This window comes from Nocardia yamanashiensis NBRC 100130 (genome assembly GCF_001613325.1).
In the GTDB taxonomy this organism is placed as follows: Bacteria; Actinomycetota; Actinomycetes; order Mycobacteriales; family Mycobacteriaceae; genus Nocardia; species Nocardia yamanashiensis.
The window spans coordinates 1-110,468 of record NZ_BDCD01000004.1 but is presented as its reverse complement, the minus strand read 5'-3'; the positions used below and the strand labels follow the sequence as shown (position 1 = coordinate 110,468).

The following is a 110,468-nucleotide window of genomic DNA, read 5'->3' as shown; positions in this document are numbered from 1 at the left end:
CTCGTCCCCCGAATCCGACGGCTCGACCAGCAGATTCGCCGGCTTCACATCCCGGTGCACCACCCCGGCCGTATGCGCGTGCGCCAAGCCGTCCGCCGCCTGCGTGATCAACTCGACCGCCCGCTCCGGCGGCAGCGCGCCCCCGTCGACGATCAGTCGCGCCGCATCGATCCCGTCAATGAATTCCATTGCGATCCACAGCTGCTCATCGCCGCTCCCGCTGTGATCGGACACCCCCACGATATTCGGATGGTCCAGCCCGGCCAGCAATCCGGCCTCGCGCGCGAACGCCGTGCGCCCCTGCTCCCGCGCCGCGAACGCGTCATTGAACACCTTCAACGCAACCGACCGGTCACTTCGCGGATCCCGCGCCAGATATACCGCCCCCATACCGCCCACCCCGAGCAATCGCTCGATGGTGTAGCCGGCCAACACATTCCCGTGCAGCAGCGGCACGAACAACCTCCTACCCAGCGTGGCCAGGACGGCAACAGCCCCGGCGTCACGGTGCATGAGCGTACCGACAACTCCCGCCCGCCACGTAGCCGGTCCGGGCGATACCGGCGGGTTTACCGCGCTCGGCAACGGCTATCGCCAGCCTGTCGCAGCTTCGAGGAAGGGAGTCGAGTCGATGGCGCTCTTTGTCGCGATCGGATTCGGGGTGACGGCGGTGGTCAGCGTGCCGACGATCGGGCTCCTCGCCGTGCCGGATCCGAACTATCCGCAACCCGGAGTGCCCGGTCCGCCCGGATCGTGCGTGCTCGATTGCGGCGCACCGGCTCCCGCCGTACCCGATCCCGCGCCGGCCCCGCCGCCCGTGCAGTTCCCGCTGGACTGCGCGCAACCGCCGAGCCCGGGTCCGGTGTGGACGCCGCCCGCCACCGGCCCCGGCTGGAGCATCCCGCTGGATCAAGGTCCGCGGGAGGCCCCGTTCAACGTCCTGGGTGACCGCTAGTCTGCCGTTGAAACAGGTACTCCACCAGCGTGATCAGCGATTGCAGGCTGCGCATGCGATCGCGGGCGTCGAGGCTGGTGAGCGGGGTGCCGGGGGCGAGATCGAGGGCGTCGCGGATCTCCTCCAGGGGAAACCGTTGCGCGCCTTCGAATTCGTTGACCGCCACCGAGTAGGGCACGCCGCGTTCCTCGAGCACCGACAGCACTTCGTCGGCCTTCTCGATGCGGCGGGTGTCGACCAGCACCAGCGCGCCCAGCGCACCGACCGACAGTTCCTCCCACATGGGCAGGAACCGGCGCTGCCCGGGCGTGCCGAACAGGTAGAGCGCCAGCTGCGAATTCAGCGTGATGCGGCCGAAATCCATCGCGACGGTGGTGGTGGATTTTCCGGGCAGGCCGGCCATATCGTCGATGCCGACGCTGGCCTCGGTGATCGTCTCCTCCGTGCGCAGCGGCCGGATTTCCGACACGCTGCCGACGAACGTGGTCTTCCCGACGCCGAAGTTGCCGGCTACCAGCAACTTCACCGATCGGGTCACGGTCTGCGGCACATAGTCGACAACGAGCTCAGACGGCGAGAGCGCGGAGCCCATTGAGTACCTCCTCGAGCAGAGCGGTGTCCGGCAGTACTTCTGCCGGAGCGGGGGCGACCAGGTGACCGCTGTCGAGGAGATCGGCTGTCACGATCTTCACCACGGACGGGGGCAGGTCCAGATATGCCGAGAGTTCGGCGATCGAGAGCGCGCCGCGCCGGCACACCTCGATGATGCGGCGGGCGTCGGTCGACGCGCCCACCCCCGGATCCTTCGCGGAGACAACCAGTGTCACCAGATCCAGGTGGCGCGTCGGCCGCGACCGCCCACCCGTGCGCACATACGCCCGGACCAGGTCCGGATCGCGCCGGGGGCGGCTCATGGGCGTCCGGCGTCCGCTCGGTTACGCGACATACTGCCGAGTTCGTGACCGACCCGCACGGCCAGTTCGTTCATCCGATGCGCGATCAGGCTGACGTCCACATCGTGGGTGGTCGAAACACCCAGCAGCGCACCCGCGCCGGCGGCGGTGATGAAGATCATCCCCTCGCCGTATTCGGTCATGGACTGCCGCACCCCGTTATCGGCCACGCCGCCGCAGAATTCGGCGAGCGCCTTGCCTAGCGACCGCAGCCCGGAGGCGGCGGCGGCGAAACGTTCGGCATCGTCGATGGTGATACCGCGGGTATTGGAGATCCGCAGGCCGTCCTCGGACAGCAGCACGGCGAAGCGCACCCCGGTGACCTTGAGGTCTTCGAGAAGCCAAGCCAGTTTGTTGCTGTCGGTGACCGCCGTACCGGGTGTGGACATCAGGAACGCATCCCTTCGGATTGGTCGATCGCGGCCGCGCGGCCGCGCTGGGAGCCGCTGTGCCAGGCGGCGACGACTTCGGGGCGAGCCGGGCCGGTGGTGAGCGCGGACTCGGTGGGGACCGCGGTCACCGCGCGGCGGCGGCGTTTGGGCAGGCCGCCCGGAGTGATGTCGTTCGGCGCATCGGCCGAATCCGGTTCCGGGACAATCGATACCGGCGCGGGGGCCGGTTCCGGAACCAGGGCGACGGGAGCCGGGGCGACCGCGGGCGGCGTCTGCACCAGCGCCACCGGTTCCACCGGGGCGGCCGGGCGCGGGGATTCGACGACCATGGAGGACACCGGGATCGGCGAGACCTGCACGGTGTCCGGGCCGGCCGCACCGGCGACCAGCAGCGTATCGGGCACGAACACCATCGCCCGCATACCGCCGTACACATTGGGGCCGTCTACGTACACGGCGAAACCGTAGCGCCGCGCCAGCGCCGCCACCGCCGGAATGCCCACGCGCGGCGAGGGGCCGAGCTGGTGGATGTCGACGGTGCGCTCCCCCGCCAGCAGCTGGCGGGCCTCTTCGAGCTGTTCGGCGTTCATCCGCACGCCGGCGTCGTCGATGATCACCGTGACGCCGTGATGGCCTTCCTGGAAGCCGACATCCACGAACGAGGTGGGCGGCGAGTAGCGCAGCGCGTTGTCGAGCAGCGTCGCGATGGTGTGCACCAGCGGTTCCACCGCGCGGCTGACCACCGGGCGATCCAGCTGGGTCGGGCGCACCCGGGTGAAGTCGCGCACGCGGCCGATCGCGCCGCCGACCACGTCGGTCAGCGTCTGCTGCGGCCAGCGCCGGCCGGGCAGGCCGCCGCACACGATCACATAGGACTGCGCCTGGCGGACCATCTGCTGTACGGAATGGTCGATGCGCGTGAGGGTTTCGTACACCTCGTCGTCGCGGTGCACGCGCAGCGCGCCGCTGAGCACCTGGCCGACGTCGGCGCCGATACTCACCACGGAGGTGCCGAAGGCGCGCACCGCGGCCCGGGTCACCTCACGCGCGGCGATCTCGGTTTCCCCGCGCGCGGCGACCGCGGCCTGCGCGGCGGCCTGCTGTGCGGCCGCCTCACGCTGGGCGAGGTCGGCCTCGCGGGCATCGAGTTCGCGTTCGAACGCCTCCTGCTGCGCGGCCAGCTCCTGCCGGAGCTCCCGTGCGCGGGATCGTTGCTGCGAGACCGCGCGCCACGCGAATCCCGCTGCGGCGAGGGCAAGGACGAGCGCGGCAGCGAGCACCCACGCGATGACTGCGGCAGTGTCTGGATTCATCAATTCTCTTGTCGTTCCCGTCCGATCCGAGGCTCGGCGCAGCCACCCTAGCAGAATCATTTCTGACGCCAAGTAATTCGACACTATCGCGATGCACGCTTCAAGACCTACTGTGGCCCAGTCGATTTGACGGTCGGCACGGAGACCAGGGACGATATCGCCTGTCCGGGACGGTCGATAGCGGGTCGGTCACCCGCCGCGGCGTCCCACGGGAACGACTCGGGATTCGATCAGGATTGCGTCAGGAACTCACCCATGGCGGCGGCGACCGCGGCGGGACGGTCCAACATGGACAGCACGTAGGCGTCGTCGAGCTCGACGAGGGTCGACTTGGGCAGCAGGGCCGCGAGCCGGCGGCCGTGCTCCCGGGGCATCACCTTGCCCGCCGACGACCACAGCACGAGAGCATTGCCCGAGAAGTCGCGAAGCGCTTCGGTATTCGCGACGAGTTCGGGTTTACGGAAGCGGGAATGGGTATAGGAGAGCAGATCGCGCCGAATGCGCTTGTCCCGTAATCCGGGTTCGGTCCATCCGCGTACCAATTCGTCGGGCAGCGGGCGTTTGGCCATCCAGCCGAACATGAGTGGGGTGTTACGCAGGAACGGGATGCGCAATTGCCGGAGCGCGAGCGCGATTCCGCCGGGGAGGCGAGCGGCGACGATGGCGGTCTTGCCGGGCAGGCCGGGCGGGAAATTGCCGAATGCCTCGCAGGGCAGGACGATCAGGTTTGCTACGCGCTCGTCCATGCCGTAAGCGGTGAGGAACAGCGCGCCGCCCCAATCGCTGTGGACGAGGGCGACGGCGGTCAGGTCGAGGGCGGCCAGGAAATCGGCGATCAGTTGATTCAAACCGCGCATGCTCAGGTCCGCGTCCTCGCGCATCGGTTCCGGATGCGCGCCCAGGGGCAGGTCCGGCAGGACGTAGCGGAAGCCTTCCGGCAGCAGCGGAAGCACCTCATCCCACACCGTGTGGTTCATCAGCAGGCCGTGCAACAGGACGACGACAGGGCCCTGACCATGGTCTTTGTAATGGATCGGTCCGGCGGGCAGGTCGATTCTCGGCATAACCCCTCCATTTGAGCGTTTGCTCTAGAGCTTTTGCTCTAGTCTGGTGCAGTGGCGGAGAAGATGTCAACGAATACCCGGGAGCGGCTGGTGACGGCCGTCGCGGAGCTGATGCGCGTGCGGGGGTACAGCGCGATCACGGTCAAACAGATCACCGAAGCGGCGCAGGCGCAGATGGGTTCGCTGTATCACCACTTCCCGGGCGGGAAGCCGCAGATCGCGGCGGAGGCGCTGCGCAGTTCCGGGGCGGCGTACATCCAGCTGCTGCCCTTGCTGATGGATCCACACGAGGAACTGCGGGTGGCGGTGCCGGCCGCGTTCACCGCCGCCGCCGAGGTGATCGAGCAGGGCGGATGGCTCAATATGTGTCCGGTCGGCACCGTGGCCGGGGAGATCGCGGACAGCGAACCGGAGCTGCGGGCCGTCGCGGCGGAGGTCATCACGTCCTGGATCGACGAGGGCACAACGTATTTCATCGCGCGCGGTGTCGAGGCGAATGAGGCGCGGGCGCTCATCCTGGCGATACTCGCGGCGCTGGAAGGGGCGTTCATCCTGAGCCGGACGCTGCGGTCGAGCGAACCGCTGCACGCGGCGGGCGCGGCCATGGGCGCTCAGGTGGAATCGATACTCGCACGCGCCGTGCGACATTGACACGCCGGGCCGGGCGGCCGACACTCGCCAGTATCGGCGAAACGGTTGTCTCAGTCAGAAGGTGAACCGCGATGGTGGAATTCGACGTCGTCATCCGTGGGGGTTCGGTGTTCGACGGGACCGGCGCCGCGCCGATCGCCGCGGATGTCGGGATCCGCGCGGGGGTGGTCGCCGCGGTCGCGCCCGGACTGGCCGAGGGTGCGCGGACCATCGACGCGCGAGGGCGGTGGGTCATGCCCGGCCTGCTCGATGTGCACACCCACTACGACGCGGAAGTGCTGCTGAGTCCCGGGCTGGGCGAGTCGGCGCGGCACGGGGTGACCTCCATCGTGCTCGGCAACTGCTCGCTGTCGACGGTGTACAGCGACGCCGACGACTGCGCGGATATGTTCGCCCGGGTCGAGGCGCTGCCGCGTGAGCTCGTACTGGATGCGGTGAAGCAGGCGAAGACCTGGGCGGATCCGGCCGGGTACGCGCGGGCGATCGATGCGTTGCCGCTGGGCGTGAATGTGGCGGCGTTCCTCGGTCATTCCGATATCCGGGCCGCCGTCATGGGTCTGGGCCGATCGGTCGATGCCGCCGAGCGGCCCACGCGCACGGAACTGGATCGTATGCGGCGAATGCTCACCGACGCCCTCGATGCCGGGTTCGTCGGACTGTCCACCATCCGCAGCTCGTTCTCCAAGCTCGATGGCACCCGGTATCCCGCACGCCAATTGCCCTCTACCTACGCGAGGTGGTCGGAGTATCGCGCGCTCAATTCGGTACTGCGGGAGCGGGGACGGGTGCATCAGAGCACCCCGAACCTGAGCAGCCGTGCCGAGATCGCTCTCTACCTGCAGCAGAGCCTCGGCCGCCTGGGTCGTAAACCTTTGAAGACGACCCTGATCTCGGCCGCGGATATCAAAGCCGATCGCACCGTCGCCCGCGCCGCCACCGCCGTCGCGGCCTTGACCAACCGCGCGGGCGGCGATTTCCGCTGGCAGCATCTGCCGGTCCCGTTCGAGGTATACGCCGATGGCGTGGACCTGGTCATCTTCGAGGAATTCGGTTCCGGCGCAGCCGCTCTCAACATCCGCGACGTGCTGGACCGCAACGACCTGCTGGCCGATGAAACCTACCGCCGCCAGTTCCGCAAGGACGTCTCGAAACGCTTCGGCCCCCGAGTCTGGCATCGCGACCTCGACGACGCCGAAATCGTCTCCTGCCCCGACACTTCCGTCATCGGACTGTCTTTCGCCGAAGTAGCCCGCAGCCGCGATATCGAACCGGCCGACGCCCTCCTGGACCTCACCGTCGAGCACGGCACGAAACTGCGCTGGCGCACCACCATCGCCAACGACCGCGACGACGTCCTCGACACCCTCCAGCAGTCCCCGCACGTCCAGGTGGGTTTCGCCGATTCCGGTGCCCACCTGCGCAATATGGCCTTCTACAACTTCGGCATCCGCCTGCTGGAGCGCGTGCACCACCGCGGCTTCATGCCTGTCGAAAAGGCCGTGCACCGCCTCACCGGCGAACTCGCCGACTGGTACGGCCTCGACGCCGGCTACCTCCGCCCCGGCACCCGCGCCGACGTCACCGTCATCGACCCGGCCGGCTTCGACGGCTCCGCCAGCGCTTACGCCGAAGCCCCCTACCCAGGCGAAATGCACATCGACCGCATGGTCAACCGCAACGACGCCGCCGTCACCGCAACCATCGTCAACGGCCAACTCGTCTACGCCAGCGGCGAATTCACCCCGGGATTCGGCACCACCCTGCACGCCGGACGGTTCCTCACCGCGAAGTAGCCGCAGCTACCGCCAGTGCAGGTCGCCCACCGCCGCGGCCTCCGAACCACCGTCCGCGAAAACGACCTGCCCGGTGACGAACCGATTCTCCGGTCCGGCCAGCCAGCAGAGGAGCTCGGCGATCCATTCCGGCCGCCCCGGAAACCCGCCGAACGGTTGCGGCGCAGCACTTTCGATCGCCGCCCGCACCTGCTCATCCTCGAAGATCCACGCCGCCGCCGGGGTATCGACCACGCCCGAAGCGACAATGTTCAACGCGATGCCCGCGCCCGCCCACTCCGGCGTCGGCGCGACCCGCCGCACCCACCGGTTCAAGGCCCGCTTGGCAATCCCGTACCCACCCGTGGGCCCGCCGCCGGTCGGATCGGCTGCCAGATACTCCACCGCCGCAGCCTCGTCCCCGTCCAGGCAGGCCTGCACGATCCGCTCGTCCGCCGGAGCCAGCGACGACGTGGACGACACGGCCACCGCCCGGGGTGCGGAACTGTCCGCCAGTAACGGCCGCAACCCTTCCAACGTCGCCACCGCCCCGAAGTAATTCGTCTCCAGCAGCCCGGTCCGCCCACCCCCGGCGATCGCGAGCACCGCATCGATCGTCCCGTACGCACTGACCTGATCGACCAGCGACCGCCGCCCCTCCGGCGTCGACAGATCGGCGCACACCTCGGCATTCTCGAGATCACACCCGATCACCTTCGCACCTCGCGCGCGCAGCAATGCGGCCGTCGCCGCCCCGATCCCCGACGCCGATCCGGTCACCACATAGGTCCGGCCGGCTGCACCATGCGACATCATCACACCACTGTAGTGAGGGCGATGGGGATCGAACCCACCCGCGAAAGCACCTGTTTTACAGACAGGTTGAGCCACCAGGCTCCTCGCCCTCCTGGGCTAAGCGACGGGACTCGAACCCGCTAATGACCAGTACCACAAACTGGTGCCTCGACCGCTTCGGCTTCGCTCAGCGTGAATCAGTGCGCCGAATGCTGATGGAGGGGTGCGGGTTCCGCGAGGGGATACGAGAAAGGCAGCGGGGTGGTCGGGATGCGAGTCATGGCCGTGCCTTTCCGTCTCGGGGGATTTGTTGAGTGGAACGGTAACCGGGTTCGGGTGGCGGGCGCTACCGAATTTCGGCGGGGGTGGAGTCGTGTGCGCCGAGAAAGGTCCGGATTCGGGAGATGACCTGATCGGGAATCTGGTCCAGGACGCCATGGGCCGTAGCGGGGAAGATTTCGGTTTCGGCGTGACGGGCGTGCTCGGACAGGCGGCGGGCAGTGATTTCCGGGGACGAGACGATGGATTCCGCGCCGCAGATCGCCAGGGCCGGGGTCGAGAGAGCTTGCAGTTCTTCGTCTTTCAGCACTCGCGCCCAGCCGAGGCCCATGCGGTAGCCGAGTGCCGCTTTGGCGCCGCGAGTTTCGAGATCGGTGAGGGTGACCCCGGGGGTGAGCCATTCGCCGGCTTTGCGGAAGCCCTTCTCAGGTCCTTGGATGCCGAGCCAGAGCATTTTCAGCAGGACACTCGCCTTGGGTTTGGCGAACATGCCACCGGGTTCGATCATGGTGAGGGAGACCAGGCGGTCGGGAGCGTGCAGCGCGATAAGGGCGGCGTGCCAGGCGCCATGCGAGAGCCCGACCACGTGGACACGGTCGAGGCCGAGCGCCTCGAGAACGTCCGTGAACCAGATCGCGAAAGCCCCTTCGTCCTTCAGCGGCTCGGTCTGCACGCTGCGGCCGGCGGTGCCGATGGTGTCGAGCGCGTAGACCTTGCGGTCACCGAACCGCTCGACGTATTTCTGCCAGTAGAGACTGTTGCCGCCCAGCCCGTGCAGCAGCACGACCGGGGTCGCGGTGCCGGATCCGGTGATGCGCACATGCGTGGACCCGAACGAGGTCGAGACGTCTGTTGTGGTCGCGGGAACCGTGCAGGTCGCTTCGTATTCCGCGTAGAACCGCAGGAAGTCCGTCCGCGCCTGCTCGTTCTTGAACCGCCCGATCTTGGCCATTGCCACCCCTCATCATCGTTGATGGTACGACCGTATCACAGACTTGGTATGGACGTACCAGTAAAGGTGGTGTGCCGAGGTGGCGCCGCCGCTTGCGCTTACACGGTCGATACATTGCGAGCCGTTTCGCTTCATACAACGTGTCCACAATCGACGGATGTGGAAACCCGGACCTACCATCGCCGAGATCCTGGCTTCGCACGAAAGCGGTAGCGGGTCACCGACTTCCACCGCCGCGCGGGTCGCCGATGCCATGGCGGCCGCGGGTGCGGACGGGACGTGGATCACGCCGGTGCCGCGGGAGCGGTTACTGGCCGCGGCGGCCGAGATCGAGCAACGGCCGGGCGCGCGGACGCTGCCGCTGTACGGGGTGCCGTTCGGGGTGAAGGACAGCATCGACGTGGCGGGGTGGCCGACCACGCTGGCGTGCCCCGACTTCGCTTATGTCGCAGAGGAAACGGCTCCGGCGGTGCAGCGGCTGCTGGATGCGGGGGCGTTGTTCGTCGGGAAGACCAACCTCGATCAGTTCGCGACGGGGTTGAACGGGACGCGCACGCCGTATCCGATTCCGCGCAGCGTGTACGGGCGGGAATTGATCTGCGGCGGGTCCAGTTCGGGGTCGGCGCGGGCGGTGGCGCTGGGGCAGGTGCCGTTCTGCGTGGCGACAGACACCGCCGGGTCGGGGCGGGTGCCGGCGGCGCTCAACGGGATCGTGGGATGGAAGCCGTCACGCGGGCTGATCAGCACCGTCGGGCTGGTGCCCGCGTGCAAGTCCCTGGACTGCATGACCGTGATGACCTCCTGTGTGGCCGACCTCGATCGGGTGTTCGCGGTGATGTACGGGCCGGACCCGAACGATCCGTGGAGCCGGCGGCGCGGGCCCATGTACGAGGGCGCGACGCTGCGGGTCGGGCTGCCCGGCATCAGCGAGCTCGAGTTCTTCGGCGACGCGGAGTTCGAAGACGCGCATATGGCGTTCCGGGATCGACTGCGGCGCATCGGATTCCGATGTACGCCCACCTCGCTGCAACCTTTCCTCGCCGCCGGGGAACTGCTCTACGCCGGACCGTGGGTCGCCGAACGACTGGTGGAGTTCGACGAGTTCCTCGCCGAGCGACCGGACGCGTTCCTGCCGGTGATCCGCGAAATCCTCACCGGCGGCCGACGTTTCCGGGCGGTGGACGTGTTCCGCGCGCAACAACGGCTGCAGGAACTACGCGCGCGGGTGGCCCGGCTGTGGCACGACTTCGACGTGATGGTGGTCCCGACCATCGGCACCACCTTCACCGTGGACCAGGTGCTGGCCGACCCCATCGCCACCAATACCAAGCTCGGGCACTACACCCACTTCGGGAACCTGCTGGATCTCACCGCCATCGCGGTGCCGATCGGGGTGACCGCCGACGGCCGGCCGCTGTCGGCCATGGTGTTCGGGCCCGCGCTCGCGGACGACACCGTGCTCACCGCGGCCGCCCGCATCCTCGACGAGCCGCGCCAGTCCCCGGCGCACCTGTTCAACCGGCTCGCAGAGAAGGAAAGACGATGAGCGCACCACCCCCGATCCCGGCCCGGCCCGGACCTTTTCCCTTCGCTCCGGACTCCACGGCGCTACTGGTCATCGATATGCAGCGGGATTTCCTGCTACCCGGCGGGTTCGGGGAAAGCCTCGGCAATGACGTGAGCCTGCTGCGCGCGGTCATCGATCCCCTCGCGGCGCTCATGAGCGCGGCCCGCGCGGCCGGGATCCCGGTCATCCACACCCGCGAAGGCCATCTGCCGGATCTCTCCGATTGCCCGCCCGCGAAACTCTTGCGCGGCAACCCATCCCAGCGCATCGGCGATCCCGGACGGTTCGGCCGGATTCTGGTGCGCGGCGAGTACGGCCACGACATCATCGACGAACTCACCCCGCTGGCCGGGGAAACCGTGATCGACAAGCCCGGCAAGGGCGCGTTCTACGCCACCGAACTGGCCACCGTCCTGGAGCGCGACGGCATCCGCTCGCTGCTGGTCACCGGCGTCACCACCGAGGTGTGCGTGCACACCACCGTCCGCGAGGCCAATGACCGCGGCTACGAATGCCTGGTCGTATCCGATTGCGTCGGTTCCTATTTCCCCGAATTCCAGCGTGCCGGGCTGGACATGATCGCCGCGCAGGGCGGCATCTTCGGCTGGGTCGCCGATTCGGCGGCCGTCCTCGGCGCCTTGTCACCTTCGAACACCCCGGTCTAGGAAGCACCATGTCCGTCGAAACCAAGCTCACCGACGAAACCGGACCCGACACTCCCCTGGCGCTGCCGTGGTGGACGCGCGGGGACACCAACGCCTTCTTCGGGCTCTCGTTCAACATCCTCGTCAATGTGCTCACCCTGACCACGCTGTCCATCGCGGTGGTCAAGATTCCCAGCGCCGATGTGCTCGGAACCGTATTGCCCGCCTTGGGAATCGCGCTGGTGCTGGGCAACCTGTACTACATGCTGCTGGCGCGGCGGCTGGCACGCCGGGAGAACCGGGCCACGGTGACCGCGCTGCCGTACGGGCCGAGCGTGCCGCACATGTTCATCGTCGTGTTCGTGGTGATGCTGCCCATCTACCTGAAGACCGGCGACCCGTTGAAAGCCTGGTCGGCAGGTTTGGCCTGGGCGTTCATGATCGGCGTGATCGTCATGATCGGCGCGTTCGTCGGGCCGTACATCCGCCGGATCACGCCGCGCGCGGCCATGCTCGGCACCCTGGCGGGCATCTCGATCACGTTCATCGCCATGCGCCCGGCCGCGCAGATGTGGGAGGCGGCGTGGATCGGGCTGCCGGTGCTGGCGATCATCCTGATCGGGTTCTTCACCGATGTGAAGCTGCCGGGGAACATTCCGGTGGGGTTGGTGGCCTTGCTGGTCGGCACCGCGATCGGCTGGATCGGCGGATACATGTCGGTGCCGGATGTCACGCAGGCCGCGCACGATATCGCCATCGGCCTGCCGGATCTGCGGTTGAACCTGCTCTTCGACGGGCTCTCGAATCTCGCACCGCTGCTGGCGACCGCGATTCCGCTGGGCGTGTACAACTTCACCGAGGCCATGAGCAATGTGGAGAGCGCCGCGGCGGCCGGTGACAACTACAACCTGCGCAGTGTGCTGCTCGCCGACGGCTGCGGGGCGATCATCGGTTCCGGGTTCGGGTCGCCGTTCCCGCCCGCGGTGTATATCGGCCATCCCGGGTGGAAGGACGCGGGCGGGCGCACCGGGTATTCGCTCGCGAGCGGGGCGGCCATCGGATTGATGTGCCTGCTCGGGCTTTTCGGGCTGCTGGCCACGGTGCTGCCGATTCCGGCCATCGTGCCGATTCTGCTCTACATCGGGTTGCTGATCGGTGCGCAGGCGTTCCAGGCCGTCCCGCGGCTGCACGCGGTGGCCGTGGTCGCCGCGCTGCTCCCGAACCTCGCCGAATGGGGTGTGGGACAGATCGACAATGCGCTCAGCGCCGCCGGCACCTCGGCCGAGAAGATCGGATCCGCCGCACTCGGGCAAGCCGGTGTGGTCTACGACGGCCTGAAAACCCTCGGCGCGGGCGCGGTGCTCGCCGGACTGGTGCTCGGCACGATCGTCACGTTCATCCTCGACAAACGTTTCCGCGCAGCCGCTCTCGCTGCGGCCGTCGGTGCGGCGCTCAGCTGGATCGGTCTGATCCATGCCGCTGAGGTGGATTGGGCGGCCGCACCGAAGGTCGCGCTCGGCTATCTCCTGTTCGCGCTCGTCTGCCTCGCCTATTCCTTCATTCCGGCCGCTAGCGAATCCGAGCCTGAACCGGAGCCCGCGACGGCCGAGTGAATCGAGGCAATGGTCAACGGAGGGTGCGGAGCCACCGGCGGGTGTCGGCGGGGTCGATGACGTCGTCGAGTTCCAGGGCGGTCGCGGCGGTGAGGGCTTTGCCGCTGGCATAGGCGGCGGCCACCAGCGCGTCGAAAGCCGACTGCCGGGCCGCCGGATCCTCGATGGCGGCCAGCTCCTTGGCGAAGCCTAGCCGGACCGCGCCCTCCAGGCCCATGCCGCCGATTTCACCTGTGGGCCAGGCGATCACGAAGCGCGGGGCGCGGAAGGACCCGGCGGCCATGGCCTGCGCGCCCAGGCCGTAGCCCTTGCGCAGGATCACGGTGCCGAAGGGGACGTCCAGGGCCGCCGCATCGATGAACAGGCGGCTGAATTTGGTGACGGTGGCGTCCTTTTCGGCTTCCGGGCCGACCATGAAACCCGGTGTGTCGCACAGGGAGACGATGGGGAGGCGATGGTCGGCGCACAGCCCGAGGAACGCGCTGAGCTTCTCGGCCGCCGGTGCGTCGATCGCGCCGCCCAGGTGATGACAGTTGTTGGCGATGAGAGCGAACGGGCGGCCTTCGATGCGCATGAGGCCGGTGACGATGCCCACCGCCCAGTCGCGGCGCAGTTCCAGGAACGAGCCGACATCGGCGATGGATTCGATGGCCGCGCGAATGTCGTACGCGCGCAAGCGGTTCTCGGGAACTACGTGGCGGGACAGCCGCGGGTCGGGTTCCTGCCATTCACCGGTCTCGCCCTGAAAGTAGGACAGGTAGCGGCGGGCGGTAACGACCGCTTCGGCCTCGTCGGCGGCCACGATGTGCACGACGCCATTGCGGCGCTGGACGTCGATGGGGCCGATGTCCTCGGGCGCGTACACGCCCAGTCCCCCGCCTTCGATCATGGCGGGCCCGCCCATGCCGATATTCGCGTCCGGGGTGGCGATCACGACATCGCACATGCCCAGCAGCGCGGCATTGCCCGCGAAGCAGCGGCCGGACACGATGCCGATCAATGGCACCTGACCCGACAGCGCGCCCATGGCCCGGAAGGTGGTGACATCGAGCCCGGAAATGCCGCCGTGATCGGTATCGCCGGGGCGTCCGCCGCCGCCTTCGCAGAAGAACACCACCGGAAGCCGTTGCTCGCGAGCCAGTTCCAGCATGCGGTCGGTCTTGACGTGATTGCGCACGCCCTGGGTGCCGGCCAGGACCGTGTAGTCGTAGGACAGCACGACGGCACGGGAGCGGTCGGGGCCGAAGCGGTCGGCGTCGATGGTGGCCACGCCCGCGACGAGACCGTCGGCGGGCGTGTTGGCGATCAGGTCCTCCAGGCTGCGGCGCGCACGCTGGGCGGCGATGGCGAGACCGCCGTACTCGACGAAGCTACCGGGATCGACCAGGTCGGTGATGTTCTCGCGGGCGGTGCGGCGGCCCAGGCGGTGACGTTTGGCGACGGCTTCGGGGCGGGCGGCATCGGTCAGGGTGTGCTGGCGGGCATGCACTTCGGCCAGGTCCGGGCGGATCGAATCCAGGTCCAGGACGGTCGATTCGGTGCTCTCGCCGTCGTGCTCGGCGGCCTCCCAGACCAGTAGGACGGCGTGCGGGTCGACGACATCGCCGGGCGTCACGGTGTGGCGCAGGACCCGCAGGGGCGTCTCGGCGCGCAGTACGTGCTGCATCTTCATCGCTTCCAGGACCGCCACCTCGGCGCCGGCCGCGAGTAGTGCGCCCGGGGCCGCGAGAGACACCACGGTGGCGCCCATCGGCGTGCGCAATGGCTGTTCCTCGCCGGACAGTTCGGGGGCGTCGGCGTGCCCGGCCGTGTCGGCTTCGGGTGCGGGCTCCTGGTAATCGGTTGCCCGCGTGTGGAATACGCCGAGTTGCTCCTCGAACCACGCGGTGCCGACCGCTCCGGCCTTCGGCAGTTCGTCCAGCACCGCGCGCAGCAGGCCGAGATTGGTGTCCACGCCAGTTATCACCGTCTCGGCGAGCGCGTCCGAACAGCGTTGCAGGGCGGCGGGATAGGACGGGCCATGGGTGATGATCTTGGCGAGCAGGGAATCGAACCGGACGCCGTGCCGCATGCCGGGGCGCACCGCGGTGTCGACGCGGACGCCGATGCCGGTCGGGGCGCTGAATTCGGTGATCACCCCGGAACTTGGCAGGGGTGTGCCGTCGGCGGTGAGCAGTTCGGCATTGACGCGGGCCTGCACCGCGTACCCGCGCGGGGCGGTGTCCAGCGGCAGTCCCAGCTCGGCCAGGGTCCGGCCCTGCGCCAGGTCCAGTTGCACCGCAACCAGATCCACGCCGGTCACTGCCTCGGTGACGGTGTGCTCGACTTGCAGGCGCGGGTTCACTTCCAGGAACCACGCGTCGTCCCCGGCGACCAGGAATTCGACCGTCAGCACGCCCCGGCTCGTGGTGGATTCGGCGATCCGTACGGCATAGTCGTGCAATCGATTCCGCAGGGCTGCCTCGAGCTCCGGCGCCGGGGCGACCTCGATCAGCTTCTGATGGCGGCGCTGCACACTGCAATCGCGGTCACCGAGCGCGACCGCTCCCGTGCCATCGGCGATGACCTGCACTTCGATATGCCGTGCGCCGATCGCCAGCGCCTCGGCGTAGACGGCGGAGTCGCCGAATCCGGCTTGCGCTTCGGCGCGGCACCGCTCATAGACGTCGGCGGCCTGGGCCGGATCGTGCAGTTCTCGCATACCGCGGCCGCCGCCACCCGCGGCGGCCTTCACCATCACCCCCTGCGGGTGCGCGGCCAGCAACGCCACGATGGCGTCGAGCCCGCCGTCCACCGGCGTCGCCGTGAGCACCGGCACACCGGCGCGTTCGGCCACCGCTCGTGCCGCGAGCTTGTCCCCGAACACGCGCAACACCTCGGGTTCCGGACCCACGAACACCAGCCCGGCCGCCTGGCACGCGGCAGCCAACTCCGCACTCTCACTGAGGAATCCGTACCCGGGGTGCACGAACGCACCCGCCCCGGCGGTCGCAGCGGCGGCCACCACCGCGGCCACGTCCAGATAGGCCGCCGCCCCCGCGCCCGGCAGGCACACCGCGTCATCGGCCAGCCGCACCGGCAGGCTGCCCGATTCCTCCGCCGTGTACAGCGCCAGCGTCGCGTACCCGCGTTCCCGCGCGGTCCGCGCCACTCGAACGGCTATCTCTCCCCGGTTCGCAATCACCACTCGCACGCGGCCAGTGTTCCCGACGAACCCCGAAAATGGGTCATTACATCGCACGTGTCTCAATCCTCGAGCACCGCATCGATCGGCCGATCGCTATCGTCTATCGCGGCGCGCTCCGCCCGATCGCGCTTCGAGACTGGGCGCATGAAGTTGACGAAAGGCACCGGGCGGGCGCTCGGGCTGATGTTCGCGGTGGCGCTGACGACCGCCTCGTGCGGGTTCGGCGACGGCGCGAGCACCGGCGGCACCGCCGCGCCGATTCCGGAATTGCGTGCCGATCAGCAGGTTTCGATCGTTTTCGAGTCCTACAACTACGGGGTGGCCGGGGCGTGGACCGACACGTTCAACGCCCTGATCGCCGAGTTCGGCCAGCAGTTCCCGAATATCAAGGTGACGACGCAGAAGCCGCAGGGCAACAGCCCCAATCCGGCGACCGACACCATTTCCAGTATCCAGAATCAGCTGGTGGCGGGGAATCCGCCGGATGTGGCGCAATTGGGGTTCAGCGATCTGGATTTCACCATCCACCAGCTCGGCGCCAAACCATTGGACACGCTGGTCGGACGGTCCGAGGTGGACCGGAATTTCGAGGGTCAGGGTCAGCCGTTCGCGGCGCGGGCGCGCACCCTCGACGATTGGGACGGGCACACCTACGGGGTGCCGTTCGTATTCTCCACGCCGGTGCTGTATTTCAACGCCTCCTTGTTCGAGCGGGCCGGATTGGATCCCAACCAGCCGCCCGCGACCTGGCAGCAAGTCGCGGATGCCGGGAAGGCCATCGCCGAGAAGACCGGGCAGGGCGGGGTGTACATCGACTGCCTGACCAAGAGCGCCAAAGACTGGTGCTTCCAGTCGATGGTGCGCTCCAATGGCGGCCGGGTGGTGTCGGAGGACCGGCGCACGCTCGGTTTCGCGGAGACGCCCGCGGTCGAGGTCACGCGCATGGCACAGGACCTGGTCACTGCCGGGGCGATGCCGAAGCTCAATCAGAAGCAGGGTTACGAGGCGTTCGCGCGCGGCGAGATCGGCATGATTCTCGAATCCAGCGCCATTCAGGGCACCTTCGTCACCGGCGCCAAGGACAAATGGGACCTGCGGTCGGCGGCCATGCCGCGATTCGGGGACAAGACCGCCATCCCGACGAATTCCGGTGCGGGACTGCATATTCTGTCCAACGACCCGGTGAAGCAGCGGGCGGCGTGGGAGCTGATCAAATTCCTGACCAGTGAATCGGCCTATATCCGGATCGCGCAGAATATCGGCTACCTGCCGCTGCGCACCGGCCTGCTGGATGCCGACAACGGCCTCCGGGACTGGGCGAAACGCAATCCGCTGCTGACGCCGAACCTGGCGCAATTGGCGGTGATGGAGCCGTGGGTGTCGTTGCCGGGCAATAATTATCTGCAGATCCGGGACGGCATGATGGAGGCGGTGGAAGCCGTGGTCTTCCAGGGCAAGGATCCGCAGTCCACGCTCGCCGCCGCCCGCGGCGAGGGCGCGAAACTGATGCCGATCTCATGAGCGACCTGACCATCGTGCAGCTCACCGACACGCACCTGCGGGCGGCCGGCGAGCACGTCCACGGGGTGGTGGACAGTCACGAGAATCTGCTGCGGGTGCTGGCACAGGTGCGGGTCGCGCGGGGGCCGATCCACGCGATCATGCTGACTGGGGATCTCGCCGACAATGGTGCGCCGGAAGCGTATCGGCGGTTGCGTGCGGCGGTCGAACCCATCGCGGCGGAGCTCGGGGCCCGGGTCGTGTACCTGATGGGCAATCATGACGAACGGGTCGCCTTCGGCGAGACCCTGCTGGACCTCGCGCCCGGCAGCGTGGATCCGCTCGCGCCGCACGACTCGGTGACCGAGGTCGCCGGAATGCGGCTCATCGGGCTGGACAGCACGACACCGGGACGGCATGACGGGTGGCTCGAGGACGAGCAATTGCATTGGCTGGCAGCGCAATTGCGGAATCCGGCGGCACTGGGGACCGTGCTGGCCGTCCACCATCCCCCGCTGCCGTCGGCCATCGCGGCCGCCGAGACCTTGAAACTGCGCAATGCCCAGGCGCTGGCGGAGGTGATCGCGGGCACCGATGTGCGGGTGATCCTGTGCGGGCACAACCATCTCACCGGGGCGGGCATGCTGGCGGGCGTGCCGGTGTGGATGGGGCCGGCGTCGTCCTATCGGCTCGAGACCATGCCGCCGGCGGGCCGGTACCGGGCGGGCACCGGGTTCGGTTTCAGCCGCCTCGATATCGTGGATTCGGCGCTGGTCATGATGGCGGTGGAAACGACCGCGGCGCAATCGATCCACGACAGCGACGAGGCCGCCGAGCTGGCGCGCCTGGCCGCCATCATGCGCCGATGATCGCGCGCCGCCTGCGCAGGCGCGCGGTGCCCTACCTGTATCTCGCCCCCGCGCTGATCCTGCTGGTGGTGTGGACCTATCGCCCGCTTGTGCAGGCCCTCGAACTGTCCACTTACTCCTGGAACCTGCTGCCGGGCACCAGCCCGGTGACGGTGGGCGGGGCGAATTACGAACGGCTGCTGAAACTTCCGTCGTTCCGGGAGTCGGTCTGGCGGACGGTCGTGCTGATTCTCGGGCTACTGCCGTTCACGGTGGTGCTGCCGGTGATCATCTGCCTGGCCGCCCGGAAGGTCTCCGGCCGGGCGCGCACGCTGTATCAGGCGATGATCTTCACCCCGTTCCTGGTCGCTCCGGTCGCGGCCGCGGCGGTCTGGCGATGGCTGCTGCACCCCGGCACCGGATTCGTCGACCGCCTGCTCGGCTCGGATCGCAACTGGGTGTACGACGCCGCCACCGCGCCGTGGGTGATCGTCGTCGTCACCGGGTGGCAGCTGCTCGGCTTCGCCAACCTGGTCGTGGCGGCCGGAATGGCCTCCATCAACGGCGAATACGAGCAGGCGGCCCGGGTGGACGGGGCGAGCAGCTGGCAGGTGCATCGGTTCATCACGCTGCCGTTGCTGCGCCCGACACTGCTGTTCCTGGTGCTCACCACCGTGCTGCTGACGCCGATTCTCACCTTCCCGCTCATCGATTCCATGACCCAGGGCGGGCCCGCGCAATCGACCACCAATATCTATTACCTGCTGTGGGAGTACGCCTTCCACACCTTCGACGCCGGGCTCAGCGCCGCGGCGGGAGTGCTGTTGTTCACCGGTTTCGCCGTCGTCGCGGCGCTGCTGGTGTGGATGTCGGAAAAGGTGTCCTTCCATGACGATTGACCGGATCCAGCGGATCGGCGGGCATGTTCTGCTGGGCGGGCTGGCGGTGCTGGCCGTGTTCCCCATCTACTGGCTGTTCGCGACCAGCCTGCGCCGGCCGGAGGACATCGGTTCGCTGGCGCCGCTGCCGTGGCCTTTGTCGTTCGCCAATTACGCCGACGCGGCCGCGAAAGTAGAGCTGACCCGGCTGCTGACCAACACATTCCTGGCCGCGGCCGGGTCGGCGATCGGGCAGCTGCTCATCGCCCTGCTCGCCTCCTATGCGTTCGCGCTGTACAGCTTCCCGTTCCAGCGGCTGCTCTATCTGGCGTTCGTGGGCACCTGGCTGGTGCCGTTCCATGTGACGATGCTGCCGAACTACTTGCTGCTCAACCGATTCGGGTTGCTCGACACCCTGGCCGGGGTCATCCTGCCCACCCTCTGCTCGGCGCTGGCGATCCTGCTGCTGCGGCAGCATCTCGAGGCGTTCCCGAAGGAACTGGTGGATGCGGCACGGGTCGACGGGCGCGGATCCTGGGCGATTCTCTGGACGATCGTGGTGCCCAATCTGCGCCCCGCCCTCGCGGCCCTGGGACTGCTGCTGTTCATCAACGGCTGGAACGAATACCTGTGGCCCGCGATCGTGCTGCGCCGCTCGAACGCGGTCGTGCAGTTGGGTTTACGCAGCTTCATGGGCACCGAGGGCGATCAGTGGGGCCCGCTCATGGCGGTCGCCGGCCTGGCCTGCCTGCCGGTGCTGCTGCTGTACGTGGTGCTGCAGCGCCAGATCACCGACGGCTTCGTGCGGTCCGGCCTGAAGTAGCGGTCCGGCCTGACACGTTCAGGCCGGTACCCGCTCCGGTTCCGGCTCGAGGCACGACAGGAACAGCGGGACCGCCGGATTGGCTTCCTCGGCCCGCCATACCGCGTACAAGTCCAGGGTCGGAACCGGATCCAGCAACTTCACCGCCACCGACGGACTGTCCGGCGATCCCATCCCCATGGCGATCGCCCGCGGCAGCGAAGCGAACCCGACCATCGGCCGCACCGACACCATATGCGCCGTCGCTCCCGGATCGTCCGCGCTGTGCCCGACGGTCAAACTGATCCGATTCTGCGCGGCCGCCCGGAAAATCGTGTCGTACATGGCCGGGCACTGTTCCCGCGCGAACAGCACGCACTGCTGCCCTTGCAATTCCACGAACGGCACCGCCGCCCGCTCCGCGAACCGATGCCCGCGCCCCACCACCGCCACCAGCGGCACCCGATGCAACATGCGCCGATACCGGAACTCGGCCGTGCTCGGATGCCCGTACACCAATGCCACATCCAGCGAACCATCCGACAATGCCGCCAGCTGCGGCCCGGTGCGCTTCTCCCACAACGACACCGCGATATCCGGATGCCGCGCGGTCATCCGCACCAGCGCGTCCGGCAGCACATGCCGGCTGGCCACCACGTTGTACCCGATATTCACCGTCCCGGCCCGCCCCTGCGCGGTCGCCCGGGCGGCCTCTGCGGCCCGCTCCACCTGCGCCACAATCTGCCTGGCCTGAATCTCGAACTCCCGCCCCGCCGCGGTCAACCGCACCTCGTGCGAATTCCGGGCAACCAACTGCACTCCGATGGCATGCTCCAGCTTCCGCAGCTGCGCGCTCAAACTCGGCTGCGTCAAATGCAGGCGCTGCGCCGCCCGCCCGAAATGCAGTTCCTCGGCCAGCGCCAGGAACGATACGAGATGTCGAAGCTCCATACCCTCGGCCCCTTCCGGCTGAGGGCAACGCTATCCACGCCGGATAACCGAGGATGAATCCGGCCCGGACAATGGATGAATGGCCTACACCAGCTTCGTCGACGTCCTGCTCATCGCGACCCGCGACGACCGGGTACTCCTGGCCCGCCGCGCCAATACCGGCTACGGCGACGGCCTGTGGAACGTGCCGTCCGGCAAGCTGGAACCCGACGAGGACGTGGAAGCAGCCGTCATCCGCGAGGCCAAAGAGGAGATCGGAATCTCCCTGCACCGCAACGACATCCGCATGTCCACCGTCCTGCACTATCGCCCGCCCGGCGGCCCCGGCCGGGTCGGCTTCTTCTTCCACACCACCACCTGGCAGGGCGAACCTTTCAATGCCGAGCCCCACAAATGCTCCGAACTGCGCTGGTTCCCCCTCGACGCCCTGCCCGCCGACACCGTCCCCTACATCACCCTCGGGCTGGATCACTTCCGCCGCGGACTCACCTTCGGCGTAGCGGGCTGGCCGGTGATGTAAATGAAACCTTGACAAGGGCCCGGCGTAAACGCATCCTTGACACATGAGCGAAACGATCGACCGCGATACCGCTGATGAGCGGGCGGTTCTTGCGAAAATGTTGACTACCAATGCCGAATTTCTGGCCGAGGTCCTGCACCCGGCGGCGGGCACTCCGACGCCTTCGGTGATGGCCGCGTTGCGGGCGGCGCGCAGTCTCGACAGCGTCGTCGACGATGTGCTGCGGTCGCTGGTGCAGCAGGCCAGGGATGAAGGGCGGACCTGGGCCGAGGTCGGGGAGATCTTCGGGACTTCCCGGCAGGCCGCGTTCCAGCGGTTCGGCGGTGGGCCGAGCGCGATGCCGATTCCGCCGGCGCCGCCCGTTCCGCATCTCCCCCAGATGCCGCAAATGCCGCCCACACCGCCGATCCCGCCGCTGCCGAACATGCCGAAGCTGCCCGAGATGCCCGGGATGCCGGTCCCGCCGTTCATGGGGCACGCGCCGAAGGGACCGCAACCGCCCACACCGGGTCAGCGGCCCGACGGCGAACCCGCCTGAGCGACAATCGATTCCGAGGGAAAGTCCGACCGATGCCGCCGACCGCACGCCCCGCGCCCGCCGGACCCGCCTCCCGCGCGAAAGCTCGCCTGTACACGGCGGCGCGGTGCCGCTTCGCCGAGGATCGGCTCGCCGACGCGGTCAGCGGCGGTATCGAGCAGGTGGTACTGGCCGGCTCGGGGTTCGAGACGTTCGCCGCGCACAATCCGTATCCGGGTGTGCGCGTATTTGCGGCATTGGGGTCGAACACCTTCGAAAACGCGCTCCGGGGAACCATTTTCGACGAGCACGCACCGGCGTTCTTCATCCGCCTGGGTGCGGGCGCGGCGCTCACCGATCCGGCGCTCACGGCCGATCTGCACTACGTCGCTGCACGGGCCCCGGGCACGGCGATCGTCTTCGACCATGCCGCCTGCCCAACGCGAGCTCCGGACGGGGCGACCGTCCTCGGTCGTGACGGCCGCCCGATCCTGGAGTCGGCGATCAACGATGCGGAATCGGAGCGGGACATGATCGCCGCCTGTCTCGCACGCGCTGGACTCGCCGCGCTCGAGGATCTCGGTCCGGACGACCTGGCCGAACGCTATCTGCTCGCGTGCCCCGACCCCGAGCAGTCGGGTCCGCGAATCCTGTACGCCCGCAACCGTCCCAGCCGTCCACCCCGGACGGGGGCGGCGAGCCGGGTGCGCGCTCCGCTCAGTGTGCGGTGGCCGGACTCCGCTGGGCGCCGACGAAAGCGCTGATCTCCGGATCCACCGCCGCGGTCACGTCGATGCGCTTGGGCAGGAGTCCATTGGCGGCCAGCAGATCCGCGGCGCGCTGCTGTTCGGCCAGGAATTCGGGGGTGACGGGGCCGATGCCGAAGGGCCGGCCGCGCAGCGCGGATTCCCAGGCGTCGAGATCCGCGGTGCCGCCCCGGGCGGTGATGTCGTCCACGAAGTACTGCGCCGCGGCGCGGGGATTCTCGATGATCCAGGCGTCGGATTCCTGGAGCGCGGTGATGATCGCGCGCAGGGCTTCGGGCTGGGATTCGGCGAAGTCGCGGCGGGTGAACCACAGCGACGGGTGCGAGAACACCGATTCGGTGTCGACCAGGGTGCGCAGTTCGGTGGCGGCCTCCACGGCGGTCAGGCCCGGGTAGGCGCCGATCCAGGCGTCGAGGTCGCCGGACAGCAGCAGAGCGCCGCCGTCGTGCACGTCGGTGTCGACGGGTTCGATATCGGCCCAGCCGAGTCCGGCCTGATCGAGGGCGAACAGCAGCAGGGTGGTCTGCCAGGAGCCGTGCGCGATGCCGACCCGCTTGCCCTTCAGGTCGGCGACGGTGTCGATGCCATTGCCCACCTTGGTGACCAGGCGGCCGTTCTCCACGCGCGGACCGGAGATGCCGACGTAGACGATGTCGCGGTCATTGGCGAGCGCGGTGACGGGCGGGGTGAAGCCGGTGCCGATGAAGTCGTAGCCGGGTTCGGAGTACAGGTGGTCCGAATGCTGCGACGGGAGCGCGGTTTTCACGTCCACGCGGGCCGGGGCGGGCAGGGTGCGCAGGTCCACCCATTCCACGTCGGGCAGGGCGCGTTCGAGAATGCCGCGGTGGCGCAGCACGAAGAGCGAGTTGTTGTGCGGGAAGTAGCCGACACGAACGGTCACGGGGAGTTCTCCTGGGGTGAGGGTGGTCAGAGCAGGCCGCGGCGGCGCGCTTCGTCGGCCAGGCCGGTGCGCGACCACTGAACGGCGAGGTTGGATTTGTCGAAATCGACCGAGCCGCCGAGGGTTTCGGCGATGGCCTGGTATTGCGCGCCTTCCTCGAGCAGGACGACGAGCTGGGCCAGATCCAGCAGGCCCTTGCGGCCGATGACGTTCGCGCCGCCATTGGCTTCGAAGATGGCGATCAGGTCCGGATCGTCGGCGAGGCGCTCGAGGATGAAGTCCCCCGCGCCGATGCTGCGGTCGATATGCGGCGGGATGGCGCGGGACAGGGTCAGGCGCTGCACGGCGGCATAGCGGATCGGGAAGGTCCGATGGGTTTGCGCCCACCCGCCCAGCCACGGGCTGTGCACGTGCACGACCGAGGTGATCTCGGGGTGCGCCCGGAACACCTTCGCATAGCCGGTGACGAATCCGGCGGATCCCTTGCCGGACAGCACTTCTCCGTCGAAGGTGGCGACCACCGGATGCACGGTGCGGTCGTCGGCCCACGGGCCGGGTTCGTTGAGCGCGACGGCGATCTCGGCGCCGGGCACGCGTTCGACGAAATTCACGGTGCCGTTGCCGGTCACGGTCCCGGTCTCGCGCAGCACCCGGAACGCCTTGGCGGCATCGCGGGTGACGGTTTCGACGAAGTCCCGGACGGTATCGGTGAGCGCGGTCTCGATGGTGGTCAAAGCGACTCCCTAGTGGGCGAGTTGGAGCACGAAAGCGGATTCGGGGGCGGTGAGGCGGGAGCGGCCGAGCAGCGGGAGCACTTCCTCCCCGACCCGGTACGCCTCCTCCAGATGCGGGTTGCCGGCCAGGATGAACGCGTCCACGCCCAGGTCGATCAGTTCGTCCAGGCGTTGCGCGACCTGTTCGTAGCTGCCGACCAGACCGAATGCGGGGCCGCCGCGGATCAGGCTGAAACCGCACCAGACGTTCGGCTGCACTTCCAGATCGCGGTAGCCGGTAATGGTTTCCGGCACCCAGCCCTGAATGCGGGCCGCGCCGACCGAATCACCCTGGGCGGCCCGGTTGGCGGCATCGCGGTCGACGAACGCCCAGCCCTTCTCGATTTCCGCCCACGCCGCCTCCTCGGTGTGCCGGGCGACGATATCGATGCGGACCGCGAATTTCGGGGTGCGGCCGGTCTGCTCGGCGTGGGCGCGCACGCCGTCGAATTTGGCGCGCAGGTCCGCGTACGGTTCCAGCCAGGACAGGTAGTAGTCGGCGTGGCGTCCGGCGGCGTGCACGGCGGCGGGTGAGGAACCGGAGAAGTACACCTCCGGGAACGGCTGGCCGGCCAGCAGCGGCGGCAGCGCGGCGTCCTCGGTACGGAAGAAGCGGCCGTCGTGGGTGAACGGGCGGCCGTCCCACACTCCGCGCAGCACGTCGAGGAATTCGCTGGTGCGGGCATAGCGGTCGTCGTGGGAAACCTTGTCGCCCCACCACAATTGGGCCGGGCCGCCGCCTCCGCTGATGATGTTGTAGACCAGTCGCCCGCCGGTGGCGCGTTGCAAGCTGGCCGACATGCGCGCGGCTTGCACCGGGTGCAGGAAGCCGGGCTGGAAGGCGACCATGAACCGGTAGGTCGAGGATTCGGCGGCCAGCGCGGACGCGATCGCCCAGGGGTCCTCGGTGACCGGGAACGACGGCAGCAGCCCGCCCAGGAAGCCCGCGGACTCACTGGCTTTCACCACGGCCGCGGCATGGTCGATATAGCTGTAGGCGTCGAGTTCGCCGCCGCGAATGGCGGGGGCGATATTGCCGGGGCCGTAGCCGCCGGCATTGCCGCGGTTGTAGCGGCGCGGGGTGCGCAGGGAGGCGTGATCGCCTTCCATGCCGATGCGCCAGTAGACGTCGATGGTCACAGCACGGCCTCCTTCAGGGTGCGTCCGGCCGGATCGACCAGGTGCAGCAGGTGTTCGCCGAGGCGATGCACCTCCTCGATATGCGGGTGCCCGCTCAAGGTGAAGCTGTCGATGCCCGCCGCCGCGTACACCTCGAGCTGACGGGCCACCTGCTCGTAACTGCCCACCAGGCCGATGGATTGGGGGTAGCCGAGGGCGTCGAACCCGGCCCAGCGGCCGTCGCCGAGGCTCAGTGAGCTCGCGCCGGGTCCGTCGGGGCGGACTTCGCGCCATTGGCGTTCGGCGCGGGCCCAGGCTTCGTCCTCGGTTTCGCGGGCGATGATCGGCAGTTCGAGCCCGGCCCGGACGTGGCGACCGGTGGCCGCGGTGTGCACGCGCAGGGCGGCCAGCCGTTCGCCCAGGTCGTCGCGGGATTCGGTGAACACGTGCACGTCGCCGTGCCGGGCCGAAAGGTCCAGCGCGGCAGGGGAATCGCCGGTCAGGTAGACGGTCGGGAAGGGCAGGCCGGACAGGATGCCCCGGAAGCCGCCGTCGATGACGTCGTAGTGTTCGCCCGCGAACTCGAACCCGGTGCCGCGGAATCCCGCGCCGGGGACCGGTTCCTGGTTCCAGACGCCCCGGGCGACGGTCAGGAATTCCGCGGCGCGGGTGTAGCGGTCGTCGCCGGTGAGGCGGTCGCCGCGGCTGCGCGCATCGTGGTCGTCGGTCTCGACGGCCAGCCGCCAGCTCAGGCGGCCCGCGGACAGGCGTTGCAGGGTGGCTGAGAGCTTCGCCGCGTATACGGGAGTGCCGAAGGCGGGCTGGAATTCGACGGTGACGCCCGCGTACCGGGTGCCGCGCAGCGCTCCCCCGGCGACGATCCAGGATTCCTCGCCGAGCGGGTCGTAGGGGGCGAGCACGCCGTCCAGGCCCGCGAGTTCGGCGGCGTTGACGACTTGCCGCAGATCGTCGAGGCCGGAGACGCCGCGGTGCCGGTAGTTCGGATCGGCGCGGCGGCCGTCACCGCGGCTGGGCAGTCGCCACAGGTACTCGGTCATGCCGCGACCTTTCCGGCGGCGACCAGTTCGCGGGCGCGGGCGAGGGGTTCGTGGGCGACCCAGGAATCGAGGTCGAAGTCCGCCGCGAGGAAGCCGTGGGTGTAGAGGAACTGCTTCTGCACGCCGAGCAATTCGACGCGCTCGGGATCGAGCGACGGATGCAATCCACGATGGAAGGCGTCACCGTAGGCGGCGACGACACCCTCTGGGCCGGAGAGGGTTTCGCGTTGCAGCACCTCGCGCACGCCCTCGGCGTGATCGCCCGCCCAGTCGGCGGCGCGCAGGCTCTGCGCGAGGAAGCCGATCACCGCATCGGGATTGGTGTCCAGGAGTTCCTGGTGCACGGTGAGCGGGCGCGGGGTGCCGTTGTTGACGCGCAGGCGCTTGCTGTCGGTGGCGTCGAGGTCGACCGCCACGCGCAGGCCGTGCTCCTTCGCGACTTCCTGGGCGCGAGCGCCCTTCACGTAGATGGCGTCGACCTCGCCGTTCAGCAGCTCCTCCACGCCCCAGGTGATGTTGCGGGCGCGCTGCTGAATCTCGGTGCGCACCTGCGGATCCCGCTCGACCTTCAGCTCCGTGACGCGCACGTCCGCCAGGGTCAGCCCGGCCAGGCGCAGGGCGCTGGCGAAACCGTGCAGGGCCATGGCGCGCGGGAAGCTGCGCGCCTGATCCTGTGCCCATCCCGGGATGCCGATCCGCGCTCCGGCCAGACCGGCGGGATCGGCGATCTGCGAATCCGGGCCGACCAGAATCGCCTGCGCCTCGTCGATCCAGGTGAGGCCGATGAGCCGGGTCGGGGAACCGGCGGCGCGGGCCGCCAGCGCGGGCACATTGCCGCCCTCGCGGATCAGCCCCGACAGGGCGTGGTCGAAGTGGAACTTGGCCAGCTCCGGGCCGGCGTCCTGCAGCACGCCGAATTCCAGGCCGTTGCGCTGCGCGTTCTCGCCGAGCCAGCCGAGACTGTGCGCGAGGCCGCTCGCGGTGGGGACCGGGCAGCGGGTGTACCAGAGGGTGTCGGTCATGAAGCGCTCCTGGCGGTTTCGATGGTGTTGCGGCCGACGCCGAGCTGAGCCAGGAACGCGGTGCGATAACGCAGGGCGTCCGGATCGGTGTGGTCGCGCGGGTGCGGGAGTTCGATTTCGGTGTCCACGGCGAAGCGGCCGTGATCGAGGATGAGGACCCGGTCGGCGAGGCGGATGGCCTCGTCCACGTCATGGGTGACCATGAGGACGGCCGGGCGGTGGCGTGCCACCAGATCGCCGACCAGGTCCTGCATCTGCAGCCGGGTCAGCGCGTCGAGGGCGGCGAAAGGTTCGTCGAGCAGCAGCAATTCGGGTTCGCGGACCAGAGCGCGGGCCAGGGCGGCGCGCTGGGCTTCGCCGCCGGAGAGGGTGGCGGGCCATTGCCGGGCCTTGCCGTCCAGGTGCACTTCGGCCAGGGCGCGCAGTCCCGCGTCGCGGGATTGTTTCGAACGGCGCTGTCCGACGATCACATTGGCCAGCACGCGTTTGGACGGGATGAGGCGCGGTTCCTGGTAGACGGTGGTGCGGGCGGCGGGGACGAGCACTTCCCCGCTGTCCGGGGTTTCCAGTCCGGTGAGCAGGCGCAGCAGGGTGGTCTTGCCGGTGCCGCTGGGGCCCAGCAGCACCACGAACTCGCCGCGGCGCACGGTCAGGTCGACGCCGTCCAGAACCACTTTGTCGCCGAAGGCTTTACGCAGTCCGGTGAGCTGGACGGCGATCGGGGCGGTCATCGGATGGCCACCTGACCGCGCCAGGGCATCGCGTAGCGTTCCGCGATGCGGACCAGGCCATCGAATACGAGGCCGAGTACCGCGTAGAGGACCACGCACAGCACCATGTAGTCGGTGCGGTTGTATTCCTGGGCGAGGGTGACCAGGTAGCCGACGCCTTCGGTGGTGCCGACCTGTTCGGCGGCGATCAGTCCGGTGATGCTGATGGACAAGCACACTCGCAAGGCCATGAGCACGCCGGGCAGCGCCGACGGCAGGATCACTTCCAGCACCAGGCGGACGCCCGTCAGGCCGAAGCCGCGCGCCGCCTCCACCACCTTGCGGTCCACGTTCCGCACGCCCAGGTAGGTGTAGGCGTACATGGGCGCGACGGTGGCGACGGCGATGAGCAGGACCTTGTACAGCTCGTCGATGCCGAACCAGGCGATGAACAGCGGCACCAGCGCCAGGAACGGGACGGCGCGCACGATCTGCATGGTGGAATCCACCAATTCCTCACCGAGGCTGGACAATCCGGCGACGAGGCCGAGCAGCAGGCCGACGGTGACGCCCAGTGCGACGCCGAGGGCGGCGCGGGTGAAGGACGCGAGGGCGAAGTCGACCAGCTGGCCGTTGCGCAGCAGTTCGGCGAAGGCCGACCAGACCTTCGGCGGTCCCGCCAGCACTTGCGGGGACAGCGCGCCGGTGGCGGAACCGATCCACCAGCCAGCGAATATCAGCGCGGGCAGCAGGAAGCGGAGGGGCAGGGAAAGCCATGCGGGTCTGGGCTTCTCGACGCGATTGCGCGGAGGCGCGAGATGCGACAGCTGCTCGGTCGGGGCGATGAGGACGGCCATGTCAGCGGCCGGACTTCAGGGCCGCGAGCTGATCGGGCGTGAGCTTGGACTTCAGGTCGTAGAAGATGTCGGCGGCGGTGATCTTGCGGCTGATGACGCCGTTGTCGGCGAACAGGTTCACCACATCGGCCAGGTCGGCGGCATCGGATTCGGCGGGCAGGCGCGGCACGGTGACCTCGCCGCCCACGCGCAGGGCGTCGGCGAGTCGGGCGCCGCTGAGCGCGCGCGGACCGGTCTGTTCGAAGACGTTCTCGAAACCGGCCGGGTCGGCATGCTGCTGGGCGGTCAGCGACTGCAAGGTTTCCAGGTATTTCGCGGCCACATCGGGGCGACTGTCGAGGATCTCGGTGCGGAAGACCACCACCGAGTTGTCCTTGGAGCCGATGCTCTGCTCGGTCGCGATCTCCACGCCGCCATTGGCTTTCGCCTCCTGGTAGGGCACGAGGAACGAGGCCCAGGCATCGACCTTGCCGGTCGCGAACGCCGAGGCGGCGTCCTTCTGCTGCAGCGGCACCCGGGTCACCTTGTCGGCCGGGATGCCGGCCTGAGCGAGGGCTTTCAGCAGGATGTACTCGCCCTTGGCGGCCGGGTTCACCGCGACGCGCTTGCCGACCAGATCCGCCACCGAGTGGATGCCGGAGTCCTTGGCGGCGATGATGCCGCTCTGGTCCTTGCCCACCGGATCCTGCACGGCCACGATGCGGACCGCGACATCCTTGGACAGCGCGCCTACCACCGGGCTGAACGCGGCGCCGGAGACATCGAGTTCCTTGGTGTTGAACAGCTTCAACATGGAACTGAATCCCGGTGTGGTGGTGACCCATTCGACTTTCGCGCCCAGCGGGGCGAGGGCCTTGTCGAAGGTGCCGTCGCGCTTGGCCACCGCGAGCGGTCCGGAATTGCCCGGATCGGCCACCTTCAACACCAGCTCCGCTCGCGGTCCGGAATCGGAGTCCGATCCGGATCCACACGCCGCCACCAGAGCAACGATGGGGGCGAGCGCGAGCGCGAGACGCCAACGGTTTGGCCGGCGTGTGCGGAACATCGTGGAACACCTCTTCCGAGTCATGGATCGCAATCGATCGATGACTGGCGACAGTAGGGGGCGAGGGCGGGTGCGGCGAGGTAATGCTTTCCGAGGATCGGAAGGATTGACAGGGTGCACCCGGAAAGGTTATGAGCCGGGAGGTTTCGGCTGGGACGGTGAAAGCACGTGTTCTCGACAGGTTTTCGCGCACCCCGAGCGAAACCCGGCGATCATCGCCGTCTTTCCACTTGATGGAAACCTGCTGCTTATCCCCGGCCATGTCGTTGTGCTACCGTCGCCGACGTGGAAGCCTCCGGAGTGCAGACCGTCGCCCGCGCCCTATCGGTTCTCGACTGCTTCCGGAGCGGCGAGGAACGCGGCGTCTCCGAGGTCGCGCGTCAGCAGGGGCTGGCGGTCAGCACCACCCATCGCCTGCTGGCCGCGCTCGTGCAGGCCGGTTTCCTGGAGAAGGACGAGCTGTCCAGCCGGTACCGAATGGGCGGCGCGCTGGCCGAATACGGGCAGATCGCCTATCGGCAGCACCGCATCTACCTGGCCGAACCCTGCCTGGAACAACTGGCCGCCACCACCGGCGCCAGCGCCTCCGTCGCCATCCGGCACAGCATTCACGCCGTGCTGCTCGGCACCAGCCGCTGGCGCGAATCCGACGGCCACGCCCTCATGGGCGTCCGCCTCCCCCTGCACGCCAGCGCGCTCGGCAAAACCCTGCTGGCCTTCTCCGACACCCCCGACGAATTCCTCGAATCCCTCCCCTACGACGAAGGCACCGATCGCTCCGTCTCCACCCCCGCCGAACTGCGAGCAGAGCTGTCCCGCACCAAATCCCGCGGCTACGGCTACAACAACGAGGAACTGGATCCCGGCTTCCGCACCATCGCCCTCCCCATCCTCACCCCCACCGGCGACTGCCGCTTCGCCCTCGGCCTCCGCGGCCCCACCAGCCTGATGATCCCCGAACGCCTCCCCTTCCTGGCGGATCTGGCGAAGGTGACCGCAGCGGAAATAGCCGACCGCTTCGCCGCCCCTCACCCCTGAACGCGATAAACCCGCGACTCCCGCACCCGGAACCCGAGCCGCTCATACAACCGATTGGCCGCCACCCGCTCCGCCCGCGACGTCAAATCCACCGTCCGCGCCCCCGCATCCCGCGCCCGCCCCTTCGCCTCCTCGATCAGCGCGGCGCCCACCCCCTGCCCCCGCGCCGAATCATCCACCACCACATCCTCGATGCGCGCCCGCAACCCCGACGGAATCGGAAACATCACCAAACTCAATGTCCCGACGACCTGCTCCCCGCTCCGAGCGACCAACACGGTAGTAGATTCCGCAGAAACCAAGCGCTCCAACGCTTCCCGATCCAGTTGCTTCGCCGTACTCGACAACTGAGGCACCAGCCTCGCGAAAGCCTCCACGATCTCGTCATCGATCACGGTCAGCGTTTCCACAGTGACAGCCATCCGGCCACCGTACTGGCCCATCCGTTGTCGTCGCGCAACGGCGAAGATCAGCCGATCACGTACCCGTCCTCCGAATAGACCGCGATCCCTTCCCGGCGAGCCCGCAGCGCCCCGGATACGCGCCGAGCCAGCGCGGCCGGCAGCAATCGCTTGATCTCGTTCGCATCGCACCACGCCCAACTCCGAAGCTCGTCCGCGGGAAGAACAATCGCCGCCGCCCGCTCGGCCGAAAGCACCCCGCCATCGAAAACCACCATCACCCCGTCACCAGGATAAATGCCCGACGGCACCCAATCGGTCACGAGCAACCGCCCCAACTCGATCTCGAGCCCCAACTCCTCCCGAATCTCCCGCACCGCCGCAGCGGCAGGCGACTCCTCCGCCTCCACCACACCACCCGGGATCTCCCAATAGTCCTTGTAGGTAGGTTCGACGAGCAGCACCCGTCCCTCGTCATCGACGAACAGAACACCGGCACCCATCCGCTTGCGAGGCAGGTTGGCGATCAGGTCTGTGGTTTCGTTGCCCATAGATCAAAGGCTATGTGCCGCTGGTCCATCGCAACGGTCACGTGCTTTCCAAGCTGTTCACACGCTGCCGTCGATGCCCAAGTTCGCCGCGAGGCGAGTGGCGTCGTCGCGTACGGTCTCGCCGCCGTTCTCGACCAAATCGGGCACCGCAGACTGCGCGAAGAGTGAGAAGCCGAAGGTGTCGGGCGATTCCTTCTGCGCCTTCGTCAGCATGGTCACGGTCGCGAGTGCCTCGTCGCGCATGTGATACGCCCGCGCGGTCTCGGCCATGTGGAAGCTCCGCCGAGTCGCGGAGGGCATCTTGGTCAGGTCTACCCGCGCGGCCTGGCGGATGGCGTAACCGCTGTGCATGAGGTCAGCCTGGATGGTGATCATGTAGGCGTCCACCATGACGCGGCCGAACATCAGCCACGGGTGAATATAGTTGTCGCCCAGCGCTTTCGCCGCCTTGTCCGCCTCATCCCAGCAGCGGAGAGCATCGCCTTCGCGGCCGATCTTCGCGTAGGACAACGCCATCGCGAGTTTCAGGAGGCCCCAGAGCGCGAGGTCGTTGCCACCTTTGTCGGGGGTGAGGATTCCGCACATCTGGTGTGCCAGTTCGACGCGCGCTTCATGTGCTTCGCCGGCATCGCGGTAGACGTGGTTGACGTACCAAGCGGCGGCAGCCATCGCGTGGGGGTCGTCGGCGTCTTGGGCGGCGGTCATGGCGCGGTCGCCGGACATCAGCACCAGTGCCGCAGGAGGCTGGAAGCTCAGGTACAGCTGGGTCAGGTGGTAGACCTGCGCCAACATGGTCTGCGCCTTCCGGCGCTCGAGTCCGTCCAGCTGGCGGACCGCCATTCGTGAGTCTCGCAGCAGATCCGGAAGCAAGGTCGCGACCGCTGATCGTTGATAGGCCGCACCGTGCCAGAGCGCCCAAGCCTGGCGGACCCGGGCGGCCAATGCCTCGGGAGACAAGTCCGCATCGCCGCTGCTCGCCGTCACCGGGTAGGAGACCAGCGCATCGGTGATCTTCGGCAAGGCCGGATGCACGGTCTTCCCATAAGCCGACCGCTGCAACGGCTGCGGCCCCGTCAGCTGGACCAGGTCGCCGACACCGAGTATCTCGGCGAGGCGGATCAGCATGGGCAGGCGTGGCTGCTGCAAACGCCCCGTCTCGAGCGCTTTCACCCAGCTGGCAGACCTACCGGCTAGTTCTCCGAGAACAAGCCGCGTCATACCCGCCTGCGTCCGAAGCTTCTGCAAGCGCTGCCCAAATTCGTTGTCATCGCGAACCATAACGGTCACCGAGCCAATCAAATTTCGCTCTGCGATAGGGGCACAGATTGTGCCCCTTCTCCATTGTGGCACCTGCGACCGTGAAACGGCACACATCGGATTCGCTCATCGCACGTACCACTTGGACTCCCCCGGATCGGAGAGCAGTGAGACTGATGGCGCTCACCCATCACGAAGCGAAAGTACTGGCAGCGCTGACCTTCTCGGCGACAGCATCGGCCCTCACGGTCAGCGAACTGTGCAGATTCACCGGACTGTCCGGATCTTCCGTCCGCCGGGCGCTGCTACGACTCTCGCGCGACGGCCTGGCGGTCGACACGCATGGGGTCCCGGCGCGGTGGCGGCCGACCGAGCGTGGCGAGATCGCGATTCGCCGCCCGTTCTACCGCCAGTACGGAGGCGTCCGGTGATCGCCGACATCCAACCACTCCATCTCCGGCCCGCCGTCGGGTTCATCCGACGGGCCATCTCGGCCGGCGCCCGGGCCCGCGATGAGGACGAAATCCATACCACGGCAGCACGACTCGGGTACACCATCGCAGCCATCGTCTACGACGTCTCCCGGCGCGGCACCGCCATCAATCAGCTCATGGCAATCGCGTGGAGCGAGGACGCCGAGGCCATCGTGATCCCGAGTCGCGCACACCTGGTCGCCGCATCCATCGACGACCTGCTCCCCTTCGGGGACGTGATCCTCGTCGATTCCGGGCAGCGGTTTACAAGATCCGGGCACGGTGTGGCAGTCGTGGATTGAACCTCGACCGCCGAGAGGAGGAATCACGCCCTTCCGAAGCTGCACGACGGTGAGGCTGCCCGTTCCGGCCTTTCGGGGTGCCAGCACCACCATTAATAAGGGAGTTGCCTGGTTGGTGTGCGTGGTCCGAACGCTCTTAGCTTGATCGTGGAAGCGCATCAGCTGGAGTGGAGAGGGAATCGGGTTGCGAGCGAATGGTTTTCGCCGTGTGGTGATCGGGTTGGTGGTTTCGGGGTCGGCAGCCGCCGGGGTGGCGTCGTGCGGCCTCGCCGGTGGTGGGACGAGCGAACCCATCGTGGTTGATGGGGGACGTTCCGAAATTGTCGGTGAGTTGGGCGCTCTGGTCGATCGTCATGGGCTGCCGGGTGCGCAGGTCGTGGTGTCCGATCGCGGCGGGAGTTGGGTTGCTTCGGCGGGAGTCGGTGATGTGGAGCAGCGCACGCCATTTCCTGACGAGGGCCGGGTGCGGATCGGCAGTAACACGAAGACTTTCACCGCGACGGTGATACTTCAGTTGGTGGCAGAGGGCAAGGTGGATCTCGATGCGCCGGTCGAGCGATATCTGCCCGGCGTCGTGCGCGGGCAGGGATTCGACGGCAACCGAATCACCATCCGGAATCTGTTGCAGCACACCAGCGGACTGCCCGAATACGGGGAATTGATCGATCCCCAACTCCGCGCGAACCCGTTGACGCAATTCGATACCGGCGAGCTCGTCCGGCGCGCGCTGGCTTTGCCCGCCGTGTTCGAGCCCGGTGCGCAATGGAGTTACTCCAACACCAACTACCTGGTGGCCGCCATGGTGATCGAGCAGGTGACCGCGAGCACGATCGACCGCCAGATCACCAGCAGGATCATCGAACCACTCGGCTTGCGAGCGACCTACTATCCGGCGCGGGGAGAGACTGTTCTACGCGACCCCCACCCGAGCGGTTATCTCCTCGTCGACGGTAAGCAGACGGACATCACGCGACTCGAGGTGTCGGGAGCGGGAGCGGCCGGCGCGATGGTCAGCACCGGAGCAGACCTGAACACCTTTTTCACCGCATTGCTTTCGGGCCGACTGCTGCCGCCCGCCCAACTCGCCGAGATGAAACGCACCGTCACGATCGACGCCCCAGGACCGCCCCTCGGCTACGGGCTCGGCCTCATGCACCGTGAACTGTCCTGCGGAAAAGACACCTGGGGCCACGGCGGCGATATCGACGGCTTCCAAACCCGAGGCGGCGTAACCGCCGACGGCCGCGCGGTAACCGTGAGCGTCAACCAGATCCCATCAGACCTGGACGCAATCGACGAAATCATCACCGACATCATGAAAGTCGTAGACACGGCCCTCTGCGCAGCGCCTTGATCCGCACTTCTGGTGCACCCACCGATGACACCGGTGCCGGCCGCCCTCTCCCTATCCCCGCGACTATCCAACTCGCGCAGCCCACGTGAAGCAGTCGGATTGCGATCCAGGGCCCCGGTAAGCGGCTCGGGTTGAGACCAAGACGTCGAGACGCGAAATATGCTGTTGGCGTGTATGTTCCGTGCTCGGTCTTCCGGCGTACTCCCCTGGAGCGGGCTGATCTAGAGCTGGCGTGGCATCGCGATGACCAGTGGTTCTTCGCCGCCGGGGCCTGCCACATCCTCGCTTATGCCTTCCTCGACCTGCATGCGCGCGGGTTTGCTGCGGTCGGATTGTGGCCGGCGGCGGAATCCGATCCCAGCCACGTCTATGTCAGCGATGGGATGTGGGCGTTCGATCACTGCGGTTGGACATTGGAAAGTGAGCTGCTCGCGGCCTCGCACGCCGCAGAACCGACCGCGAACTATCAGGGCCGTCGACTAGATATGGGGTTGGATGAGCTGTGCGCCAGGCATTGGCATCGCACCCGCGCGGAATTCCTCCACGATCCTTGGCCGCGGGCTTGCCGCTACATCGCACGGATGGACACTCGCTCCTAGACGGTCAGGTCGATTCGGTCGCTCGAGTGCGGGTGGCGGTGGGTGTCTCGCCGGTGTGCCTGCGGTAGATGCGACGGAAGGCTGCTGGGTCAGCGTAACCTACCGCGCCTGCGATCATGTCCACGGGTTCGCGCGTGGTCGTGAGCAGGGTGACTGCTTGGCCGACTCGGAGGCGATGAACGAATTGGGTGGGTGAGACGCCGACGCGGTCGCGGATGCGGCGGGTGAGGGTGCGTGGGGAAACTGCTGCGGCACTGGCTAATTCGTGTAGTGATAGTTGGCGGTGCAGGTTGGCGTGTACGTGTTGCTGCACGGCGCGCAGGACTGGATCGGTGGAGCGTAGATGCTCGAGCACCATGTAGCGCGACTGCGACATGCGGGCATCGAGGACCAGGTAGTGAGCCACCTGTTCCGCCAGTGCGCCGCCGCGGAGGCGGGCGACGAGGGCCAGCATCAGGTCGGTGTGGGCGAAAGCGGCTCCTGCGGTGAGGATTTCGCCAGCGTCGACCACCATGCGATCAGACTGCACGGTGACATCGGGGTAATTGCGTGCCAATAGCGGCGCCAGCCACCACGTGGTCGTGGCGGCCCGGCCCGACAGCAGACCCGAGGCCGCGAGCACGAAGACCGCAGAGCAGGAGGCAGCGACCGTCGCGCCGGAATCTGCTGCACACCTGATGCTTTCGAGAATCGGCACGGTCTGCGGTCGGCTCAGCAATTCCTCGACCCGCGCTTCGCTGGTCGCGGACGGCCCCGGCAGCACCAACACATCTCCGGGTTCGAACTCCAGCGCGCCGAACGGTGTTTCGGTATCGACGCCGATCGATCGCCCCCCGCTGGACCGGACCGGCAGCCCATCGAGCGATACGACACGCTGCCGCAGCCGCCCACCCGTCCCATCACCGGCGATACCCGCCGCCGTATCGATGATGTCGATCCCGAGGCCGAGCGCACCTTCGAGCACACCGTCCAGCGCGAGGTGGGTAATCATGTGGCGAGATTAGACCGAAGAGTGGCGTTCCCGCCAATGGTGCCGCGCCGACCTGCTACGGCAGGGTTTGCGATGTGCAGCAATCTCCCCCACAGGACTCCCTCGACGACGACCTCGCCGACTTCACACCGCGCTCCATCACCCTCGACGGCGTGACGCGAACGGTGTACGTCAGCGGCACCGGACCAGCGGTCGTCATCATGGCGGAAATGCCCGGCATCAGCCCCGACGTAGCCCGATTCGCCCGCTGGGTGCGCAACGCCGGCCTCACCGTCTACCTGCCGTCACTGTTCGGCCGCGACGGCGCCTACCCCGAAGCCGAAGCCGGCCTGGAAGTCTTCAAACGAGCCTGCGTCAGCGCAGAATTCCGAGCCTTCGGCGCAGGCAAATCCAGCCCAATCGCCGTCTGGCTCCGCGCCCTCGCAGCCCTGGCCCACCGCGAATGCGGCGGCCCCGGCGTCGGCGCACTGGGCATGTGCTTCACCGGCAATTTCGCGCTCACCATGACGCTCGAACCCGCGGTACTGGCGCCTGTCGTATGCCACCCGTCGCTACCACTGGACGAGCCTGGCGGACTGGAGATTTCACCCGAAGAACTCACCGCCGTCCGCAACCGTCTCGACCGCGACGACCTTGTAGTCCGCGCCTACCGCTTCGAAGGCGACCGCTTCTGCACCGCCGAGCGCTTCGCCGCCTACGCCACCGCCCTGGGCCCCCGCTTCGAACCCCGAGTACTACCCGCCGAATCAGCGAACCCCGCACCGCCACCATTCTTCTCGAAGATCGTCGGCTGCCCACACAGCGTTGTTACCGCCCACCTGGTCGACGCCGAAGGTGAGCCGACCATCGCTGCCCGCGACGAGATCATCACCTTCCTCGTGGAACGGCTGACCGCGGACGTCCCGTTGCAGGGATAGCGCGTCCGCCGCCCGCACAGCATGGAGGCCTTCAAGCTAACGTCGCAACCCGCTCGTACAGGACCTGCTGAAACCCGTTCGTGCACTGTCGATCGGACGCAGAATGGGCTATGGATAGTCGTTTCCAGCCTGACGCCGAGGATCAGTTTCTAGCCGCCCTGGCAGGGCTGTTGGTGGTGCTGATCGGGCTGGCCGGAATCGGATACGGTTCGGCAGTAGTTTTCAACGGTTTCGCGTTCTTGTCCGGGCATGGCACAGAGCGGACCGTGTATGTCGAATCGGTCGATATGCTGTGGAGTGAGACCAGTAAGGATGTTACCGAGGGAGTCGGGTACTACATCGATGCCGACGGGACTCGCCATGCCTGCAGCGTGATACAGGATGGCTTGAAACCGGGGGCACAAGTGCAGGCCCGCTCCCCTGTGATCCCGATTCATCCGCCCTCGGTGTTCTATGACCACGGCGAGGCCCGAGCCATCATATTTCTGGCACTCTTCTTCACGATCCTGGGCGGCGGCCTAACGCTGGGATTCGGATCGTTCTTGCTCTCCATAGGGCGCTTCTAGCTACCCGAATCCAACATCATGCCGAGACGCGTGTGAGCCAGAGCGAGTGATTCCACGCAGCCCTCTACGGTCGAATGCAGAGTTAGCCACCACCCCGCACTGGCTGTTTCGGCAGAATCCGCTTCCAACCACGAAGGTCGACGGCTCGGCGACCCAGGCACTCAGGTGTAGACGTCACGGCCGTATTCACCGTGTGGCACTGTGAAATCGTCCGCTCGTTCGGCTCGTAGACGGCGATAGCGCCCGTCGAACTCATCGATGGCCTCGTGGATACTGCAGCCCAGTTCCGCCCTGATGGCCCGGAGGGCATAACCGACTTTCTCGGCGATGATCAGCTCGTCCACTGAGGTCTCCTCGCTCACGACGGCAGTGTGCCGGGCAAGATACGGTGCCGGCAAACAGATTTCCGCCGTACGCGAAGGCGTGCTGAAGCTAAGACAGAGGTGTCTTCGATGTTCGGCTGGAGGAGCGCATTCCTTGATCGGCAGCTGACGGCCGGAACTGCCGACGTTGAAGAGTCGAATGTCCACGACACCAATCGATCGAGCATCGTGGAGTGCGTGGTTAACAAGCTGACTGTCCAGAACTTCGGCGACCTGCGAACAGTGGTGCAGGAGTACTCGGTCGTGGACGAACAGGGACAGGTCGTGGACTGCGGATATCAACGCCCAGCCGGTTGATCCTCCCGGACCAGACGCGGCGCGCGAGTATAGGATGCCGGCCTGCAATTGGTCAGGACGGCACTTCGGATGTAGGCCGACTGCGGGTGGTCCGTTAGGAAAGGTTGTGGTGGAGTGTCCGCATGCAGGAGGACTACAGCCCCGCGCGTTCCTACGGGCCTGCGCGCCCGCTCATGGTGAACGGACGCGAGATCACCGGTGAGACCGAGCTCAGCGAACGTGAGTACTTTCAGCTGTTCGCTCAACGACCCGGCATGTACATCGGCTACGGGTCTGTGCGGGGTGTGGTGTGCTTCCTCGACGGGTACGACTTCGCGGCCCGCCGTCATGGCGAGCAGGGCTTGAATGGCTTCCGGGAATGGATACTCGCCCACCATGGTCGCCGCGAAAGCAATCTCGTCTGGTGGGCTCTGATCGAAGATATCGCGTTGCCGGACAAGGAATTCGGCGTCGACCGCACACCCGAACAGGAAGCACAGTTGATGGCGGCGATCTTTGAGCTGCTCGACAGATTCCTCGCCGACCGCGAGAGTGCGGTGTAAGCGTCCCGCATCGAGCTGAGCCGATTCAGACCGTCCTCAGGTCAGCTCACTTGTCTGAGCACGACGACGATCGCGGCGACGAGGTCCAAAGTTGCTTCGCCTTCGGCGTGTAGCCACAACAACGAATGTGCTGGTTTCGTATGCGACCAGCGTTCTGGGAGCCCCGGCGGCAACGGCATCGACGGGTCCAGTGTTGTTGCCGTGAAGTCGAGGAATTTGATGTTCTCGCGGGGCGCTCGCTGGATCGCGAAGTAGTGGATGTCGCGGACCGACAGGTTGATTCCGCCGTCCGGCCGGTGTGCGATGAGACTGATTTCCAGCGCATCGGTGGACTCGTGGTTCGAGCCGTTGGTCGAGTCGGTGATCGACAGGTTCAGGTGTTCGAGCGCGTTGCCCTGAAAATGCGAAAGGGCTTCGTGCACTGGGTGAAATGGATCCCGGTTGTTCGTCACCATGCGAGTATCCGTTGGCATTGAGGTTGGCCCGGTCTTCCGGACACCGATCGTGAGGCGGGATACTCGCCTCCGGAAGGAGTCCACATGCCTCCAGCACATCCCCGTGAGTTCCGCGAACGCGCGATCGAGTTGGCCCGCGCCGGTGACCGCCCGATCGGGCAGGTCGCGTCGAGCCTGGGCATCTCCGAATCCTGCCTACGCAACTGGGTCAAACGCGCCGACGTCGACGACGGCGTCCGTGAAGGCCTGACCAGCGCCGAACGCAGCGAGCTGGTCGAGCTCCGCCGAAAAGCACGGCGACTCGAACTCGAGAACGAGGTATTACGCAAGGCCGCAGCCTATTTCGCACGGGAGAACGTCCTCCCAAAATAGTGTTCCCGGTGGTCGCCGAACTCGCCGCGGCCGGCGTCCCGGTCACGATCTCGTGCCGGGTGCTGGGCGTGTCGACTTCCGGGTACTACGAATGGCGCGACCGCGGGCCGTCGGCGCGGACGCAGGCCGACATCGAGCTGACCGCGGTGATCACCGCGATCCACACCGCCTCTCGCGGCACCTACGGCGCGCCGAGAGTGCATGCCGAGCTGCGGATCGGCATGGGAATCCGGTTGGGCCGCAAGCGTGTTGCCCGATTGATGCGATCGGCGCGCTTGCAGGGCGCGTTCCGACGACGGCGCGGCTGCACGCGCCGTGATCCGTCGGCGAGCCCGAACCCGGACCTGGTGAACCGCCGTTTCAGCGCCGATCACCCGGATCGGTTGTGGTGCATGGACGTGACCCAGCACCGCACCGGTGAAGGCTGGGTCTACTGCGCGGTTGTGCTGGACGCGTTCTCCCGCCGCATCGTGGGCTGGTCGATCGCCGACCATCTACGCGCCGAACTGGTCTGCGATGCCTTGGACATGGCCCGGTGGCGGCGCCGACCACCACCGGGGCAGACCATCGCTCATTCCGACCACGGCGCTCAATACACCAGTTGGGCCTTCGGCCAACGCATCCGCTCGGCGGGCTTGCTGGGATCGATGGGCTCCATCGGGGACTGTTTCGACAACAGTATGGTCGAAAGCTACTTCGGCACAATGCAATTGGAACTACTCGACACTCGACGCTGGTCGACGAGAAAGGAGCTGGCCACCGCGATCTTCGACTACATCGAAGCGTTCTACAACCCGACCCGAAGACATTCGAAGCTCGACATGCTCAGCCCCGTGGACTACGAACGAGTCCACACCGCCGCTCACCGAGCGGCATAATCAACACAACCAATCAGTCCGGGAATCCGGGGCAACCTCACATACTGTCCGCGCGCTTCGGCGGTCCGGCTGACCCGGATACGTGGCGTGCCGGGCGGGGCCTGCACGATGTGGCTATGTCCTTTGCGTTTCGGGTTCGCCGGGTTTTCGGTGACCGTCCCTTCGCTGAAGCCGGTGAACCCGTGCTCGTCGTTGATGATGAGCGTCGGAATTTGGTGGCCGTGGCGGGGGCTTACGACCATCTCGGTCAGTCGTCGCCGATTGGGGTATACAGCCGCGACAGTCTGGCTGGCTGCGCTTTGGTGCGGACTCGTTTCCCGGTGCACGCCATGGCTTTCCATCCCACACTGCCGCTGCTCGCGGTCGGCTCGGGCAGCTATGACGGTGGTTACCACTTCGAAGGAGAGCTGCTCCTGCTGGACCTGGAGACAGGGAAAGTTACCTCGCTCATCGAGCATTGGAGCGGCCGCGAAGTCCTGGGGTTGCAATGGCTCGACGATCATCGGTTGCGGGTGCAGATGTCACCACCGGACGACTATCAGGATGAGAACGCCTGGGTTGAAGGGCATGTCGCGGTGGTGCATCGCGACGATTGGCGGTCGGTGCCAGCGAACTCGATCACCGGATATGACCTGGCCGGGCCACGGGTACCGCTGCCGCGACCGGACAACAGGGCTGACGCCGGCCGGCGGATCGGACAGTTGTCCTCGCGATGGGAAGTGCGACGGAATATTCGTGCGATCGAGCAGCTCTCGGACGGCAGGATCGTCGCCGCGCTCGATGGGGTAGGCGTCGAATCGTGGCTGCCGTCCGGGCAGCAGCAGTTGGCTGTTCCGGACAACCGCGGTGGGCGGGACATCGTCGTGGCCGGCGACGAACAGACGGTCTGGACCAATCTGGTCCGTCACAAATGGTTGGGCGAGGCTCCATCGGTGGCTCGGATCTGCCTCGAGGACGGCCGGCAGCTCGATGCCCTGAGTCTCTCCGATCCGATGTCACTCGTGCGGTGTGCCGACGGCGCGCCGGCGCTGGTGCCGGAAGGCTCGAACTCCGAACGCAGCCGGCTTCGCATTCGCCGCGGCAGCCGGGTGTACTTCTACGACATCGAGCCCAACGAGGACGCGTTGGGGATCGACGAGTACGAGATATGGCTGGCTACAGCCCCTTTGGAAGAGGTACCAGCGGCAGAGCGCCCGCGTGCGCCTCAACCGGCTGACTTCACACGAGTATTCCCCTTCTCATGGGTGCCGGGTGAAGCACATTTCGCGGGTCCTGGCGTGGAGACAGCGGACGGTGATCTGGTGTACGCGAGCAGCGTCTATCACGGTCACGGTCTGCAACCCGGCGGATCGTTCGTCGTGCGCCGCAATACGAGGACTGGCGAACCGAACTGGATCTTCCGCACCGATCACAGGGCCACCTGCCTCGATGCCGATTCCGAGTTCGTGTACATCGGGTACGACGATGGTGAGCTCGTGGCACTCGAGCTCGATTCCGGCACGGTAGTTCAGCGCCAGTACCTGATCGTCGCCGCGATGCCTGTCATTCCGACCGCCGTTACTGTGACGGGGAACGGTCAATTGCTCATCGGTACCGATGACGGGCGAATCCTGCTGTGCTCGAACGGATGACGGCAACGACGTCTCGATTGCCCGCTTATGGGGACGCGATGAGGGACCTGTCGATGCCCAGGGCGGCTATCAGGTCTTCGTGTAGTTCGAACCAGATGCGGTGGGCGGAAGTGGGGGTGGTGCCGGTGATCATGTCGGGGTTGTCGGCGGCTTGGGTGAGTGCGGTGGTGAATCGGGTGTCGTAGCCGGAGAAGCGGGCTAGCTGGTTGGTGAGTTGGGTTGTCAGTGGGGTTAATTCGGTTGCGAGGGTGTTCAGTTCGGACAGGATTTGGGCGTCGTGTTGTGGGTTGTCGTGGTTGTTGTCGTGCATGCTGCCGTCGGGGAGGATGGTTAGTTGCCAGGCTGTGCAGGCTTGGGTCAGGCGTGCGTTCAGGGGGAGGAATGCGCGATAGATGGTTTCCACCAAGGCTTTTGCCTCGCATTTAGCGAGTTCGTGGGCGAGTTGGCGCTCGTTTTCCTGTCGGCCGCTGGCGGTGAGGGACCAGCCTGCGTCGGGTCCGAAACGGAAGTGGCTGATCCAGCCGTGTTCGCGGAAAGTCCGCACATGAGATTCGGCGAGGCCGGTGGGCATTCGGTATCTGGCGGCGACCGCTTGTGTGTCGACGAATCCGCCGAGGCGGATGGCGTGCAGCGCGAGCAGTGAACTGGCTGAAACGTGCGTCATCGGGGAGTTGCCTTTCGTGTCACTGCGAGGGGGCATCGGCGGCCGGACGGATGGATCCGGTGGTTCCGTCGACCGAGACGATTCGATGCTGCGCCAGCACCTTCATCGCCCCTTCGGCTGCGACCACGGCTGGGATTCCGTACTCGCGGGCGACGATCGCCGCGTGGGACAGGATTCCTCCGATTTCCGTCACCACCGCGGCGGCAATACCGAGTAGGACCGTCCATGAAGGATCGGTTGTGCGGCAGACGATTACATCGCCGGGCTCGACCGTGCTGAAGTCATCGACGCCGGATATCAGCCGGACCGGACCGGCGGCGATGCCTCGGCTGGCCGGAATGCCGGTTACTACATCGCCCACGAGTGCGCGCTTAACCATGAGTCAACTAGTAGTTGACGCTCGCCGATTCGTCAACTACTAGTTGACGCAGGGCGAGCGTTCACGAGTGGTTCTCGCCGACGGCACATCGAACCGAGGAGTCGCAATGGAAGCCTTCGAAAGCGCGGCGCGCCAACATGACGAGTCGTCCGGCAGGCGGGCGACGATCGTCGGCGCGGGGATCGCCGGGCTCGCTGCCGCTCTGCGATTGCATCAGCAGGGGTGGGATGTCGTGATGGTCGAACGCGCGCCGGGTCGCCGCAGTGGCGGTTACCTGCTGAACCTGCACGGGCACGGGTTCGATGCTGCCGAGCGACTCGGGCTGTTGCCGGCGTTGCGGCCGCGCGATATCGGATTCTTCACCTCGGTCCTCGTCCACGCCGACGGGCGGGAGAAGCTCCGGATTCCCAGCGCTGTCACCGAGGCCGCTGTTGGAGATCGGGCGTTGAGCTTGTTTCGCGGCGATTTGGAGTCGGCGCTGTACGACGCAGTTGCCGAGTTCGCCGATATTCGCTTCGGCACTACGGTGCAGGCCGTCACGCAAACTCCGGGGAAGGTCGAAGTCACGCTCAGCGACGGCACCCACCTCAGGACCGAGCTCCTCGTCGGTGCCGATGGCGTCCACTCTCGGGTTCGAGAACTCGTATTCGGTGCCGAGTCAGAGTATTTCGTGGACCTGGGCCATATGGTCGGCGCCTTCCCCCTGGACACCGCGCCCGACCACATCCCGGATGGCGTCGGCAACACGTACATCGGACCCGGACGCACGGCCGCGGTGATGAACATGGGGCCGGATCGATCCTCGGCGTTCTTCGCCTACCGCTCCCCCGCCCCCGATGCCGAACTCGCACTCGGCGCCGCACCCGCACTCACCCAGACGTTCGGGGATCTCGGCGGCGGTGTCGCCGAAGCGCTCCATCAGCTCGACACCGCGCCCGGCAGCGCCTACTTCGATTCGGTCGGCCAGATCGTGATGGACCGCTGGAGCCAGGGCCGAGTCGTGCTGCTCGGCGATGCGGCTTGGTGTGTAACGGTTTTCGCCGGATACGGGGCCGCTCTCGCACTCGACGGCGCCGATCGGCTCGGTACCGCGCTGGCGGACCATGGGGACGACATATCCGCCGCCCTCGACGCCTGGGAGACGGCGCTGCGGCCGGAGGTGGACAAGCGGCAGGCATTGGCGCGCAAGGGAATCAGCCGATTCGCGCCGTCGTCACGCATGCAGGTATGGGCTGGCGAAATGATGCTGCGCGCAATCCAGCTCCCGGGCATCCGCAGCCTGGTTCAACGCGCCATCCAGCGCGCCAACAATTAGGCACTACCTGCACGGTTCGGGAGAGGCCCGGGTGTCGCTCACCTGGCAGCTGCGCTGGTTGTGGTCATTCCTCGGCGTACTGGATCGCGTCGATCTGCTCCTGAACCACCTCGGCGCGCGCTACCAGCTCGACGCGGTCTGGTTCGGTAAGGGTTTCCGCGCCGAGCTTCTCGAAAACGCACGAGAGCGTCGATCGCAAGTCCTCGAGCTTGTCACCTGAATCCACGAGTCCCCACCCTACGGGCAGCGTGGTGAACGGTTGCTGTCGCCGCGCGATGGATTCAGACGCGGAGGGACATGCATTCGGACGGATTCGTCCAGTTCGATACACACGCGGGTACAGCCAAGGCGATGCCGACGACCACGCCGACTATCAGGGCAGGTGCCGGATGTAGACGACGCGCCGAAACTATATGCCTCGACCTTGTGAGGCGCTCGCCGACCGCGAGGGTATGGGCGACTGCGGCTGCGCCGAAAGCGATTGTGGCTGCCCACATCATGAGCAATGCGCCCTCTCGGGCCTGTGAGAGATCGAGGATAGGGATGTATCCGAGGAACGGTGCGATTCCGGTGACCTGGAGCGTGATCAATCCGAACAAGGACCACAGGATCCCCAGCGACCACAGCGGCCGTGAGATCCTTTGGGAACCAGAGCATTCGGCGGCATCGCCCGGCTGTCGAGCACGCTCGGTGACCGAAACCGCCACTACCAGCGACACCGCAATCACCAGTTCCAGAACCAGCAGTCGCGTCGCCTCACCCGCGTACCTGTCCGACGAGCACGGCCATACCGGGTGAACAGGAGCCGTCAAAAACCCATAGACGCACCCGACCAGCCACAAACCGGCCGCCAGACCCAGAAAGCCACGACGAGTATGTCGCACCCACCGCCGAACACGTTCGGATCGCAACTCAACGTCGCCCGTCATGCCAACCCCCGTACCAACGAATCCTACGCATGCCCGAACCAGGCCACGGATCCGCAACACCCTGGAACACGCAGCGACGAAACGATTCTCACCCATCGCACCGACACGCTCGATGCCGACGACTACATCGCCCGAGTTCAAGCCGAGAACGCCTCCGGGCAGTGCTTCATCTGCGAGCTGGCCGACGAGCAGACGACTCGCGAGCGCGAAACCGTTGCCTATCGTGATGAGCATTGCGTCGTGTTCTTTCCGCCCTGGCCGCGGCTCTACGGCTACAGTCTGCTCGCACCTCGGCGGCATGTCACCAACGTCGTGTCCGACTTCAGCGAAAACGACTATCTCGCATTGCAATTGCGTATTCATCGGCTCGGGCGGGTGCTCGCTGAGATCACGCCGACCGAACGCCTTTACGTGTTCAGCTTCGGGAGCATGCAGGGCGTCTCTCATGTTCATTGGCATGTCGCGCCGCTGCCGCCGGGTGTCCCGTTTCGTGAACAGCAGTTCGCCGCTGTCGATAAGCTCGAATACCTTGTGATCGAGAAGGCTGAGCGTGAGGAACTGGCGGCGAAGGTCGGGGAGGGCATGACCGGGCTCGGAAACCGATCGTGACCCCGCCCGAACCCGGAGACCGGGATGTCCGGGGCCTTACGGGTAGCAGTCCCAGCCGTTGACGTAGGCCGGTGCGCTGCCGATATTGCCGGACATGGTCTGGAATTCGATGGGTTTGCCGTCGAAATCGATGATCGGCGGAGGTTGCTTCCCGCAGTTGTAGGTGGCCGGTGTCGGGTTACGTCGGGCGATCTGCCAGGGGCCTTTCATGGTGTCGCCTTGTGCGACAGTGCCTTCCATGGGTTGGCAGTTGCCGCGGCCGGTGACGGTTACGGTGTCTCCATCCTTGTAGCCCAATGGGGTTACGACGATTGCCTCGTCACATTCGTATACAGGGATGTGCGCGGCGCTGGCGGAGGTCGGAGTGGGGGTTGGGGTGGAGTGACTGTCGGCCGAGGTATCGCATGCGCTGAGAAGTGTTGCGGCAGCGATTACGCCGAGGGCAGCCGATGTCCTGGTGGTGTCCAGGCCTCGGCAACCGCGGGGTGACGTCCGACGCGGCATCTTCATGACCGTGCCGCCACTACCTCGGCCGCTACTGCAAGGAAGTTCAGGTCGGTGACGGCTGGGACCAGGATGAATTCGTCGCAGCCGGCTTGTTCGGCGCCGTCGAGGATGTCGGCGAGAGCTTCGGGGGTTGAGGCGCGGGTGGTGGCGGCGATCAGGTCGGCGAGTTTGGGGCCCAGGAAGTTGAGGTAGCGGGAGGTGAAGGAGCGGAGGGCGGTGGGGGCGTCGGGTACGCCGAGGGCGGTGAAGCAGCCGCTGACTTTGCGTGGGGGTGTGCGGCGGCCGGCTTCGGACCAGCAGCGGTCGGCGAGGTCGCCGGTTTTGGCGATTTCGTCGGCGTCGCCGGGGATGCTGAAGCCGGAGATGCCGTCGGCCCAGTGGGCGGCGCGGCGCATTGCCTTCGGGCCCATGGCGCCGGCCAGGATGATCGGGCCGCCGGGCTGGACGCAGGCGGGGCCGACGGGGTCGGCGCCGTCGAAGGGGGGTTTGCCGTCGAGCAGGGACTTCAGTTCGGCTACCTTGTCGTCGAGTTGCTGGTGGCGGCGGGTGAAATCGGCTCCGAGAGCACGGTAGTCGTGTTCGCGGCCGCCGACGCCGACGGCCACCTCCAGGCGGCCGTTCGAGAGTTGGTCGAGCGTGCCGATCTGCTGGGCGACCATTGCCATCCGATGCTGCGGCAGCACCCACAGGTTCGCCAGGACCTGCACCCGTTCGGTCACCGCCGCGCACGCGCCCAGGGTGGCGACCATTTCCGGGTTGGAGAAGGTGACCCGCTCGCCCACCGAGACGCTCGAGAACGGCCCGGCGTCGATCCGCCGGGCCCAGTCGACGGTAGTGCCCGGGCCGTAGCCGGGAGCCATTTGCGGAAGTGCGACACCGATCTTCATGGGGTGACCTTCTCAGAATCACCCGGCCGCCGTCAGCGGATCTCGATTCCGGCAAGAGATGGGATCCGATCAACTGTGTTGTCAGTGCTCGGCTCACGGTGATGGCGCATACTCGCGCTCAATGACCGGGCCCGCCGACCCAGCTTGCCTGACCCGGCCGACTGTAGGTAGCGCGGCTCATTCGGTGCCATCATGAGAGGCAACTGTCAGGCCAAGCGGAGCATACGAGCATGGCGAGCACGGATTTCCGTACCTTTTGTCATATCAGCGAGTACGGGCCGGTTGGGTACGGCAACCTGCACCGAATGATCGCAGCAAGCAGACCCTTGGTGCTGTGGGCACCATCGACCGTCCTGCTGAACAGCCCGGACTGCGCGATCGGAACGAAGGTCTTCCTGGAGTTGATTACCCGGGGAGATCTTCGCATTCACGCCCGTGAAAGCTGGATCATGTCCTCGACATTCCGGGACAACCATTACTGGGCGGGCGCCAAATGGACGCGAGGCGTGGACGATGTCGTTCGCCGTATCGCCGAGGAGGACAGAGAGAAAGCGGATATCGACAAGCGTGTGCGCATAGTTCCCCCGGCGCAGGGCAAGGAACGCGCCGAGGAGTATCTGACCGAGAATCCACGAGTGGTCGGCAGCGTCACCCGGGCAGCACGCAGCGGCGGCGCGATCCCGGACGGCGTACTGGGTACCGCCCACCGCCTGGCCTCCGATCCCCGGGGCATCGCCGAGGCCGTGTTCCAGCAGGCCTTCAATCACGCTGAGGCATACTCTGATTCGGCCGCCGAGGCTCCGTTCTTCCTGTCCAGGAGCGATAGCCGGTTCCTGAAATGGATGTCCGAAGTACATCCCGGAGAATCGGCGAGTGAATCGACGCGCCGCGCGCAACGGCGCCGCGCGAACTACGCCGAACTCGCGACCCAGCTGCGCAGACTGCTGCGAACCCTCGAAACCTCCGGCACCGTAGACGATATCTCCGGCTTCGTCCGTTCCGACGCACACGACCAGCTGATCTCCTGGTTCTCCTCACTGTGCCGATCCGTCGCCCACGAGAACCCAGACCTATTGGATGACAAGGTCTTTCGAGAACTGACCCGTCAGCTCGGCACCGCGGAACTGAAGAACACCCTGCGCAGCTGGGTGAGAAAACCGGACAGCGTCATAGGTTTCACCGGCGGCGCGATCACCGCAACCGGCGGACTGGTCTTCGACGGAGTAACCCAGTGGGCGATCGCCGGCGGCTTCTTCGCAGCCCTCCCGGTCGGCAAGGGACTGCTCCAACGCTTGGGATATATATCCGCCGAATACACCGGGCCCCAATGGCCGTTCATCTATGCCTTCGGCAGACCTGCGTCGAGCCGCCGAATCCGCCGCCTGAACCGAGCCCTAGCCCTGCAGTCCGGGAGAAACGACTACTGAACTCTGAGCTTCATCGCGGCAGAGATGGTCGATCGATCGGCGCGGTTAATCGTCGGGCGAGGCGCGGCGGTTGCGTTTGGTGAGGCCGCGGCGCTTCTTTTCCGCTATGCGGCGTTCCTTTGCTCCGCGTGAGGGTTTGGTGGCGCGGCGGATGGGGGGTGGGTTGGCTGCGGCTTCGCGGAGTAGGGCGGTCATGCGGGTGCGGGCGGCTGTGCGGTTTTGGAGTTGGGTGCGGTGTTCGGAGGCGGTGATGGTGAGGATGCCGTTGGTCAGGCGGGTGGATAGGCGGGCGAGCATTCGGGGGCGGAGGTGTTCGGGGATGGAGGGTGAGTTGGTGAGGTCGAAGGACAGTTCTACTCGGGTGTCGGTGGTGTTGACGTGCTGGCCGCCGGGACCGGATGAGCGGGAGAAGCGCTCGTGGAGCTCGGACGCGGGGATTGTCAGCGTCCGGGTTACGGGCAGGTCCTCGGGCATGGGGGGTGGCGCTCTTTCTGGTCCGGTTCGGATGTAGTCCCTGATGACAGTCAACCTCGAGGCGGTCGGGCGGGAGGGGGCGGCGGGGCGGTTTGAGCGGTACTCGAGGACCCGTGAGTCAGACTCGGGCGTAGTGGAGAGCGGAATCGGTTGTTCGGGAACCGGTTTCGGACGGGTACTAGCGCCGTGAGGACTGCCATGCGGGAACGTGTCGAGGAGCTCGGGAAGCTCAAGCGATCGGTGTCTGACGGGCCCGATGCGGCCGCCACGCGGAGGCAGTACGAGAAGGGGAAGCTGACGGCTTACGAGCGGATCGGGGAGTTGCTCGATCCGGGGTCGTTTCAGGAGGTCGAGGCGCTGCGGCGGCATCGGGCCACGGGGTTCGGGCTGGAGGGGCGCAGGCATTTCAGTGATGGCGTGGTCACCGGGTGGGGAACGGTGGAGGGGCGGACGGTTTTCGTGTTCGCGCAGGACTTCCGGGTGATGGGCGGGGCCTTGGGGGAAGCTCACGCGGAGAAGATTCACAAGGTGATGGATTTGGCGCTCTCGGCGGGCGCGCCGATCGTGGGGTTGTACGACGGGGCGGGGGCGCGAATTCAGGAGGGGGTTACCGCGCTGGCCGGATTCGGGGGGATTTTCGAGCGGAATACCAAGGCGTCGGGGGTGATTCCGCAGATCAGCGTGATTCTCGGGCCTTGTGCGGGCGGGGCCGCCTATAGCCCGGCGCTGACGGATTTCGTGTTCATGGTGCGGGAAACCGCGCAGATCTTCATTACCGGGCCCGATGTGGTGGCCGCGGTGACCGGCGAGCAGGTCACGATGAACGAGCTCGGTGGCGCCGACGTGCATTCGCGGACCGGGGTCACCCATTTCACGTACGACGACGAGCACGGGTGTTTACAGGATGTGCGGCATCTGCTGTCGCTGCTGCCGGCCAATAACCGGCAGCATCCGCCCGCGGCGCCGTGCCTCGACCCATTGGATCGGCGCGGCGAGGGACTCTACGATCTGGTGCCCGTCGACGGGAACCGCCCCTACGATGTGCGCGCCGTGATCGAGGAAATCGTCGATGACCACGAGATTTTCGAGGTGCACGAGCAGTGGGCCGCGAACGTGGTGTGCGCCTTCGCGCGACTGGGCGGGCATGTCGTCGGGGTGGTCGCGAATCAGCCGAACGTGCTGGCGGGCGTCCTGGATATCGCGGCGTCGGAGAAAGCGGCGCGGTTCGTGCAGGTCTGCGACGCGTTCAATATTCCACTGGTCACCTTGATCGATGTGCCGGGATTCCTGCCGGGCGTCGCACAGGAGCACGGCGGCATCATCCGGCACGGCGCGAAACTGCTGTACGCCTACTGCAATGCCACGGTGCCGCGAGTGTCGGTGGTGCTGCGCAAGTCCTACGGCGGCGCGTACATCGTCATGGATTCCCGCTCGATCGGCGCGGATCTGGCGCTGGCCTGGCCGAGTAACGAGATCGCGGTCATGGGCGCGGAGGCCGCCGCGAACGTCATATTCCGGCGCGAGATCAATGCCGCGAGCGATCCGGAAGCGGTGCGGCAGAACCGGATCGCGGAATACCGCTCCGAGCTGATGCATCCCTATTACGCCGCCGAACGGGGGCTGGTCGATGACGTGATCGACCCCGCCGAAACCCGGTCGGTGCTGATCCGCAGTCTCGCCATGCTCCGGACCAAACACGCCGATCTGCCGATTCGCAAGCACGGCAATCAACCACAATGACAGCGAGGACCCCATGAATATCCCCTTGATCCGCATCGAACGCGGCAATCCCGACCACATCGAAATAGCCGCGGTACTCGCCGCACTGCTGTGCCTGGCCGAGCCGGAGGTCGAAATCGCCCCGCCCGCACCGGCTCCGGTGCGCTGGATCGGCTCGCGCCGCACCGGCGCGTACGTCCCGTCGCACAGCTGGGCCGCCGCATGACCGCCGTCGCCCCGCTCGTCGATGCGGGGCAGGTGCGGGGCATCGAACTCGACGGCGGGACCGCGCGGCTCTCGGCGCTCCTCGCGGTGCCGGAGCAGCCGCCGCGGGCCACCATCGTCGCCATCCACGGAATCGGCATGCGCGCCGGGTACTTCCACGGCCGCGCCCTGCCCGGCATGTCGCTGCTCGAGCTGGGCGCCGCGCTCGGCTTCACCGTCGTCGCCGTCGACCGGCCCGGTTACGGCGCGTCCGCACGCACCCTGCCCGAGGGACAGCCCGTCGCCGAGCAGGCCCGCACACTCGCGCACGCGCTGCGCGACCTGGAGTCCCGATTCGACACCGGTGCCGGGATTTTCCTGCACGCGCACTCCTTCGGCGGCAAGCTGGCACTCGTGACCGCCGCGTCGCAGCGCGTATCGGATCTGCTGGGGATCGATGTCTCCGGCTGCGGGCACCGCTATGTCCAGTCCACGGCCGGGCTCGAGAACGTCGGCCCCGGCTGGACGCGCAGCTGGCTGCCCCTGGACTGCTATCCGCCGGCGTCGTTCCGTGCGGCACGTGCGATCACCGCGCCGATCCCGGCGGCCGAACAGTTCGACATCGTGAATTGGGAATCGACGTTTCCCGCTGTCGCCCAAGCCATTCGGGTGCCGGTGCGGTTCACCTTCGCCGAGCACGAACGCTGGTGGCATCAGGACGATCGCACCCTCGACGAACTGCGTGCCCGGCTGCGGCATTCGCCCCGGGTGGTGGTCGATCGGCAGCCGGACGCCGGGCACAACACCAGCCTCGGCTACACCGCGCGCACCTTCCACCTGCGGTCGCTGGCGTTCGCCGAGGAATGCATCGTCAGGAGGAGACAGCGATGACTCGATCGGCCGCGGCCGTGACGACCAGCCCCGGACCGCGATTCGCACTGCTCGCGCCGGGGCAAGGCGCACAGAAGCCGGGGATGCTGACGCCGTGGCTGGCGCTGCCGGGCGCGCAGGAGCGGATCGCCCGCTGGTCGGAGATCAGCGGCCTGGATCTGGCCCGGCTCGGAACCACTGCCGAGGCGGGCGAATTGGTCGATACCGCGACCGCGCAGCCGCTGATCGTCGCGGCCGGACTGCTCGCCGTGGAGCAGTTGAACGCGCTGGGCGCGCTCGGGGCCGACACGATGGTGGCCGGGCATTCGGTCGGTGAGCTCGCGGCGGCGGCCGCGGCGGGCGTGATCACCCCGGACGAGGCGATCGCCCTAGCGGCCACCCGCGGCAGCGCCATGGCCGCGGCCTGTGCGACGGAGCCGACCGGCATGGCGGCGGTACTGGGCGGGGACCGCGCGGAAGTCCTCGCCCACATCGCGAAACTCGGTCTGGTTCCGGCCAATTTCAATGCCACCGGCCACATCGTGGTGGCCGGGCCACGTCCGGCGCTGGCCGAACTGACCGCCGATCGCCCGGCCGCGGCCAAGGTCGTCACACTGGCGGTGGCCGGTGCGTTCCACACCGATTTCATGGCCGCCGCCCAGGACACGGTCGCGCGCACGATCGCGAAACTCGTTCCCCGCGAACCTCTTCGACCGCTGCTGTCCAACGCGGACGGCCTGCCTGTGACTTCCGGCGCCGACGCCCTCGCCAAGATCGCCGCGCAGATCACGCGCCCGGTCCGCTGGGACCTGTGCACGGAAACGATCCGCCGCAGCGCCATCACGGCGATCGTCGAACTCCCCCCGGCCGGCGTCCTCACCGGCATCGCCAAACGCGAACTCCCCCGGCTCGATCGCCATCCGATCCGCACCCCGGAGAGCCTGACCGCCGTCCTCGGCGGCCTGTCCGCGGCGAGCTGAACCCGGTCCCGCTGTGCCGGGATCCTTTTCGAGTCGTGTCGGTGAGTCTGCGGGCACCGACACGACATCGACCCCGTCGCCTGCGGGCCGCGGCGTCACGCCACGGTGACGACCTCGTCGTAGGCGAGGCGGGGAGACCGGGGATACCAGGCGTCCGGGCCGGGCTTGCCGATATTGACCACGACCAGCGAGGCCGCGTCACCCGCGGGGAAGAACTCGCTGTCGACGCCGGCAGCATCGAATCCGTTCATCGGCCCCGCCGCCAGCCCGGCCGCGCGGATGCCGAGAATGAAGTACCCCACCTGGATGAGCGCGTTGAATCGCGCCGAATGCGCCCGCACTTCCGGATCGGCGAAGTAGTCCTTCGCATCGGGCGCGTGCGGGAACACCTTGGGCAGATGGTCGTGGAAGTTCAGATCGGCCGCCAGGATCGCGCTCAGCGGGGCGTTCGCGGTCTTCGGCTTGTTGGCGTCCAGCATGTGCGTGACCAGGCGGGCGCGCGCCTCGGGGGTGCGTACCAGCACGATGCGCAGCGGCTGCTGATTCATCGAGGTGGGCGCGAACTTGACCAGTTCGTAAATCTCCCGGACCTGCTCGTCGCTGACCGGTTCGTCGGTGAACGTATTGGCGGTGCGGGCTTCCCGGAACAGCAGATCCTGCGCGGCCGCGGCGAGCGCGAGCCGGGTGTCCGATTGTGCGGTGCTCACTGGTTTCTCCTTGGTAGAGGCGGATTTCGGGTCAGTCGTGCGATACGCGGCGCGAACGGGTCTGGAGGGCGCCGTCGACCCGCACCAGCACGTCGTGCACGACGCAGCTGGGGTTGATCTCGGGCGCGCTACCGGGGCGGATCTTCACGACCAGGCAGTAGGAGGTGGCCACGATGCTGCCGTCCTCCTGGGGCCGCAGATCGGTCATGCCGAACCAGTGCCGCCGCTGCATCGGATCGGCTTCGAAGCGCTGATGGAACGCGACGAGGTCGGCGATGATCCCGGCGCGGGTCAGCGCCGGCGGCCGCCCGGGGGTGTGCTCGAATTCGGCGTCCTCGGTGAAGGTCTGCGCGTAACCGGGGATGTCCCGGTTGTCGAGCCGCTGCATCTGGTCGGCGTAGAACTGCTGAACCTCGGCGTACAGCTCCGCACGGCTGGCGACGGTGGTCATGCTGGCTCCTCGAATGCTGTTGCGCCTGCCTCGGATTCGGCGGGCCGCGACTGTGCTCCACCGTGTCCGACGGTCCTCGAGCCTGGGTCGAGCCGGTTTGACCGGATCTATAGGCCGGGCGACGACGCTGAGAGCGGGACAGCCCCGCCGAACCGCACACCCCACCGATGGAGGAGAAATGACCGCACCTCAGCGTGTCGCGCTGGTCACCGGCGCGACCAGTGGAATGGGCCTCGCGATCACCGAAAGCTTTGCCGCCCAGGGCATCTCGGTATTCATTTGCGCGCGCGACCAGCAGCGCGTGCTCGATACCGCCAAACGGCTGCAGGACGAGGGCCACACGGTGGACGGCGTGGCCTGCGATGTCCGCGACGCCGGCCAGATCCGTAAGTACGTCGATGCCGCCGTGCAGACCTTCGGCCCGGTGGACATCCTGGTCAACAATGCCGGCCGCAGCGGCGGCGGTGAGACCGCGCAGGTCGAGGACGAGCTGTGGCTGGATGTGATCAACACCAACCTGCACAGCGTGTTCTTCGCCTGCAAGGCCGCGCTCACCGCCGGCGGCATGCTCGAGCGCGGCAGCGGCCGGATCGTCAATATCGCCTCCACGGGCGGCAAACAGGGCGTGGTGCACGGCGCGCCGTACTCGGCGTCCAAGCACGGCGTCGTGGGGTTCACCAAGGCGCTCGGCCTGGAGCTCGCCAAGACCGGGATCACGGTCAATGCCGTGTGCCCGGGGTTCGTGGAAACGCCGATGGCCGAACGGGTCCGGGAGGTGTACTCGGGCATCTGGGGCGTCGATACCGACGAGGTGCACGCCCGGGTGAGCGCCCGCGTGCCGATCGGCCGCTATGTCGAGCCCACGGAGGTGGCGGCCATGGTCGACTACCTGATCGATCCGCGCGCCGCCGCCGTGACCGCGCAGGCGCTCAATGTCTGTGGCGGACTCGGTAATTACTGAGCCGAGGCGGTGTCCGCGCTCGGCGCGGACACCGGTGGCCTCGTCGAGGACGGTGAACCGGTGCACTGTGGTGTTCCCCTGTTTCTCGCACCGGCCCGGGGCGGCGCGAATCGGTCAGTACGGGCGAATGATGCGGCGCCAGGCCAGAATCCGGCGCTGGGTGCGGCCGTCGACCTGGGCGGCGCCGATCAGGGTGAGATCGTCGCCGTCCAGGGTCAGCCGCCGGACCTGTTCGGTGCCCGCCCAGGCGGGGTTCGAGCACACGCTGATGGCGTGCACGACCTCCTCGCCGCGCACCCGCCAGGTGCCGGCGTAGCCCATGAACGGCGCGGCGGCGCGGGCGGCGTCGGTGCGCATCATGCTCACCGACATGTGCCCGCCGGATTCGTAGATCAGCAGGCCGCTCGGCGAATCACCGAGCGGCCCGGTGCTTTTGGTATCGCTGTCGTCGAGGTCGTGGTAGGAGCGCAGTTCCCAGGTTCCGATGAGGTCGGTCATGACTCCACGATGGTGGCGCGCCCTACAGTCACGCTCGAGGCGGCGCGGTCACCGCGGTGCGCCGCCGCGCGCGGTGTCGTAGGCGGCCCGGAGGATCCGCCACACCACGGCCAGCTCCTCGGCGTCGCGGGGGCCGTACACCAGCAGCAGCGTCGGCTGCAGATAGCCCAGGCGCGCCATGGGATGCTGTTCCGCCCAGCCCTTTTCGATGGCCTCGGCCGCGAGATCGGTGGGCAGGCACAGATGCAGGCTGCCGTCCCGGTGCCCGTGCAGATGAGCGAATTCGGTGCCCGCCACGAAAGCGTCGGCGGGACCGGCGGCCAGCTCGGGCTCGAGATACAGCGCGCGGGTGTCCGGCAGGGACACCTGGCTCGCGCCGATACGCACCCCGGGCAGGGTGATCATCCGGTCCCACAGGGCTTCCTGCACGTCCGGGGGCGCGATATCGGAGAGCTGTTGATGCGGATTGTGCGGCCTGGTGCGCGGCCGGTCCCCGCTCCGTCGCGGGAGGCCGAGCCGATCTGTCGCTGCCACGGTCATCGCTGTGCTCCTTTCGGTTTCGCACTTGTCGAACCGCCTGGTCACACAGTAGTTTCCAAAATATAGTAGTTACCAAATGGAAAGCATGCGGGAGTTGCTATGACGGACGTCACATCGACCACCGTGGATCCGTGCCCGATCACGCCGGTGGTGGATCTGTTCTTCGGGCGCTGGTCCACGCAGGTGCTGTGGGTGCTCACCCATCACGGGCGGATGCGGTTCAACGAAGTGCTGCAGAGTATTCCGGGGCTCACCCCGAAGGTGCTGACGCAGCGGCTGCGGCAGCTCGAACGCGACGGCCTGCTGGTGCGGACCTATTACGCGGAGATGCCGCCGCGGGTGGAGTACGAGGCCACCGCGCTGGCCGAGACGTTGTCGCCGGTGTTCAACAGCCTCGCGCAGTGGTCCGAACAGCACCTCGCGGCGGTGCTGGCGGCGCGCGCCAGCTACGACGCGGGCGAGGACTGACGCGCGGCTTCGAGCAGGAAGCCGGCCAGCTCGCGCGGCATGGTGATCATGCAATCATGGCCGGTGGGAAGCAGTTTCAGCCGATCGGCGGGCAGGTCGGCCGGGGGCAGGGTGCGCGGCATGGCGGCGCGCATGGCCTGGAAGTCGGCGCCGCCGCCGGTGCAGTGGATGTGTGTCACCGGAATCTGCTGCAGCGCTTCGGGATTGCGCAGCACCATGGGTTCGGTGAAGGTTTTCAGCGATTGCGCGGTGAGATTGGCGGCCAGCCAGCTCAGATCCGGTTCGTCGGTGACGCCGTAGAGGCCGCCGTCGCCCATGGGCTCGGTCTGCGCGGGCACCCGCCAGCCGTCGCCGTGCGCGTCCGCGAGGGCGGTGAAGGCATCGACCATGGGCGCCATGACATCCGCGACCGCCTCGCCGTCGCGCGGGACGAAGGTGTCGATGTAGACGAGTTCGGCGACGCGGCCGGGCAGCGCGTCGGCGAGCGCGGTGACCACGATGGCGGCGTAGCTGTGCCCGACCAGGACGAGTTCGCGCAGGTCCTCGGTGATCACCAGGTCGATCAGGTCCTGGACGTGGGTGCTCAGGCCGACGTCCGGGCCGAGCAGCTCGGCGCGTTCGCCGAGGCCGACCAGCGAGGGGGTGAATACGCGGTGGCCCGCCGCGGTCAGCAGCGGGGTCACCCGCTGCCAGGCCCAGCCGCCGTGGAACGCACCGGGAACGAGCAGATAGGTGGCCATCACTTCTCCTGTTTCATCGCTTCGACGCGGGGCACGCGCGGGTTCGGGGGCACGGATTCGGGGCGGATGCCCAGGCCGATCACGCGGGCGATCACGTGGGACAGACCGGGGAATCGGCGCAGCAGGCGCGCCAGCAGAGGTTTGTCGGTGCCGGGGCGATCGGCGCTGGGGTAGAGATCGCTGAGCAGCCGCAATTGCGCGAATTGCACTACGCGCATGGGCAATTCGCGGCGCTGCTGGACGGCGTGCAGCTCGTCCGGGGTGGGGGTGCGGCCGGCGCCCAGGATCGGGGCGAGCAGGCGGGCGGCGGCGATGGCGTCCTGGATGGCGAGGTTGATGCCGACGCCGCCCGCGGGCGACATTGCGTGCGCGGCATCGCCGATGGCCAGCAGCCCGGGTCGATGCCAGCTGCGCAACCGGTCGACGCGGACGTCGAGGGGTTTGACAGCATCCCAATCGCCGAGTTCGGCGGCCAGGGCGGTGGTCAATGCCGGGTAGATGGCGGCGATCGCGGCCCGGAACGCTTCGAGCCCTTGCGCCCGGACGGCATCGAAGCCGCCCTTGGGAATCATGTAGGCGACCTGCAGGTAGTCGCCGCGATCGAGGCAGACGATGAAGAAGTCCCGGCCGCTGCGCACCGCGGGCAGGCGGTCGCCGTCGGGTTTGCTCACCCGGAACCAGAGCACGTCCATGGGCGCTTTGCTGGCGGCGACCTCGAGCAGTTCCTGTTGCCGCACCAGGGAATTGCGGCCGTCGGCGGCGATGACGAGCTTGCTGGTCACCTCCAGCCGGGCGTCGGGGGTGCGGGCGCGCAGGCCGGTGATCGCGCCGCCGGTTTCGATCAGTTCGGTCACCTCGGCCTGTTGCACGAGCCGGAAGTTGGGGTAGCGGGCGGCGGCTTCGGCGAAGAAGTTGAGCACATCCCATTGCGGCATGAACGCCACGAACGGGAAGCGGCCCGGCAGCCGGCGGAAGTCGGCGAAGGTGACCGGGCCCATGGCGGTGGCCATGGGCAGCTGCGGCACTTCGACGTGCGGCAGGGTCAGGAACTCCTCGGCCAGGCCGAGTTCGTCCAGCGCGGTCAGCGTCGACGGGTGCACGGTGTCGCCGCGGAAGTCGCGCAGGAAGTCCGGGTGTTTCTCCAGGACCAGGACCTGCACGCCGGCGCGGGCGAGCAGCAGCCCGGCCATCAATCCGGCCGGGCCGCCGCCCGCGATGCAGACGTCGGCGGATTCGGTTGTCACGCCCAGCATTCCGGCACCTGCCCGCCGTTGTAGGTGACCATTTCGTCGAAGATGCCCAGCACGTCGAGGGGGACGCCGATCTCGGGGGTGTCGAGTTCGGCGTAGGCGCGGTGCAGATTGCCCACGATCCGTTCGGCGTCGATGAGTTCGGCGAACTCGCCCAGTTCCACTTCCGACGCCACATGCAGCGGGGTCAGGCCCAGCGGTTTGTACTCCGCCGCAAGGGCTTCGATCCAGCGCAGGTAGCGGGTGGTCTGGGTGAGGATCTCCGGTCCCGCCACCGGGCCGTGTCCGGCGACCACCGTTTCCGCGCCGAGGGCGGTGAGCTTGCCGATGGCGTCGAGGGTGCCGCGCACCGAACCGAAGAGGCAGAACGGCGCGGCGCCGGACATGACGAGGTCACCGGCGAAGAGCACCTTCTCCTCGGGCAGCCAGGCGACCACGTCGTTGGTGGTGTGCGCGGCGGGGCCGAGATGGATCAACTCGACGCGCCGCTCCCCCAGCCATACGGTCAGCCGGTCGGCAAAGGTGATGGCGGGCAGGGTGACTCGGACATCGCCCCAGTCGACCTGTGGCCACAGCTGGGTCAGGGCCAGTCCGGTGTCGATCATCTCCTGCCGGATCCGCTCGTGGGCGACGACGACCGCCGCCGGGCCGAACCGGTGATTGCCGAAGTTGTGGTCGCCGTGGTGATGGGTGTTGACGATGGTGCGGCCCGGCCCGCCCGCGCGCTGGTCCACGAACTCGGCCAGCGCACGGGTACGGCCTTCGGTGGCGAGCGTGTCGATCACCAGCGCCCCGTCCGGTCCCGCGATCACGCCGGCATTGCTCACGCACCAGCCGCCGCGATCGTGGGTGTAGGCGAAGACATTCTCGGCGATCTCGGTGACGACCGCGCGGGCCTCGGCCCGGGTTCCGGTGGGTGTCATAGCGCCGATTTCGTGGACTCGGCGCGGCGGCCCTCGATCTCGCGGACCGCGCACAACAGGGTATTGCGGCTGTTGGTGCCCAGCGCGTCGGCGAGGTAGGCCCGGGCATCGGCGAGATCGGTGCCCGCACCGAGGGTTTCGCGCGCCACCTGCGGATTGATGGCGACCAGGTGCCGGGCGGTGGCCACCACGCCGTCGGCGCTGCCGGTGAATTCCCAGCTGCCGCTGTGGCCGAACAGCATGGCGGGCGGCAGCAGCTGCTTGTAGTCGATGCGTTCGCCCGGCACGCAGATGCGGATCGAGCGGGTGGTGTGCGGGACGCCGCCGGCGGTGACGGTGTCCATTTCCATGAGCTGCACGCCCGGCTCGTTCTCGGTCAGTTCCACCCGCCCGACGTGCGGGACGTGCTCGGGCCAGCGGTCGCTGCGGTAGACGAAGTCGTACAGCTCCGCGAGCGGGACGTCCAGGGGGATCTTCTCCTCGAACGCGCACACCACTTGCGGCACCGGGTAACCCAGTTCCGCGATGCGCGCCAGCGTCGCCAGTTCGGTGACGCTGTTGCGGTCCACGGCGGCGGCGATCGCCTCCGCGTCACCGCCGGGGATCACCGAGAAGTGATGGTCCAGGGTGATTTTCGTGCTGCGGGCCCCGACCTCCTCGAAGGTCCATCGCCCGCCCATGGAGGCGATCGGCGCCGCGCTGCGCTCCTGCTCGAAGGTGATGGTCCGCTGCTGCGGCAGGAACTCCCGGCGCGAGGTCCAGTTCTTCACCTCGCCGTTGACCATGGCCCACAACCGGAATCGCTCCATACCGGCGGTGCGCTCCAGGTGCCGCACCAGCACGCTGGGCTCGAAAATGACCGGCCAGCAGGTCACGTCGGCGACCAGGCGGTACACGTCCGGGAACGCCGCTTCCACCACCCGCTGATGGCTCATCCGGATGATGCTCACAGCGCACCCGCCAGCTGGCTGTTCACGATGCCGATCAGCTCGGCCGGGGTCTTCACCTCGACCAGCCGGTCCTCGGGGATCTTCACCCCGAAGTCGCGTTCGATGCGCGAGGCGGTCTCGATCAGCGCCAGCGAGTCGTAGCCCAGGTCCTCGAATTCCACCTCGGCGATATCGCCGGCCAGTTCGGGCGCGGTCTCGTCACCGCCGGCGCACTCCACGAGAATCCGCCGCAGTTCGTCGATCGTCATGGTCATCTCTGCTCCTCGAGTTGCTGTTGGTCGGGCATGCTGTCGGTCGGATCGCGGTTCAGCGGTCGGCGCTGCGCACCACGACCGCGGAATTGAAACCCCAGCGGCCGCGGGCCAGCACCAGGGCGGTTTCGATGGTGGCCGGGCGGGCATCGCCGCGGACCAGGTCGATCCGGTAGGCCGGATCGGGGGTGACAGTGGCGGCGGTCGGCGGGATCACCGCATCGCGCATGGCGAGCACGGCGGTGACGATGTCGAGCGGCCCGGCGCCCGAGAACAGCCGTCCGGTCAGGGGTTTGGTCGCGGTGACCGGCACTCCGGCGGGACCGAAGACCGCTTCCAGGGCGGCGGCCTCGGCGCGATCCTGCTCGGGTACGCCCGCGGCGTCGGCGAACACCACATCGACGTCGGCGGGCGTGACCTTCGCATCGACCAGGGCCAGTTCGATGGCGCGCCGCAGGCCCGGCGGCCGCCCGGAATCGGGGTGGGGGTCGAAAGTCTGGGCGTACCCGGCGATCTCGCCGTAGACGTGCGGAACGCCGCGGGCGCGGGCCGTGGCCGGATCCTCGACGACGAGCATGGCCCCGCCCTCCCCGGGCACGTTACCGGCGGCTTCGACATCGAAGGGCAGGTACGCGCGCGCCGGATCGGTTGCGGTGCTGAGGGTTCCGCTCGCGACATGGGAGGCCCAGCCCCACGGGTCGAGCGCGGAATCCACGCCGCCGGTCACCACCAGCGGTGTGCCGCGCCGCACGGTGCGGCGGGCGTGACCCACCGCGTCCAGACCGCCGGCCTGTTCGGCGACCATCGCGCTGCTGGGTCCGCGCATACCGTGCCGGATGGAGATCTGGCCGGTATTGACCGCGTAGAACCAGGCGAAGGATTCGTAGACGCTGACGTGCTCGGGGCCCATCGACCACAGCTTGTTGAACTCGCGGTGGGTGAATTCGAAACCGCCCGAGGCGTTTCCGGTCACGACGCCCATGTCGTAGTCGGTCAGCTCGCCGGTGTCGGCCTTGGCGTCGTCGATGGCCCATTGCGCCGCCACCAGCGCCAACCGGGTGGAGATGTCGGTCTGGGGCAGCAGCCGGCTCGGCAGATGCTGTGCGGCGTCGAAATCGGCGAGCTGGCCGGCCAGCTTGGCGCCCGATCCGGCGGTGTCGAAGCGGGTGAGCGGGCCGATGCCGCCGCGCCCGGCCAGCACCGCCTCCCAGAACTGTTCGGTGCCAAGGCCGTTCGGCGCGATCACGCCGACTCCGGTCACGACGGTCATGCCGCGACCTCTTCCGTGCGACGCAGCACCATGGCGCTCTGGAAGCCGCCGAACCCGCTGCCGACGGTCAGCACGCTGTCCATCCGGTGATCGCGGGCATACAGCGGTACATAGTCCAGATCGCATTCCGGATCGGGCTCGTGCAGGTTGGCCGTCGGCGGCACCACCTGGTAGTCCAGGGCCAGCAGGCAGGCGGCGATCTCCACCGAGCCGATGGCGCCCAGCGAATGGCCGACCATGGATTTGATCGAGCTCATCGGCGTGCGATAGGCGTGCTCGCCGAGACTGCGCTTGACCGCGGCGGTTTCGTGCCGGTCGTTCTGGCGGGTGCCGGAACCGTGGGCGTTGATGTAGCCGATCGCGGTCGGGTCGATCCGGGATTCGTCCAGGGCCACCCGGATCGCCTCGGCCATCTCGCGGCCGTCGGCCTTGAGACCGGTCATGTGGTAGGCGTTGCAGCGGGTGGCGTAGCCGGTGATCTCGGCGTAGATGCGCGCGCCGCGTTTACGGGCGCTCTCGAACTCCTCCAGCACGAACATCGCCGCGCCCTCGGCGAGCACGAAACCGTTGCGGGAGTTGTCGAACGGCCGCGAGGCGTGCTCGGCGTCGTCATTGCGCGGGGTGGTGGCGCGAATGGCGTCGAAGCAGGCGACCACGATCGGGGTGATCGGGGTGTCGGAGGCGCCGGCGATCATGACGTCGGCCGACCCCTCGCGGATCAGCTGCACGGCGTGCCCGACCGAGTCCAGGCCCGAGGTGCAGCCGTTGGAGACCATCGCGACCGGGCCTTCGGCGCCCACGCTCCAGGCCACCTCGGCCGGCATGACGCTGGGCACCATGTAGTCGAACATGTAGGGCGACAAGTGGTTCTCGTCGAGCACCCAGCTGCGGCCGGAGTCCGACAGCACCAGGTATTCCTGTTCGAGGCTGGTCGCGGCGGCGACCGCGCTGCCCAGGCTCACGCCCACCCGGAACGGGTTGAGCGTGTCCATGGACAGTCCGCTGTCGGCGACGGCTTCCCGGGCGCACACCACCGCGAACTGCGCGGCGCGGTCCATGCGCCGAATCTCGCGGCGCGACAAGCCTTCCGCGATCGCGTCGAAATCGGCCTCACCCGCGACCTGTGAGCGATAGGGTGAGGCGTCGAAGAAACTGATCCGCCGGGTGGCGGTGCGGCCCTCGGACAACAACTTCCAGAACTCGTCCTTGCCGGATCCGCCGGGCGCCCGCACGCCCAGCCCGGTGACGACCACGCGCCGGCTCACCGCATACTCCCGAATCGGTTGGCGTACATAGCAACTCTCCTTCGCGCCGAACAATGGTGATCGAAGCTCCGATGTCTGCCGTCGAGCTTCGGGCACCCGGCTCCAAGACCGCTCGAGCGCTGCGCTCGAGCGATCCTCGAGGCCCGGCTGGGAGAGTCGGTGTCACGCGGGTCGGTCGAGTTCCGAGGTCGAGTTCCAGCCGATCAGATAGCCCGCATGCCGGGACTCCAATACTTCGGCCACCGATTCATCGGAGGCATTGAGAATATCGAGGTGCAATTGCCGCAACTTCCAGCACGGATCCAGGCCCAGTTCGCGCTGCATGACCTGCGCGAAATCCTGATAGACCTGCAATGCGCGATAACGCTGCCCGGCGCGGCACAACGCGTACATGTAGTAGGCCTGCATGCGTTCGTGCAATGGTTGTTCCGCGGTCAATCGCGCCAGATCCGGGCAGACTTCCCGATGCTCACCCGAACGCAATTGGGCTTCGATTCTCCTTTCCTGATTCACCAGCCGTAATTGCTGCAGGTGGGTCAATTCGGCATTCAATGGATTTCCGGCTTCGACATCGAGCAGCGGCGGGCCGGTCCACAACGCCTCCGACGCGGTGTACAACTCGATCGCCCGGCGATCGTTGCCGACCCCGGCCGCGCAGCGAGCGGCCTCGGCCATGATCCGGTAGTCCTTCACATCGAGCACGCAATCACGTGCGTCGAACAGGTATCCCTTGCTCCACGTGCGCAGATACCGATCCGCGACCTCACCGTGCTCGATGTCCAGGAACTCGGCCATGCGCTTCCTGATTCCCAGCACGTAGGTCTGCACCACGGTGACGGCACTTCGTGGCGGATTCTCGCTCCACAATTCCTCGATCATCGTGGATACCGGCACCACGGACGAATGCCGGACCAGCAGCAAGGCCAGTAATTGCCTCTGCTTCTGTGCGGTTGGCGTGGCATTCCGATTCTGCAGCGCAAGCGTTAGCGGGCCCAGTACGCGGGCATAAACTGGCTGTGTCACGGGGCGCTCCCTATTGTCTTTTCTCGATCAGCGCGAGAAATGAACACCCACGACACTGTAGGCAAGTCCAGGGTAGCCTTCGGCAAGTATCCGGTTCGTGAACAAACCGTAATTTGATGGTTAAAGGCAGCAACGAATCCGACGCCTCCGCTATCGGTTTATCGAGCGCCTGGATAAAGAATGACTGATCAAATATTCACCCGCCACTCGGAATGCACGTGCATCGCGGCCGGCGCACACGCCGGGCCGCGACATCGGCCGAAAGAACGCCGATACCGCTGAAGTGCGGTTATCTTGGACGCGCGCCCAGTCCTTTTCGGCTCGGACCTGACCTCGAGGAGTTCGATGCGCTCGTTCCTTCGCCCCGCCGCCCTCGTTCTCACCGCGACACTCACCGCGCTGCTCACCGGAGCCACCGGCGCATCCGCGACGCCCGCGCCGGCGTCACCGCTGGGGGACGGCTTCTACTGGGGTGTGGCGGCCTCGGGGTTCCAGTCGGAAGGCCATGCGCCGGACAGTAATTGGGTTCGGTACATCAACAGCCACCCCGACTACGACCGGTACGGCGACAGCGTCGACTTCTACACGCGGTACGCCTCGGACATCGCCCTCGCGAAAGGACTGGGGGTGAACGTGTACCGGATCGGGGTGGAGTGGGCGCGGTTGCAGCCGCGGCCGGGAATGTGGGACGACGCGGGATTCGCCTTCTACGACAAGGTGATCGCGGCCATCCGGGCGGCGGGGATGCGGCCGATGCTGACCCTGGACCACTGGGTGTATCCGGGCTGGGCGGCCGAGCGCGGCGGATGGGCGCGCGACGGGATGGTCGAGGACTGGCTGACGAACATGCGGGCGGTTGTGGACCGCTATGCCGGGTTCGATCCGCTGTGGGTGACCATCAACGAACCGGCGGCGTACCTGTTGAACGAGGTGCGCAACGGCGGGCTGCCGATCACCGAGCTCGGGGTGATGCAGGATCGGCTGGCGCAGGCGCACAACAGCATCTACGACTACATCCATCAGGTGCGCCCCGGCGCGATGGTCACCAGCAATGTCGCCTACATCCCCGGGGCCGACGATGCGGTGAACGGGCCGATGCTGCAGCGGATCGCGGGGCGGCTGGACTACCTCGGGATCGACTACTACTACGGGATGTCCCCCACCTCCGCGGCGGACTACGCCGGGTTCGCGCGCTCGGCGCTGTGGGAGTTGCCGTTGCAGCCGGAGGGCATCTATTACACGCTGCGGCACTTCAGCAAGCTTTTCCCCGGCAAACCGCTCTACATCGTGGAGAACGGGATGCCGACCGAGAACGGGACGCCGCGCGCGGACGGGTACACCCGGGCCGACAACCTGCGTGACGACATCTACTGGGTGCAGCGGGCGGCGGCCGACGGCATGAACGTCATGGGCTACAACTACTGGAGCCTCACCGATAACTACGAGTGGGGTTCCTACACACCGCGATTCGGGCTCTACACCGTCGATGTGCTGACCGATCCGAGCCTGACCCGCCGTCCGACCGACGCGGTGGACGCCTATCGCGGCATCACCGCGGCCAACGGGGTACCGGCCGGTTATCTGCCCACCCGCTCGCCCGCCTCCTGCTCGCTGGTCGATGGCGCCGACAGCTGCGTGAACCCGGTCACCATCCCCCGATAGCACGACACGCACCGCGCTGCACGGGAATCCGGCTAACTGGCAGCTACGCTCCGATCGGGACGTTTCCGACCCGTTGTCCCGAGAAGGAGTCCCGATGCGCGCACGGCTGCACCGTCTCGCCCTGGCCGGATTGGCTGCCGCCACGACGCTGCTGCCGGTCGCCGGCGCTACCCACGCCACCCCACCCGCGCCCGGTGCGCACGGGGTGCTGGGCTCGGACTTCCTGTGGGGCGTGGCGGCCTCGGGCTTCCAGTCCGAAGGCCATGCGGCGGACAGCAACTGGCAGCGCTACATCCGCAACAATCCGGGCTGGGACACCTACGGGCAGTCGGTGGACTTCCGCTCGCGCTACCCCAACGACATCGCCCTGGCGGCGAGCCTGGGGGTGAAGGTGTTCCGGGTCGGCATCGAATGGGCGCGGGTGCAACCGACACCGGACGGGTGGGACGAGGACGCGTTCGGGTTCTACGACGACGTGGTGAACACCATCATCTCCGCGGGCATGCAGCCGATGCTGACCCTGGATCACTGGGTGTATCCGGGCTGGGAGGCCGCGCGCGGCGGGTGGCGCAATCCCGATATGGTGGCCGATTGGCTGGCCAATGCCCACAAGGTGGTGGATCGGTTCGCGGCGCGGAATCCGGTGTGGGTCACGGTGAACGAGCCGGTCGCCTACATCATGCACGAGGTGCGGCAGAACGAGACCGACGCCGACGAGATGCTGGACCGGGTCGCCGATGCGCACAATCAGATCTACGACTACATCCATCAGGTGCAGCCGGGCGCCCAGGTGACCAGCAATGTCGGCTATGTGGCCGGAGCCGAGTCCCAGGTCAACGGGCCGCTGATGGAACGCATCGGGGACAAGCTCGACTTCATCGGCGTGGACTACTACTTCGGGCACGAGCCGCCCAAGAACAGCGTGAACCAGCCCGACGGGTCGGTCCCGCCGCCGGCCGGGATGTGGGAGCTGCCGATCCGGCCCGAGGGCATCTACTTCGCGCTGCAACACTATTCGCGCATGTTCCCGGACAAGCCGCTGTGGGTGGTGGAGAACGGCATGCCCACCGAGGACGGCAAACCGCGCGCGGACGGCTACACCCGCTCCGATCACCTGCGCGACACCGTGTACTGGTTGCAGCGCGCCAAGGCCGACGGGATGAAGGTGATCGGCTACAACTACTGGAGCATCACCGACAATTACGAATGGGGTTCCTACACACCGCGATTCGGCCTGTACACCGTCGATGTGCGCAATGATCCGGAGCTGACCCGCACCCCCACCGATGCCGTGGCCACCTATCGCCAGATCGTCACCACCGGCGGCGTACCCAGCACCTACACCCCGGTGCGCGCTCCCTCGGACTGCGTACTGGTGGATCCGCCCGCCAGCTGCGACTCCCCCGTCACCGTGCCCTGAGCGGCGATGGGCTCAGCTGTCGAGTTCGCGTGCGGCGCGCATGATCTCCTCGGCGAGGGTGGCCCCGCCGACCTCCCGGGCGATGGCCTGCAAGCGGTCGCCGAACCGGTCCAGGTCCACGCTCGGCCCCTCGCCGCCGTAGCTGGTGCCCGCCGCATCGCGGAAGGTCTGCACGATATCGTCGGCCAGCACCGCGATCTGAGTGCGAATCAGCTTGCGCAGCACGCCCGAGAGCGCCACATCGGTGCCCACGTCGTAGAGCACCAGCGCGCCGGTGAGCATGGCCGGCTCCGGCACCCGCCAGCCCTCGCCCTCGCGGACCACGTAGCCCTGGCCGAGCAGTTCGTCGAGGATCTCCGGGCGGCGATCGCCCAGCAGTTCGCTCAACTGCTCGTCGGTGACGAGCTCGTTCTCGCGCGGCAGCCGCGGGTCGAACACCTCGCGCCAATCGGTCTCGCGGGCGGTGTCGGCTTCGAAGACCTCGCGGATGGCTTCCAGGCGCAGCCCGCGCGCCTGCATGGCGGCGATGGCCCGCAGCCGTTCCACGTGTTCGCCGGTGTAGACCGCTTCCTTGCCGGCGCGTCCGGGCTTGGGCAGCACACCGAAGGAGTGGTAGTAGCGAATCGTGCGGGCGGGTACCCCGCTGAGTTCGGCGAGCTGGGTGCGGCTGAATCGGTCCACCCGAACAGCATAGATACAGCGAACGGCTAACGTTGACAGTAGCTACTGTCCGCGTTAGCGTAACCGCCGCCACACTGTCGACGACGACAAGGGAGTTCTCCTCATGACCCAGCGTGACACCGACTTCGATGTGCTCATCGTCGGGTCCGGCTTCGGCGGCAGCGTCAGCGCGCTGCGTCTGACCGAGAAGGGATACAAGGTCGGCGTGCTCGAGGCCGGCATGCGCTATGCCGACGACGAGCTGCCGAAGAACAGCTGGGATCTGCGCAAGTTCCTGTGGGCGCCCAAGCTGGGCTGCTACGGAATCCAGCGCATCCATCCGCTGCGCGATGTGCTGATCCTGGCGGGTGCGGGCGTCGGCGGTGGCTCGCTGAACTACGCGAACACGCTGTACGTGCCGCCCGCGCCGTTCTTCGCCGACCCGCAGTGGCGTGACATCACCGACTGGCACGACGAGCTGATGCCCTACTACGAGCAGGCGCGCAAGATGCTCGGCGTGGTGCAGAACCCGCACATGACCCCGGCCGACGAGGTGTTCAAGGCGGTCGCCGACGACCTCGGCTTCGGCGACACCTTCGTGCAGACCCCGGTCGGGGTGTTCTTCGGCGAAGCGGGCAAGACCGTCGCCGATCCGTACTTCGGCGGAGCGGGCCCCGATCGCACGGGCTGCATCGAATGCGGCGAGTGCATGACCGGCTGCCGCCACAATGCCAAGAACACCCTCGTCAAGAACTACCTGTACCTGGCCGAACAGGCCGGGGCGCAGGTCGTTCCGATGACCACCGTGAACACCGTGCGGCCGCTGCCGGACGGCACCTGGGACGTGAGCACCGAGCGCACGGGCGCGTGGGTGCGCAAGCGGCCCAAGACCTACACCGCCAAGCACGTGGTGCTCGCGGCCGGGACGCGCGGCACCCAGCAGCTGCTGTTCGCCATGCGCGATCAGGGCGTGCTGCCGGAGCTGTCCGAGCGCCTGGGCGTGCTGACCCGCACCAACTCCGAATCGATCGTGGGCGCGGCGACCCGTAAAGTCATGCCGGGCACCGACTTCACGCGCGGCGTGGCCATCACCTCCTCGATTCATCCGACGCCCGACACCCACGTCGAGCCGGTGCGCTACGGCAAGGGCTCCAATGCGATGGGCCTGCTGCAGACCCTCATGGTCGACGGCGGCGGGCGGATTCCGCGCTGGCTGCGGTTCCTCGGGGTGGCGCTGCGCAATCCGGTGACGCTGATCCAGTTCCTGTCGCCGTACCGCTGGAGCGAGCGCACCATCATCTCACTGGTCATGCAGCATCTGGACAATTCGATCACCACCTACACCAAGCGCGGGGTGTTCGGCCGCAAGCTGACCTCCAAACAGGGCCACGGCGAACCGAATCCGACCTGGATCCCGGCGGGCAACGAGGTGACGCGCAAGGTGGCCGAGCAGATCGGCGGCGTCGCGGGCGGCACCTGGGGCGAGGTGTTCAATATCCCGCTGACCGCGCACTTCCTCGGCGGTGCGGTGATCGGCGCGGATCGCGAGCACGGGGTGATCGACCCGTATCACCGGGTGTACGGCTACCCGACGCTGAGCGTGGTGGACGGGGCGGCGGTGTCGGCAAACCTGGGCGTGAATCCGTCGCTGACGATCACCGCGCAGGCCGAGCGGGCGGCGGCCATGTGGCCGAACAAGGGTGAGCAGGACACGCGGCCCGCGCAGGGCGTCGGCTATCAGCGCATCGCGCCGGTGACGCCCAAGCAGCCGGTGGTGCCGGCGTCGGCGCCGGCCGCGCTGGTGCTGCCGATCGTGCAGATCCGCTCGGGCGGTTCGGCCGAATCCACCCCTGCCTGAGGCGTTTTCCTCGGCGCGTTCAGCGGATGAGGCGCTGCTCGTCGGTGGCGTGAATGTGCGAGATGCCCATGGGCGAGGTGGGCGGCGGGACGTCGCCGACCGGGGCGCGGAATTCCTGGAGCGCGGGCAGGACGTCCACGTGGCGGGCGGCGTAGCAGCGGACCTGCGGCAGGGCGTGCGCGACCTCGCTGCGTTCGAGGGGTTCGGAGTCGAGGTAGCCGACCTGCTCGAGCTGGACGCCCAGGGTCTGCGCGATGCGGGCGATGGCGGCGGACTTGCGGCCCCAGCCGACCTCGACCACCGCGAACCGTTCGTGCAGTCCGTGCCGGCGCAGCTGCTCGACCGTCCAGGCCCATTCACCGCGACTGGCCACGGCGTGCATGACGCCGCGCTCGGCCAGGATGCGCAGGGCGCGCGCCGCTTCGGCCCGCGGCGCACCGGCGGTCGAATCGGACACCACGCCATCCCACAGGGAGTTGTCTACCTCCCACACAAGGACTTTCACACTCGCTACCACGTTCGCGCCCCTATGGTCGATCCAATGTTCCCCTTGTCGTGTACTCACGACGACAGGTAGCAAACTACCGGTAGCTCGGGGGCGGACCGGAACCCCACTTTCGGGAACCGCCCCGCGCGTGACATCGTAGGGGCTGTCTGGGCCACAGTGCCACCGCTACGTGGCGATGGTCCGGCCGGGAATGCGGAGCGAAAGGGGCGAGGCCATGCGGCAGCGCTGGAGACCGGCGGGTGCGCTGATCGTGCTGGCGCTCGGACTGAGCGGATGCGGCGCGGCCGAGGAATCGGCGCCCGTGGTGGTCGGTTCGGTGGCGCCCGCGGCGGAGACCCAGGCCGCTCCGGCAACCTCCTCGCCCACCGCGCAACCGATCGCCGCGCCCACCACCTCGGCCACGCCGCTGGTCGACCCGTACGCCGATGCCGCGCTCATCGAGCGCACCGAATGGACCGATGCCGTCGACGGCCGCCGCTTGCTGGTGTATCCCACCCAGGCCGGTCGCGCCGATGTCTTCCCTACCGCCGGGGAACGCGCGTGGCAGGAAGTCGTGACCCAGTCCCCCGATGCCGACACTCCCGGCATGCGCGATCAGTTCCTCTGCCATTGGGAGTGGGCGCGGGTGGTCGCGCCGAACAAGCCGAGCTGGAATCTGGAACCGTGGCGGCCCGCGGTCGGGTACGAGGCCACCGTGAACGCGCTGTGCAATCCGGGCGGACCCGAGCGCTGAGCGGCCCGCCGCGCCGTCACGGGACGGAATAACGAGAAGGTACCGACGAAAGCGCCTGTCTGCCAGAACCTTCGAGTAAACATCGAAACATGCGTATCGTGGGTGAGGTCGAATCGCGTACTCCTCGGAGGGAGCGACGGTGCGGTCCTGTGCGCCTGCGTCCACCGCCGGGTCCTCCCCCGCCCGGGAGCCGGCGTCGCCGGGTACGCGCGCGCAGTTTCCCGCCCTCGCCGAAACCGATGCGGTGTATCTGGATTCGGCCTCCACCACCCAGAAGCCGCTGCCGGTGATCACGGCGGTGCGGGGTTATCACGAGTCGCGGACCGCCAATGCCGGGCGCGGGACCTATCCGTGGGCCTCGCAGGTCACCCGGGAGATCGAGGACGTGCGGGCGCGGATGGCCGGGTTCGTGGGGGCCGAACCGGAGGAGATCGTGTTCACCGGCGGGGCGACGGCGGGGCTGAACGCGGTGGCGCTGGCGTGGGCGCTGACCAATCTCGGTGACGGCGACGAGATCCTCTACAGTCCGCGCGATCATGCCTCCAACGTGTATCCGTGGGTGCAGTTGCGGCAGTTGCTGCAGGGTTTCGGGCGGACCGTCCGGCTGGTTCCGTATCGGGTGAATGCCATGGGCGAGGCCGATATCGGCGATATCGCCGCCAAGCTCTCCCCGCGCACCCGGTTGATCACCGTGGCGCATCTGCATCACGTGTTCGGGGCGCTGACCACGCTCGAGGAATTGCGCGGGGACATCGATCCGCGGATCGCGCTGTGTTTCGATTGTTCGCAGAGCGGCGGGCATCTGCCGGTCGACGTGCGCGAACTGGGCGCCGATTTCGCGGTGTTCGCCGGGCACAAGATGTTCGGGGCGCCCGGCACCGGGGTGCTGTATTGCGCGCGCCGCCGCCACGGCGAGCTGAGCCCGTTCCTGCCCGGCGGCAATTCGGCTGTGACGCTGGACGATTCCGGCCTGCACGCGGGGGCGATGCCGCGGCGGTTGGAGGGCGGCACCCCCAATATCGCGGGGATTCTGGCACTCGGTGCGGCTTTGCGGGTGCTGAACGACTACGGCATGGACGCCGTCGCCGCCCACAACCGGGCGCTGACGATCGCGTTGATCGCCGGATTGAGAACGGTCCGGGGCCTGGAGTTCGCGCCCGGACCGGCGTACGCGCCCTGTGAAACCGGGTACGGGATCGTGTCTTTCACCCTCGCCGGGATCAGCGCCGCCGATCTGGGCTTCGTGCTCAGCGAATACGGGTTCCTGGTCCGCACCGGCGCGCACTGCGTGCCGGACGGCGAGACCGACGCCGATTCGGTGCGGGTGAGCACCCACGTCTACACCACCTTCGACGAGATTGACCGGTTCACCGAGTGTGTCGCCACGATTGCCGAGGAGGTCGGTTGACGATGAACGGTTCCGAACCGCGCTACGATCGCCGCGCCGCGTCCCGGGTGCTGGCCGTGCTGGCCCGGCCCGGACTGGGCGCGCCCCCTGCGACGCCGCCCGCGCGGCACGTCGAATACACCAGCACGCCATTGCGTCCCGAGCCCGGTTCGCATCTGACGCTGTCGCAGCGGCTGTATCTGGAACGGTTCATGCGGCCGTGCCGGGCCGATCAGGTGGTGTCGGCGACGCATCGGATGACGTGGACCGATTCGGACGGGGTGCCCAATACCGGGTTCTATCATTCCGGCGGGCTGGGGCCGATCGTGCCGATCGCCATGCGCGAGACCGTGCTGGCGCTGTGGCACTCGCTGAACGCCGACGAAGCGCTGGCGCAGCGGATTTCGGCACTGGGTGCACGCGAGCGCGCGGTGCTGGAAGGCACCACCACCGATCACGAACCCCTGGATATCTTCCGGGTGGGTATCGAGGCGTGCGGGCGGGCGCTGGCTCAGCACGCGCTGCTGGCGCGGTGGACGCCGTATCGCAGCGCGGCCGAATTCGCGCTCGGGATGCGGGATTCGGGGATCTATTCGGCGGTGGCGACGCGCTGGTATTGGGAGTTGCAGGCCTCGAGCTACCGGCGCGGCATGATCGCGGTGACCCTGGCGACGCAGCCGGACGGGACGGTGCGGTATTCGGCCGAGACGGTGGCCACGCTGCGGTCGATGAAGGACTCCACCATCGCCGATGCGCATCGGGTCATGCGGCGCGCCACCAATGTCGAAGGGTTGTCGGTGGCCGAGGCCATCGCCAAATATCACGATGAGCTGGATGTGATCTCGCGGCAGTACGCGCTGTTGCCGCCCGGGACGCGCCCGGCCTGCCTGGCCGCCATGCCGCATCAGCTCGACGGGGAGCACTACAGTCTGCTGCCGGTGGTGGTGGACCGGTTCACCGAGACGTTCACCGCGGTGGTGGGGCGGTTGACCGTCGGTGAGGTGCCCGCCGAAACCGGTTCCGACACCGAGGAAACCAGCGCCGAGGATCAGGTGTTCTGGGTGCCGGACATGACCTGTCAGCATTGCGTGCGCACCATCACCGGGGTGCTGGAGTCGATGGGGATCGGCGTGCACGATATCGATTTGCTCAGCAAACGAGTGGTGGCCGAATTCCGGTCGCCGCGCAATCGGTTCCGGGCGTTCGAATCACTGCGCGACAGCGGATACAACCCGACCACGCAGATGCCCGCGGCGGCCGCCTCCGAAACGGCCGTATGACCGCTGCGGCGCCGCCGGGGCTGCCGGCGAAGATCCATCCGCTGGTGCGCGCGTTCCTGGATGCGCCCGGCGCGGTCGAGGATGCGCTCAAGGGCGGCTCCTCACCGGCGCATCTGGTGTTCCCGCAGGTGTTCGCCGAGAATCTGGAGCGGTTGCGGACGGTGCTCGAGGCGGGCGTGGGGCGGTATCGGATCTGCTACGCGCACAAGGTGAATCAGTCGCGGGCGTTCGTGCGCACGGCCGAAGCGGCCGGGGTGGGGATCGATGTGGCCTCGCCGGAGGAGCTGGCCAGTGCGGGCGGGGCGGGGTTCGCGGCGGAGCGGATCGAAGTGACCGGGCCCAAGGGTGAGGGGTTTCTGCGGGAGCTGGTGGGGACCGGGGTGACCATCAGCGTCGACAATGTGTGGGAATTGCGGCGGGTGGGCGAGCTGGCGGCGGAATTCGGGGTGGTGACGCCGGTTCTGGTGCGGTTGAGCGGGTTTCCGGGGACGCCGGTGAGCCGGTTCGGGGTGCCGGTGCGGCAGCTGGACGAGGTCCTGGAAGTACTGGTCGCGGACCGGGCGCGGATCGGGTTCCGGGGGTTCGCTTTTCACCTGGATTCGGGGGAACCGGCCGAGCGGGTGCGGGCGGTGGAGGCGTGCCTGGCGGCGACCGAACGCGCCTACGAGCACGGGCTCACGCCGTCGGTGCTCAATATCGGCGGCGGGTTCCGGCAGGTGTTCACCGCCGACGCCGACGCCTTCGACCACTATGTGATCGCCTTGCGCGAGGCGCTGCTGGGGCGCGGTGAGGCGATGGCGTGGGGCGGCAATACCTTCGGCTTCCACCTCGACGGCGGCGCGGTGCACGGCACACCGGTGTTCCACAAGTACGCCAATACCGTTCCCGCCGACCGCATGCTGGCCGAACTCCTCGCGGCCGGACTGGAATCGCAGGGCGGGCGCGAGTTCGGGCAGGTGGCCGCCGAGAACCTTCTCGAGGTGTGGCTGGAGCCGGGCAAGGCGCTGGTCGATCATGCGGGAATCACGGTGGCGCGGGTGGAGTTCCTCAAGGAGACCGCCGACGGGTCGCTGCTGGCCAATCTGGATCTCAGCCGCGACACCGTCACCCCGGCCGATCAGGAAGTCATGGTCGATCCGCTGCTGATACCTGCGCGCCCGCGCACCGAAACCGGTGCGACCGGGGTGTTTTTGGCGGGGCGGCTGTGCCTGGAACGGGATCTGATCACCAATCACAAGGTGTGGTTGCCGGCGCGGCCCGAACCCGGGGATCTGATCGTGTTCCCCAATACCGCTGCCTACCATATGGATTTGTCGGCAGCGACCGCATCCATGCATCGACTGCCGCCCAAGCTGGTGGTGACGCGCGAACGCGACGGGTTCCGGGTGTGCCGGGACGGGGACTACCAGCCCGAGCGGGGGCGGTAATGCGCTACGACCACATCACCGAACTCATCGGCAATACGCCGTTGCTGCGGCTGGATCCGGCGGTGCACGCACTGCCGAACGTGGAGTTGTACGCCAAGCTCGAATTCTTCAACCCGTTCGGGTCGGTCAAGGATCGGGTGGCGTGGGGGATGATTCGCGACGATCTGGACGAGATCGCCGCGCGCGGGCAATCGCTGATCGAGGCCTCGAGCGGCAATACCGCCAAGGCGTTACGGATTCTGGCGGGCATGCGCGGGGTGCGGCTGCGGGCGGTGACCAACCGGATCCGGGTGGGTGAGGTGCGAGAGCTGTTGCAGCTGTTCGACACCGATATCGAGGAACTGCCCGGACTGTCGGAATGCCCGGACCCGACCGCGCCCAACGACGTGTACTCGGTGATCGAATCGACGATGGCCAAGGCGCCGGCGCAGTGGTATCACCCCTCGCAGTACACGAGCGAGAAGAATATCGAGGCGCACTATCAGGGGACGGGGCGTGAGATTCACGAGGATCTGGCGCGCGACGGGATCACGCGGGTCGACTATCTGATCGGCGGGCTGGGCACCACCGGGTCCACGCGCGGGGCGGCGACGTTCCTGCGCAAGCACAATCCGGAGCTCAAGACCCTCGCGGTGGTGTCCGAGCGCGGCGATTTCATTCCGGGGATCCGGTCCGAGACCGAGATGTGGGATGTGGGGTTGTTCCAGCCGGAGTTCTACGACCGGATCGTGAGCGTGGAGGCCGGGCGGGCGGTGGACGCGACCCTGGAATTGGCGGTGCGGCACGGGGTGCTGGCGGGGCCGACCAGCGGCGCGACGTATGCGGCGGCGCTGGAAGAGCTGGCGGGCGTGGCGGATTCGAATCCGGGGCGGCCGGTGACGGCGGTGTTCATCGTCTGCGATCGGCTCGAACCGTACCTGTCCTATATCCGCAAGCGACGGCCGGAGCTGTTCGGGAAAGCGGTTCGGGCGCAGCCGCCCTCGGCCGCCGAGCTGGAGGCCACGCCGCAGTTGTCGCCGGATGCGCTCGAGGAGCTCGATCGCGGTGCGCGGCCGACCATCGTCGATACCCGGGGTGCGATGGCGTACCGGATCGCGCACGTGCCGGGGGCGGTGAACATTCGCGACGATCAGCTCGAGGACATGTTCGCCCAGGGGGTGCCGTTCTCGCGTTCGCGGCCACTGGTTTTCGTATGCCCGGTGGGTGAGGTGTCGCTGCGGTTCGCGGCGCTGGCGCGGCGGGCGGGGTACGACGCGGCGAGCCTGGCCGGGGGTATCGGGGCGTGGCGGGACAGCGGCAAGGCGATGGAATCCGCGCCGCGGTTGTGAACGCGGACTTGCGCACCGGCCGGTCGGTGCGCGACGGGCGCGATCGAACTGGCACGATGTGACCTTGTGGAGGTGGCGTTCGGACTAATCGCATTGGTGGCGGCCGCGGTAGCGCTGGCGGCCCTGGCCCGGCGGATCGGCGTCGCGGAACCGTTCGTACTCACCATCGCGGGGGTGATCGCCTCCTATCTGCCGTTCGTGCCCGAGTTCGACATCGACCCCGAACTGGTGCTGCTGGGACTGCTGCCGCCCCTGCTCTACACCACCGCGATTCGCACCTCGCTGGTCGACTTCCGGCCCAAGAAGGTGTCGATCACGCTCATGTCGGTGGGGTTGGTGCTGTTCACGGCGTTCGCGGTGGGCGGGGTGGTGTATTGGCTGCTGCCCGTGCCGTTCTCGGCGGCGGTGGCCATCGGCGCGGTGGTGGCGCCGCCGGACGCGGTCGCGGCCACCGCGGTCGCGCGGCGAGTGGGGATGCCGCGGCGGCTCACCACGCTGCTCGAGGGCGAATCGCTGTTCAACGACGCCACCGCGCTGGTCACGCTGCGCACGGCGGTCGCGGCCATGGCGGGGACGTTCACCATGTGGGAGGCCGGGCTCGACTTCCTCGGGGCGGCCGGCGGCGGGGCGCTGATCGGCGCGATCGCGGCGACGGTGCTGGTGTTCCTGCGCAAGCGCATCACCGATCCGGTGCTCGACACCAGCGTGTCGCTGCTGGCGCCGTGGGCGGTGTATCTGCCGGCCGAATCGGTGCACGCCTCCGGGGTGATCGCGGTGGTGACCTGCGGGCTGATCCTCGGGCACGGGGCGCCGCACTGGCAGAGCGCGGCCTCGCGGATCGCCGAGCACACCAATTGGCGCACCATCGCGTTCATTCTGGAGAGCGCGGTGTTCCTGCTCATCGGATTGCAGGTGCGCCATATCGTCGAGGACGCCTGGCACAGCGATCTGCCGCACTCCACGCTGATCGTCACCTGTGCGGCGGTGCTGCTGACGGTGATCGTGGTGCGGCCGATCTGGATGTTCCCGGCCACCTATTTCGCCTGGTATGTCGAAGGGCGGCGGCAGGGCAAGCCGAAGCCCAACTGGACCGGGCCCGCGGTGGTGTCCTGGGCGGGCATGCGCGGCGTGGTGACCCTCGCGGCGGCGCTGCTGCTGCCCCTCGATACCCCCGAAGTGGCGACCTTGACGCTGCTCGCGGTCGTGGTGGTGGCCGGAACGCTGCTGTTGCAGGGCATTTCGCTGCCGTGGGTGGTGCGGGCGCTGAAACTGCGCGGGCCCAGCCATGCCGAGGATCTGCTGCAGGAGGCGAACCTGCTGCAGCAGGCGACCGCGGCGGGGCTGGCGGCGCTCGAGGCCAATATCGTCGAGGAGACGCCGCCGGAAGTGGTCGAGGAGCTGCGCATGCGGGTGATGTACCGGGCGCGGTCGGCGTGGGAATTGCTGGGGCGCTCGGAATCCCAGCGGGTGACCCCGGGCGGTGAGTATCGGCGGCTGCGGCTGGCCATGCTGGCGGCCGAACGCGAAACGCTGCTGCGGATCCGCAATTCCGGGACCGTGGAGACCGAGGTGCTGCAGGCGGTGATGGCGACCATCGATATGGAGGAATCCACCATCGACCGGATCGCCGAGGCCGACTCCGACGACGACCACTATCTGCTCGCGCCGCCCATCACCGGCGGGTGTGAGCATCTGCGGGCCGCGCCGTGCACGCAGGTGCCCGATCTGCCCGATGCGTGCGGGGAATGCCTGGAGGAGGGGCTGGTGTGGGTGCATCTGCGGATGTGCCTGGACTGCGGGCATGTGGCCTGCTGCGATTCCTCGGTGGGCAATCACGCCACCAAGCATTTCAACTCCACCGGGCATCCGGTGATGCGCAGTGTGGAGCCGGGCGAATCGTGGCGGTGGTGCTATCTGGACGAGCTGCTGGGGTAGCCGGGTAGGGCGGCGCGGCGACCTCTCAGCGGGCCTGGTGTGCGCGAGCCGCCCGCGCTGGGCACTACCCTTGACCCGGTGCACACTGGTCAGCCCTCCAACGACGCCGAACCCCGTATCTGGGGTGGAACCACGCTCACCGAACGCCGGGAGGCGCGGCGGGCGGCGCTGCTCGACGCGGCGCTGGATCTGATCGGCGAATCCGGGGCGGGGGCGGTCACCATGCGGGCGGTGTGCCGGCGGGCGACCTTGACCGATCGGTATTTCTACGAATCGTTCAGCAGCCGAGACGAACTGCTGGATGTGCTGTACCGGCAGATCGCCGACGAGTTCCTGGAGCCGATGACGGCGTTCGCGGTGGGGGACGATCCGGATCGGGATCGGGCCTTGTCGGAGGCGCTGGTCGACAAGGTGCTCGAGGATCCGCGCAAGTCGCGGTTGTTCCTGGTGGAGCCGTACTCCTCGACCGGGCTGGGGCAGACGACCATCGCGGTGATGCCGGCGTTCACCCGGCTGATCCAGGATCATCTGTTCGCCCATATCGAGGATCCGGTGCAGCGGCGGGTGGCGGCGGTGACCATGGCGAGCGGGAACGCGGGGATGTTCTCGGCGTGGTTGAACGGGACGCTGCGGGCGTCGCGGGATCAGATCGTGGATCATCTGGTGCAGACCATCGCGGCGTATCGGTCGATGTACCGGGGTTGAGTTCTGCGCGGTGATCGCCGCGGTGACGATCGGCCAACATTTCGATTTCCGCGGGTCGGCGGCGCCCGGGACCGGGCATACAGTGAGAGTAAATTACTCTCTTCTTCCCATCTCGGATGGTCACCATGAGTGCAGTGCCGCACCAGGTTTCACTGGCCGACGACGTCCGCTGGTTCACCGGCTCGCCCCTCGCCGCCGTCTTCGGCCGGCTGGCCCTCGATCAGGTCGCGTATCGCGAGATCGCCGCCGCCGTCGATCGCACCGGCCGGTTCGCCGACAATTTCACCGACCGCGGCCTGCGCAGCGCCGCCTTCACCGTGCTGATGGGTTTCACCGATCCCGTTGACGCGCAAGCCTTCCGCGAGGAGCTCAAGCGTCTGCACCGCGATGTGCGCGGCACCGGTATCGGCGAATTCGCCGGGACCCGCTACAGCGCCCTGACCCCCGAGTTGTGGACCTGGGTCGCCGTCAGCGGCCTCAATGCCGTGCACCAGGCCTACATCCACCTGTGCGGCCGCACGCTCACCCCCGCCGACGAAGAACTCGTCTACCAAACCCTGCGCGCCGAATTGGGCTACCTCGAATTGCCCGGCGCCCGGGGCAAACTCCCCGAAACCCTCGCCGACATGCGCGCCTACTACGACCGCGTAGCCACCACCCAGCTGGCCGACAACGAATTCCTCCAATTCGCCCGCCGCAGCTTCCAATCCCTCCCCCTCCCCACCTTGTTCGTGCCACCCGTCGCCCGCCCCGCCCTGACCCCGCTCTGGCGACTGGCGACCACCGTCGCGGCCCGCCCGGTGACCATCTGCTCCTCCGGCGCGGCCCATCCCCGTATGCGGCAGCTCCTCGGCGTGCACTGGAATCCCCTGCACCAACTCGAATTCACCCTCTACACCACCACTCTCAGCGCCGCCTGGCGCTACCTCCCCCGCCGCCTGACCCTGGAACCGCTGGCCTACAACCGCTATCGCTACGAACGCCTCCGCGACCTCTACCGCAGCATCCTCCTGGCCTCCTTCGCCACCACCTCCCCCACCACCCACGCAGCCTGACCCCACCCCACCCCGCCTCGCCCCACCCACCCCACCGGAACCGCAAGGCGCACCGCACAACTCACACCCCACCGCCGAGAAAATTCCCACCCTCGAACACTCGAACATACGTTCTACTCGAGGTAGTCTCCCCGCATGCCTGAACTCTCCCGCCGCGACTGGGCAACCATGAACCTCGACCACGCCCGCAACCAACTCCTGCACGCCGCCGCCTTCAACACCCCCCTCACCCCCGAACAACTCGAAACCACCGCCGGCAAAATCTCCGAAGGCCTCCGCATCTTCCTCGAAGAGACCGAACGCCCCGAAAACCCCTGGCACCCCCACTGGCCCACCACCCCTGACCCCCACTAACCTTCGATCCAGACGGCCAGCACCCCGTCGTCGGCAATCACTCGAAATCGAAGATCAGATCGGCGGAGTCCACGACCGCCAAGCCACGCCGATCGAGAATCCGCAAAACAGTTGCCGCCAAGGTCTCGGTCCGGCCTTCAGCTCGACCTTCGGCCCTGCCGATGGCCTGGTGTTCGTGCGCGAAATCGCTTTCCCAGTGGTAGTTCTCGATTGCCGTAGCCACGAGCTCCTCCCATGCCAGGCCCCGGAGGGCTACAGGTCGAATCTGGCGCGAAGTGCGATCTTCACTTGTGCCAGTGCGTCCGGTGGAATCGTGCCCAGGCATTCGTCGAGGGTGTTCTTCGGGACCAGGACGAGGTCGTAGACCGCTACTGCGGTGCCGTCGGGGAGCTCGGCGGTCAGCAGTTGTAGTGCGCGGGGTACTTCGCGGGCCGGGCGGAGTGGTGCCACCAGAATTCGCTGACGGGCCTCGGCCATCAGGTCGCTGTCCACGACGACGGCTTGGGCGACCGTGCCGGACAGGCGGCTTTCGACTTTCCAGATCTGTCCTTGCCGGATGTTCACTCAGCCGACCGCCCGAACAGGACTTCCTCGGCCGCTTCGTCATCTAGGCGTTGGAATTCCTGGTTCGGTCGGTTCGCGCTTTCCCACTCGGCCAGTTTGCGCAGGTCGTCGGCGAGCATTTGCCGGGTCACCGCACGTTCGATGTATTCGCTCGGCTTGTTGTCCGAGGCGGCACGCAGCTTGATCGCCACCTCGTCGGGCAGGGTGATGTTCAGGCGTGTCGTCATACAGCAGAGAATACAGTCGGATGTGCGTTTGCGGCCGTGATCTGCGGATCAGGCGGGGTCGGGGCGGAGGTCGGCGGTGGGGTCGGCGGTGATGCGGCCGGAGTCGGTGTCGTAGTCGTAGAGCTCGCCGTAGCGGCCCCAGTCGATGGCGATGTCGAGTTGTTTTCTGGCGTCTTCGTCGGAGAAGCCGCGCTTCAGCAGATCCAGGACGAAGTCGGCGCGGGCGGATTCGTCGGAGCTGCCGATGAGGGCGCTGCAGATGGTGCGCACGAGGGGGGCGCGGCGGCGGGCTTGGGCGGCGAAGAGTTGTTTGGAGGCTTGGATGTCGGCGTGGACGAAGCGGGCGCCGACATTGGTGAGGATGACGTCGCCGGAGTCGACGGTGAGGAAGCCCAGGAGGGCGGCGGCGTCGACGAGGGGTAGCAGGTCGTCGAGTTCGAAGTTGAGTTCGTCGGCGATCACGGGCAGATCGGCGCGGCCGTCGCTGCCCCAGACCAGTTCCAGGAGGCCGGCGATGCCGCCTACCGAGGCGGCGGGCAAAGGGGTGGTGAAGGGGGTGCCGGAATCGGGTGTGACGGTGGCGGTTTCGGAGTCGCGACCGGTGAGCAGGCCGTAGATCTGGTCGACCAGGACCTGGAAGCCGGGGGCGCGACGGTTGCGGGGGCGGGGCTGGTCGATCACCACTTCGGCGATGATATGGCCGGGGTTGGCGCCCAGCACCACCACGCGGTCGGCGAGCTGGACGGCTTCCTCGATGTTGTGGGTGACGATGCAGACGCATTTGGTGGGAAAGTCCTTGGTGGACCACAGGTTCACCAGTTCGGTGCGCAGGTTCTCGGCGGTCAGGACGTCCAGGGCGGAGAACGGTTCGTCCATGAGCAGCAGATCGGGCTCGAGGACGAGGGCGCGGGCGAACCCGACCCGCTGGCGCATCCCGCCGGAAAGCTCCTTGGGGTAGGCGGATTCGAAGCCGTCGAGCCCGATCCGGTCGATGGCTTCCAGCGCCCGGCGCCGTCGCGCCTCGGGGGCGATGCCGCGCGCGGCCAGCCCGAGTTCGACATTGTCCTGCACGGTCAGCCACGGCATCAGCGCGAAGGACTGGAACACCAGCGCCGCACCGGGATTGGCCCCGGTGAGCCTGCGTCCCCGGTACCGCACCTGCCCGGTGGTGGGCGCGAGCAATCCGGCGATGGCGCGCAGCAGCGTGGACTTGCCGGACCCGGACCGCCCCAGCAGCGCCACGATCTCGCCGTCGCGCAATTGCAGATCGACGTGATCGAGCACCTGCAAGCGTTCCCCGGCCGCACCGGTGAAGGACATGCCGACGTCGTCGATGTCGATGAGGACTTCGCCGGGGGTGAAGGTGGAGGTCATGTGAATTCTCCCTGTTCTCAGAGCGAGTAGCGGCGCTGCGCGAGGGCGTAGAGGCGGCGCCAGAAGAGACGGTTGAGGCCGACGACGTAGGCGCTCATGACGAGCACGCCGACCAGGATGCGCGGGCTGTCCCCGGCGCCGGTGGCATCGGCGATATAGGCGCCCAGGCCGGTGGCCGTCAGCGTGGTGGAGCCGAAGGTGACGACCTCGGCGACGATGGAGGCGTTCCAGGCGCCGCCGGCCGCGGTGATGGCGCCGGTGACATAGCTGGGGAACACGGCGGGCAGGATCAGCTTGCGCCACCACAGGTTTCGCGGCAGGCGCAGGTTGGCGGCGGCTTCACGCAGATCGTTGGGCACCGCGGAGGCGCCGGCGATCACGTTGAACAGGATGTACCACTGCGCGCCGAGCGCCATCAGGATGATGCCGGCCCATTGCAGGCTCGAGTTGGTGGCCACCAGTATCGCGCCCACGAGCGGGAACAGGAAGTTGGCCGGGAAGCTGGCCAGCACCTGCACCACCGGCTGCGCGAGCCGGGATACCTTGGGGTTCAACCCGATCCACACGCCGATAGGCACCCACACCAGGGTCGCGAAGATCAGTACGACGATCACCCGCAGCAGCGTGATGCCCCCGAGCCCGGCCGCGTGCGCGATCTCCCCGAACCCGACGGTGGAATCGATGTAGCGCAGCATGTAGTAGCAGCCCACCACCAGCACCGCCCCCACGATCACCGTGAACGCCACATCCCCCGCCCGCCGCCGCGCCCGCGGCACGTACAGCGGATGCTCGGCGAGCCCGAACACGCTCATGAACCGGTCGACCGGATACACCAGCGGCCCGAACACCCGCCCGAGCAGGCCGGGAATGTGACTGCGCCGCAACAGATCCAGCACCAGGCTGCGCGGGCTGTCGGCGGCTTCGGTGTCCTCGACCCGGAACCGTTCGGCCCACACCGTGATCGGCCGCCAGAACAGGATGTTCAACCCGATCACCATCACGATCATGGTGAGGATGGCCAGCCCGACCTTGCCGGACGCCCCGTCCCCGGCCGCCACCGCCACATACGACCCGATGCCGGGCAGCATGTATTCGCGATTGTTGACGCTGATCGCCTCCGACGCGGTCAGGAAGAACCAGCCGCCGCCGAAGCTCATCATGGCGTTCCACACCAGCGGGAACATGCCGCTGGGCACATCCATCCGCCAGAACCGTTGCCAGCGTGACAATCTCAGGTTCCGGGCGGCTTCGTCGAGTTCGCGCGGCTGCGACACCAGGCTGTGATGGAACGCGAACGCCATGTTCCAGGCCTGCGAGGTGAAGATGGCGAAGATGGACGCCGCCTCGAGCCCGAGCGAGGAGCCCGGGAACAGGGCGATGAATCCGGCGACGGTGACCGACAGGAAGCCGAGCACCGGCACCGATTGCAGGATGTCGAGCGCGGGCAGCATCACCTTCTCCGCGCGCGGCAGCCGGGCCGCGGCGGTGGCGAAGACGAAGGTGAACAGGATCGAGGCGCCCAGCGCGAGGAACATGCGCAGCAGCGAGCGCGCCGCGTAATACGGCAGTTCGGCCGGATCGGTGGAAATGGTTGCGGTGGCGTCGGTGTCGTGGAAGGGCACGTTCATGCCCGCCGACACCCGCACCACCAGCCAGATCAGGACGGCCGCGCCGAGGAACACCGCCACGTCGGCCCAGCGGGAGCGGGGGCGCTCGAGCACGCCCCGGGACGGAAAGGTCGTGGTGGTCATGCCTGCACCTCCGGCTGCGGCACGGTGCGCCAGCCCACGCTGGTCACCGAGGGTTCCAGGCTCAGCCGGCTGACCGCTGCTTCCATCTGGCGGTCGTCGCGGCGCAGGCCGGTCAGTTCGGCGCGCACCTGGACGCGCCCGTTGTCGGTGTCGTGGCTCGAGATGGATACGAGCCGGAAATCGGTGCGGGTCAGCGACTGTACGAGCAGGGCTCGCACGTGCGCTTCGTGCGCGTCGTCGGTGTCGGCGGTGAACGCGTACAGCGCTTCGATCGCGGTGCCGTCGTCGATGGGACGGTCGACGGCGCGGGCGGCGGTGCGCAGCGCGGTGTTGACCACGACCACGACCAACGCCCCGGCGGCCGCGGTGGTGTACATGCCCGCGCCGGCGAGGGAGCCGACGGCGGCCGCGCACCACAGGGTGGCGGCGGTGTTGAGGCCGCGGATATTGAACCCGTCGCGCAGGATGACACCCGCGCCCAGGAATCCGATGCCCGAAACGATCTGTGCCGCAACACGTGTCGGGTCAGCGTCGCTGCCGCTGAAGCCGTGTGCCGACAGTAGTACGAACAGGGTGGCTCCGGCCGCGACCAGCGCGTTGGTGCGCAGTCCGGCCATGCGAGCCCGATACTGCCGCTCGAACCCGATCACCGCGCCGAGTCCGACGCCGGCGCCGAGCCGGAGCAGCATTTCCAAGGTGGTCATGACGCCCTCCCGGTAGAGGTCGGCGCACTCGAAATCGCACGCTACCGGGATGGTGGCAGCGTGCAGCGGATTGCGGGAGTGTCGCCGAGTGAACGATTGGCTAACGGAACTTTGTCTGATCCGTCGGGCATCACAACCACCTCCGCTCCACGCGTGCGCAATGAACGCCAAGGGAGCGGGATCGGCGGGGAATCGCCAGGTCGAGTACCACTCCTCGTAAGACCTTCAGCACTCCACGGCGTGAACCCACCCGGTGTTTGGGGTGTGTAGCCGGTCGGGGTGTCCCCTTAATCCGGGGAGACCTGTCCTGATCCGGGGCGTCTCTCGACGTTCGGGATCGCCGGCCTGTATCCGTGAAGGAGCCTCAGCTAACGACGGCACCTTGCGTCGACGAGTAAACACCTCCGGGACGGATACCGCAACCCCGATGTGGGGTGGGTTACTGCCGGGCAATCGGTTTGACCTTGCCGCTGCGGAAAGGTTTAGCGTCGGATGACATGACGATCACCGTGCTCGAGACCGATGCGGCGATGCGGCGAATCCTGCTCGCGCCCAACGCCGATCGCGCCGCGCTGTTGCAGGCGATGCTGGAACCGATGAGCGGGATGTACCGGTATTTCCCGGGTGAGGTGGATCTGGTGGCCATGCACGCGATGGGTTCGGGGTTCCCGATCGACCGTGACGAACAGCGGTGCCTGGAGGCGCTGGATGTTCTGGAAGCGGCCGGGGCCTGGCAGCGGCTGCGGCGCGCCCTGGACGACGCGCTCGCCGTGCAGCTGGCCGCGACGCCCGGGCTGGAGGTTCCCGACATCACCGTGTTGTTCGTGCTGGGCGACCCCGGTGATGCGCATTTCATGGGTCCGGCGCTCGGAGTGACCGGCAATGGCGGTATTTCGGGTTTCATCGTGATCACGCTGTGGCCGTTCCCGGAGAATCTGGCGCGGCTCGAGGCGACCGCCGTGCACGAGCTGGCCCACAATCTGCGCTACGGTCCCGGCGGGGTGGTGTGGGATCCGGCGACCGTCACCGTCGGTGAGCATGTGGTGTCGGAAGGTTTGGCCGACGCGTTCGCCCGGCAGCTCTACGGCGACGAAATCGGTTACACCCGAATCGGTGTGCCGCATCTGCACGACGATGCCGTGTTCGCCAAGGTGATTTCGGGCCTGGGCGTGACCGGCATGGCGAATTTCACCGCGTGGGTCCACGGCGACGACACCGCCCGCCGCTACGGCGTCGAACCGGTGGGTCTGCCGACCGGCGCGGGCTACGCGGCAGGAAACCGCCTGGTAGACACCTACCTCGCGGTGACCGGCCGCACCGCCGCACAGGCATTGCACGCCGACACCGCCGAAATCCTGACCACCGCCCTCCCGCACCTGCCCCGACCTTGACCCTGCCCCCGAGGGCAAGGTTTACCGTCGACCCATGAAGATCGGCGAACTCGCGGCCCTCACCGGCGCCAGCCCCAAAGCGATCCGCAGATACGAGTCCCTCGGCCTGGTCTCTCCGGCCCGCCGCGCCAACGGCTACCGCGACTACGACGACCACGCCGTCCGCGCAGTCCAGGAAATCCGCGGCCTCAACCGCCTCGGCATCCCCGTCGAAGACACCCGCCCCTTCCTCGACTGCCTCGCCGACGGCAGCACCAACAGCGACGACTGCCCCGCCTCCCTCGCCGAATACCGCAGGGCCATCGAGGATCTGACCACCCAGATCGAAATGCTCAGCGCCCGCCGCGACGTCCTGACCCGCCGGCTGCGCGAGGCCGCGTACCGGGGCACGCCCGCACCGCCCGAGGCTCCTCCCGCGTTGTGCACCCTGTCGCCCGCTCTGCCGGTGCCGGTAGACAACGAGCCGCAGCACCTTTGACCGTCCCCGCACCCCCGGATCAGCCGCGCACTCACCCTCATTCGTGAGCTCGCCCGAAAATTTCTGCACCGCACCGATGAATCCCGGCACGGCGCTCCGTCCTATCTGTTGAACGCGCTACCAACCCGGCGCGACCGACCTGAAGGACCGACAATGACCACCGCCAACGCCTCCGCCGCTTACGCCACCGACTTCACCTACCGCCCCGGCAAGATCCGCAATCGTGTCCTGTGGACCCTGCAGATCGTGCTCGGCCTGTTCTTCATCATCGCCTCCGGCGGCCCGAAGCTCGTCATCCCGCACACCCTGATGGACAACGCCCCCGAGAACCTCACCATCTCCTTCGGCCTGCTCATCTTCATCGGCATCTGCGAGGTCGCCGGCGGCATCGGCCTGATGGTCCCCCGCCTGACCGCCCTGGCAGCCGCCGGCCTGTCGGTCCTCACCGTCCTCGCCGCCGCCACCCAGGCTTTCATCGCCGACAAGCCCGGCATGGCGATCTTCCCCCTGGCCCTGGCCGCCATCTTCGCCTGGATCGCCTATGAGCGCCGCGCCGGCCTCACCGACCTGCGAAACACGTTCTCGCGCTGAGAATTCCATACTCCCGACCGGTGATCGGTGGCCTGCCCACCGATCGCCGGTCGTGGCGCGTCGGATCGATCGCCTGTCGGGTTGGCGGCGATCGATCCGGCTGTTTCGGGTGTCCGGAGTGTGCGTCGGCTATGAGGTGGCTCACAGTCGGCTGATCTTGTCGGCGTCGATGTCGAATCCGGGACGGCTCGTTCGAGGGGTAGTCGTCCGGGATTCGACGACATCGAGGAGATGACATGCCCAACGTGCGGGCCGACATGACGGTCAAGCTGGATCGCTTTCTCTGTGGCGTCGACGCACGGGTGTTGCGCGAGGAGTTGATCGAGCTGGAGCGATTCCGGGTGCTCGACTCACCTGCCGTCACTCACTTGAGTTTCCGTTTTCCAGTCGCCGCCTGAGCACGTATCCGCATTCGCCGAAAGGTATTGGTTTCATGACGACTCCGACTTTGACCACTGTTTCCTCCGCCGATGGCAGCATGATCGCGGTCGAGTGCGTGGGTTCGGGCACGCCGGTGATTCTGATCGGGGGCGCGTTCAACGACCGCTCCACTGTCGCCGCGCTCGCTTCGACATTGGCCCCGCAGATGACCGCGGTCGCGTACGACCGGCGGGGCCGGGGCGGCAGTACCGATGTGCGCGGTGAGTATGCCGTGCAATCCGAGATCGAGGATCTGGCGGCGGTGATCGAGCATGTCGGCGGGTCGGCGCACGTGTTCGGCCATTCTTCCGGTGCCGCTTTGGCTTTGGAAGGGGTGCTGCGAGGGCTGCCGATCGGCAAAGTCGCGGTGTACGAGATGCCCGCGGTGGTCGACGGGAATCGCCCGGAACCGCAGGGTGAGGTGTTCGATCGGCTCGTAGCGCTCCTGGCCGGCGGCGAGCGTGACGGCGCCGCCGAACTGTTCCTCACCGAGCAGGTAGGGGTCCCGGTGGCGATGGTCGCCGAGATGCGTCAGTCGCCGGTATGGGAGTTCCTGTGCGCTCAGGCCGGCAGCCTGCCCTATGACGTCGCCGTCTGCGGTCCCGGTATGCGGCTGCAAGCCGACCGATATGCCAGGATCGCGATCCCGACACTGGTCGTCAATGGTGATCAGACCTGGCCCTGGATCCAGCAAGCGAACCAGGCGCTGGCCGCCGCCATCCCGGGCGCTCGCCGGATAGTCCTCCCCGGCGCCGATCACGAAATCCTCAACCAGCCGGCCTTGCTCGCACCGCTCCTGCTCGAGCATTTCGGCTGAGCGGATCATTCCACCGGGTCAGCGCTGAGCGGTTCGGCGAGTTCTGCTCCGGGCCGACCGAAACCGTTCGCGCGCAGCAAGTTACAGCTGGCATGCTTCTTGATTGTGGATCAGGCGGAGGTGCTGCTCATCGGCGGCCGGGCCGGGGTCGGCAAGACGACGGTGGGGTGGGAAGTCTCGGCGTTGCTGCGGGATGCGGCGGTGTCGCACGCGATCATCGATGGTGATTACCTGGGGCAGGTGCATCCGGCTCCGGCGGGGGATCCGCTCCGTGCGGAGATCACCACGTGCAATCTGACCGCGGTGTGGGCCAACTTCGCGCGGCGCGGTTATCGCCGGTTGATCTATATGAATACGGTGAGCGTGCTGCCCGAGGCGACCGCTATGTTCGAGCGTGCAATGGGTGCGGATGTGCGGATCGTACGAGTCCTGCTCACGGCCACCGACACCACAACCGGTGAGCGGCTCAGGCGCCGGGAGCTGGGCTCGGGTCTGGCGCAAGAATTGGACGGCAGTGCCCGTAAGGCACGGCTGCTGGATCGGCAGGCACCCGCGGGCACGGTGCGGGTGGCGACCGACGAGCGCGGTGTCGTGGACATCGCACAGGAGGTAGTGCGCGCCACCGGGTGGATGGCATCTGGCAAGCGCGCGGGCACGAATGACTGGCTCATCTGAATGCGCGCCGGGTTCGCGCCGCGTTCTTCAGCATGAAGCCTGGAACGGGTAGCACGGCGGTGAAGCGGCCGTGTGCGCGCACATAGCTTCCGCCGAGCTTTTCCCTGCGCGAATGCCGTCGCACCGCTTCGTACCCCATGTGCGCCAGTATGACGCGCGGGACCGACAGATTCCGACGTTCAGTGTGCGGGGTCGGTTTGGGGTGATGCCGGACTGGTCGGCATCGAATGTCTTGCGGGACTGCGTGATCCCCGGACGGAGGTGGTGGCATGGGGTTGTCCGCCCCTGTTCCGCTGCCGGGGTGGGTGGGCGTGCGCGAGGATGTATCGGTGCATCCGATGGCCATGATCACTGAAATTGCTGCCGGGCAAGCTGATTGGACTCGCGATCCGGTTCGGGTCGGGGTGGTGGGTGGGGCGTTGGTGTTGGTGGTTGTGGTGTGGGGGCTGGTGCATCGGTGGCGGGGGCGGGGGCGGTTGCCTATTGACGAGAAGGCTGATGCGTTGGGGACCGGGGCGGCGTTGCGGTTTTTGACCGAGGAGGGGGTGCGGGAGCGGGCTCGGGTGGCGGGGGTGCGGGTGGGGCGTGAGGATCCGGCGGGGTTGCCGCTCGGGGTGGCGGTTGGCGATGGGCGGCGGTTGTTCGGGTCGTTCGAGGATTTGTATCTCGATATTTGGGGTCCGCGGCAAGGGAAGTCGTCGGCGCGGGCTGTTCCTGCGGTGTTGCATGCCATCGGGGCGGTCATCGCTACTACTGCTGATCGTCGGCTCGTCGATGCCACTCGTGCGGTTCGTGAGGCCAAGGGCAGTCCGGTGCGGGTGTTCGATCCTGAAGGCCGGCTCGGTGACGAACCCACTTGGTATTGGGATCCTTTGGCGTGGGTGGCCGGTGATCGTAAACGCGCCGCGCACCTGGCCGGGCATTTCGCTCATGGTGAGCTGCGCAATGAGGCGCGCGATTATTTCGATATCGAGGGCGAGGAGTTGCTGGCGGGGCTGTTCTTGGCTGCTTCCCTCGATTCCCGTCCGATCGTGCAGGTCTGGGATTGGATTGCCAATCCGATGGACAGTGAACCGGTCGAGCTGTTGCGGGTGCATGGTCGTAATTTCGCCGCGGCCGGTATCGCTGCGATCTACAACACCGACGAACGCACGCGCAGCGGCATTTTCGGCACCGCCAAGGTGATGGTGCGCTGCCTGCAATACACCGATATGCACCCGTGGATCACGCCCGGCGGCAACCGCATCCGCTTCGACGAATCCGATTTCCTCGACCGCCTCGGCACCCTGTACTGCGTCGCCACCCAAGGCCACGGCTCGGCTGCCCCGCTCGTCGGCGCCCTCACCGAAGCCGTTCTCGACGTAGCGATGTCGCGCGCCCTCGCTTCCCCAGGCGCCCGCCTGCACACCCCTGTGGTCGCGGTCCTGGACGATGCCGCCGATACCCTGCGCTGGAACGACTTCCCGCAACGCTGCGGCCGCTTTGGCGCCCACGGCATCACCACGGTGGTCCTGCTGCAATCCTGGGCCCAGGGCATCCGCTGCTGGGGCCCGCGCGGGATGAACGAACTGTGGTCGGCCGCGACCCTCAAAGTTCTCGGCCCCGGTATCGACGACGCCGCCTTCCTGCGCGACCGCGCCGACACCATGGGCACCGAAGAACTCACCGCCGCCGACCTGCGCGCCCTCCCTCGCGGCCGAGCCGTCCTCTTCCCCGCCGGCGCGCCCCCGACCCTGATCCGCACCGAACCCTGGTGGGACTCACCCTATGCCGACGAGGTCCGCCGCTCCCTCACCACCCACGCACCCGGCCACGCCCCCACCACACTGACCGACCTGATCAACACCCGCCCCAGCCTGAACCCCGTCACCGGCAGCGACGATTCCCCACCACCGAGCCCGCAACCGCCCGGCATCGACGACGTCCGGCCGCTCTGACGGCCACACGCGAAAATCCGGTGGTGCGCGCACTTTCGCGGTCATAGTCTGCGGACGTTATGAATCAGTACGAAATTCGCGCGGACTTCGACCGCGACACCATCGTGGTGTATCAGGCGTTCAGGGAGGCGATCGCGGGACCGGCGGTAGCGGCGCAGCGGTTCGTCGAACCGTTCTCGGTCAATCGGATGACGTGGATCAAGCCGTCGTTCCGGTGGCTCATGCATCGCAGCAATTGGGGGCGCAAGCCGGGGCAGGAGCGGATTCTCGCGGTGCGGATCACGCGGGCCGGCTGGGAGGAGGCGCTCGGGCAGGGCGTGCTGACCAGTCCGGAGCGGCGGGTGTATGCCGATGCGGTGCAGTGGCGCGCGGCGTTCAAGCATGCGGCGGTGCATGTGCAGTGGGATCCGGAGTATTCGATCCGCGGGTCCAAGCTCGATCACCGCAGCATTCAGGTCGGCCTGTCGCGCAACATCATCGAGGAGTACGTGAACGAGTGGACGGTGGAGATTCGCGATCTCACTCCGCTGGTGCACAAGATTTCCGGGCAGTTGCGGGACGGGCGGGTGGATCGGGCCAAGAATCTTGTTCCGCCGGAGAAGGTGTATCCGCTCGGGGCGGAGTTGGCGGAAAGCATCGGGGCATGCTGATTTGCGGCGCGGCGGTATCCCCGCGGCCCTGAGCGGCATCTGGGCTACGGGTGCGGCCGGATGACGATCGCCGCGCGCCGGTACCAGAAGTTGGCGGTATTGCCTTCATTGCCCATGTAACCCTCGAGCTGGGAGGCGAAGGGGGCGAGGGTGGCGTTCGATGTGCCCGGGCACAGTTCCTCGGTGCTGACGGTGCAGGCGGCGGGCACACCGGCGGTCCCGGCGCGGTCGATCAGCCATGTCATCGTCATGCTGGACCAGCGCAGGTCACCGAGTTCGTCCGAGCCGGGGGTCAAGGGCAGCGCGGACTGCACCGGCACGCCCGCGGGGTCGGTGATGATCGGGTCGAGCATCTCGCCGTCCTCGTCGAAGTCCACCTCGGCGCTTTCGACGCATTGCCAGCCGTTCTCCACCCGCTCCCAGCGCTCGCGATAGATGAGCATGGCGGAGGTGTAGTCCTCGTCGTAGATGTCCTCGATCTCGGCGAGTGCCAGCGAGGTGTCGTAGCCCGCGAGATCGGCTGCGGCGAGCAGTATCCCGGTCCGGGCGGCATCGCCGCCTTTGAGCTGATCCCAGCCGAACCCCTGCCGCGAGTACTGGTGATCGAGCGGGTAGACGAGCTGACGTGGAGGACGTTTCGCGGTTCCGTGGCTGGCCGGCCACCTCGATGATTCCACCGGCGTGGTGAAGTGCGCGCGCAACTGTTCGGCCAGCGACGCCACCGCGGGCTCGCGGACCAGCGCGGCGGTGTCGGGCCGGGTGCGCCCGCGCGCGATCAGGTTGTAGGTCAGTGCGATCCGGTATCCGTCGGTGACGGGCAGTACTTCGTGTGCGCAGTCGCCGTAGAAGGCGACGAAGAACAGTTCCTGCGCCGATCCCCGGTCGGTGACCTGCATCCCGTGCTGCTCGATGACGAGTTCCCCGCCGGCGAACACCGACGGAAGGGTCACCACCAGCGTGCCGATCATATCGTCGGCCTTCTCCGAATCCTGATGGCGGGCAAAGAATTGCCCCGGCGCGTACACCAGCATCGAATGCAGCCGCGCCGACAGTTCGCACGTCGGCGGCAACCCCAGCTCGGCTCGCAGCGACTCCAGCACCGGCGCCAACGCCCGATCCCACCGCGGTTCCTCGATCCGCACCCGATCGCGCGGGATCTCCCAGGTATCGCGCACGGTCGCGTCCAGCAGTGTCTGCTCGCGCCGGCCGTAGCGCGCCGGCCGTGCGACCTCGCACAGCCGTTGGGCCTGCGCCGAAGTCACCGGCAGCCGGATCGGACCGACCTCGTCCACGGCGATCACCAGATCGTCCGCCGGTCCGGTGCGGCGGGCGGCGAAGGCGCCCGCCACCGTTCCCAGCAGCTCGCCGATCGCCCGTAAAGTCTTGTCCGTCACGTACTTTCCCCCTGCTCGGCAACCTTTCGCGAGCATCCTCTCAGCACCCACCGACATCCGCGCCGTCCGTGCGGCCAGGGACGCCGGAAACGGCATCGCCCGCCTCGGGTACCGAGGCGGGCGATGCCGCGAGGCGCGGTGGGAACGCTAGTGCGCCAGTACGGGTTTCTCCGCCCCTTCCGGATTGGCCGGTTTGGTGCGGGGCAGGAAGGAGGCCGGGATGAGGGTGGCCACCAGCAGCACCAGGGCGACGATGAAGGTGTGACCGAAGGCCGCGGCGGCCTGGTCGAAACCTTCGGCGAGCAGTGGCGGGGGGATCTTCTGGGCGATGGACGGATCGTAGTTGGAGGCGATGGCCGCGCCCGCGAGTTCGTGGTCGTTGAGCAGGCTGGTCAGGACCACGGAAATGGTTGCGGTGCCGATGGATCCGGCGGTCTGGTTGACGATGTTCATCAGGGTCGAACCGCGGGCGACTTGACCGTGGGTGAGGGTCTGGATGGCGGCGGTCATGGTGGGCATCATGGTGCAGCCCATGCCGAGACCGGTGACGAACAGGGCGCCACAGATCAGCACGTACGGGGTGTCGGCGCCGACTCGGGTCAGCACGGCCATGCCCAGGGACATGACGGCGATACCGGTGAGCACGATCTTGCCGGGGCCGATCTTGTCGACCAGGCGGCCGGCGATGGGCATGGTGAGCATGGCGCCCAAGCCCTGGGGTGCGATGAGCAGACCGGCGGCGAGGGTGGATTCACCGCGCACCTGCTGCAGGTAGGACGGCAGCAGCAGACCGGAGCCGAAGAACGCCATGGCGAACAGGGTCATGGTGAGCACGGCGTAGCGCAGCGACTTGTTCTTGAACAATCGCAGGTCGATCAGCGGGTGCTTGGTGCGCAGGGCGTGGAAGACGAACGCCACCAACAGGATCGCGCCGATGATGGCCGGGATCAGCACCTTGCGCGCGAGCACGGTGCCCGCCTCCGGAATGGAGGACACGCCGAACAGGAACAGCGCCAGGCCCGGCGAGGCGAGCAGCATGCCGAGGAAGTCGAACGATTCCGAGGGTTCGGGCTTGTCGGCGGGGAAGATCACGAACGCCAGGATCAGCGCCACGATGCCGATGGGCAGGTTGATCAGGAAGATCCAGTGCCAGGAGAAGCTGTCGATGAGCCAGCCGCCCAGGATGGGGCCGCCGATCGGGCCGAGCAGCATGGGCACGCCCAGCACCGCCATGACGCGGCCGATGCGCTGCGGTCCGGCCGCGTGGGTCATGATCGTCATGCCCAGCGGCATGAGCATGCCGCCGCCGAGGCCCTGGACGACGCGGAACGCGATCAGGGATTCGATGCTCCAGGCGGTCGAGCACAGCACCGAGCCGAGCACGAAGAACACCAGCGCGGCCATGTAGAGGCGTTTGGTGCCGAAGCGGTCGGCGGCCCAGCCGGTGAGCGGGATGACGGTGGCCAGCGCCAGGGTGTAGCCGGTCATGGACCAGGCGGCGATGGCGTAGGTGGTGTCGAATTCCTGCTGGAATTTCGGGATCGCGACGGTCACGACGGTGACGTCGAGGATGGACATGATCGCGCCGATCACGACCACGCCCGCGATCTTGAGGACCCGCGCGTCTAGTTTATCGTCGGCGGCACCGGCCGCCTGGGTATCCGGAGGGGTTGTCACCGCTTCAGCCTGCCAGGTCGAGGGGCGGGTAACCAGCACCTTTTGTCAGCGACACGCGCGCACATACGGGCTCCCTTCGCGAAGAGGGCGGCGGCCAGCCGAAGCTGTTGGACCGAACGCGAACTCCACCGATCGTACCGAGCGGTAGCAACCCTTGGGCGAACATGGCCGCGCGGACCCGCTCCCCCTCCCGCCGACCCTGCTCGTACGCTGGGACTTCCACCTCTTGCAGGAGTTCACGCGATGATCGACCCGGTAGTGGGTTTGACGGGTACGCTCACCTCGCCGATCCGCGGCGCGGGAACGCTCGGGGAGGTATTGGTCGCCATCCGCGGGGGAACCGAGCTCTATATCGCGCAATCCGAGGAGGCACTGCCCGTGGGCAGCCCGGTGCTGGTGGTGGGTGTGCATCCGGGGCGTGTCGTCGATGTTGTTGCGTGGATTCCCCTGCCCGGCGATTGACAAGCGGGAGAGGGTTTCTCCCGATGAATCGAGGGGAGTTGCAGTGCTGGGTTATCACGTGCCCGATCCGGACGAGGCGATGCTCGTCTCCGGCGGCACCACCAAGGACAACGCGCCGTTCCGGGTGGTGATCGGGCGGGGCACCTGGGTGATGCCGTTCTTCCGCAAGGTGAGCTACCTGTCGCTGGCGATGTTCGAGTCCGAGATCGGGGAACGCTGCGTCACCAAGCAGGCCATCCAGCTGGATGTGCGGGCGGTGATCGCGTTCAAGGTCGCCAACGACACGCAGTCGATCGTCAATGCGGCGCAACGGTTCCTGTCCGAGCAGGAGCGGGAGATGAGCGTGCTGACCGGTCGCATCTTCTCCGGTCATCTGCGCTCGATCGTGGGCTCGATGACGGTGGAGGAGATCATCCGCGAGCGCCAGAAGCTGGCCGACGAGGTGCTGATCGCCTCCAAGATCGAGATGGGGTCGATCGGGCTGACGGTCGATTCGTTCCAGATCCAGTCCATCGACGACGGCAATCTGGGCTACATCGCCGCACTGGCCGCCCCGCACAATGCCGCCGTGCAGCGCGACGCGCAGGTCGCCCAGGCCGCCGCGGCGCAGGTGGCCGCCCAGGCCGAGCAGGAGTCGCAGCGCAAGCAGGCCGAGTATCAGCGCGAGACGGCGATCCTGCGGGCGCAGTATCAGCGCGATATCGACAAGGCCAATGCCGAAGCGGCGCAGGCGGGTCCGCTGGCGCAGGCCACCGCGTTGCAGGAGGTGCTGACCGCGCGCGCCGAACAGGCTCGCAAGGAGGCGGAGTTGCGCGAGCAGCAGTTGCAGGCCGAGGTGGTGAAGCCGGCGCTGGCCGAGGCCGAGCGGGTGCGGATTCTGGCCGAGGCCGAGGCCGATCGCACCCGGATCCAGGCCGAGGCGGCGGCCAGCAACAACCGGATCGCGTTGGACCAGTTGCTGATCGAGCAGTTGCCGGAGATCGTGAAGCAGGCGTCGGCGGGGTTGTCGAATGCGAATCTGACGGTGCTCAACGGCCCGGACGGGGTGAGCGAGCTGGTGAACGGCATGGTGGGTCAGGGCCTGACGGTGTTCAATTCGTTGCAAAAGGCACTTTCCTCCAACAATGATCATGTTGCGGACTAGAGTGACCGCGAGAGGGACGCGACGAGGAGCGGGTGTTTAGGTGTCCATCGGGAAATTGGTGTCGTTCGATAGTTCTCGGGGTTTCGGTTTCATCCGTCCGGAAGACGGTGGGCCGGACGTGTTCGTCCATGTCAACGACATCGGGTTGGACGAGGACGAGCTGCGGCAGGGGCGGGTGTTCGAATTCGATGTGACCGAGGGTGATCGGGGACCCAAGGCGGTCAACCTGGCGCTGGTCGCCGGGCAGGCCGCGCCGCCGGTCCGGCACAAGAAGGAGCGCGGTGCGGGCGGTCAGCTCAGCGCGACCGAGCACAAGCGGCTGATCACCGAACTGCTGCTGGACGCCTCGCCGGCGCTCACGGCCGGGGAGATCCTGACCATTCGGGATCGGTTGACGGCGTTCGCGGATCAGCACGGGTGGATCGAAAACTGACCGGTTCGGATTACGATCGTCTCGGGTAAGGACTCGAACCGAGGAGGTCGGAGTGGAGCTGCCCGTCATGCCGCCGGTCAAACCGATGCTGGCGAAATCGGTCTCGGACCTGCCCCGCGATCCCGGGTTGCTGTTCGAACCCAAATGGGACGGCTTCCGCTGCATCGTCTTCCGCGACGGGGACGAGATCGAACTCGGATCCCGCAACGATCGGCCCCTGACCCGGTATTTCCCCGAACTGGTGGAACTGCTGGGTCAGGTGCTGCCGGACAAGTGCGTGATCGACGGTGAGATCGTGGTGGTCACCGCGAACGGCCTGGATTTCGACACGCTGCAGCAGCGCTTGCATCCGGCGGCGTCACGGGTGCAGAAGCTGGCCGCGGAAACCCCGGCCAGCTTCGTCGGTTTCGACCTGCTCGCGCTCGGTGATGCGGATCTGACCGAGCAGCCGTTCGCCGAGCGCCGCAAACTGCTGGAAACCGTGCTGGACACCGACGACGACTCGCGCGCGCACATCACCCCGATCACCACCGATCCGGAGGTGGCGCAGGACTGGTTCACCCGGTTCGAGGGCGCGGGCTTCGACGGGGTGATGGCCAAGGCCGCGGATCTGCCGTATCTGCAGGACAAGCGGGTGATGCTCAAGATCAAGCATGAGCGCACGGCCGACTGTGTGGTCGCCGGTTTCCGCTGGCACAAGGACGGCCAGGGCGTGGGTTCGCTGCTGCTGGGGCTCTTCGACGACGACGGTAACCTGCATCACGTCGGGGTGGCGAGCAGTTTCACCGCCAAACGCCGTCAAGAGTTGGTGGACGAATTGAAACCGTTGCGCGAGCGCGCCCTCGATGATCATCCGTGGAAGAGCTGGGCCGACGCGGCTGCTCAGGCCAAGGCCGACGGCAAGATGCCCGGCGGGGTGTCGCGCTGGACCGGCGGCAAGGACCTGTCGTGGGAGCCGCTGCGCCCCGAACTGGTCGCCGAGGTGCGCTACGAGCATGTGATGGCGGGCCGGTTGCGTCACGGCGGGCGGCTGGTGCGCTTCCGCACCGACCGCACCCCGGCATCGTGTACCTATGCCCAGCTCGACGAGGTGGCGCCGGCCGAGCTGGCCGATATCTTCGCCGAGGCCAAGAGCGCGAAACAGGCCGCGCGGTGAAGGAATCGATGAGTGTGGAGGTGGACGGGCGCACCGTCACCATCTCCAATCCGGACAAGGTGTATTTCACCAAACGGGGTGAGACCAAACGCGATCTGGTCGACTACTACCTGGCCGTGGGTGAGCCGTTGATGCGCACGGTGCGTGATCGCCCGCTGCTGCTGGAACGCTATCCCGATGGGGCGAGCGGTAAATCGTGGTTCCAGAAGCGGGTGCCCAAGTCGGTGCCGGACTGGTTGCAGACCACCGAGGTCTCCACCCCCAACGGCACGGTCAGCGACGCCCTGGTGGCCGCCGATATGGCGCATATCCTGTGGGCGGTCAACCTGGGCTGCTTGGGTTTTCACGTCTGGCCCACGCACGCCGACGCCGACAAGGTCAGCACCGCGCCGCCGGTGTACGACGCGGCGGGAGCGGTGCTGCCGCCGACCGGGGTGACCGATGAGCTGCGCATCGATCTCGACCCCTCCCCCGGCATCTCGTTCGAGGATCTGCGCGCGGCCGCGTTCCGGGTGCGCGAGTTGTGCCAGGAGCTGGGCATCGATGTGCGCGTGAAGACTTCCGGTTCACGCGGTCTGCACCTGTACGCGCTGTTGCAGCCGGAATGGGACGGCTATCAGGTGCGGGCGGCCGCGGTGGCGCTGGCCCGGGAGCTCGAACGCCGCCATCCCGAGACCATCACCGCGGCGTGGTGGAAGGAGGAGCGCGGCTCCCGGGTGTTCGTCGATTTCAACCAGAATGCCCCGCACAAAACGGTTTTCGGGGCGTGGTGCGTGCGCCCGAAGGTGGGTGCGCAGGTCTCGACGCCGATCGCCTGGGACGATCTGGCCGGGATAGTCCCGGAGGAGCTGACGATTGCCACCGTGCCCGCCCGTGTCGCCGCACTCGGTGACCCGTGGGCCGACCGCACCCCGCAATCGATCGCCCCGCTGCTGGAGATGTCGGACAAGGACATGGCCGCCGGGCTCATGGACGCCCCGTGGCCGCCGGTCTACCCGAAGATGCCCAACGAGCCGCCGCGCGTGCAGCCGAGCAAGGCCCGCAAGAAGGACGACGCGGAGTAGGAGTCGTTGCGGCGCAGCCGATGCGGTCACCGGGGACGGCGGCCGCATCGAATCCGGCTATTACGAAACAATTTCTTTCCATAATGGGCTGGGCGTGGCAGCATCGGCTCATGCCTATCGCAACTTCCTCCATCGACCATGTGCGGCTGACGGTTTCCGATATCGAGGCCTCACGGAAGTTCTACGAGGCCGTGTTCGGGTGGCCGATCTATGTGGAGTGCCCCGAGAACGCGGACGAGGCGACCCGGCAGGCGCTGTGGTTCCTGTTCGGCGGGGTGCTCTACCGGGTGAGTGACACGCAGTTGGTGGGTTTGCGGCCGGTCGGCGAGGACGGGTTCCACGAAGATCGGTGCGGGCTGGATCATCTGGCGTTCACGGTGCCGGATCGGGCGGCGCTCGAGGCGGCGGCGGTGCTGCTCGACGAGCTCGGGGTCGCGCACGAGCCGATCAAGGACCTGGGGGTGATGGCGATTCTGGAGTTCCGGGATCCGGACAATATCGCGTTGGAGCTCGTCGCCCACGCGTGAGCGAGTATGCGCTGAGTGGTCAGCGCCGGAAACTCAGTGCGGCGCTGACCATGGCGGCGGCTGCCGCGAGGGCGGCGAGGGCGAGTAGCCAGCAGCCGGTCGCGTAGTCGCCGCCGTGGAAGGGACCGAAGTCGAAGAACACGTCCGTGCCCTCGAGGCGGTAGGACGCGGCGACGGTGAGCGCGGTGAGCGTCCTGGCGAAGGTGGTGCCGGCGGCGACGGCCGCGACGCCCCGGAGGGCCGGTGCGCGGGCGGCCAGGCCGGCGCAGAGAGCGAGGCCGGTGAGCAGAGCGAGCAGGGCGCCGGCCATCAGGGGGAGAAAGTCCCAGCGCCACAGGGTCACCCCGTCGATGCCGATCCGCCAGGCGGAGAAGGAGTAGCCGCCCGCCTCATCGCGCAAGAGGTCCAGCAGTGCGCCGGGGACGGCCGCGACGGCGGTCAGCACCAGAGCGATGCCGGTGCGGGTGTCGGCGCGGCGGGTTCCGGACGGAAACGCATTAGCCGGTGCCGCAACGGCTTTGAGTACGACGGCCGCGGCGACGATGGCGGCCAGCACCAGTGCCCACAGTCCGGAGGAGAAGTGTAGTCACCGTCCTGTTGCCGGTTGCTGGGCGGCAGGACGGCGGCGAACATGGCGACGGCGACGCCGAATGTCGTTCCCGCGGCGAGGTATCCGGCGCCCGAGCGCGGTTGTGGTCCGCGCCGGCGGGTGCGCAGGTACAGCAGGGCCGCGACGGCGGTGGCGGCGCATCCGCACAGCAGCAGCGGAATCCAGAGATATTGTGCGGCGGTGTGGTATTCGGCCCGATCGGCGGTGACCCCGCCGTAGCGGTAGCGCCAGGCGTCGCGCTGGATTTGCAGTTCGACCCGTTTGCCGGTGCGCATTCCGGCGTATTTCCAGGTCAGCAATGGCATGAGCGAGGCGGCGAGCAGCAGCAGCGCGGCCAGGCACAGCAGTCCGGCCGAGACCGGTCGCCCCGGCGCGTCCGGCGGCGGCGAATCCCCCGCTGTGCCTTGGGAATCGAACGATGATCCGGAGCCCTGGACGCCGCCCACCTGTCGAATGTAGGTGATGGCGGGCGGCGCCACGCCGGGAATCGGTTACCGGCGGGGTGTTGCGGTGCGCTGGGCCAGCAGTGGTGCGAGGGCGCGCAGGGCCGGGAGGGGGTCGGCGGCGCCGAGGATCTGCACGGCGATGTGGTCGGCGCCCGCGTCCAGGTGCGCGGTGAGCTTCGCGGTGATGGCGTCGGCGTCACCGTGGGCGATGACGGCGTCGTAGAGCCGGTCGCTGCCGGGGGCGGTGAGGTCGGCGTCGTCGAATCCGAAGCGGCGCAGATTGCCGGTGTAGTTGGACAGGCCCAGGTAGAAACCGAAGACGGGGGCGCCGGTGGTGCGGGCGCGGTCCGGGTCGGCGTCGAGGACGACCTTGTGTTCGGGGATGATGCGGGCGTCGGGTCCGAGCTGGGCGCGCAGCGCGGCGGTGTGCTCGGGCACGGTCAGATACGGCAGGGCGGCGGCGGTGCGGTCGCGCGCCAGTTTCGCCACGCGCGGCCCGAGCGCGGCCAGTGCGCGCCCGTGTGCCGGGACTCCGGCGGCGTCGAGGTCGTCGAGGTAGGCGACGAGGGCGTCATAGGGTTTGGTGTAGTCGCCGTCGTGCTCGCGATGGCCCGCGCCGACCCCGAGCAGGAACCGGCCTGGGAATCGGGCCTCGAGCCGGTGGTAGGTTTCCGCGGCGTCCTTGGCCGTCGAGGACCAGATGTTGACGATGCTGGTGGCGACGGTGAGCGTGTCGGTGGCTTCGAGCAGGGCGTCGTAGCCGTCCCAGTCCGCGGCCGGGGAACCGCCCAGCCACAGCGCGCCGTAGCCGAGTTCTTCGATTTCGCGGGCCGCGGCGGGCGTCACCGTCGAGTGGGGCTGCCAGACACCGTATTTGCCAAGATCGTCTGCGGTCATACGTGTCGCCAACACGCCGGACTCTCAGGCAATTCCCGGTGCGGCGGACGGGGGCGGGCGGGTAGCGTCGCGCGGGTGACCGATACCGTGCAAGCACCGATCGTCGCCGTGACCGTCTATCCCGGTCAGGCCAGAATCACGCGCCGGACCACCGTGGAACTCGAGGCCGGGGCGCGGCGGGTGGAGCTCGGCGGGCTACCGCTGGGTCTGCTGCGGGATTCGGTGCGGGTCAACGGGCGCGGCGCGGCGAGCGTGGTGGGGGTGGAGGTGACCACCGCCCGGCATGCGCAGTCCCCGGACGCGGTGGTGCACGAGCTGGAGAAGCGGGCCGCGCAGGCCCGCCTCGGGCTGGCGGAGGTGACCGATGCCGAGACCGTCGCGGACGGGCGCATCGAGTTGCTGACCGAGATCGGCCGCAAGTCCGGTCAGACGCTGGCGAAAGCCCTGTCCCACAGCAAGATCGAGCCGCAGCGGATCGCGTCGGTCAATGACGCGCTGGCGCGGCAGCTGTCGGACGCGCTGGCCGGTAAGCGGGAGCTGGCCGATCAGCGCCGGGCGTGTGAGCAGGAATTGCATGTGGTGGAGCGGGAATTGGCGGCGGTGCGCCGCCAGAGCGTCCCGGACCGGCAGGTGGTGGTGGTCGATCTGGAGGTGCGGGCCGCCGGGCCGCTCGAGGTCGAGGTGTCGTATGTGATCGATGATGCGCGCTGGAGTTCGAGTTACGACATCCGGTTGCGCGGTGAGCAGCTGACGTTGACCTGGCATGCCGAGATCACCCAGGACACCGGGGAGGATTGGCCGGAATGCGAATTGGCGCTCTCGACGGCGCGTCCGGCGATCTCGGCGCAATTGCCGGAGCTCTCGCCGTGGTATCTGGATCGACGCCCGCCGCCGCTGCCGCCGGTGCCGGTGGCCGCCGGCGGGTACGGCGGGGCGATGGAGCAGTCGGACGCGATGATGGCGGCCGCGCCCGCCGCCGCGCCGATGATGATGCGCAGGTCGAAGGCGCCCGCGTTCGCTCCCCCGCCGCAGGCCGCGGTCGAGCACGGGGTCGCGGCCACCACCTATCGGCCCGCGCGCACGGTCGCGGTCCCGGCCGACGGGTCCGCGCATCGCACCACGGTGACGGTGATCGATCTGGGTGCGGCGCTGGATCATGTGACGGCTCCGGTGGCGAGCACCGAGGCGTTCCTGCGCGCGACCGCCACCAATACCTCCGAGCACGCGTTGCGGCCGGGCAAGGCGTCGGTGTTCCACGAGGACGAGTTCGTCGGCACCACGAGCCTCGAGGTGTGGGCGCCGGGTGAGGAGGTGGAGTTGAATCTCGGGGTGGACGACCGGATCCGGGTGGAGCGGGAGCTGGTGCGCCGTACCGCGGGCAAGGCGATGATCGGCAGCAGTAAGCGGCGCGAGGCGCAGTATCGGATCAAGGTGGCCAATCATTCACCGCGTGCCACGAAAGTCACTGTCCTGGATCAGATTCCGGTGTCACGTGACGACGGGATCGCGGTGAAGGACATCGTGTGCCGGCCCGATCCCAAGGAGCGCACCGAACTCGGTGAGCTGACCTGGGAGCTGGCTTTGGAACCGAATGCCGCGGCGGAGATCACGGTGGGGTTCCGGGTGGATACGGCCAAGGGTGTGGAATTGGCGGGCTGGCGGGAGTAGTCGCCGCGCCGGTGGTGTGCGGTTCAGCCCGCGTCGGCGATGGTGTCGGCGCGGGCGGTGGACCGGTAGCGGCCGGGTGAGACGCCGAATTCGCGTTTGAAGGCTTTGGCGAACGCGTATTCGGAGGTGTACCCGTGTTTTTCGGCGATGGTGCGCAAGAGCGCGTCCGTCTCGCGCAGCATGCGGGCGGCCAGGGTCATGCGCCACCAGGTCAGATAGGTTTGCGGGGCGACGCGCAGGGTGGCGGTGAAGCGTTGCGCGAACACCGATCGGGACATTCCGGCCTGGGCGGCGAGCGATTGCACCGTCCAGGCGCGGCCGGGGTCGCCATGCATGGCGCGCAAGACCGCACGCAGTGCCGGATCGTGTAGTGCGGCAGCCCATCCCGAATCGGCGGGGTGGGCGTCGAACCAGGCGCGCAGCAAATAAAGCAGCAGTACTTCCAGCAGGGGTGCGATGGCCCCGGATTCCTCACCGCTGTCGATTTCGTAGCCGAGCAGGTCGATCGCGCCGCGCAGGGCGGGGTGGCGGCCGACACGCGCCGGAATGTGAATGATGTCGGGCAGTTCGGTGAGCAGGGGGTGGGCGCGCGCCTGGTCCAGACGGTAGGCGCCGCACAGCAGCACGGTGGTTTCGGCTGCGGCGAGGGGTGTTTCGGTGTGGTCGCGGTCGGGTCGGCTGCCGATGGCGTGCCCGTGTTCGCGCGGGAGGAAGGCCACGTCGCCGACTTGCAGGCGGAGGGGTGGGCCGTGGGCGGGGGTGAGCCAGCACGAACCTTGCAGCACCACATGGAATCCGGCGCCGTCGGCGGCCGGGAAGCGTTGCAGCCAGGGGCCGTGGTTCTCGGTGCGGTTGGAGTGCGGGATGCCGATGCGCATGGCGGCCACGGCATCGCTGAGAACGTCCACTCTTGTCACCGTACCGGCGGATCGCCGAGGGCCGGACGATCGGACATCGATCCCGGAGCAACGAGCATGGATCGTCCGAGGGTTGGTTCCTAGCGTGGATTGCGGGCCGATTCCCGGCTCAGCGTTCAACCTATGGAGTTGTCTGTCATGAGAATTGCCGTGCACGGTGCGACCGGATTCACCGGTGGTCTGGTGGTCGCCGAACTCGAGCGGCGCGGGATCACCCCGATCCTGGTCGGCCGCGACGCAACCCGTTTGCGTGCGGCCGCTCTCGGCGCCGGGGTGCCCGATGCGGAGATCCGGGTCGCCGAACTGGCCGATTCCGGCGCGCTCACCGCGGCTTTCGCCGGGGCCGAGGCGGTGGTGAATGCGGCGGGGCCGTTCACGCTGTGGGGTGAGCCGGTGGTGCGGGCCGCGATCGCCGCCGGTGTGCACTATGTCGATACCGCCGGTGAGCAGGGCTATCTGCACGAGATCCTGACCGGTTGGGATGCGGCGGCGCGGCGGGCGGGGGTGAGCGTGGTGCCGGGGATGGCCGATGACGGCGGTCCTGGGGATCTGATCGCCGCGCTCACCGCCGCCCAGCTCGGGGAACCGGTGCAGGAGTTGCTGATCGCCGATATGCGCCGCCCGGCCGCCGCGTCGCGGGGCACCGCACGGTCGATGGCGGCGATCGTGTCGACCGAACCGGCCGAGTTCATCGATGGGGATTGGCGGCCGGTGACCGAGTTCGCTCCGGCTCCCCTGCGGGTGCCGGGTGAGCCGGATCCGGTGCCGGTGAGCGTGTTTCCGCTGCCGGGGATCGCCACCATTCCCCGGCATGTTCCCGCGCGCCGGGTGCGCAGTGCGATCCGTGCCGAGGCCGCCGCGCTGTTCACCGGTTTGACCGCCGACGTGGTCGATGCGGTGCCGGCGGTGCTGAGCGAGGCCGAACGCGCCACCGGTGAATGGCTGATGCTCGCGCACGCGCGCAGCGCCGGTGGCCGGTATGCGCGCGGCTGGGTCACCGGTCCCGACGGGTACGGGTTGACCGCGGTGATCGCGACCGAGGCCGCCCGCCGGCTGGCCGCCGAGGGCGCGCCGGCCGGAACCCTGAGTCCGGCACAGGCTTTCGACCCGGCCGATTTCCTGGATTTCCTGACCGGCGCGCAGGTCAGTTGGAAGGTAGAGCAGCTTCCCGCGGCGCGGGAGTGACCGACGGGGTGAGCCACACCGCCACCGAGGCCAGCACGCTGAGCGCGGCCCCGAACCACAGCACCGCGGTCAAAGCGACCGAATCGGTGACGATGCCGCCGAACAGCGCGCCCAGGGCGATGGCGAGGTTGAACATGGCGGTGTTCAAGGCGGTGGCGGCCTCGGTGGATTGCGGTGCGGCGCGCAGGATCCAGGTCTGCACGCCGACCGGGATGCCGCCGAACGCCAGCCCCCACACCACCAGCAGCGCGATCGCGGTGACCGGGGTGCCGCCCAGCACCGCGACCAGGACCAGGACGGTGGCGAGGGTGATGCTGATGGCGACCAGGGTGGCGTGGATATTGCGGCCGGTGGCCACGCCGGTCACGAAATTGCCGACGATACCGGCGATTCCGAAGGCGAGCAGGGCGGGCCCGACCATCGCCTTGTCGAGGCCGGCGTGCTCGACCAGCAGCGGGCTGATGAAGGTGAACGCCGCGAAATGCCCGCTGACCAGCAGGAAGGTCATGAGCACGCCGGTGCGCACGATCGGGTTGCGCAATTGCTGTGCCAGGGTGCGCAAGTGGACGGGCGCACCGGCCGGTAGCGGCGGCAGGAGCAGCACCAGCGCGGCCACCACCAGCAGGCCGAGGCCGCCGAGCAGGGCGAACGCCACCCGCCAGTCGGTGAGTTCACCGATGAGGGTGCCGGCGGGGACGCCCAGGACGTTGGCGGCGGTGGCGCCGCCGAAGGCGATGGCGGTGGCCTGCGGGACATAGCGGTCGGGCACCATGCGGACCGCGATGCCCGCGGCCAGCGCCCAGAAGCCGCCGATGGCGATGCCGATCAGGACGCGGGAGGCGAGCAGGACCGCGAAACTCGGGGCGGTGGCCGACAGCACGTTCGCGGCGATCATCAGGGTGATCAGGCCCAGCAGGACCAGGCGGCGATCCAGGCGGCCGATGGCGACCGGCAGCAGGGGCGCGGCGGCCGAGGCGATGAGGCCGGGGGCGGTGACCATGAGGCCGGCGGTGCCTTCGGAGACGCCGAGTTCACCGCTGACGGAGGTGAGCAGGCCGACGGGCAGCTGTTCGGAGGTGACCATGGCGAAGGTGCCGACGGCCACCGCGCCCACCCCCAGCCAGCGATGCCAGGACACCCGCTCGGAGTCCTCGGGGGCGGCGGCGGATTCGGTGCGGGAAGACATGGGAGAACTCCTGTGGTGTGGATCGGGGGGTGCGGAGGCCGCGCCGGTGTTGTCGGAACCGGCACGGGGCGTGGAATATTCGCGTTATCGCGGGTGAGATGCGCCACCGTCGGCGCGAATGGTCTGGCCCGATACCCAGTCCGCGCCGGGGCTGGTGAGCCAGTCCACGACGCATGCCACGTCCTCGGGCCGGCCCAGGCGCGAGCGCGGTGCGGCGGGCAGGTCGGGTGCGGCATCGTCGCCGACCGGGCCGGGCGCGACCGCGTTGACGGTGATGTCGCGGTGCGCCAATTCCGTTGCGGCGGCGGCCACGAGCGTTTCCACGGCGGCTTTGGCCGCCGCGTACAGTCCGCGTCCGGCGGGCGGGAGCGCGCTGGTGATCACCACGTACCGGCCGTGGTCGGCCAGGTCGCGGGCGGCGGCGCGCAGGGTGTGGAAGACGCTGCGGGTGTTGCTGTCGAGGATCAGGTCGAAGTCGGCATCGGTGTAGTCGGGCAAGGGTTTCGCGCGCAGCACGCCGACGGTGTGCACGACGATGTCGATGCGCCGGTGGCGGGTCTTGACCCCGGCGAACAGGCGGGTGACGTCCGCGGCGCGGGTGGCGTCGGAGCGGATGGCCTCCACGGTGGCCGGGTATCGGTCCAGCCGGGCCAGGGTCGCGGCGGCGGCGTGCTCACCGCGCGAATAGGTGAAGACGGTGATCGCGCCGCGGGCGGCGAACATTTCCGCGCAGGCCGCGCCTTGGTCGCGGCTGCCGCCGATCACCAAGGCCACTTTGCCGTCGAGGTCGGCCGCGCCGGCCATCAGGTGCGGCGTGGTTCGGCCACGACCGGCGCCTCGGGGCGCGTGGTGCTGAAGCAGGTGCGGCTGCGCCAGGAGGGGCGGCGCACGAAAGTCCGCTCCCCGCCTGGGGTCCCGGCGCCGTCCCCGGGTGCGGCGTGGGTGGCCTGGCCGCCGCGGCTGCGGGTGGTCGCGGCGGGATCCGGCGGTGTGGTCGTCATGGTCGGGCAGTCCTTCGATTCGGGGGCCGTCGCGTGCTCGGGCCGGGCGCTCAGCGGGCCGTGCGCTCGCTGTTGCCTTCAGCTTGCTGGGCCCGCGACCGGAACGGAAACAGTTGCTGCCTGTAGCGGCCACCGAATTTCCCTGTGGCCCAGCCAAACCCGCCCCACCAGCGCCGATACCGTCGAATCCGGCTCGCACGGCGCCGTTTTCACCCCTGCCGTACGGTGATCGCGTGATAGCTCTCGATATTCGTCAGCTGCAGTCGTTCCTGGTGGTGGCCGACGAGCTCAACATCACCCGCGCCTCGGCCCGCCTGCACCTGTCCCAGCAGACGCTGTCGGCGCAGATCCAGCAGCTCGAGCGCGCGATCGGCGTCACCCTGCTGGTGCGCACCTCCCGCGGCGTGCTGCTCACTCCCGCCGGTGTCGAACTCGAGCGCGGCGGCCGCGAATTGGTCACCGACGCCGCCGAACTCGCGCAGCGCGTGCGCGCCACCGAAACCGGCCGCCTGGGCCGGCTGCGCCTTGCCTGCTGCCCCTACGCGACCGCCCTGTTCGCCACCGAGGTCGCCGATGCCATGGAAGCCGCCGTCCCCGGCCTCGAGGTCGACCTCGTCACCGTCCACACCCCACCGGAGGAACGCGCCCTGCTGCTGTCGGGCGAGTGCGACGCCGCCTTCATGTGGACCCCGCTCGGCGACCCGGCCCTGCACCACGCCACCATCCGCACCGACTCCCGAGCCGTCGCCCTCTCCCCCAAACACGCCCTGGCCCACCAGGATTCGATCGCCCTGTCCGACCTGGCCACCGACCCGGTCATCCGCCCCGACATCTTCCTCTCCGAGGAGAACCTCGCCCACTGGCTCGCCGACCCCCGCCCCGACGGCGCCCCCGCCCCCCGCGGCCCCGAAGTCACCAAACTCGAAGACGCCCTCCTCATGGTCGCCCGCGGCAAAGGCATCTGGCTCGCCCCCGAACCCCTCTCCCGCTGGATCCCGGTCTCCACCGTCATCTGGCGCCCCGTCCCCGACGCCCCACCCTCACCCCTGGCCCTCGTCTGGACCGACACCGCCCCCCACGCCCTGATCGCCCGCATGATCGCCGAAGTCCGCACCATCACCGGCTACACGCGCGCCG

121 protein-coding genes, 2 tRNA genes and 1 riboswitch (1 of these 124 running past the window's edge) are annotated in these 110,468 nt (G+C 67.8%); of the genes, 62 read left to right on the top strand and 61 right to left on the bottom strand.

The features are described from left to right. A protein-coding gene (locus NY1_RS04190; protein ID WP_084534631.1) for a serine/threonine-protein kinase crosses the window boundary here: on the bottom strand, positions 1-513 show its 5' portion. The gene continues 984 nt to the left of window position 1, outside the view; the window shows 513 of its 1,497 coding nt (coding positions 1-513); it begins with the start codon at positions 511-513; the stop codon falls past the left edge of the window. Positions 514-631: 118 nt separating this feature from the next. Here NY1_RS04190 and NY1_RS04185 point away from each other — a divergent pair, with 118 nt between their 5' ends. Further along, complete coding sequence (locus NY1_RS04185) at positions 632-955, top strand: hypothetical protein (protein ID WP_067708514.1); 324 nt, start codon at positions 632-634, stop codon at positions 953-955. Here the strand turns inward: NY1_RS04185 and NY1_RS04180 are convergent. From NY1_RS04180 to NY1_RS04160, 5 genes are all read right to left on the bottom strand, one after another. Continuing rightward, entirely contained in the window at positions 933-1,547 is a 615-nt protein-coding gene (locus NY1_RS04180; protein ID WP_067708511.1) for a GTP-binding protein, read from the bottom strand. The two genes, NY1_RS04185 and NY1_RS04180, sit on opposite strands and share 23 nt — an antisense overlap. Next, positions 1,522-1,869: a DUF742 domain-containing protein gene (locus tag NY1_RS04175; protein WP_067708509.1), complete on the bottom strand. Its 348-nt coding sequence runs from the start codon at positions 1,867-1,869 to the stop codon at positions 1,522-1,524. Before NY1_RS04175 ends, NY1_RS04180 begins: the two co-directional genes overlap by 26 nt. Continuing rightward, positions 1,866-2,297: a roadblock/LC7 domain-containing protein gene (locus NY1_RS04170; protein WP_067708506.1), complete on the bottom strand. Its 432-nt coding sequence runs from the start codon at positions 2,295-2,297 to the stop codon at positions 1,866-1,868. Before NY1_RS04170 ends, NY1_RS04175 begins: the two co-directional genes overlap by 4 nt. After that, complete coding sequence (locus tag NY1_RS04165; protein WP_067708503.1) at positions 2,297-3,613, bottom strand: ATP-binding protein; 1,317 nt, start codon at positions 3,611-3,613, stop codon at positions 2,297-2,299. The genes NY1_RS04170 and NY1_RS04165 overlap by 1 nt, the downstream gene beginning before the upstream one ends. Positions 3,614-3,843: 230 nt before the next feature. Then, entirely contained in the window at positions 3,844-4,677 is an 834-nt protein-coding gene (locus NY1_RS04160) for an alpha/beta fold hydrolase (RefSeq protein WP_067708500.1), read from the bottom strand. Between the two features lie 51 nt (positions 4,678-4,728). On the opposite strand from NY1_RS04160, the gene NY1_RS04155 reads away from it, so the two are divergent. Both NY1_RS04155 and NY1_RS04150 read left to right on the top strand, forming a co-directional pair. Then, entirely contained in the window at positions 4,729-5,328 is a 600-nt protein-coding gene (locus tag NY1_RS04155; protein WP_233434195.1) for a TetR/AcrR family transcriptional regulator, read from the top strand. Positions 5,329-5,399: 71 nt separating this feature from the next. Further along, entirely contained in the window at positions 5,400-7,121 is a 1,722-nt protein-coding gene (locus NY1_RS04150) for an N-acyl-D-amino-acid deacylase family protein (RefSeq protein WP_067708495.1), read from the top strand. A 6-nt stretch (positions 7,122-7,127) separates the two neighbouring features. Here the strand turns inward: NY1_RS04150 and NY1_RS04145 are convergent, their stop codons facing one another. From NY1_RS04145 to NY1_RS04140, 4 genes are all read right to left on the bottom strand, one after another. Then, entirely contained in the window at positions 7,128-7,916 is a 789-nt protein-coding gene (locus NY1_RS04145) for an SDR family oxidoreductase (RefSeq protein ID WP_233434194.1), read from the bottom strand. Between the two features lie 13 nt (positions 7,917-7,929). After that, a tRNA-OTHER gene (locus NY1_RS42630) sits at positions 7,930-8,007 on the bottom strand. Position 8,008: 1 nt separating this feature from the next. Then, positions 8,009-8,086, bottom strand: a tRNA-His gene (locus NY1_RS42625). Positions 8,087-8,241: 155 nt separating this feature from the next. Next, complete coding sequence (locus NY1_RS04140; protein ID WP_067708492.1) at positions 8,242-9,126, bottom strand: alpha/beta fold hydrolase; 885 nt, start codon at positions 9,124-9,126, stop codon at positions 8,242-8,244. A gap of 157 nt (positions 9,127-9,283) precedes the next feature. On the opposite strand from NY1_RS04140, the gene NY1_RS04135 reads away from it, so the two are divergent. Genes NY1_RS04135 through NY1_RS04125 form a run of 3 tightly spaced genes read left to right on the top strand, consistent with a single transcriptional unit; the run spans position 9,284 to position 12,950 of the window. Then, positions 9,284-10,672, top strand: coding sequence for an allophanate hydrolase (locus NY1_RS04135; RefSeq protein ID WP_067708489.1), 1,389 nt, complete (start codon positions 9,284-9,286; stop codon positions 10,670-10,672). Further along, complete coding sequence (locus tag NY1_RS04130; protein WP_067708485.1) at positions 10,669-11,358, top strand: cysteine hydrolase family protein; 690 nt, start codon at positions 10,669-10,671, stop codon at positions 11,356-11,358. The genes NY1_RS04135 and NY1_RS04130 overlap by 4 nt, the downstream gene beginning before the upstream one ends. Positions 11,359-11,366: 8 nt before the next feature. After that, positions 11,367-12,950, top strand: a complete 1,584-nt coding sequence (locus NY1_RS04125) for a SulP family inorganic anion transporter (RefSeq protein WP_067708483.1) — start codon at positions 11,367-11,369, stop codon at positions 12,948-12,950. A gap of 13 nt (positions 12,951-12,963) precedes the next feature. Here NY1_RS04125 and NY1_RS04120 read toward each other — a convergent pair whose 3' ends face one another. Next, the gene (locus tag NY1_RS04120; protein WP_067708481.1) at positions 12,964-16,143 is read right to left on the bottom strand and encodes an acetyl-CoA carboxylase family protein; all 3,180 of its coding nucleotides are present in this window, start codon (positions 16,141-16,143) and stop codon (positions 12,964-12,966) included. 138 nt (positions 16,144-16,281) lie between these two features. On the opposite strand from NY1_RS04120, the gene NY1_RS04115 reads away from it, so the two are divergent. The 4 genes from NY1_RS04115 to NY1_RS04100 are packed head-to-tail and all read left to right on the top strand — an operon-like array spanning position 16,282 to position 20,186. Next, the gene (locus tag NY1_RS04115) at positions 16,282-17,658 is read left to right on the top strand and encodes an ABC transporter substrate-binding protein (RefSeq protein WP_067708478.1); all 1,377 of its coding nucleotides are present in this window, start codon (positions 16,282-16,284) and stop codon (positions 17,656-17,658) included. Then, positions 17,655-18,506, top strand: a complete 852-nt coding sequence (locus tag NY1_RS04110; RefSeq protein WP_067708477.1) for a metallophosphoesterase — start codon at positions 17,655-17,657, stop codon at positions 18,504-18,506. Before NY1_RS04115 ends, NY1_RS04110 begins: the two co-directional genes overlap by 4 nt. After that, positions 18,503-19,384 carry a carbohydrate ABC transporter permease gene (locus tag NY1_RS04105; protein ID WP_067708474.1) on the top strand — a complete coding sequence of 294 codons (882 nt, stop codon included), beginning with the start codon at positions 18,503-18,505 and terminating at the stop codon, positions 19,382-19,384. Before NY1_RS04110 ends, NY1_RS04105 begins: the two co-directional genes overlap by 4 nt. Further along, on the top strand, positions 19,374-20,186 hold the full coding sequence (locus NY1_RS04100) for a carbohydrate ABC transporter permease (RefSeq protein WP_067708471.1): 813 nt from the start codon (positions 19,374-19,376) through the stop codon (positions 20,184-20,186). Before NY1_RS04105 ends, NY1_RS04100 begins: the two co-directional genes overlap by 11 nt. Before the next feature lie 18 nt (positions 20,187-20,204). Here the strand turns inward: NY1_RS04100 and NY1_RS04095 are convergent, their stop codons facing one another. Then, positions 20,205-21,116 (bottom strand): LysR family transcriptional regulator, encoded by a 912-nt coding sequence (locus tag NY1_RS04095; protein WP_067708469.1) that lies wholly within the window; start codon positions 21,114-21,116, stop codon positions 20,205-20,207. Positions 21,117-21,195: 79 nt separating this feature from the next. Between NY1_RS04095 and NY1_RS04090 the strand changes: the two genes are divergently transcribed. Genes NY1_RS04090 through NY1_RS04080 form a run of 3 tightly spaced genes read left to right on the top strand, consistent with a single transcriptional unit; the run spans position 21,196 to position 22,917 of the window. Then, positions 21,196-21,636 (top strand): NUDIX hydrolase, encoded by a 441-nt coding sequence (locus NY1_RS04090; protein WP_067708467.1) that lies wholly within the window; start codon positions 21,196-21,198, stop codon positions 21,634-21,636. A 43-nt stretch (positions 21,637-21,679) separates the two neighbouring features. Then, positions 21,680-22,174, top strand: a complete 495-nt coding sequence (locus NY1_RS04085; RefSeq protein ID WP_157762032.1) for a hypothetical protein — start codon at positions 21,680-21,682, stop codon at positions 22,172-22,174. A gap of 32 nt (positions 22,175-22,206) precedes the next feature. Beyond that, the gene (locus tag NY1_RS04080) at positions 22,207-22,917 is read left to right on the top strand and encodes a class I SAM-dependent methyltransferase (RefSeq protein WP_067708463.1); all 711 of its coding nucleotides are present in this window, start codon (positions 22,207-22,209) and stop codon (positions 22,915-22,917) included. Here the strand turns inward: NY1_RS04080 and NY1_RS04075 are convergent. Genes NY1_RS04075 through NY1_RS04040 form a run of 8 tightly spaced genes read right to left on the bottom strand, consistent with a single transcriptional unit; the run spans position 22,871 to position 30,405 of the window. Continuing rightward, positions 22,871-23,821, bottom strand: a complete 951-nt coding sequence (locus tag NY1_RS04075; RefSeq protein WP_067708461.1) for an ABC transporter substrate-binding protein — start codon at positions 23,819-23,821, stop codon at positions 22,871-22,873. The two genes, NY1_RS04080 and NY1_RS04075, sit on opposite strands and share 47 nt — an antisense overlap. A gap of 26 nt (positions 23,822-23,847) precedes the next feature. Then, positions 23,848-24,555 (bottom strand): class II aldolase/adducin family protein, encoded by a 708-nt coding sequence (locus NY1_RS04070; protein WP_067708458.1) that lies wholly within the window; start codon positions 24,553-24,555, stop codon positions 23,848-23,850. A gap of 9 nt (positions 24,556-24,564) precedes the next feature. After that, positions 24,565-25,734, bottom strand: coding sequence for an LLM class flavin-dependent oxidoreductase (locus NY1_RS04065; RefSeq protein ID WP_067708455.1), 1,170 nt, complete (start codon positions 25,732-25,734; stop codon positions 24,565-24,567). Further along, on the bottom strand, positions 25,731-26,771 hold the full coding sequence (locus NY1_RS04060; RefSeq protein ID WP_067708453.1) for an LLM class flavin-dependent oxidoreductase: 1,041 nt from the start codon (positions 26,769-26,771) through the stop codon (positions 25,731-25,733). The genes NY1_RS04065 and NY1_RS04060 overlap by 4 nt, the downstream gene beginning before the upstream one ends. Then, positions 26,768-27,793 carry an ABC transporter substrate-binding protein gene (locus NY1_RS04055; protein WP_067708450.1) on the bottom strand — a complete coding sequence of 342 codons (1,026 nt, stop codon included), beginning with the start codon at positions 27,791-27,793 and terminating at the stop codon, positions 26,768-26,770. Before NY1_RS04055 ends, NY1_RS04060 begins: the two co-directional genes overlap by 4 nt. Further along, entirely contained in the window at positions 27,790-28,524 is a 735-nt protein-coding gene (locus NY1_RS04050; RefSeq protein ID WP_084534630.1) for an ABC transporter ATP-binding protein, read from the bottom strand. The genes NY1_RS04055 and NY1_RS04050 overlap by 4 nt, the downstream gene beginning before the upstream one ends. Continuing rightward, complete coding sequence (locus NY1_RS04045) at positions 28,521-29,360, bottom strand: ABC transporter permease (RefSeq protein ID WP_067708449.1); 840 nt, start codon at positions 29,358-29,360, stop codon at positions 28,521-28,523. Before NY1_RS04045 ends, NY1_RS04050 begins: the two co-directional genes overlap by 4 nt. A gap of 1 nt (position 29,361) precedes the next feature. After that, positions 29,362-30,405, bottom strand: a complete 1,044-nt coding sequence (locus tag NY1_RS04040) for an NrtA/SsuA/CpmA family ABC transporter substrate-binding protein (RefSeq protein ID WP_067708446.1) — start codon at positions 30,403-30,405, stop codon at positions 29,362-29,364. Positions 30,406-30,690: 285 nt separating this feature from the next. On the opposite strand from NY1_RS04040, the gene NY1_RS04035 reads away from it, so the two are divergent. Continuing rightward, the gene (locus NY1_RS04035) at positions 30,691-31,443 is read left to right on the top strand and encodes an IclR family transcriptional regulator (protein WP_067708443.1); all 753 of its coding nucleotides are present in this window, start codon (positions 30,691-30,693) and stop codon (positions 31,441-31,443) included. On the opposite strand, the gene NY1_RS04030 is transcribed toward NY1_RS04035, so the two are convergent. Genes NY1_RS04030 through NY1_RS04020 form a run of 3 tightly spaced genes read right to left on the bottom strand, consistent with a single transcriptional unit; the run spans position 31,434 to position 33,673 of the window. After that, positions 31,434-31,853 (bottom strand): GNAT family N-acetyltransferase, encoded by a 420-nt coding sequence (locus tag NY1_RS04030; protein ID WP_233434193.1) that lies wholly within the window; start codon positions 31,851-31,853, stop codon positions 31,434-31,436. The two genes, NY1_RS04035 and NY1_RS04030, sit on opposite strands and share 10 nt — an antisense overlap. Before the next feature lie 59 nt (positions 31,854-31,912). Next, entirely contained in the window at positions 31,913-32,395 is a 483-nt protein-coding gene (locus NY1_RS04025) for an NUDIX domain-containing protein (RefSeq protein WP_218028303.1), read from the bottom strand. A gap of 57 nt (positions 32,396-32,452) precedes the next feature. Continuing rightward, positions 32,453-33,673, bottom strand: a complete 1,221-nt coding sequence (locus NY1_RS04020; protein WP_067708440.1) for a helix-turn-helix domain-containing protein — start codon at positions 33,671-33,673, stop codon at positions 32,453-32,455. A gap of 155 nt (positions 33,674-33,828) precedes the next feature. Between NY1_RS04020 and NY1_RS04015 the strand changes: the two genes are divergently transcribed. From NY1_RS04015 to NY1_RS04000, 4 genes are all read left to right on the top strand, one after another. After that, positions 33,829-34,083 carry a MarR family transcriptional regulator gene (locus NY1_RS04015; protein ID WP_067708438.1) on the top strand — a complete coding sequence of 85 codons (255 nt, stop codon included), beginning with the start codon at positions 33,829-33,831 and terminating at the stop codon, positions 34,081-34,083. After that, positions 34,080-34,427, top strand: coding sequence for a hypothetical protein (locus tag NY1_RS04010; RefSeq protein ID WP_067708436.1), 348 nt, complete (start codon positions 34,080-34,082; stop codon positions 34,425-34,427). Before NY1_RS04015 ends, NY1_RS04010 begins: the two co-directional genes overlap by 4 nt. 208 nt (positions 34,428-34,635) lie before the next feature. Further along, positions 34,636-35,781, top strand: coding sequence for a serine hydrolase domain-containing protein (locus NY1_RS04005; protein ID WP_233434192.1), 1,146 nt, complete (start codon positions 34,636-34,638; stop codon positions 35,779-35,781). A 170-nt stretch (positions 35,782-35,951) separates the two neighbouring features. Further along, the gene (locus NY1_RS04000) at positions 35,952-36,380 is read left to right on the top strand and encodes a hypothetical protein (protein WP_067708430.1); all 429 of its coding nucleotides are present in this window, start codon (positions 35,952-35,954) and stop codon (positions 36,378-36,380) included. Between the two features lie 4 nt (positions 36,381-36,384). On the opposite strand, the gene NY1_RS03995 is transcribed toward NY1_RS04000, so the two are convergent. Next, positions 36,385-37,371: a GlxA family transcriptional regulator gene (locus NY1_RS03995; protein ID WP_067708428.1), complete on the bottom strand. Its 987-nt coding sequence runs from the start codon at positions 37,369-37,371 to the stop codon at positions 36,385-36,387. Positions 37,372-37,445: 74 nt separating this feature from the next. Between NY1_RS03995 and NY1_RS03990 the strand changes: the two genes are divergently transcribed. Both NY1_RS03990 and NY1_RS03985 read left to right on the top strand, forming a co-directional pair. After that, positions 37,446-38,288 (top strand): dienelactone hydrolase family protein, encoded by an 843-nt coding sequence (locus NY1_RS03990; protein WP_067708425.1) that lies wholly within the window; start codon positions 37,446-37,448, stop codon positions 38,286-38,288. Between the two features lie 110 nt (positions 38,289-38,398). Next, entirely contained in the window at positions 38,399-38,854 is a 456-nt protein-coding gene (locus NY1_RS03985; RefSeq protein WP_067708421.1) for a hypothetical protein, read from the top strand. A 161-nt stretch (positions 38,855-39,015) separates the two neighbouring features. Here NY1_RS03985 and NY1_RS03980 read toward each other — a convergent pair whose 3' ends face one another. After that, positions 39,016-39,216 carry a hypothetical protein gene (locus NY1_RS03980; RefSeq protein ID WP_067708418.1) on the bottom strand — a complete coding sequence of 67 codons (201 nt, stop codon included), beginning with the start codon at positions 39,214-39,216 and terminating at the stop codon, positions 39,016-39,018. Positions 39,217-39,656: 440 nt separating this feature from the next. Between NY1_RS03980 and NY1_RS03970 the strand changes: the two genes are divergently transcribed. Next, positions 39,657-40,076 (top strand): hypothetical protein, encoded by a 420-nt coding sequence (locus tag NY1_RS03970; protein WP_084534628.1) that lies wholly within the window; start codon positions 39,657-39,659, stop codon positions 40,074-40,076. Between the two features lie 41 nt (positions 40,077-40,117). On the opposite strand, the gene NY1_RS03965 is transcribed toward NY1_RS03970, so the two are convergent. Further along, positions 40,118-40,531 carry a hypothetical protein gene (locus tag NY1_RS03965; RefSeq protein ID WP_157762031.1) on the bottom strand — a complete coding sequence of 138 codons (414 nt, stop codon included), beginning with the start codon at positions 40,529-40,531 and terminating at the stop codon, positions 40,118-40,120. An 84-nt stretch (positions 40,532-40,615) separates the two neighbouring features. Between NY1_RS03965 and NY1_RS03960 the strand changes: the two genes are divergently transcribed. The 3 genes from NY1_RS03960 to NY1_RS03950 all read left to right on the top strand — a co-directional run bounded on the left by NY1_RS03960 (position 40,616) and on the right by NY1_RS03950 (position 43,412). Then, the gene (locus NY1_RS03960) at positions 40,616-40,903 is read left to right on the top strand and encodes a transposase (RefSeq protein ID WP_067708411.1); all 288 of its coding nucleotides are present in this window, start codon (positions 40,616-40,618) and stop codon (positions 40,901-40,903) included. A gap of 8 nt (positions 40,904-40,911) precedes the next feature. Then, a complete protein-coding gene (locus tag NY1_RS03955; RefSeq protein ID WP_233434191.1) occupies positions 40,912-41,781 on the top strand; it encodes an IS3 family transposase in 870 nt (289 codons plus the stop codon). Positions 41,782-41,897: 116 nt separating this feature from the next. Beyond that, positions 41,898-43,412, top strand: a complete 1,515-nt coding sequence (locus tag NY1_RS03950) for a PQQ-binding-like beta-propeller repeat protein (protein ID WP_067708409.1) — start codon at positions 41,898-41,900, stop codon at positions 43,410-43,412. Between the two features lie 25 nt (positions 43,413-43,437). On the opposite strand, the gene NY1_RS03945 is transcribed toward NY1_RS03950, so the two are convergent. Both NY1_RS03945 and NY1_RS03940 read right to left on the bottom strand, forming a co-directional pair. After that, positions 43,438-44,076, bottom strand: a complete 639-nt coding sequence (locus NY1_RS03945; RefSeq protein WP_067708406.1) for a hypothetical protein — start codon at positions 44,074-44,076, stop codon at positions 43,438-43,440. A 19-nt stretch (positions 44,077-44,095) separates the two neighbouring features. Further along, positions 44,096-44,455, bottom strand: coding sequence for a PEP-utilizing enzyme (locus NY1_RS03940; protein ID WP_067708403.1), 360 nt, complete (start codon positions 44,453-44,455; stop codon positions 44,096-44,098). A 106-nt stretch (positions 44,456-44,561) separates the two neighbouring features. On the opposite strand from NY1_RS03940, the gene NY1_RS03935 reads away from it, so the two are divergent. Next, entirely contained in the window at positions 44,562-45,770 is a 1,209-nt protein-coding gene (locus NY1_RS03935) for an FAD-dependent oxidoreductase (RefSeq protein ID WP_067708400.1), read from the top strand. A 64-nt stretch (positions 45,771-45,834) separates the two neighbouring features. Here the strand turns inward: NY1_RS03935 and NY1_RS42620 are convergent, their stop codons facing one another. Next, the gene (locus tag NY1_RS42620) at positions 45,835-45,996 is read right to left on the bottom strand and encodes a hypothetical protein (protein ID WP_157762029.1); all 162 of its coding nucleotides are present in this window, start codon (positions 45,994-45,996) and stop codon (positions 45,835-45,837) included. A gap of 415 nt (positions 45,997-46,411) precedes the next feature. Here NY1_RS42620 and NY1_RS03925 point away from each other — a divergent pair, with 415 nt between their 5' ends. Further along, positions 46,412-47,308 carry an HIT family protein gene (locus NY1_RS03925; RefSeq protein ID WP_157762028.1) on the top strand — a complete coding sequence of 299 codons (897 nt, stop codon included), beginning with the start codon at positions 46,412-46,414 and terminating at the stop codon, positions 47,306-47,308. 36 nt (positions 47,309-47,344) lie between these two features. Here NY1_RS03925 and NY1_RS03920 read toward each other — a convergent pair whose 3' ends face one another. Both NY1_RS03920 and NY1_RS03915 read right to left on the bottom strand, forming a co-directional pair. Further along, positions 47,345-47,548, bottom strand: a complete 204-nt coding sequence (locus tag NY1_RS03920) for a hypothetical protein (protein ID WP_157762027.1) — start codon at positions 47,546-47,548, stop codon at positions 47,345-47,347. 266 nt (positions 47,549-47,814) lie between these two features. After that, complete coding sequence (locus tag NY1_RS03915; RefSeq protein ID WP_067708393.1) at positions 47,815-48,702, bottom strand: LLM class flavin-dependent oxidoreductase; 888 nt, start codon at positions 48,700-48,702, stop codon at positions 47,815-47,817. A gap of 230 nt (positions 48,703-48,932) precedes the next feature. Here NY1_RS03915 and NY1_RS03910 point away from each other — a divergent pair, with 230 nt between their 5' ends. Continuing rightward, a complete protein-coding gene (locus NY1_RS03910) occupies positions 48,933-50,129 on the top strand; it encodes a hypothetical protein (RefSeq protein WP_157762026.1) in 1,197 nt (398 codons plus the stop codon). A 45-nt stretch (positions 50,130-50,174) separates the two neighbouring features. Here NY1_RS03910 and arfB read toward each other — a convergent pair whose 3' ends face one another. Further along, positions 50,175-50,603, bottom strand: a complete 429-nt coding sequence (gene arfB, locus NY1_RS03905; RefSeq protein WP_067708387.1) for an alternative ribosome rescue aminoacyl-tRNA hydrolase ArfB — start codon at positions 50,601-50,603, stop codon at positions 50,175-50,177. A 198-nt stretch (positions 50,604-50,801) separates the two neighbouring features. Between arfB and NY1_RS03900 the strand changes: the two genes are divergently transcribed. Genes NY1_RS03900 through NY1_RS03885 form a run of 4 tightly spaced genes read left to right on the top strand, consistent with a single transcriptional unit; the run spans position 50,802 to position 54,376 of the window. Further along, the gene (locus NY1_RS03900; protein ID WP_067708385.1) at positions 50,802-52,343 is read left to right on the top strand and encodes an acyl-CoA carboxylase subunit beta; all 1,542 of its coding nucleotides are present in this window, start codon (positions 50,802-50,804) and stop codon (positions 52,341-52,343) included. A gap of 13 nt (positions 52,344-52,356) precedes the next feature. After that, positions 52,357-52,548 carry an acyl-CoA carboxylase epsilon subunit gene (locus tag NY1_RS03895; RefSeq protein ID WP_067708382.1) on the top strand — a complete coding sequence of 64 codons (192 nt, stop codon included), beginning with the start codon at positions 52,357-52,359 and terminating at the stop codon, positions 52,546-52,548. Continuing rightward, a complete protein-coding gene (locus NY1_RS03890) occupies positions 52,545-53,417 on the top strand; it encodes an alpha/beta hydrolase (RefSeq protein WP_067708381.1) in 873 nt (290 codons plus the stop codon). The genes NY1_RS03895 and NY1_RS03890 overlap by 4 nt, the downstream gene beginning before the upstream one ends. Next, positions 53,414-54,376 (top strand): ACP S-malonyltransferase, encoded by a 963-nt coding sequence (locus tag NY1_RS03885; RefSeq protein ID WP_067708379.1) that lies wholly within the window; start codon positions 53,414-53,416, stop codon positions 54,374-54,376. Before NY1_RS03890 ends, NY1_RS03885 begins: the two co-directional genes overlap by 4 nt. 95 nt (positions 54,377-54,471) lie before the next feature. Here NY1_RS03885 and NY1_RS03880 read toward each other — a convergent pair whose 3' ends face one another. Together NY1_RS03880 and NY1_RS03875 are read right to left on the bottom strand one after the other, a co-directional pair. Further along, positions 54,472-55,083 (bottom strand): malonic semialdehyde reductase, encoded by a 612-nt coding sequence (locus tag NY1_RS03880; protein WP_067708377.1) that lies wholly within the window; start codon positions 55,081-55,083, stop codon positions 54,472-54,474. Positions 55,084-55,114: 31 nt separating this feature from the next. Then, complete coding sequence (locus NY1_RS03875) at positions 55,115-55,534, bottom strand: nuclear transport factor 2 family protein (protein ID WP_067708375.1); 420 nt, start codon at positions 55,532-55,534, stop codon at positions 55,115-55,117. A 178-nt stretch (positions 55,535-55,712) separates the two neighbouring features. Between NY1_RS03875 and NY1_RS03870 the strand changes: the two genes are divergently transcribed. Beyond that, a complete protein-coding gene (locus tag NY1_RS03870; protein WP_067708373.1) occupies positions 55,713-56,495 on the top strand; it encodes an SDR family NAD(P)-dependent oxidoreductase in 783 nt (260 codons plus the stop codon). Between the two features lie 114 nt (positions 56,496-56,609). On the opposite strand, the gene NY1_RS03865 is transcribed toward NY1_RS03870, so the two are convergent. Continuing rightward, on the bottom strand, positions 56,610-56,993 hold the full coding sequence (locus NY1_RS03865; RefSeq protein WP_084534624.1) for a lipocalin-like domain-containing protein: 384 nt from the start codon (positions 56,991-56,993) through the stop codon (positions 56,610-56,612). Positions 56,994-57,041: 48 nt separating this feature from the next. Next, positions 57,042-57,533 (bottom strand): luciferase domain-containing protein, encoded by a 492-nt coding sequence (locus NY1_RS03860; protein WP_067708370.1) that lies wholly within the window; start codon positions 57,531-57,533, stop codon positions 57,042-57,044. 99 nt (positions 57,534-57,632) lie between these two features. Between NY1_RS03860 and NY1_RS03855 the strand changes: the two genes are divergently transcribed. After that, complete coding sequence (locus tag NY1_RS03855; protein ID WP_067708368.1) at positions 57,633-58,001, top strand: winged helix-turn-helix transcriptional regulator; 369 nt, start codon at positions 57,633-57,635, stop codon at positions 57,999-58,001. Here NY1_RS03855 and NY1_RS03850 read toward each other — a convergent pair. The 8 genes from NY1_RS03850 to NY1_RS03815 all read right to left on the bottom strand — a co-directional run bounded on the left by NY1_RS03850 (position 57,980) and on the right by NY1_RS03815 (position 65,673). Beyond that, positions 57,980-58,741 (bottom strand): alpha/beta fold hydrolase, encoded by a 762-nt coding sequence (locus NY1_RS03850; protein ID WP_067708366.1) that lies wholly within the window; start codon positions 58,739-58,741, stop codon positions 57,980-57,982. The genes NY1_RS03855 and NY1_RS03850 overlap by 22 nt on opposite strands. Continuing rightward, the gene (locus tag NY1_RS03845) at positions 58,741-59,994 is read right to left on the bottom strand and encodes an FAD-dependent oxidoreductase (RefSeq protein WP_067708363.1); all 1,254 of its coding nucleotides are present in this window, start codon (positions 59,992-59,994) and stop codon (positions 58,741-58,743) included. Before NY1_RS03845 ends, NY1_RS03850 begins: the two co-directional genes overlap by 1 nt. Further along, positions 59,982-60,914 (bottom strand): MBL fold metallo-hydrolase, encoded by a 933-nt coding sequence (locus tag NY1_RS03840; protein WP_067708361.1) that lies wholly within the window; start codon positions 60,912-60,914, stop codon positions 59,982-59,984. The genes NY1_RS03845 and NY1_RS03840 overlap by 13 nt, the downstream gene beginning before the upstream one ends. Next, the gene (locus NY1_RS03835) at positions 60,911-61,849 is read right to left on the bottom strand and encodes an aromatase/cyclase (RefSeq protein WP_067708879.1); all 939 of its coding nucleotides are present in this window, start codon (positions 61,847-61,849) and stop codon (positions 60,911-60,913) included. Before NY1_RS03835 ends, NY1_RS03840 begins: the two co-directional genes overlap by 4 nt. A gap of 11 nt (positions 61,850-61,860) precedes the next feature. Beyond that, the gene (locus tag NY1_RS03830) at positions 61,861-62,118 is read right to left on the bottom strand and encodes an acyl carrier protein (RefSeq protein ID WP_218028302.1); all 258 of its coding nucleotides are present in this window, start codon (positions 62,116-62,118) and stop codon (positions 61,861-61,863) included. Positions 62,119-62,170: 52 nt separating this feature from the next. Next, on the bottom strand, positions 62,171-63,385 hold the full coding sequence (locus NY1_RS03825) for a ketosynthase chain-length factor (protein ID WP_067708357.1): 1,215 nt from the start codon (positions 63,383-63,385) through the stop codon (positions 62,171-62,173). After that, on the bottom strand, positions 63,382-64,650 hold the full coding sequence (locus NY1_RS03820) for a beta-ketoacyl-[acyl-carrier-protein] synthase family protein (RefSeq protein ID WP_067708354.1): 1,269 nt from the start codon (positions 64,648-64,650) through the stop codon (positions 63,382-63,384). The genes NY1_RS03825 and NY1_RS03820 overlap by 4 nt, the downstream gene beginning before the upstream one ends. A gap of 162 nt (positions 64,651-64,812) precedes the next feature. After that, positions 64,813-65,673, bottom strand: a complete 861-nt coding sequence (locus NY1_RS03815) for an AfsR/SARP family transcriptional regulator (RefSeq protein WP_084534623.1) — start codon at positions 65,671-65,673, stop codon at positions 64,813-64,815. A gap of 345 nt (positions 65,674-66,018) precedes the next feature. On the opposite strand from NY1_RS03815, the gene NY1_RS03810 reads away from it, so the two are divergent. Together NY1_RS03810 and NY1_RS03805 are read left to right on the top strand one after the other, a co-directional pair. Beyond that, positions 66,019-67,335, top strand: a complete 1,317-nt coding sequence (locus NY1_RS03810) for a family 1 glycosylhydrolase (protein ID WP_067708349.1) — start codon at positions 66,019-66,021, stop codon at positions 67,333-67,335. A 94-nt stretch (positions 67,336-67,429) separates the two neighbouring features. After that, complete coding sequence (locus NY1_RS03805; RefSeq protein ID WP_067708346.1) at positions 67,430-68,755, top strand: family 1 glycosylhydrolase; 1,326 nt, start codon at positions 67,430-67,432, stop codon at positions 68,753-68,755. Positions 68,756-68,767: 12 nt separating this feature from the next. Here NY1_RS03805 and NY1_RS03800 read toward each other — a convergent pair whose 3' ends face one another. Then, positions 68,768-69,436, bottom strand: a complete 669-nt coding sequence (locus NY1_RS03800) for a MerR family transcriptional regulator (RefSeq protein WP_067708343.1) — start codon at positions 69,434-69,436, stop codon at positions 68,768-68,770. Positions 69,437-69,539: 103 nt separating this feature from the next. Between NY1_RS03800 and NY1_RS03795 the strand changes: the two genes are divergently transcribed. After that, positions 69,540-71,273, top strand: a complete 1,734-nt coding sequence (locus NY1_RS03795; protein ID WP_067708341.1) for a GMC oxidoreductase — start codon at positions 69,540-69,542, stop codon at positions 71,271-71,273. A 19-nt stretch (positions 71,274-71,292) separates the two neighbouring features. On the opposite strand, the gene NY1_RS03790 is transcribed toward NY1_RS03795, so the two are convergent. After that, on the bottom strand, positions 71,293-71,730 hold the full coding sequence (locus NY1_RS03790) for an HAD family hydrolase (RefSeq protein ID WP_233039640.1): 438 nt from the start codon (positions 71,728-71,730) through the stop codon (positions 71,293-71,295). Positions 71,731-71,995: 265 nt separating this feature from the next. Here NY1_RS03790 and NY1_RS03785 point away from each other — a divergent pair, with 265 nt between their 5' ends. The 9 genes from NY1_RS03785 (at position 71,996) to NY1_RS03745 (ending at position 81,985) form a co-directional block, all read left to right on the top strand. Beyond that, entirely contained in the window at positions 71,996-72,514 is a 519-nt protein-coding gene (locus tag NY1_RS03785; protein ID WP_084534622.1) for a DUF2599 domain-containing protein, read from the top strand. 139 nt (positions 72,515-72,653) lie between these two features. After that, positions 72,654-73,922, top strand: coding sequence for an aminotransferase class V-fold PLP-dependent enzyme (locus NY1_RS03780; RefSeq protein ID WP_084534621.1), 1,269 nt, complete (start codon positions 72,654-72,656; stop codon positions 73,920-73,922). Positions 73,923-73,924: 2 nt separating this feature from the next. Continuing rightward, on the top strand, positions 73,925-75,181 hold the full coding sequence (locus NY1_RS03775; RefSeq protein WP_067708329.1) for a heavy-metal-associated domain-containing protein: 1,257 nt from the start codon (positions 73,925-73,927) through the stop codon (positions 75,179-75,181). Beyond that, the gene (locus tag NY1_RS03770) at positions 75,178-76,608 is read left to right on the top strand and encodes a type III PLP-dependent enzyme domain-containing protein (protein ID WP_067708327.1); all 1,431 of its coding nucleotides are present in this window, start codon (positions 75,178-75,180) and stop codon (positions 76,606-76,608) included. The genes NY1_RS03775 and NY1_RS03770 overlap by 4 nt, the downstream gene beginning before the upstream one ends. Next, complete coding sequence (locus NY1_RS03765) at positions 76,608-77,936, top strand: pyridoxal-phosphate dependent enzyme (RefSeq protein ID WP_067708324.1); 1,329 nt, start codon at positions 76,608-76,610, stop codon at positions 77,934-77,936. Before NY1_RS03770 ends, NY1_RS03765 begins: the two co-directional genes overlap by 1 nt. A gap of 72 nt (positions 77,937-78,008) precedes the next feature. Continuing rightward, a complete protein-coding gene (locus tag NY1_RS03760) occupies positions 78,009-79,871 on the top strand; it encodes a Na+/H+ antiporter (RefSeq protein ID WP_369690426.1) in 1,863 nt (620 codons plus the stop codon). Positions 79,872-79,949: 78 nt separating this feature from the next. Next, positions 79,950-80,576, top strand: a complete 627-nt coding sequence (locus NY1_RS03755) for a TetR/AcrR family transcriptional regulator (protein ID WP_067708876.1) — start codon at positions 79,950-79,952, stop codon at positions 80,574-80,576. Positions 80,577-80,701: 125 nt separating this feature from the next. Then, the gene (locus NY1_RS03750; RefSeq protein WP_067708318.1) at positions 80,702-81,631 is read left to right on the top strand and encodes an oxygenase MpaB family protein; all 930 of its coding nucleotides are present in this window, start codon (positions 80,702-80,704) and stop codon (positions 81,629-81,631) included. A gap of 135 nt (positions 81,632-81,766) precedes the next feature. Next, positions 81,767-81,985, top strand: coding sequence for a DUF6374 family protein (locus NY1_RS03745; protein ID WP_067708315.1), 219 nt, complete (start codon positions 81,767-81,769; stop codon positions 81,983-81,985). A gap of 37 nt (positions 81,986-82,022) precedes the next feature. Here NY1_RS03745 and NY1_RS03740 read toward each other — a convergent pair whose 3' ends face one another. From NY1_RS03740 to NY1_RS03715, 6 genes are read right to left on the bottom strand one after another with little or no spacing between them, the layout of a single operon-like run. Beyond that, a complete protein-coding gene (locus NY1_RS03740) occupies positions 82,023-82,208 on the bottom strand; it encodes a hypothetical protein (RefSeq protein WP_067708313.1) in 186 nt (61 codons plus the stop codon). A 29-nt stretch (positions 82,209-82,237) separates the two neighbouring features. Beyond that, on the bottom strand, positions 82,238-82,549 hold the full coding sequence (locus NY1_RS03735; protein ID WP_067708310.1) for a type II toxin-antitoxin system PemK/MazF family toxin: 312 nt from the start codon (positions 82,547-82,549) through the stop codon (positions 82,238-82,240). Then, a complete protein-coding gene (locus NY1_RS03730; protein WP_067708307.1) occupies positions 82,546-82,776 on the bottom strand; it encodes a hypothetical protein in 231 nt (76 codons plus the stop codon). Before NY1_RS03730 ends, NY1_RS03735 begins: the two co-directional genes overlap by 4 nt. Before the next feature lie 48 nt (positions 82,777-82,824). Continuing rightward, positions 82,825-84,150: an ABC transporter ATP-binding protein gene (locus tag NY1_RS03725; protein WP_067708305.1), complete on the bottom strand. Its 1,326-nt coding sequence runs from the start codon at positions 84,148-84,150 to the stop codon at positions 82,825-82,827. A 17-nt stretch (positions 84,151-84,167) separates the two neighbouring features. Further along, complete coding sequence (locus NY1_RS03720) at positions 84,168-85,901, bottom strand: ABC transporter permease (protein WP_067708302.1); 1,734 nt, start codon at positions 85,899-85,901, stop codon at positions 84,168-84,170. Next, complete coding sequence (locus tag NY1_RS03715) at positions 85,898-86,605, bottom strand: MgtC/SapB family protein (RefSeq protein WP_067708299.1); 708 nt, start codon at positions 86,603-86,605, stop codon at positions 85,898-85,900. Before NY1_RS03715 ends, NY1_RS03720 begins: the two co-directional genes overlap by 4 nt. A gap of 202 nt (positions 86,606-86,807) precedes the next feature. Further along, a riboswitch (M-box (ykoK) riboswitch) is annotated at positions 86,808-86,988 on the bottom strand. A gap of 114 nt (positions 86,989-87,102) precedes the next feature. Between NY1_RS03715 and NY1_RS03710 the strand changes: the two genes are divergently transcribed. The 8 genes from NY1_RS03710 (at position 87,103) to NY1_RS03680 (ending at position 93,564) form a co-directional block, all read left to right on the top strand. Beyond that, complete coding sequence (locus tag NY1_RS03710) at positions 87,103-87,996, top strand: DUF2268 domain-containing putative Zn-dependent protease (protein ID WP_067708297.1); 894 nt, start codon at positions 87,103-87,105, stop codon at positions 87,994-87,996. A gap of 34 nt (positions 87,997-88,030) precedes the next feature. Then, positions 88,031-88,474 (top strand): MerR family DNA-binding transcriptional regulator, encoded by a 444-nt coding sequence (locus tag NY1_RS03705; RefSeq protein WP_067708294.1) that lies wholly within the window; start codon positions 88,031-88,033, stop codon positions 88,472-88,474. 153 nt (positions 88,475-88,627) lie between these two features. Then, complete coding sequence (locus tag NY1_RS03700) at positions 88,628-89,065, top strand: DoxX family protein (protein ID WP_067708293.1); 438 nt, start codon at positions 88,628-88,630, stop codon at positions 89,063-89,065. Between the two features lie 236 nt (positions 89,066-89,301). Beyond that, the gene (locus tag NY1_RS42615) at positions 89,302-89,463 is read left to right on the top strand and encodes a hypothetical protein (RefSeq protein WP_157762024.1); all 162 of its coding nucleotides are present in this window, start codon (positions 89,302-89,304) and stop codon (positions 89,461-89,463) included. 35 nt (positions 89,464-89,498) lie between these two features. Further along, on the top strand, positions 89,499-90,302 hold the full coding sequence (locus NY1_RS03695; RefSeq protein ID WP_067708290.1) for an alpha/beta fold hydrolase: 804 nt from the start codon (positions 89,499-89,501) through the stop codon (positions 90,300-90,302). A gap of 105 nt (positions 90,303-90,407) precedes the next feature. After that, a complete protein-coding gene (locus NY1_RS03690) occupies positions 90,408-90,977 on the top strand; it encodes a hypothetical protein (RefSeq protein ID WP_174567155.1) in 570 nt (189 codons plus the stop codon). Positions 90,978-91,246: 269 nt separating this feature from the next. Continuing rightward, complete coding sequence (locus NY1_RS03685) at positions 91,247-92,914, top strand: type IV secretory system conjugative DNA transfer family protein (protein WP_157762023.1); 1,668 nt, start codon at positions 91,247-91,249, stop codon at positions 92,912-92,914. Between the two features lie 59 nt (positions 92,915-92,973). Next, positions 92,974-93,564, top strand: coding sequence for a DUF4291 domain-containing protein (locus tag NY1_RS03680; RefSeq protein WP_067708285.1), 591 nt, complete (start codon positions 92,974-92,976; stop codon positions 93,562-93,564). A 44-nt stretch (positions 93,565-93,608) separates the two neighbouring features. On the opposite strand, the gene NY1_RS03675 is transcribed toward NY1_RS03680, so the two are convergent. Together NY1_RS03675 and NY1_RS03670 are read right to left on the bottom strand one after the other, a co-directional pair. Then, positions 93,609-94,958, bottom strand: a complete 1,350-nt coding sequence (locus tag NY1_RS03675) for a 2OG-Fe(II) oxygenase (RefSeq protein ID WP_067708282.1) — start codon at positions 94,956-94,958, stop codon at positions 93,609-93,611. A gap of 147 nt (positions 94,959-95,105) precedes the next feature. After that, positions 95,106-96,635, bottom strand: coding sequence for a DHA2 family efflux MFS transporter permease subunit (locus tag NY1_RS03670; protein WP_067708279.1), 1,530 nt, complete (start codon positions 96,633-96,635; stop codon positions 95,106-95,108). A 243-nt stretch (positions 96,636-96,878) separates the two neighbouring features. Between NY1_RS03670 and NY1_RS03665 the strand changes: the two genes are divergently transcribed. From NY1_RS03665 to NY1_RS03640, 6 genes are all read left to right on the top strand, one after another. Continuing rightward, positions 96,879-97,097 carry an NfeD C-terminal domain-containing protein gene (locus NY1_RS03665; protein ID WP_067708277.1) on the top strand — a complete coding sequence of 73 codons (219 nt, stop codon included), beginning with the start codon at positions 96,879-96,881 and terminating at the stop codon, positions 97,095-97,097. 43 nt (positions 97,098-97,140) lie between these two features. Continuing rightward, a complete protein-coding gene (locus NY1_RS03660; protein WP_067708275.1) occupies positions 97,141-98,241 on the top strand; it encodes an SPFH domain-containing protein in 1,101 nt (366 codons plus the stop codon). 40 nt (positions 98,242-98,281) lie between these two features. Next, positions 98,282-98,674, top strand: coding sequence for a cold-shock protein (locus NY1_RS03655; protein ID WP_067708273.1), 393 nt, complete (start codon positions 98,282-98,284; stop codon positions 98,672-98,674). 52 nt (positions 98,675-98,726) lie between these two features. Then, positions 98,727-99,830 (top strand): ATP-dependent DNA ligase, encoded by a 1,104-nt coding sequence (locus NY1_RS03650; protein WP_218028301.1) that lies wholly within the window; start codon positions 98,727-98,729, stop codon positions 99,828-99,830. An 8-nt stretch (positions 99,831-99,838) separates the two neighbouring features. Beyond that, entirely contained in the window at positions 99,839-100,894 is a 1,056-nt protein-coding gene (locus NY1_RS03645) for a DNA polymerase domain-containing protein (protein WP_067708871.1), read from the top strand. 110 nt (positions 100,895-101,004) lie between these two features. Beyond that, positions 101,005-101,421 carry a VOC family protein gene (locus NY1_RS03640; protein WP_067708866.1) on the top strand — a complete coding sequence of 139 codons (417 nt, stop codon included), beginning with the start codon at positions 101,005-101,007 and terminating at the stop codon, positions 101,419-101,421. A gap of 19 nt (positions 101,422-101,440) precedes the next feature. On the opposite strand, the gene NY1_RS03635 is transcribed toward NY1_RS03640, so the two are convergent. Genes NY1_RS03635 through NY1_RS03625 form a run of 3 tightly spaced genes read right to left on the bottom strand, consistent with a single transcriptional unit; the run spans position 101,441 to position 103,374 of the window. Next, the gene (locus NY1_RS03635; protein ID WP_067708270.1) at positions 101,441-101,866 is read right to left on the bottom strand and encodes a hypothetical protein; all 426 of its coding nucleotides are present in this window, start codon (positions 101,864-101,866) and stop codon (positions 101,441-101,443) included. After that, entirely contained in the window at positions 101,860-102,477 is a 618-nt protein-coding gene (locus tag NY1_RS03630; RefSeq protein WP_157762021.1) for a hypothetical protein, read from the bottom strand. The genes NY1_RS03635 and NY1_RS03630 overlap by 7 nt, the downstream gene beginning before the upstream one ends. Positions 102,478-102,522: 45 nt before the next feature. Next, positions 102,523-103,374: an LLM class F420-dependent oxidoreductase gene (locus NY1_RS03625; RefSeq protein ID WP_067708264.1), complete on the bottom strand. Its 852-nt coding sequence runs from the start codon at positions 103,372-103,374 to the stop codon at positions 102,523-102,525. A gap of 75 nt (positions 103,375-103,449) precedes the next feature. Here NY1_RS03625 and NY1_RS03620 point away from each other — a divergent pair, with 75 nt between their 5' ends. Beyond that, positions 103,450-105,042, top strand: a complete 1,593-nt coding sequence (locus NY1_RS03620; protein WP_067708262.1) for a DUF4139 domain-containing protein — start codon at positions 103,450-103,452, stop codon at positions 105,040-105,042. A 23-nt stretch (positions 105,043-105,065) separates the two neighbouring features. On the opposite strand, the gene NY1_RS03615 is transcribed toward NY1_RS03620, so the two are convergent. Then, positions 105,066-105,950, bottom strand: coding sequence for an AraC family transcriptional regulator (locus NY1_RS03615; RefSeq protein ID WP_067708259.1), 885 nt, complete (start codon positions 105,948-105,950; stop codon positions 105,066-105,068). Positions 105,951-106,097: 147 nt separating this feature from the next. Here NY1_RS03615 and NY1_RS03610 point away from each other — a divergent pair, with 147 nt between their 5' ends. Continuing rightward, positions 106,098-107,144, top strand: a complete 1,047-nt coding sequence (locus NY1_RS03610) for a saccharopine dehydrogenase family protein (protein WP_067708864.1) — start codon at positions 106,098-106,100, stop codon at positions 107,142-107,144. Here the strand turns inward: NY1_RS03610 and NY1_RS03605 are convergent. From NY1_RS03605 to NY1_RS03595, 3 genes are all read right to left on the bottom strand, one after another. Then, the gene (locus NY1_RS03605) at positions 107,104-108,330 is read right to left on the bottom strand and encodes an MFS transporter (protein ID WP_067708257.1); all 1,227 of its coding nucleotides are present in this window, start codon (positions 108,328-108,330) and stop codon (positions 107,104-107,106) included. The two genes, NY1_RS03610 and NY1_RS03605, sit on opposite strands and share 41 nt — an antisense overlap. Before the next feature lie 84 nt (positions 108,331-108,414). After that, a complete protein-coding gene (locus NY1_RS03600) occupies positions 108,415-109,134 on the bottom strand; it encodes an SDR family NAD(P)-dependent oxidoreductase (protein WP_067708254.1) in 720 nt (239 codons plus the stop codon). Continuing rightward, the gene (locus tag NY1_RS03595) at positions 109,134-109,331 is read right to left on the bottom strand and encodes a hypothetical protein (protein ID WP_067708252.1); all 198 of its coding nucleotides are present in this window, start codon (positions 109,329-109,331) and stop codon (positions 109,134-109,136) included. Before NY1_RS03595 ends, NY1_RS03600 begins: the two co-directional genes overlap by 1 nt. Before the next feature lie 233 nt (positions 109,332-109,564). Between NY1_RS03595 and NY1_RS03590 the strand changes: the two genes are divergently transcribed. After that, the coding region (locus tag NY1_RS03590) for a LysR family transcriptional regulator (RefSeq protein WP_067708249.1) at positions 109,565-110,468 on the top strand (904 nt) is incomplete at its 3' end.

Coding starts and splice junctions, on each gene's coding strand:
- NY1_RS03695 (WP_067708290.1), top strand. CDS start 89,499: ATGACGACTCCGACTTTGACCACTGTTTCCTCCGCCGATGGCAGCATG.
- NY1_RS03725 (WP_067708305.1), bottom strand. CDS start 84,150: ATGACCTCCACCTTCACCCCCGGCGAAGTCCTCATCGACATCGACGAC.
- NY1_RS03840 (WP_067708361.1), bottom strand. CDS start 60,914: ATGACACCCACCGGAACCCGGGCCGAGGCCCGCGCGGTCGTCACCGAG.
- NY1_RS04085 (WP_157762032.1), top strand. CDS start 21,680: ATGAGCGAAACGATCGACCGCGATACCGCTGATGAGCGGGCGGTTCTT.
- NY1_RS03625 (WP_067708264.1), bottom strand. CDS start 103,374: ATGACCGCAGACGATCTTGGCAAATACGGTGTCTGGCAGCCCCACTCG.
- NY1_RS03700 (WP_067708293.1), top strand. CDS start 88,628: ATGACCACCGCCAACGCCTCCGCCGCTTACGCCACCGACTTCACCTAC.
- NY1_RS04180 (WP_067708511.1), bottom strand. CDS start 1,547: ATGGGCTCCGCGCTCTCGCCGTCTGAGCTCGTTGTCGACTATGTGCCG.
- NY1_RS03750 (WP_067708318.1), top strand. CDS start 80,702: ATGAGTGCAGTGCCGCACCAGGTTTCACTGGCCGACGACGTCCGCTGG.
- NY1_RS03775 (WP_067708329.1), top strand. CDS start 73,925: ATGAACGGTTCCGAACCGCGCTACGATCGCCGCGCCGCGTCCCGGGTG.
- NY1_RS04060 (WP_067708453.1), bottom strand. CDS start 26,771: ATGACCGAGTACCTGTGGCGACTGCCCAGCCGCGGTGACGGCCGCCGC.
- NY1_RS03890 (WP_067708381.1), top strand. CDS start 52,545: ATGACCGCCGTCGCCCCGCTCGTCGATGCGGGGCAGGTGCGGGGCATC.
- NY1_RS04175 (WP_067708509.1), bottom strand. CDS start 1,869: ATGAGCCGCCCCCGGCGCGATCCGGACCTGGTCCGGGCGTATGTGCGC.
- NY1_RS03685 (WP_157762023.1), top strand. CDS start 91,247: ATGGGGTTGTCCGCCCCTGTTCCGCTGCCGGGGTGGGTGGGCGTGCGC.
- NY1_RS03805 (WP_067708346.1), top strand. CDS start 67,430: ATGCGCGCACGGCTGCACCGTCTCGCCCTGGCCGGATTGGCTGCCGCC.
- NY1_RS03885 (WP_067708379.1), top strand. CDS start 53,414: ATGACTCGATCGGCCGCGGCCGTGACGACCAGCCCCGGACCGCGATTC.
- NY1_RS04095 (WP_067708469.1), bottom strand. CDS start 21,116: ATGGAGCTTCGACATCTCGTATCGTTCCTGGCGCTGGCCGAGGAACTG.
- NY1_RS04135 (WP_067708489.1), top strand. CDS start 9,284: ATGTGGAAACCCGGACCTACCATCGCCGAGATCCTGGCTTCGCACGAA.
- NY1_RS04160 (WP_067708500.1), bottom strand. CDS start 4,677: ATGCCGAGAATCGACCTGCCCGCCGGACCGATCCATTACAAAGACCAT.
- NY1_RS04020 (WP_067708440.1), bottom strand. CDS start 33,673: ATGGTTCGCGATGACAACGAATTTGGGCAGCGCTTGCAGAAGCTTCGG.
- NY1_RS03910 (WP_157762026.1), top strand. CDS start 48,933: ATGGCGAGCACGGATTTCCGTACCTTTTGTCATATCAGCGAGTACGGG.
- NY1_RS04015 (WP_067708438.1), top strand. CDS start 33,829: ATGGCGCTCACCCATCACGAAGCGAAAGTACTGGCAGCGCTGACCTTC.
- NY1_RS03595 (WP_067708252.1), bottom strand. CDS start 109,331: ATGACGACCACACCGCCGGATCCCGCCGCGACCACCCGCAGCCGCGGC.
- NY1_RS03870 (WP_067708373.1), top strand. CDS start 55,713: ATGACCGCACCTCAGCGTGTCGCGCTGGTCACCGGCGCGACCAGTGGA.
- NY1_RS04165 (WP_067708503.1), bottom strand. CDS start 3,613: ATGAATCCAGACACTGCCGCAGTCATCGCGTGGGTGCTCGCTGCCGCG.
- NY1_RS04055 (WP_067708450.1), bottom strand. CDS start 27,793: ATGACCGACACCCTCTGGTACACCCGCTGCCCGGTCCCCACCGCGAGC.
- NY1_RS03935 (WP_067708400.1), top strand. CDS start 44,562: ATGGAAGCCTTCGAAAGCGCGGCGCGCCAACATGACGAGTCGTCCGGC.
- NY1_RS04090 (WP_067708467.1), top strand. CDS start 21,196: ATGGCCTACACCAGCTTCGTCGACGTCCTGCTCATCGCGACCCGCGAC.
- NY1_RS04050 (WP_084534630.1), bottom strand. CDS start 28,524: ATGACCGCCCCGATCGCCGTCCAGCTCACCGGACTGCGTAAAGCCTTC.
- NY1_RS03710 (WP_067708297.1), top strand. CDS start 87,103: ATGACGATCACCGTGCTCGAGACCGATGCGGCGATGCGGCGAATCCTG.
- NY1_RS04185 (WP_067708514.1), top strand. CDS start 632: ATGGCGCTCTTTGTCGCGATCGGATTCGGGGTGACGGCGGTGGTCAGC.
- arfB (WP_067708387.1), bottom strand. CDS start 50,603: ATGCCCGAGGACCTGCCCGTAACCCGGACGCTGACAATCCCCGCGTCC.
- NY1_RS03985 (WP_067708421.1), top strand. CDS start 38,399: ATGGATAGTCGTTTCCAGCCTGACGCCGAGGATCAGTTTCTAGCCGCC.
- NY1_RS03720 (WP_067708302.1), bottom strand. CDS start 85,901: ATGACCACCACGACCTTTCCGTCCCGGGGCGTGCTCGAGCGCCCCCGC.
- NY1_RS03665 (WP_067708277.1), top strand. CDS start 96,879: ATGATCGACCCGGTAGTGGGTTTGACGGGTACGCTCACCTCGCCGATC.
- NY1_RS03965 (WP_157762031.1), bottom strand. CDS start 40,531: ATGGTGACGAACAACCGGGATCCATTTCACCCAGTGCACGAAGCCCTT.
- NY1_RS04130 (WP_067708485.1), top strand. CDS start 10,669: ATGAGCGCACCACCCCCGATCCCGGCCCGGCCCGGACCTTTTCCCTTC.
- NY1_RS03645 (WP_067708871.1), top strand. CDS start 99,839: ATGAGTGTGGAGGTGGACGGGCGCACCGTCACCATCTCCAATCCGGAC.
- NY1_RS03945 (WP_067708406.1), bottom strand. CDS start 44,076: ATGACGCACGTTTCAGCCAGTTCACTGCTCGCGCTGCACGCCATCCGC.
- NY1_RS03920 (WP_157762027.1), bottom strand. CDS start 47,548: ATGGAAGGCACTGTCGCACAAGGCGACACCATGAAAGGCCCCTGGCAG.
- NY1_RS03610 (WP_067708864.1), top strand. CDS start 106,098: ATGAGAATTGCCGTGCACGGTGCGACCGGATTCACCGGTGGTCTGGTG.
- NY1_RS04150 (WP_067708495.1), top strand. CDS start 5,400: ATGGTGGAATTCGACGTCGTCATCCGTGGGGGTTCGGTGTTCGACGGG.
- NY1_RS03895 (WP_067708382.1), top strand. CDS start 52,357: ATGAATATCCCCTTGATCCGCATCGAACGCGGCAATCCCGACCACATC.
- NY1_RS03875 (WP_067708375.1), bottom strand. CDS start 55,534: ATGACCACCGTCGCCAGCCGTGCGGAGCTGTACGCCGAGGTTCAGCAG.
- NY1_RS04115 (WP_067708478.1), top strand. CDS start 16,282: ATGAAGTTGACGAAAGGCACCGGGCGGGCGCTCGGGCTGATGTTCGCG.
- NY1_RS03770 (WP_067708327.1), top strand. CDS start 75,178: ATGACCGCTGCGGCGCCGCCGGGGCTGCCGGCGAAGATCCATCCGCTG.
- NY1_RS03765 (WP_067708324.1), top strand. CDS start 76,608: ATGCGCTACGACCACATCACCGAACTCATCGGCAATACGCCGTTGCTG.
- NY1_RS03850 (WP_067708366.1), bottom strand. CDS start 58,741: ATGGCCACCTATCTGCTCGTTCCCGGTGCGTTCCACGGCGGCTGGGCC.
- NY1_RS03810 (WP_067708349.1), top strand. CDS start 66,019: ATGCGCTCGTTCCTTCGCCCCGCCGCCCTCGTTCTCACCGCGACACTC.
- NY1_RS03845 (WP_067708363.1), bottom strand. CDS start 59,994: ATGCTGGGCGTGACAACCGAATCCGCCGACGTCTGCATCGCGGGCGGC.
- NY1_RS04080 (WP_067708463.1), top strand. CDS start 22,207: ATGCCGCCGACCGCACGCCCCGCGCCCGCCGGACCCGCCTCCCGCGCG.
- NY1_RS03860 (WP_067708370.1), bottom strand. CDS start 57,533: ATGACCGTGGCAGCGACAGATCGGCTCGGCCTCCCGCGACGGAGCGGG.
- NY1_RS03600 (WP_067708254.1), bottom strand. CDS start 109,134: ATGGCCGGCGCGGCCGACCTCGACGGCAAAGTGGCCTTGGTGATCGGC.
- NY1_RS03970 (WP_084534628.1), top strand. CDS start 39,657: ATGCAGGAGGACTACAGCCCCGCGCGTTCCTACGGGCCTGCGCGCCCG.
- NY1_RS03940 (WP_067708403.1), bottom strand. CDS start 44,455: ATGGTTAAGCGCGCACTCGTGGGCGATGTAGTAACCGGCATTCCGGCC.
- NY1_RS04040 (WP_067708446.1), bottom strand. CDS start 30,405: ATGTTCCGCACACGCCGGCCAAACCGTTGGCGTCTCGCGCTCGCGCTC.
- NY1_RS03865 (WP_084534624.1), bottom strand. CDS start 56,993: ATGACCGACCTCATCGGAACCTGGGAACTGCGCTCCTACCACGACCTC.
- NY1_RS42615 (WP_157762024.1), top strand. CDS start 89,302: ATGCCCAACGTGCGGGCCGACATGACGGTCAAGCTGGATCGCTTTCTC.
- NY1_RS04105 (WP_067708474.1), top strand. CDS start 18,503: ATGATCGCGCGCCGCCTGCGCAGGCGCGCGGTGCCCTACCTGTATCTC.
- NY1_RS04145 (WP_233434194.1), bottom strand. CDS start 7,916: ATGATGTCGCATGGTGCAGCCGGCCGGACCTATGTGGTGACCGGATCG.
- NY1_RS03835 (WP_067708879.1), bottom strand. CDS start 61,849: ATGAGCCATCAGCGGGTGGTGGAAGCGGCGTTCCCGGACGTGTACCGC.
- NY1_RS03915 (WP_067708393.1), bottom strand. CDS start 48,702: ATGAAGATCGGTGTCGCACTTCCGCAAATGGCTCCCGGCTACGGCCCG.
- NY1_RS04110 (WP_067708477.1), top strand. CDS start 17,655: ATGAGCGACCTGACCATCGTGCAGCTCACCGACACGCACCTGCGGGCG.
- NY1_RS04125 (WP_067708483.1), top strand. CDS start 11,367: ATGTCCGTCGAAACCAAGCTCACCGACGAAACCGGACCCGACACTCCC.
- NY1_RS03995 (WP_067708428.1), bottom strand. CDS start 37,371: ATGATTACCCACCTCGCGCTGGACGGTGTGCTCGAAGGTGCGCTCGGC.
- NY1_RS03825 (WP_067708357.1), bottom strand. CDS start 63,385: ATGACCGTCGTGACCGGAGTCGGCGTGATCGCGCCGAACGGCCTTGGC.
- NY1_RS03705 (WP_067708294.1), top strand. CDS start 88,031: ATGAAGATCGGCGAACTCGCGGCCCTCACCGGCGCCAGCCCCAAAGCG.
- NY1_RS03730 (WP_067708307.1), bottom strand. CDS start 82,776: ATGACGACACGCCTGAACATCACCCTGCCCGACGAGGTGGCGATCAAG.
- NY1_RS04170 (WP_067708506.1), bottom strand. CDS start 2,297: ATGTCCACACCCGGTACGGCGGTCACCGACAGCAACAAACTGGCTTGG.
- NY1_RS03830 (WP_218028302.1), bottom strand. CDS start 62,118: ATGACCATGACGATCGACGAACTGCGGCGGATTCTCGTGGAGTGCGCC.
- NY1_RS03855 (WP_067708368.1), top strand. CDS start 57,633: ATGACGGACGTCACATCGACCACCGTGGATCCGTGCCCGATCACGCCG.
- NY1_RS03960 (WP_067708411.1), top strand. CDS start 40,616: ATGCCTCCAGCACATCCCCGTGAGTTCCGCGAACGCGCGATCGAGTTG.
- NY1_RS03605 (WP_067708257.1), bottom strand. CDS start 108,330: ATGTCTTCCCGCACCGAATCCGCCGCCGCCCCCGAGGACTCCGAGCGG.
- NY1_RS04100 (WP_067708471.1), top strand. CDS start 19,374: ATGACGATTGACCGGATCCAGCGGATCGGCGGGCATGTTCTGCTGGGC.
- NY1_RS04045 (WP_067708449.1), bottom strand. CDS start 29,360: ATGGCCGTCCTCATCGCCCCGACCGAGCAGCTGTCGCATCTCGCGCCT.
- NY1_RS03745 (WP_067708315.1), top strand. CDS start 81,767: ATGCCTGAACTCTCCCGCCGCGACTGGGCAACCATGAACCTCGACCAC.
- NY1_RS04140 (WP_067708492.1), bottom strand. CDS start 9,126: ATGGCCAAGATCGGGCGGTTCAAGAACGAGCAGGCGCGGACGGACTTC.
- NY1_RS03795 (WP_067708341.1), top strand. CDS start 69,540: ATGACCCAGCGTGACACCGACTTCGATGTGCTCATCGTCGGGTCCGGC.
- NY1_RS03900 (WP_067708385.1), top strand. CDS start 50,802: ATGCGGGAACGTGTCGAGGAGCTCGGGAAGCTCAAGCGATCGGTGTCT.
- NY1_RS04025 (WP_218028303.1), bottom strand. CDS start 32,395: ATGGGCAACGAAACCACAGACCTGATCGCCAACCTGCCTCGCAAGCGG.
- NY1_RS03680 (WP_067708285.1), top strand. CDS start 92,974: ATGAATCAGTACGAAATTCGCGCGGACTTCGACCGCGACACCATCGTG.
- NY1_RS03950 (WP_067708409.1), top strand. CDS start 41,898: ATGTCCTTTGCGTTTCGGGTTCGCCGGGTTTTCGGTGACCGTCCCTTC.
- NY1_RS03715 (WP_067708299.1), bottom strand. CDS start 86,605: ATGACCACCTTGGAAATGCTGCTCCGGCTCGGCGCCGGCGTCGGACTC.
- NY1_RS03640 (WP_067708866.1), top strand. CDS start 101,005: ATGCCTATCGCAACTTCCTCCATCGACCATGTGCGGCTGACGGTTTCC.
- NY1_RS03785 (WP_084534622.1), top strand. CDS start 71,996: ATGCGGCAGCGCTGGAGACCGGCGGGTGCGCTGATCGTGCTGGCGCTC.